The 98,374-nt window shown below is 42.3% G+C and carries 81 protein-coding genes, 1 tRNA gene and 1 other RNA gene; 37 read left to right on the top strand and 46 right to left on the bottom strand.

Annotated elements, in window-relative coordinates; genetic code table 11:
- Positions 1-161: 161 nt before the first annotated feature.
- Positions 162-1,556 carry a signal recognition particle protein gene (gene ffh / locus ND16A_RS04305; protein ID WP_033078640.1) on the bottom strand — a complete coding sequence of 465 codons (1,395 nt, stop codon included), beginning with the start codon at positions 1,554-1,556 and terminating at the stop codon, positions 162-164.
- A 246-nt stretch (positions 1,557-1,802) separates the two neighbouring features.
- On the opposite strand from ffh, the gene ND16A_RS04310 reads away from it, so the two are divergent.
- The 4 genes from ND16A_RS04310 (at position 1,803) to ND16A_RS04325 (ending at position 6,888) form a co-directional block, all read left to right on the top strand.
- Positions 1,803-2,897 (top strand): SO_0444 family Cu/Zn efflux transporter, encoded by a 1,095-nt coding sequence (locus ND16A_RS04310; protein WP_033078639.1) that lies wholly within the window; start codon positions 1,803-1,805, stop codon positions 2,895-2,897.
- Positions 2,898-3,031: 134 nt separating this feature from the next.
- Entirely contained in the window at positions 3,032-3,832 is an 801-nt protein-coding gene (locus ND16A_RS04315; RefSeq protein WP_052073244.1) for a cytochrome C assembly family protein, read from the top strand.
- A 55-nt stretch (positions 3,833-3,887) separates the two neighbouring features.
- A complete protein-coding gene (locus tag ND16A_RS04320; RefSeq protein WP_033078638.1) occupies positions 3,888-5,156 on the top strand; it encodes an HlyC/CorC family transporter in 1,269 nt (422 codons plus the stop codon).
- Between the two features lie 121 nt (positions 5,157-5,277).
- Entirely contained in the window at positions 5,278-6,888 is a 1,611-nt protein-coding gene (locus tag ND16A_RS04325; protein WP_033078637.1) for a GMC family oxidoreductase, read from the top strand.
- A gap of 161 nt (positions 6,889-7,049) precedes the next feature.
- Here ND16A_RS04325 and ND16A_RS04330 read toward each other — a convergent pair whose 3' ends face one another.
- Both ND16A_RS04330 and gshA read right to left on the bottom strand, forming a co-directional pair.
- Entirely contained in the window at positions 7,050-7,667 is a 618-nt protein-coding gene (locus tag ND16A_RS04330; RefSeq protein WP_033078636.1) for a transglycosylase SLT domain-containing protein, read from the bottom strand.
- 775 nt (positions 7,668-8,442) lie between these two features.
- On the bottom strand, positions 8,443-10,011 hold the full coding sequence (gene gshA, locus ND16A_RS04335; protein ID WP_052073243.1) for a glutamate--cysteine ligase: 1,569 nt from the start codon (positions 10,009-10,011) through the stop codon (positions 8,443-8,445).
- A gap of 315 nt (positions 10,012-10,326) precedes the next feature.
- Here gshA and ND16A_RS04340 point away from each other — a divergent pair, with 315 nt between their 5' ends.
- Both ND16A_RS04340 and ND16A_RS04345 read left to right on the top strand, forming a co-directional pair.
- A complete protein-coding gene (locus ND16A_RS04340) occupies positions 10,327-11,685 on the top strand; it encodes a Na+/H+ antiporter NhaC family protein (protein WP_033078634.1) in 1,359 nt (452 codons plus the stop codon).
- Between the two features lies 1 nt (position 11,686).
- Positions 11,687-12,376: a TIGR01621 family pseudouridine synthase gene (locus ND16A_RS04345; protein ID WP_033078633.1), complete on the top strand. Its 690-nt coding sequence runs from the start codon at positions 11,687-11,689 to the stop codon at positions 12,374-12,376.
- A 163-nt stretch (positions 12,377-12,539) separates the two neighbouring features.
- Here ND16A_RS04345 and ND16A_RS04350 read toward each other — a convergent pair whose 3' ends face one another.
- Positions 12,540-13,886 (bottom strand): sodium-dependent transporter, encoded by a 1,347-nt coding sequence (locus ND16A_RS04350; protein ID WP_033078632.1) that lies wholly within the window; start codon positions 13,884-13,886, stop codon positions 12,540-12,542.
- Positions 13,887-14,081: 195 nt separating this feature from the next.
- Here ND16A_RS04350 and ND16A_RS04355 point away from each other — a divergent pair, with 195 nt between their 5' ends.
- Complete coding sequence (locus ND16A_RS04355; RefSeq protein WP_033078631.1) at positions 14,082-15,125, top strand: sulfotransferase family protein; 1,044 nt, start codon at positions 14,082-14,084, stop codon at positions 15,123-15,125.
- 20 nt (positions 15,126-15,145) lie between these two features.
- A complete protein-coding gene (locus ND16A_RS04360) occupies positions 15,146-16,300 on the top strand; it encodes an aspartyl/asparaginyl beta-hydroxylase domain-containing protein (RefSeq protein WP_033078630.1) in 1,155 nt (384 codons plus the stop codon).
- 49 nt (positions 16,301-16,349) lie between these two features.
- On the opposite strand, the gene ND16A_RS04365 is transcribed toward ND16A_RS04360, so the two are convergent.
- From ND16A_RS04365 to ND16A_RS04375, 3 genes are all read right to left on the bottom strand, one after another.
- The gene (locus ND16A_RS04365; RefSeq protein WP_033078629.1) at positions 16,350-17,267 is read right to left on the bottom strand and encodes an AEC family transporter; all 918 of its coding nucleotides are present in this window, start codon (positions 17,265-17,267) and stop codon (positions 16,350-16,352) included.
- A gap of 18 nt (positions 17,268-17,285) precedes the next feature.
- Complete coding sequence (locus ND16A_RS04370; protein WP_152593909.1) at positions 17,286-18,863, bottom strand: tetratricopeptide repeat-containing sulfotransferase family protein; 1,578 nt, start codon at positions 18,861-18,863, stop codon at positions 17,286-17,288.
- A gap of 81 nt (positions 18,864-18,944) precedes the next feature.
- Entirely contained in the window at positions 18,945-19,427 is a 483-nt protein-coding gene (locus tag ND16A_RS04375) for a YajQ family cyclic di-GMP-binding protein (protein ID WP_033078628.1), read from the bottom strand.
- A 488-nt stretch (positions 19,428-19,915) separates the two neighbouring features.
- Between ND16A_RS04375 and ND16A_RS21390 the strand changes: the two genes are divergently transcribed.
- Both ND16A_RS21390 and ND16A_RS04380 read left to right on the top strand, forming a co-directional pair.
- Positions 19,916-20,266 carry a VanZ family protein gene (locus ND16A_RS21390; RefSeq protein ID WP_160173536.1) on the top strand — a complete coding sequence of 117 codons (351 nt, stop codon included), beginning with the start codon at positions 19,916-19,918 and terminating at the stop codon, positions 20,264-20,266.
- Positions 20,266-21,165 (top strand): ketopantoate reductase family protein, encoded by a 900-nt coding sequence (locus ND16A_RS04380; RefSeq protein ID WP_033078625.1) that lies wholly within the window; start codon positions 20,266-20,268, stop codon positions 21,163-21,165. Before ND16A_RS21390 ends, ND16A_RS04380 begins: the two co-directional genes overlap by 1 nt.
- A 20-nt stretch (positions 21,166-21,185) precedes the next feature.
- Here ND16A_RS04380 and ND16A_RS04385 read toward each other — a convergent pair whose 3' ends face one another.
- From ND16A_RS04385 to ribH, 6 genes are all read right to left on the bottom strand, one after another.
- Positions 21,186-21,617 carry an HIT domain-containing protein gene (locus ND16A_RS04385; protein WP_033078624.1) on the bottom strand — a complete coding sequence of 144 codons (432 nt, stop codon included), beginning with the start codon at positions 21,615-21,617 and terminating at the stop codon, positions 21,186-21,188.
- Between the two features lie 50 nt (positions 21,618-21,667).
- Positions 21,668-22,621, bottom strand: a complete 954-nt coding sequence (gene ylqF, locus ND16A_RS04390) for a ribosome biogenesis GTPase YlqF (RefSeq protein WP_033078623.1) — start codon at positions 22,619-22,621, stop codon at positions 21,668-21,670.
- A gap of 65 nt (positions 22,622-22,686) precedes the next feature.
- Complete coding sequence (locus tag ND16A_RS04395; protein ID WP_033078622.1) at positions 22,687-23,160, bottom strand: phosphatidylglycerophosphatase A family protein; 474 nt, start codon at positions 23,158-23,160, stop codon at positions 22,687-22,689.
- Between the two features lie 13 nt (positions 23,161-23,173).
- Positions 23,174-24,151, bottom strand: coding sequence for a thiamine-phosphate kinase (gene thiL / locus ND16A_RS04400; protein ID WP_033078621.1), 978 nt, complete (start codon positions 24,149-24,151; stop codon positions 23,174-23,176).
- 14 nt (positions 24,152-24,165) lie between these two features.
- Positions 24,166-24,582, bottom strand: coding sequence for a transcription antitermination factor NusB (gene nusB, locus ND16A_RS04405; protein ID WP_033078620.1), 417 nt, complete (start codon positions 24,580-24,582; stop codon positions 24,166-24,168).
- A 12-nt stretch (positions 24,583-24,594) separates the two neighbouring features.
- Positions 24,595-25,059 (bottom strand): 6,7-dimethyl-8-ribityllumazine synthase, encoded by a 465-nt coding sequence (gene ribH, locus ND16A_RS04410; RefSeq protein ID WP_033078619.1) that lies wholly within the window; start codon positions 25,057-25,059, stop codon positions 24,595-24,597.
- A 458-nt stretch (positions 25,060-25,517) separates the two neighbouring features.
- Here ribH and ND16A_RS04415 point away from each other — a divergent pair, with 458 nt between their 5' ends.
- Positions 25,518-25,832 (top strand): DUF6170 family protein, encoded by a 315-nt coding sequence (locus tag ND16A_RS04415; protein ID WP_033078618.1) that lies wholly within the window; start codon positions 25,518-25,520, stop codon positions 25,830-25,832.
- A 62-nt stretch (positions 25,833-25,894) separates the two neighbouring features.
- On the opposite strand, the gene ND16A_RS04420 is transcribed toward ND16A_RS04415, so the two are convergent.
- The 5 genes from ND16A_RS04420 to ND16A_RS04435 form a co-directional block, all read right to left on the bottom strand.
- Positions 25,895-26,653 carry an MlaA family lipoprotein gene (locus ND16A_RS04420; protein WP_052073242.1) on the bottom strand — a complete coding sequence of 253 codons (759 nt, stop codon included), beginning with the start codon at positions 26,651-26,653 and terminating at the stop codon, positions 25,895-25,897.
- Positions 26,654-26,803: 150 nt separating this feature from the next.
- The gene (locus ND16A_RS04425) at positions 26,804-28,189 is read right to left on the bottom strand and encodes a sigma-54-dependent transcriptional regulator (RefSeq protein ID WP_033078617.1); all 1,386 of its coding nucleotides are present in this window, start codon (positions 28,187-28,189) and stop codon (positions 26,804-26,806) included.
- Positions 28,190-28,251: 62 nt separating this feature from the next.
- Positions 28,252-29,358 (bottom strand): sensor histidine kinase, encoded by a 1,107-nt coding sequence (locus ND16A_RS04430; RefSeq protein ID WP_052073241.1) that lies wholly within the window; start codon positions 29,356-29,358, stop codon positions 28,252-28,254.
- Positions 29,359-29,508: 150 nt separating this feature from the next.
- Positions 29,509-30,198, bottom strand: coding sequence for a flagellar hook assembly protein FlgD (locus tag ND16A_RS0119565; protein ID WP_052073240.1), 690 nt, complete (start codon positions 30,196-30,198; stop codon positions 29,509-29,511).
- Positions 30,199-30,576: 378 nt separating this feature from the next.
- The gene (locus tag ND16A_RS04435) at positions 30,577-31,434 is read right to left on the bottom strand and encodes a sulfurtransferase (protein WP_033078616.1); all 858 of its coding nucleotides are present in this window, start codon (positions 31,432-31,434) and stop codon (positions 30,577-30,579) included.
- A gap of 246 nt (positions 31,435-31,680) precedes the next feature.
- On the opposite strand from ND16A_RS04435, the gene ND16A_RS04440 reads away from it, so the two are divergent.
- The 3 genes from ND16A_RS04440 (at position 31,681) to ND16A_RS04450 (ending at position 33,417) form a co-directional block, all read left to right on the top strand.
- On the top strand, positions 31,681-32,427 hold the full coding sequence (locus tag ND16A_RS04440) for a helix-turn-helix transcriptional regulator (RefSeq protein WP_033078615.1): 747 nt from the start codon (positions 31,681-31,683) through the stop codon (positions 32,425-32,427).
- 70 nt (positions 32,428-32,497) lie between these two features.
- A complete protein-coding gene (locus ND16A_RS04445; RefSeq protein ID WP_033078614.1) occupies positions 32,498-33,220 on the top strand; it encodes a transglutaminase-like domain-containing protein in 723 nt (240 codons plus the stop codon).
- A 121-nt stretch (positions 33,221-33,341) separates the two neighbouring features.
- Positions 33,342-33,417: transfer RNA gene (locus ND16A_RS04450), tRNA-Arg, on the top strand.
- 203 nt (positions 33,418-33,620) lie between these two features.
- Here ND16A_RS04450 and ND16A_RS21385 read toward each other — a convergent pair.
- A complete protein-coding gene (locus ND16A_RS21385) occupies positions 33,621-33,764 on the bottom strand; it encodes a hypothetical protein (RefSeq protein WP_160173535.1) in 144 nt (47 codons plus the stop codon).
- Positions 33,765-34,332: 568 nt separating this feature from the next.
- Here ND16A_RS21385 and tkt point away from each other — a divergent pair.
- The 7 genes from tkt to ND16A_RS04480 all read left to right on the top strand — a co-directional run bounded on the left by tkt (position 34,333) and on the right by ND16A_RS04480 (position 42,672).
- Complete coding sequence (gene tkt, locus ND16A_RS04455) at positions 34,333-36,321, top strand: transketolase (RefSeq protein WP_033078613.1); 1,989 nt, start codon at positions 34,333-34,335, stop codon at positions 36,319-36,321.
- A gap of 65 nt (positions 36,322-36,386) precedes the next feature.
- Positions 36,387-37,400 (top strand): erythrose-4-phosphate dehydrogenase, encoded by a 1,014-nt coding sequence (gene epd, locus ND16A_RS04460; RefSeq protein WP_033078612.1) that lies wholly within the window; start codon positions 36,387-36,389, stop codon positions 37,398-37,400.
- Positions 37,401-37,543: 143 nt separating this feature from the next.
- The gene (locus ND16A_RS04465) at positions 37,544-38,722 is read left to right on the top strand and encodes a phosphoglycerate kinase (RefSeq protein WP_033078611.1); all 1,179 of its coding nucleotides are present in this window, start codon (positions 37,544-37,546) and stop codon (positions 38,720-38,722) included.
- Between the two features lie 117 nt (positions 38,723-38,839).
- Positions 38,840-39,904 (top strand): class II fructose-bisphosphate aldolase, encoded by a 1,065-nt coding sequence (fba, locus tag ND16A_RS04470; RefSeq protein ID WP_033078610.1) that lies wholly within the window; start codon positions 38,840-38,842, stop codon positions 39,902-39,904.
- 239 nt (positions 39,905-40,143) lie between these two features.
- Positions 40,144-41,034, top strand: coding sequence for a DUF481 domain-containing protein (locus tag ND16A_RS0119560; RefSeq protein WP_052073239.1), 891 nt, complete (start codon positions 40,144-40,146; stop codon positions 41,032-41,034).
- Positions 41,035-41,186: 152 nt separating this feature from the next.
- Complete coding sequence (locus tag ND16A_RS04475; protein ID WP_033078609.1) at positions 41,187-42,122, top strand: LysR family transcriptional regulator; 936 nt, start codon at positions 41,187-41,189, stop codon at positions 42,120-42,122.
- Positions 42,123-42,282: 160 nt separating this feature from the next.
- Entirely contained in the window at positions 42,283-42,672 is a 390-nt protein-coding gene (locus ND16A_RS04480; protein ID WP_033078608.1) for a hypothetical protein, read from the top strand.
- A 57-nt stretch (positions 42,673-42,729) separates the two neighbouring features.
- Here the strand turns inward: ND16A_RS04480 and ND16A_RS04485 are convergent, their stop codons facing one another.
- Positions 42,730-43,086, bottom strand: coding sequence for an RnfH family protein (locus ND16A_RS04485; protein ID WP_033078607.1), 357 nt, complete (start codon positions 43,084-43,086; stop codon positions 42,730-42,732).
- 3 nt (positions 43,087-43,089) lie between these two features.
- Entirely contained in the window at positions 43,090-43,518 is a 429-nt protein-coding gene (locus ND16A_RS04490) for a type II toxin-antitoxin system RatA family toxin (RefSeq protein ID WP_033078606.1), read from the bottom strand.
- Positions 43,519-43,918: 400 nt separating this feature from the next.
- Here ND16A_RS04490 and smpB point away from each other — a divergent pair, with 400 nt between their 5' ends.
- Positions 43,919-44,404, top strand: coding sequence for an SsrA-binding protein SmpB (smpB, locus tag ND16A_RS04495; RefSeq protein WP_033078647.1), 486 nt, complete (start codon positions 43,919-43,921; stop codon positions 44,402-44,404).
- 91 nt (positions 44,405-44,495) lie between these two features.
- Here the strand turns inward: smpB and ND16A_RS04500 are convergent, their stop codons facing one another.
- A complete protein-coding gene (locus ND16A_RS04500; protein WP_033078605.1) occupies positions 44,496-44,966 on the bottom strand; it encodes a hotdog fold domain-containing protein in 471 nt (156 codons plus the stop codon).
- A gap of 396 nt (positions 44,967-45,362) precedes the next feature.
- On the opposite strand from ND16A_RS04500, the gene ssrA reads away from it, so the two are divergent.
- Positions 45,363-45,713, top strand: a transfer-messenger RNA (tmRNA) gene (gene ssrA, locus ND16A_RS20730).
- A 79-nt stretch (positions 45,714-45,792) separates the two neighbouring features.
- On the opposite strand, the gene ND16A_RS04505 is transcribed toward ssrA, so the two are convergent.
- The 4 genes from ND16A_RS04505 to ND16A_RS04520 all read right to left on the bottom strand — a co-directional run bounded on the left by ND16A_RS04505 (position 45,793) and on the right by ND16A_RS04520 (position 50,682).
- Positions 45,793-47,115, bottom strand: a complete 1,323-nt coding sequence (locus tag ND16A_RS04505; protein ID WP_152593908.1) for a hypothetical protein — start codon at positions 47,113-47,115, stop codon at positions 45,793-45,795.
- Between the two features lie 17 nt (positions 47,116-47,132).
- Positions 47,133-48,092, bottom strand: a complete 960-nt coding sequence (locus ND16A_RS04510; RefSeq protein ID WP_033078603.1) for a hypothetical protein — start codon at positions 48,090-48,092, stop codon at positions 47,133-47,135.
- Entirely contained in the window at positions 48,074-48,757 is a 684-nt protein-coding gene (locus ND16A_RS04515; RefSeq protein ID WP_033078602.1) for a hypothetical protein, read from the bottom strand. Before ND16A_RS04515 ends, ND16A_RS04510 begins: the two co-directional genes overlap by 19 nt.
- A gap of 383 nt (positions 48,758-49,140) precedes the next feature.
- Positions 49,141-50,682: a tetratricopeptide repeat protein gene (locus ND16A_RS04520; RefSeq protein WP_052073238.1), complete on the bottom strand. Its 1,542-nt coding sequence runs from the start codon at positions 50,680-50,682 to the stop codon at positions 49,141-49,143.
- 404 nt (positions 50,683-51,086) lie between these two features.
- On the opposite strand from ND16A_RS04520, the gene ND16A_RS04525 reads away from it, so the two are divergent.
- Positions 51,087-51,323 carry a hypothetical protein gene (locus ND16A_RS04525; RefSeq protein ID WP_033078601.1) on the top strand — a complete coding sequence of 79 codons (237 nt, stop codon included), beginning with the start codon at positions 51,087-51,089 and terminating at the stop codon, positions 51,321-51,323.
- A gap of 306 nt (positions 51,324-51,629) precedes the next feature.
- Positions 51,630-54,155, top strand: a complete 2,526-nt coding sequence (locus tag ND16A_RS04530; protein ID WP_033078600.1) for an efflux RND transporter permease subunit — start codon at positions 51,630-51,632, stop codon at positions 54,153-54,155.
- A gap of 161 nt (positions 54,156-54,316) precedes the next feature.
- On the opposite strand, the gene ND16A_RS04535 is transcribed toward ND16A_RS04530, so the two are convergent.
- Positions 54,317-56,692, bottom strand: a complete 2,376-nt coding sequence (locus ND16A_RS04535) for a S8 family serine peptidase (RefSeq protein WP_033078599.1) — start codon at positions 56,690-56,692, stop codon at positions 54,317-54,319.
- A gap of 386 nt (positions 56,693-57,078) precedes the next feature.
- Between ND16A_RS04535 and ND16A_RS04540 the strand changes: the two genes are divergently transcribed.
- From ND16A_RS04540 to ND16A_RS04550, 3 genes are all read left to right on the top strand, one after another.
- Positions 57,079-58,905 (top strand): S8 family serine peptidase, encoded by a 1,827-nt coding sequence (locus tag ND16A_RS04540; RefSeq protein WP_033078598.1) that lies wholly within the window; start codon positions 57,079-57,081, stop codon positions 58,903-58,905.
- Between the two features lie 278 nt (positions 58,906-59,183).
- Positions 59,184-60,872 (top strand): S8 family peptidase, encoded by a 1,689-nt coding sequence (locus tag ND16A_RS04545; RefSeq protein WP_033078597.1) that lies wholly within the window; start codon positions 59,184-59,186, stop codon positions 60,870-60,872.
- A gap of 175 nt (positions 60,873-61,047) precedes the next feature.
- A complete protein-coding gene (locus ND16A_RS04550; protein ID WP_033078596.1) occupies positions 61,048-64,215 on the top strand; it encodes a ligand-binding sensor domain-containing protein in 3,168 nt (1,055 codons plus the stop codon).
- Positions 64,216-64,264: 49 nt separating this feature from the next.
- On the opposite strand, the gene ND16A_RS04555 is transcribed toward ND16A_RS04550, so the two are convergent.
- Positions 64,265-67,159, bottom strand: a complete 2,895-nt coding sequence (locus tag ND16A_RS04555; protein ID WP_081945646.1) for an ATP-binding protein — start codon at positions 67,157-67,159, stop codon at positions 64,265-64,267.
- Between the two features lie 450 nt (positions 67,160-67,609).
- On the opposite strand from ND16A_RS04555, the gene ND16A_RS04560 reads away from it, so the two are divergent.
- Positions 67,610-69,985, top strand: a complete 2,376-nt coding sequence (locus ND16A_RS04560) for a bifunctional diguanylate cyclase/phosphodiesterase (RefSeq protein WP_052073236.1) — start codon at positions 67,610-67,612, stop codon at positions 69,983-69,985.
- 190 nt (positions 69,986-70,175) lie between these two features.
- On the opposite strand, the gene ND16A_RS04565 is transcribed toward ND16A_RS04560, so the two are convergent.
- Complete coding sequence (locus ND16A_RS04565; protein ID WP_033078595.1) at positions 70,176-72,965, bottom strand: M16 family metallopeptidase; 2,790 nt, start codon at positions 72,963-72,965, stop codon at positions 70,176-70,178.
- Between the two features lie 348 nt (positions 72,966-73,313).
- On the opposite strand from ND16A_RS04565, the gene pdxH reads away from it, so the two are divergent.
- The gene (gene pdxH / locus ND16A_RS04570) at positions 73,314-73,967 is read left to right on the top strand and encodes a pyridoxamine 5'-phosphate oxidase (RefSeq protein ID WP_033078594.1); all 654 of its coding nucleotides are present in this window, start codon (positions 73,314-73,316) and stop codon (positions 73,965-73,967) included.
- Positions 73,968-74,476: 509 nt separating this feature from the next.
- On the opposite strand, the gene nqrF is transcribed toward pdxH, so the two are convergent.
- From nqrF to ND16A_RS04630, 12 genes are all read right to left on the bottom strand, one after another.
- Positions 74,477-75,703 carry an NADH:ubiquinone reductase (Na(+)-transporting) subunit F gene (gene nqrF, locus ND16A_RS04575; protein ID WP_033078593.1) on the bottom strand — a complete coding sequence of 409 codons (1,227 nt, stop codon included), beginning with the start codon at positions 75,701-75,703 and terminating at the stop codon, positions 74,477-74,479.
- A gap of 55 nt (positions 75,704-75,758) precedes the next feature.
- The gene (nqrE, locus tag ND16A_RS04580) at positions 75,759-76,382 is read right to left on the bottom strand and encodes an NADH:ubiquinone reductase (Na(+)-transporting) subunit E (protein WP_033078592.1); all 624 of its coding nucleotides are present in this window, start codon (positions 76,380-76,382) and stop codon (positions 75,759-75,761) included.
- A 4-nt stretch (positions 76,383-76,386) separates the two neighbouring features.
- Positions 76,387-77,013, bottom strand: a complete 627-nt coding sequence (locus ND16A_RS04585) for an NADH:ubiquinone reductase (Na(+)-transporting) subunit D (protein ID WP_033078591.1) — start codon at positions 77,011-77,013, stop codon at positions 76,387-76,389.
- The gene (locus tag ND16A_RS04590; protein ID WP_033078590.1) at positions 77,013-77,786 is read right to left on the bottom strand and encodes a Na(+)-translocating NADH-quinone reductase subunit C; all 774 of its coding nucleotides are present in this window, start codon (positions 77,784-77,786) and stop codon (positions 77,013-77,015) included. Before ND16A_RS04590 ends, ND16A_RS04585 begins: the two co-directional genes overlap by 1 nt.
- Positions 77,779-78,981 (bottom strand): NADH:ubiquinone reductase (Na(+)-transporting) subunit B, encoded by a 1,203-nt coding sequence (locus ND16A_RS04595; protein WP_033078589.1) that lies wholly within the window; start codon positions 78,979-78,981, stop codon positions 77,779-77,781. The genes ND16A_RS04590 and ND16A_RS04595 overlap by 8 nt, the downstream gene beginning before the upstream one ends.
- 2 nt (positions 78,982-78,983) lie before the next feature.
- Positions 78,984-80,318 carry a Na(+)-translocating NADH-quinone reductase subunit A gene (locus tag ND16A_RS04600; RefSeq protein WP_033078588.1) on the bottom strand — a complete coding sequence of 445 codons (1,335 nt, stop codon included), beginning with the start codon at positions 80,316-80,318 and terminating at the stop codon, positions 78,984-78,986.
- Positions 80,319-80,711: 393 nt separating this feature from the next.
- Positions 80,712-81,905 (bottom strand): enoyl-ACP reductase FabV, encoded by a 1,194-nt coding sequence (fabV, locus tag ND16A_RS04605; RefSeq protein WP_033078587.1) that lies wholly within the window; start codon positions 81,903-81,905, stop codon positions 80,712-80,714.
- 169 nt (positions 81,906-82,074) lie between these two features.
- On the bottom strand, positions 82,075-83,172 hold the full coding sequence (locus tag ND16A_RS04610; protein WP_033078586.1) for a TRAP transporter substrate-binding protein: 1,098 nt from the start codon (positions 83,170-83,172) through the stop codon (positions 82,075-82,077).
- Positions 83,173-83,545: 373 nt separating this feature from the next.
- Entirely contained in the window at positions 83,546-84,916 is a 1,371-nt protein-coding gene (locus ND16A_RS04615) for a TRAP transporter large permease (RefSeq protein ID WP_033078585.1), read from the bottom strand.
- Entirely contained in the window at positions 84,916-85,470 is a 555-nt protein-coding gene (locus ND16A_RS04620; RefSeq protein WP_033078584.1) for a TRAP transporter small permease subunit, read from the bottom strand. The genes ND16A_RS04615 and ND16A_RS04620 overlap by 1 nt, the downstream gene beginning before the upstream one ends.
- Positions 85,471-85,512: 42 nt before the next feature.
- A complete protein-coding gene (gene bolA / locus ND16A_RS04625; RefSeq protein ID WP_033078583.1) occupies positions 85,513-85,827 on the bottom strand; it encodes a transcriptional regulator BolA in 315 nt (104 codons plus the stop codon).
- A gap of 23 nt (positions 85,828-85,850) precedes the next feature.
- A complete protein-coding gene (locus ND16A_RS04630) occupies positions 85,851-86,447 on the bottom strand; it encodes an alpha-ketoglutarate-dependent dioxygenase AlkB family protein (RefSeq protein WP_052073235.1) in 597 nt (198 codons plus the stop codon).
- Between the two features lie 90 nt (positions 86,448-86,537).
- On the opposite strand from ND16A_RS04630, the gene ND16A_RS04635 reads away from it, so the two are divergent.
- From ND16A_RS04635 to ND16A_RS04660, 7 genes are all read left to right on the top strand, one after another.
- Entirely contained in the window at positions 86,538-87,674 is a 1,137-nt protein-coding gene (locus tag ND16A_RS04635) for a methyltransferase (protein WP_052073234.1), read from the top strand.
- Complete coding sequence (locus tag ND16A_RS04640; RefSeq protein ID WP_033078582.1) at positions 87,674-88,240, top strand: YajG family lipoprotein; 567 nt, start codon at positions 87,674-87,676, stop codon at positions 88,238-88,240. Before ND16A_RS04635 ends, ND16A_RS04640 begins: the two co-directional genes overlap by 1 nt.
- A gap of 5 nt (positions 88,241-88,245) precedes the next feature.
- Positions 88,246-88,875 (top strand): peptidylprolyl isomerase, encoded by a 630-nt coding sequence (locus ND16A_RS04645; RefSeq protein WP_033078581.1) that lies wholly within the window; start codon positions 88,246-88,248, stop codon positions 88,873-88,875.
- A 227-nt stretch (positions 88,876-89,102) separates the two neighbouring features.
- Positions 89,103-89,438 carry a hypothetical protein gene (locus ND16A_RS04650; protein ID WP_033078580.1) on the top strand — a complete coding sequence of 112 codons (336 nt, stop codon included), beginning with the start codon at positions 89,103-89,105 and terminating at the stop codon, positions 89,436-89,438.
- A gap of 116 nt (positions 89,439-89,554) precedes the next feature.
- Entirely contained in the window at positions 89,555-90,820 is a 1,266-nt protein-coding gene (locus ND16A_RS04655; protein ID WP_033078579.1) for an AmpG family muropeptide MFS transporter, read from the top strand.
- A 415-nt stretch (positions 90,821-91,235) separates the two neighbouring features.
- A complete protein-coding gene (locus ND16A_RS21535) occupies positions 91,236-91,409 on the top strand; it encodes a hypothetical protein (RefSeq protein WP_200880853.1) in 174 nt (57 codons plus the stop codon).
- Between the two features lie 105 nt (positions 91,410-91,514).
- Positions 91,515-92,927 carry a DEAD/DEAH box helicase gene (locus ND16A_RS04660; RefSeq protein WP_033078578.1) on the top strand — a complete coding sequence of 471 codons (1,413 nt, stop codon included), beginning with the start codon at positions 91,515-91,517 and terminating at the stop codon, positions 92,925-92,927.
- A gap of 57 nt (positions 92,928-92,984) precedes the next feature.
- On the opposite strand, the gene ND16A_RS04665 is transcribed toward ND16A_RS04660, so the two are convergent.
- The 5 genes from ND16A_RS04665 to ND16A_RS04680 all read right to left on the bottom strand — a co-directional run bounded on the left by ND16A_RS04665 (position 92,985) and on the right by ND16A_RS04680 (position 97,665).
- Positions 92,985-93,338, bottom strand: coding sequence for a VOC family protein (locus tag ND16A_RS04665; RefSeq protein ID WP_033078577.1), 354 nt, complete (start codon positions 93,336-93,338; stop codon positions 92,985-92,987).
- Positions 93,339-93,396: 58 nt separating this feature from the next.
- Complete coding sequence (locus tag ND16A_RS0119555; protein WP_052073233.1) at positions 93,397-94,329, bottom strand: peptidylprolyl isomerase; 933 nt, start codon at positions 94,327-94,329, stop codon at positions 93,397-93,399.
- Between the two features lie 150 nt (positions 94,330-94,479).
- Complete coding sequence (locus ND16A_RS04670; protein WP_033078576.1) at positions 94,480-95,610, bottom strand: sodium ion-translocating decarboxylase subunit beta; 1,131 nt, start codon at positions 95,608-95,610, stop codon at positions 94,480-94,482.
- A 12-nt stretch (positions 95,611-95,622) separates the two neighbouring features.
- The gene (gene oadA / locus ND16A_RS04675) at positions 95,623-97,398 is read right to left on the bottom strand and encodes a sodium-extruding oxaloacetate decarboxylase subunit alpha (protein WP_033078575.1); all 1,776 of its coding nucleotides are present in this window, start codon (positions 97,396-97,398) and stop codon (positions 95,623-95,625) included.
- A gap of 9 nt (positions 97,399-97,407) precedes the next feature.
- Positions 97,408-97,665, bottom strand: coding sequence for an OadG family protein (locus ND16A_RS04680; RefSeq protein ID WP_033078574.1), 258 nt, complete (start codon positions 97,663-97,665; stop codon positions 97,408-97,410).
- Positions 97,666-98,374 lie beyond the last annotated feature (709 nt).

Raw genomic sequence — 98,374 nt, 5'->3', positions numbered from 1 at the left:
TATTTAGCATTGAGATTATTGCAGCACCAAGGAAGGCAATATCGACTAACGAAGAGCGAACTTAGGCTCGCTCTAACTGAATTAGTTAATGAAACGTGAGATTAAACTTGTGGGGATCCTTCAGGTTAAAACCCCGCCAACCTGCGAGGTTAAAACCCACGTTATTTGCGGAACATGCCACCTGGACCGCCCATGCCACCCATGCCGCCTGGAGGCATCATGCCTTTCATCGAGCGCATCATTTTCTGCATACCGCCCTTGCCCGACATTTTTTTCATCATTTTTTGCATTTGGGTAAATTGCTTAAGCAACTTGTTCACGTCTTGAATTTGCGTGCCTGAGCCCGCAGCAATTCGGCGTTTACGTGAGCCTTTAATGATATCTGGACGAATTCTCTCGCCCGGTGTCATCGAATTGATGATCGCTTCCATACGAATGGTGACTTTGTCATCCATTTGCCCTTTGACTTGCTCAGACATATTGCCCATACCCGGCAATTTATCCATCAAGCCCATCATGCCGCCCATGCTTTTCATTTGCACTAACTGTTCACGAAAATCTTCTAAGTCGAAGCCTTTACCACTTTTGACTTTCTTCGCCAGTTGTGCGGCTTTTTTCTTATCAACCTTTTGCTCTACTTCTTCGATCAGCGACAAGACATCGCCCATGCCCAAAATACGCGAAGCAACACGATCAGGATGGAATGCTTCTAAAGCATCGGTTTTTTCACCAACACCTAAAAACTTAATTGGCTTACCGGTGATGTGACGAATTGATAATGCCGCACCGCCACGCGCATCACCATCGGTTTTGGTTAAGACAACACCGGTTAATGGTAAAGCATCGTTAAATGCTTTCGCCGTATTGGCCGCATCCTGACCGGTCATCGCATCGACAACAAATAAGGTTTCTACCGGATTGATGTTGGCGTGTAATTGTTTAATTTCATCCATCATCTCGCTGTCAACGTGCAAACGACCGGCGGTATCGACAATGACTACATCACAAAATTGCTTTTTCGCATGGGCAATTGCATTGTTGGCAATGGCGGTTGGTTTTTGGGAGATATCACTGGCGAAAAATTCAACTTCAACTTCAGCGGCTAAGGTTTCAAGCTGTTTAATCGCCGCAGGGCGATAAACATCAGCACTTACCACAAGAACTTTTTTCTTTTCCCGTTCTCGCAAAAACTTACCAAGCTTGGCTACTGAGGTGGTTTTACCGGCACCTTGTAAACCCGCCATTAAAATAACCGCTGGTGGCGTAGCCTTTAAGTCAAGCGCTTCATTGGCCTGGCCCATTGCCGCTTCAAGTTCTGAGCGAACAATTTTTACAAAGACTTGCCCTGGCGACAAACTTTTCGATACGTCTTGACCTACCGCTCGGGTTTTTACATTGGCAATAAATTCACGTATTACCGGTAAGGCAACATCCGCTTCTAATAATGCCATGCGCACTTCACGCAAGGTGTCTTTAATATTGTCTTCAGTCAGGCGACCACGACCACTAATATTTTTTAGGGTTTTACCTAAACGGTCGGAAAGATTCTCAAACATAGTCTCAATACTTTATAAAAATTTCGTGAATACTTAACCTAAACTCGCATAATGAGTGTTGCTATGCCGGGCTCAGATCAGTTAATTTATGCCGGTCATTATACCTTGCCGATTGCTAAGCGAAAGCAGAAAATGTTCAAACGGCCAGATAAAAGCGTTAATCTTTAAATATTTGATTAAACTAAATCGTTTAAACAAGGTACAATTGATTTGTGGGTGAATTGGACAAATTTCAAGTAGTACTTTATGGATACAATCAATCAGTTGCTAAATAATTTTTTCGCGCTCGCCAATGAAGCTAGCCCCTGGCTGCTGTTGGGCTTGATAATTGCCGGTTTAATGAAATCCTTGGTGCCAACCAAAATTCTTAGCAAACATTTAGGCCAGGGCAACTTTGCCATTGTCAAGGCCGCACTCATTGGTGCTCCTTTGCCTTTGTGCTCTTGTGGAGTAATCCCCGTTGCTACGCAATTAAAGCGTTCAGGAGCATCGGCGCCAGCGACATCAGCATTTTTAGTTGCCACCCCAGAAACTGGCGTCGATTCAGTGTCGGTATCTTACGCATTGCTTGGTCCCATCATGGCAATCTACCGCCCGTTTGCAGCAATTTTATCGGCAATATTTACCGGTTTATTGGTGAGTACCTCAAAACCAGAAGTAGCAGAGAATACTAGCGCGGAGAAAACTAGCGCGGTAAAAACCTGCTGCGCCAGTAAAGAGGAAGCGTCAGAAGAAAAACAATCGGGTTGTTGTGCCACCGCCCCCCAGATTGAAGCGAATTCACCATCTAAACTATTTCTCCAAAAAACACTGCAGGGTATTAAATATGCCTTCAGTCAATTAATCGATGATTTAATCATTTGGTTATTGATCGGCTTAATATTCGCGACTTTGGTGCGCACGTTTTTACCGATGGAATTCTTACTCGAATACGGCAGTGGCGTAATCGCAATGGTAATCATGATTGCCATTTCCATTCCTATGTATATCTGTGCTACCGCATCGACGCCAATTGCAGCCGGCTTTATTTTAGCCGGTATTTCACCAGGCACCGCTCTGGTCTTTATGATGGCAGGGCCCGCGACCAACATTTCTACTTTAGGGGTGATTAAAAAGGAAATGGGCAGTGCCGTGTTAGTTCGCTATTTAGTCGGCATTTCAATTTCTGCAATCAGTTTTGGCTATTTGCTTGACCTGGTTTTATCCAGATATGGCATAAATATTGTTGAACAAATGAACCATAGCCACGAAATGTTGCCAAATTGGTTAGCCATTAGCTGTACTCTGCTTATTGCAACGATGGCAATAAAGCCTTTACGCAAGCATTTGAACTTCGCCTAAAGACGATTTACATCAAATTGATTAACTATGAACGGATATATAATCAACTTGTGATTAAATAACATTAGCTAATCGAATTGGTAATTTGTTATTATCATCAACTTATTAAAAGAAAAAAATTCAGGAGTAAACTGGTGGATTTAGTTAGTATTCTCACCATCGCCGTGGTTAGCTTATATGCGGCAGCGGCATTTGCTATTTCATCGAAGTTATTTGATTCTGCCGGCCCCAATCCAAAAGTGTATTTAACCTTTGGTAGTATCGCATTGGCTGGACACAGCTTATTGTTATCGCAAAATATATTCTTTCAACAAACCATTGATTTTAGTTTGATCAATGTCTTGTCGTTAGTTGCGTTTATTATCACGATTTCAGTAACGATTATTTCGACACGATATAGAATTAATTTAATATTGCCCGTGGTTTACGCCTTTTCTGCAGCTTTACTGACTATCCTGGCATTCGTTCCGGCAGATCAACATTTGGTAATAGACCCATCTAAGTTTACGTTAGTAATGCACATTAGTTTGGCATTATTGTCATATGGCATATTAGTGATAGCCACACTTTACGCCTTTCAAGTGAATTTTATCAATTATAAGTTAAAATCAAAAAAGCTCACTGCCGTTAATCATCTGCCACCATTGATGCAGGTAGAGGGGCAGTTATTCATGCTCATGCTTATTGGTACCAATTGTTTGGCAATCTCTGAATTGGTTGGCTTTTTCTTCATCGACAATTTTTTGGCAAAAGAAACCCTGCATAAAACCTTGCTGTCAATTACCGCATTAAGTGTTTATATTGCGATTTTATGGGGTCACTATCGTCTTGGCTGGCGTGGTCATAAGGTACTCAGCTTATCGGTTGTGGCAACTTTTCTGCTGTCGTTATCATACTTTGGCAGTAGATTTGTGAAAGAATTTCTCTTATCGTAACAGTTAAGGTATAAGTAATACTCTAACATGTGTTTGGCAACATAGGACCCCTTCATTGGACGACATATCAACTAGTATGCTATTTAGCGTACTCGGTGTACTCATTTTTATATCCGCGTATTTTTCAAGTTCTGAAACCGGCATGATGTCGCTTAACCGTTATCGGTTACGCCATTTAGAACAGAATAATCACAAAGGAGCCAAACGGGTAAGTAAATTACTCGACCGGCCAGACCGACTGATCGGCTTGATTTTGATCGGTAATAACCTGGTGAATATCGCCGCCTCAGCAATTGCCACCATTATCGGCATGCGTTTGTTCGGAGATGTTGGCGTATTTTACGCGACATTAATCCTCACTTTGGTGATTTTAATTTTTGCCGAAGTGACACCAAAAACTCTGGCGGCAATGTACCCAGAGAAAGTCGCATTCCCCAGCTCAATCATCTTGCTCATGCTATTAAAAATTCTTTATCCAGTCGTGGTAGTGGTTAATTGGATCACTAATGGCTTTTTGATCCTATTACGTATTAGCCCAGAGCAACGAGCGGAACACAGTTTAAGCACTGAAGAGCTGCGTACCGTAGTCAATGAATCAAGCGCATTGCTACCGGCTCGCGACCAAAGCATGCTGGTCAGCATTCTCGATCTCGAAAAAGTCACCGTTGAAGACATCATGATCCCGCGCAGTGAAATTCAGGGGATTGATATTAACGACGACTGGAAAGTCATCCAAAAGCAACTGACCCAGGCCAATCACACTCGAGTCATTTTGTATCGCGACAGTATCGATGATGTGGTCGGTTATGTGCATATGCGTGATGCAGTGAAAATTATTTCCAAGAGTCAGTTCACCAAAGCCACATTACTGCGGGCGGTCCGTGAAATGTACTTCATTCCGGAAGGCACCCAATTGAATGTACAGCTATTAAAATTTCAGCATGCGAAAGAGCGCTTAGGCTTAGTGGTCGATGAATATGGTGACATTCAGGGCCTGGTAACCTTGGAAGATATTCTGGAAGAGATTGTCGGCGACTTTACCACCACCATGGAGCCCGCTCCCAGTGATGAAGTGCACATCCAACCCGATGGCTCTTTTTTAGTCGATGGCAGCGCCAACGTTAGAGACATCAACAAAGAAATGGGTTGGGGCTTGCCCATTGATGGCCCGAAAACCATGAATGGCCTGGTGCTTGAATATCTCGAAGACATTCCTGAATGCAATGTCAGCATGCGAATTGCCGGTTATCCAATGGAGATCATCGACGTTACCGATAACCGGGTAAAGACGGTACGGATCATGCCAGAGCATTATCAAGGATAGCTGGTAAGACCACAGATTGTAAAACCACAATAGATCCGTTACATTGATGTATCTATTTATTTTTATAGCAAGTTGATTAAATATCTGCTCATTTTAATCAACTTGGTATTATGAGTGTTTTATGTCTTCGCAATTTGACTTTATCATCATTGGTGCTGGCTCATCGGGCTGCGTGATAGCAAACAAACTTAGCGCTTCTGGTGAGTATAGCGTTTGCTTAATTGAACCCGGCGGCAAAAATAATAATGCTTTAGTAAAAACCCCCATTGCGACAGCGGTGTTAATGCGGTTAAAAGCGTATAATTACTGTTTTGAATCAACCGCGCAAACCCAGCAAAATAACCGCACCATATACAATCCCAGAGGCAAAGGTTTAGGTGGCAGTAGTGCCATTAATGCCATGTTGTATACCCGCGGACAAAAACAAGACTACGATGACTGGGCAGCATTAGGAAATTCTGGCTGGAGTTATGATGAGGTATTGCCATACTTTATTGAAACTGAGTGCCAGGAGCGAATTGATGATAAATATCATGGTCAGCAAGGAGCCTTAAACGTTGCCGACTCTCGCTCCTCGCACCCGGTAGGAGCCGATTTTATTCAGAGTGCTCTCAATGCCGGTTACCCGTTTAACCCCGATTTTAACGGTGAGCAGCAAGCTGGTGTTGGCTATTATCAAGTGACGCAAAAGAATGGTCAACGGCACAGTGCCGCAGCAGCCTTCTTAAGCCCAATTGCGTGTCGAGCAAACTTGACCGTATTGACCCAATGCACCGTGCAAAAAATCCTGATGAAAAACAAAACCGCCTATGGGGTGCAATATAAATCAGCAAATTCACTATTGACTATCACCGCAGCGAAAGAAGTCATTTTGACCGCCGGCGCCATTCATAGCCCGCAATTGCTGATGTTAAGTGGTATCGGCGCAGAGGATGAATTGACTGAGCACAATATCGACGTAATACATCAACTAAACGGCGTCGGTAAAAATTTACAAGATCATGTGGATGCGATAATCGTCAATAAACACCGGCGCGAAAACTTGATCAGTTTACAGCCAAAACCTTTTCTCAATTTAATTAAGCAAGGCTACCGATATTTGAAACACCATACCGGTACGTTTACCACCAGTGTGGTCGAAACCGGCGGTTTTATCTCATCAAATCAACAGCAAAGCCGACCCAATTTGCAATGGCAGTTTGTTACCGCCGCGATGGACGATCATGGCCGTAATATTAAGATGTTTTTTGAACAGGGGATCTCTACCCATGTGTGTTTACTCCGGCCAAAAAGCCGAGGCTGCATTCGCTTAAAAGCTAATAACATTGATACGCCGCCATTAATCGATGGCAATATGTTAAGCCACAAAGATGATATCAGCGATATGGTACAAGCGGTGAAATTAACCCGACAGCTGTTAGCAACCCCACCTTTGGCGAAAAATAATACCGCCGAACTATTGCCTGGCAACAAGGTGACTACGGATCAGCAGATTGAAGACTTTTTACGAGCAAAATCCAATAATATTTATCACCCGGTAGGTACCTGTAAAATGGGCGATGACGATTTAGCCGTGGTAGATAATACCCTTAAAGTCATCGGCATTAATGGCTTACGGGTTGCTGATGCTTCAATTATGCCAACCATAGTAAGTGCGAATACGAATGCGCCCTGCATTATGATAGGGGCCAAAGCTGCCGATCTGATCCTCGCCGACCACACTTGCAAGTGAAATCCCCCTTAAAAGGCATCCTTCCTGCTGGGTATAAGTACATCCCAAAGACAAAATATTAATCGCTCCTGGCTACGAGCTACGGGCAGAGTTGGAATTGTTACACGGGCTGTGTATTCATCAAATACACAGCCCGTGACCAGTAGCTCGTTACTCGCAGCTTAATAAAACAAAGCTCGCCATAACCAGCTGCTGTCGAGTTCGTCTTCACAACTTTTTAACTGACTACCATACACCTTGGCCCGGGTTTCTACTTTGCGGGCAACTTTCACTAACCAGGCTTTTTGATTGTAGGTTTTGCGTTTAAAGCCGCCCCAACCTTCGTGATAATTCAGATACTGATTAAATGGGTCCCATTTAGAGACACCATTTATCTTTTGCGTTTTGGCAATAAACCAGCCCATAAAATCTATGGCATCGTCAAAGTCATCCCTGTCGGCACCAGCATTATCTGATTCTCGAATGTAATCATCCCAGGTGAGCGTTTTCGCTTGTGAAAAGCCATAGGCACTGCTGACTCGGCCCCAGGGAATAAAACCAAATAAATAATCTCTTGGCGGCAGTGCATCGGCTCTGAATGAGCTTTCCTGATACATCATGCTCATCGGCACATGAATAGGTACGCCCCAGCGTTCTTGCATGTCTTTAGAGCCTTCATACCAGCTGTGGTGTTCGCGAAAAATTTCACAAAGGTTTTCCGGGTTTTGCGGAGGCGGTGTCGTACAACCACCAATTTGCAATACCAGAAGGAGAAATGTTAACTGCTTTATTATTTTCATAGGCACTCAAAAGAAAACGGTTTTGTTATCGCTATTGGTCACTGTTGACTACTAGTTTGCCAGAAATAAGAAATTATTTTTATTATTTTTATTATTTTTGAAAACTTTCTGAACTTTTCAGTCTTTTGGCATTCTTACTTTATGAATATTTTATTTCTCCCTGGTTTTATTCTTGGCACATAACGTTGGTTATGTGCTTTTTTTTGCAAAACTAGAAAACTACACCGTCATGCCGGAGGAGCCCTAGCGACATCCGGTACCTCCTCCAGTAATAGTGTGCTTATAGAAATTTGATTTCTTTTTAGAGTCTCAGGGTCCGTCGGGAGGTCCCGTGTCTCGCTTAGGCTCGCACAGGATGACGGTGTATTATTTCTTATATTGTAGAGGTCTCATATTCGCTCATATCTACCATTCAGAGTTTCAATTACATTACGTTAAATTGTTGGGTGAAAAATCGTATTGCGAATGGTTATTCGTATCAGGTTCGGTTGAAAATGAACTTCTTTCCTCCAATTCCGATCTGCAAATATTTTAGGCAAAAAAAAGCGCGTTACTGCAAGTACGCGCTCTATAGAGTCAAAAGCAGTCCAGGGAAAAATTGCTTTCATTAAGTAGGACGAATAAAAATCTAAAAGGTTCAAAAATTTTAAAATAAATTTTAAAATAAAAAAAACGCATATAAAAATATGCGTTTAAAATGTCATTCATAAGGAAATAAAATGTCTTACCTAAAGTAGGAGTGCATATCTTTTAGATAGTTCAAATTAAATTAAATTTATTTTGAAAAATATTCTTCAAGAAAATCATCAAACGATAAGGTATCTGAATTTTCTATTTCAGCCTGCTTTTGCAAAGACGTTTCAGCCAGTTGCTGTAATAATTTTTCATCAAATACCTGATAGCTATGTTCCGTTAACTCTTTACTGAATTGCTCTACATATTCCATCGACCAGGTGACTATGCCTTTGCCGGTAGTAAACAATTCATCAAGGATCCGTGCCGACGGGGTTAACTGTGGATCATGTATTTTGGCCAGTTCATCTTTTATAACGTCGCTATAGGCTGTGGTTGCATAAGCCTTATCATAAAGACCGGCAATAAGTTGCATCTCCGCAAAAATCTCAGCGCCCCATTCTGGTATGGTTTTTTCAATACCATTATCATTAAGCGTTAATCCTGGTTTTCGACCTTCGAGCACCACTTTATCGGTGTTGCTATTAAATACGCGCTTTTTATCTATACTCATCTGCGGACTGTCTTTTAACATGCAGTAAGTAATAAACACATCAAGAAAGTGCATTTGCTCTTTGCTGATGCCGGTACTGACAAATGGGTTCACATCCATCGCGCGTACCTCGATATACTCAACCCCGCCTTCTTTGAGCGCATCTGAAGGCTTCTGCCCTGATTTTGCCACGCGTTTTGGCCTGATTGGCGCGTATAATTCATTTTCAATTTGCAAAATATTGCTGTTCAGCTGCTTATATTCACCGTTCAATTTAACGCCGATATGGGCAAATTGTTCTGAAGGCAGATTAATTGCTTGTTGCACACCAGAAACGTAGGTGTCGATGTTGTTATTGCAGATCTTCAAATTAGCTTGCTCTGAACTGGTATAGCCTAAATCACTCATCCTCAGCGAAGTCGCATGTTCAAGGTAGAGACAACCTGCTGGCGCTTTTTTAAACGGCAGCTGATGAGGCTTGCCTTGTAAAAATGAAGGGCACAGTGCCGGTGAGCTGCCAAACAAATAGGGAATTAACCAGCCGTGGCGTTTGTAATTTCGAATTAACGCAAAGTACCGGTCAGAGATGAAATCTTGCAATGGGCTACTATCATCGGTAATTTCTTGCAGGCTATTAAAGAATTCTTTCGAAAAAGAAAAGTTAAAATGAATACCGGCGATAACCTGCATCATACTGCCATAACGATTTTTTAAGCCCTGACGATACACAGTTTTCATCGTACCGATATTCGATGAACCATATTGAGCCAGTTGTACCTGCTCTTCATTATCAACCATACACGGCATACTCATTGGCCAAAAATAATCACCATCAATGTTATTTAAGGTGAATTTTTGAATGTCCTTGAGCTGATTTAACGATTCATCAATGGAGGTAGACACCGGAGTAATAAACTCCAATAAGCTTTCGGAATAATCAGTGGTGATATATTGATGGGTTAGTGCTGAGCCTAATGCTGAATTATGACCTTGGGTTGATAAGTTGCCATCCGGCTTTATCCTTAACGTTTCACGCTCGATACCGCGCTGAGCGCCAGAAATAGCAGATAAGTGGTGTTGTTCAAAAGCCTGGGTTAAATCCAAAATAGAGAAAGTCAAAGTCACTCCGAAATACAAATGGGCGGCTCATTATAGTTTGCCAGTTTGCATATTATAGTCATTAAGAATTAGATGTGGGGTAAATATCCAGTTTTTCAATAGTGGCAAGCAGATTTTTCACTACAATCAGTCATATAGATCATAATAGATATTTACAGCTGCTCAGCAGGATACCCGGTAATCAGTTTACCGGTACTGACGCCATTTGAAAGCGGCAATTTGTAAAAAATAATGTATTAATTTCAACATTACTTTGCACAGGTTTGATTTCAAGGTAAAGTTGACAGCAATAAAAAAATAAACCGCAAGTGACTCATGCAAGATACAGCTCTAACCTTATTACCCCCGGCACTCGCCATCGCCATTGCCATTTGGCGTAAAAACGCAATCTTGGCGTTAATTAGCGGTTTGTTTTTATGTTTTTTATTATTGGAAAATTGGAACCCGCTTACCGCCGGGGTGCAATCACTTGCTGAGGTAGCGCAGGTATTTTCGTCTACTAGTAATGCTCAAATCATCACTTTTAGTTTACTCATTGGTGCCTTGGTTGAGCTAATGAATCGCTCAGGTGCGGTACAGGGGTTTATTGAAAGTTTATCTAGACTCAGCCTGGTGAAAACAAAACGACAAGCAACCCTATTACCTACCATAGTTGGCACGTCCATTTTTACCGATACCAATTTGAGTATGTTCACCGCGGGTATGGCTTCGCAAAAACTGTTTGATCAACATGGCATTAGCAGAGCAAAACTTGCTTTCTTGCTCGACTCTACCTGTGCACCAATTAGTGTTTTGTTTCTTATCAACGGCTGGGGCGCTTACCTTTTAGGTCTGCTTGACGGCTATAATTTAGAAGACCCAACAGGTGTTTTACTTGGTACCTTATCCTATAATTTTTATGCCATCATCGCGGTAATGCTGGCCTACTATACCGCTTATAGCGGTAAAGTTTATGGTCCCATGGCCAACAGCGAAAGCATGGTAGTACCGGCGCAATCGACTGAACAAGTAAAAACGGCGAAAGCACGGGTAATGTGGATACCGATGTTAAGTTTATTAGCGATCACCTTAACCTTATTGTGGGTTACCGGTGATGGCGATATTCGCAGAGGCTCAGGCTCATTTTCGGTGTTCATTGCAATAGTATCATCGTTAGTTATGTTGATAATAATGATCTTCGGTTATAAATTACTAACACTAAAAGAGCTTAGCCAAGGCTTTATCAAAGGCATTGGTAATATGTTACCGGCGGTGACGATATTGGTATTGAGCTTTGCCTTTGGTGACGCGATTAAAGGTTTAGGCACAGGTACCTATGTCAGTAGTTTAATTACCAGCGATTTTCCGCTGATATTAATCGCACCGCTGATCTTTTTAGCCGCCGCTATCATGGCATTTTCTACGGGTACGTCTTGGGGCACCTTTGCTTTATTAATCCCTATTGCAATCCCTATTGCCCTGGAAACAGGAATGCCAGTCCCCTTTCTGGTTGGTGCAGTATTGAGTGGTGGTATATTTGGCGATCACTCTTCGCCTATTTCAGACTCAACCGTGGTAGCCTCTATCGCCAGTGGCTGTGATCATTTTGAGCATGTTAAAACCCAATTACCTTATACCATTTTTGCGGCAATGCTTACCATCATCGGCTTCTTCATTGTCGGTGCGATGTTATAAAATGACAGCACTTACTTATTCCGTTATTTTTGAAAATAATGATTTTGTGGTGATTGATAAAGCGGAAAATTGCAATTTTCACGATGAAGATAATCCAGGCCAGGGCGTATTCAATCAGGTTAAAGCACAACAGCAATACGATGAACTTTTTCCGGTACACCGCTTAGATAAAATGACCTCCGGCTTGTTATTGTTTGCCAAAAATAAACTAACCGCCAGAGCCTTGGGTAAAATGTTTGAACAACATTTAATTGACAAATTTTATCTCGCCATCAGCAAAGATAAACCAAAGAAAAAACAAGGTTGGATTAAAGGCGATATGGTAAAGAGCCGGCGCAGTAGCTGGCGTTTAGCCCGAACCAGCAATAACCCTGCGATCACCCAGTTTTTCAGTTATTCGTTAGCGCAAGGGTTAAGGCTGTTTGTACTGAGGCCGCGAACGGGTAAAACCCATCAGCTGAGAGTTGCTTTAAACAGCATTGGCTCAGCCATTGCGGGCGATGCTATTTATAACCCTGCGGATATGTCTGACAGAGGCTACTTACATGCCTACGCGCTGAAGTTTGAACTTAATGGCGAGCAATATCAATTTAGCCAACTGCCCAGTTCCGGTGAATTTTTTACTGACGCAAACTGTATCAGTGCGTTAGCTCAATTGCCGCAGCCATGGCGATTAAATTGGCCAAAATAGCCGGCTCCCTGGATAATTACCTCCCGGCAAAAATTCTAGGTTAAAACCCCGCCAACCATAGGCGGAGCTCCTTTTTCCCATCCATGGTGCAGGAATATAACTACCTCTCTGCACAATAAAAGCTGCACCAAGCAGCTTTTTTATCACGTTTATGTCGAGTGACTTACAGCGAATGGATAAACACCATAGCAATGGCTACCGGGCAGACAAACTTGGTATACCAGGGCCAGATTTTCCAAAATAATGAGCTTTCAACCTGCTCATTCCCCTGTTTAATCTCTGCCAATATTTCACTGCGCTGCCAAATCCAGCCAACAAAGATACAACACAACATGGCGATGATTGGTTGCCCATATTCGGTAGCAAGGGTAGCGACGAAGTCGAGCATAAAATCAAGATTTAAGACAATAAGTGTACTCATCAAAAAGATAATAAAGCCGATGCCTGTGGTGGCTTTGGTACGTTCAATATCGTGGCGTTCAACCGCATAAGATACCGGACCTTCCAGCATCGAAATGCTTGATGTTAACGCGGCAATGCTCATTAATATAAAAAAGGCAAAACCAACAAATAAACCAATAGCACCCATGCCTTCAAATAGCGTTGGCAATACCGAAAATACCATAGACGGCCCCGAAATTAATGAGCCATCGGCAGCAAAAATAGCAACGCCCTGAGCTTGCGCTACGTACATTGACGGGATGATCAATAACCCGGCTAAAAAGGCAATGGATACATCAATCAAGGTTACCTGTGCTCCCAGGGTAACCAAATTTTCTTTTTTACTAATGTATGAGCCGTAAATCACCATCACACTCGTGCCTAATGACAATGAAAAGAACGCCTGCCCCAAAGCACTTACTAACAAATCAGGTTCAAACACTTTTGATAAGTCCGGGTTTAAATATGCATCCAGGCCATCGCTTGCACCGTCGAGCGTCATGACATAAATGATCAGTAGCACTAACAAGGCAATCAACATCGGCATTAACCGTTTAGACCACTTTTCAATACCATCTTCAACGCCACGACGAATTATGAACACCGTTAAAAACATAAACAAGGCGGTAAAGAGTACATTGCGGGTTATGCCCTGAGTAATGACCCATTCAGCGACCGGTGGCATACCTATCATTTTGGCAAAGGGCTCGACTGCATATGACATCATCCAGCCCGCAATTATGCCGTAAAAACTGAGGATCAACGTTGCACAAATGATACCGCCAAAACCGACCATAAAAGCAAACTTTTTTTGCCAGGCTTGACGAGACATTTTTTGTAAAGAGGTTACCGCATTCGCCTGGCCGTAGCGACCAATCATCAATTCCGCCATAAATGCCGGGTAGGCTAAACAAAACGCCAACACCAAATAGACCAGCACAAACGCTGCACCACCATTACTTGCTGTTTGTGTGGGAAACCCCCAAATGTTGCCCAAGCCAACCGCAGACCCTGCCGCTGCCAAAATAAACCCTAAACGTGAGCTAAACCCACCACGTGCTGCTGCCATAATTATCCAGTTTTTTTAGTTGTTATAGATTCTGTATCAGCTAACAATAAAGAAAGTTTACGGTTTAAGCAATAAATGCTAACCATTATCATTTGATTAGCCTTGTATTGATATCGTTACTTAACATATGATGTAGCCTTGATGTAATCATTAATAATTCACCCTCACTTTCAAGATTAGAGCTGTAGCAACATTGTGACAACACGTATTTTTAACAGGCCAATAATCATTTTATCGGCGCCACGTTCTGGTAGTACCCTATTATTTGAAACCTTATCGAAAGTAAAAGGTGTCTGGACTATCGGTGATGAGAGCCATGCCGTTATTGAACATATTCCTAAATTCAGTACCGTATTTCGAGGTTTTGAGTCGAATGCGCTCACTGCCGATGATGCCGATGATGAAAATGCCGAAGTTTTACGACAACGCTTTAAATCGATGTTAATCAATCGAGATGGTGTTGCCTACAATCAAGACAGTGAACAACAAGTACGCTTTTTAGAAAAAACGCCAAAAAATTCGCTACGCATACCGTTTTTAAATAAACTTTTTCCTGATGCACTGTTTATCTATTTGGTTCGAGATCCGAAAGCAAACATCAGCAGTATCATGGATGCCTGGAACTCTGGTCATTTTCGAACTTATCCAAATTTGCCGGGTTTTGCTGGCAAATGGTCACTATTTTTACCACCAAACTGGCAACAGCTAAAAGGCAAAAAACTGGAAGAAATTGCGACTCACCAATGGCAAGTGAGTAACGCTACCATTATTAAGGATTTAACAGCGCTTGCTGATAACCGCTGGAAAATGATCAATTATCAGCAGTTAATCGAGCAACCAGAGCAAGTCGTCAACGACATTTGCCAATTTGCCGGTCTTGATGCCGATCAGCAACTGACCGACAGCTATAAAGATGGGTTGCCGTTATCTCAGTATACGTTAAGCACACCAAGCAAGACCAAGTGGCATAAAAAAGCACATCTGCTGGCAGCACAAATGCCGCAAGTTGAGGATTTGGTAGCTAGTTTAAACGAGCATTTAGGCAATTGCCAGCAAGAGCAAATAAGCACTGATATCGCTCAGCAATTAATTGCTAGCGCCGAATCTCAAAGCGAAGCGCTAACACCAACGCAATCGCCGTCAGTGCAGCAATCGGTACAACCGCCAGTTTCGAGAAACTCTCCTTGCCCCTGTGGCTCCAATAAACGTTACAAACAATGCCATGGCCAATTGGCCTAGCGTTCGCTCCCGGATTTACGATGAAGTTAAAACACGAATTTTTTAAATTACCATTAAGCTTTGATATTGAACGCTTACAAGCGGAAGTATTGCAACTTACCGAGCAAGACTGGCATGCGCACCACGAAGGCTTTGCCGGCAATATCGCGGTACCGTTATTAAGTGTTGGCGGACAAATTAATAACGACTTTAAAGGCCCGATAGAACAAACCCAGGCACTGAGCAAACTGCCGTACATCCAACAAATTCTCGCTTCATTTAACGAAGTGTTTGGCCGCTCACGCTTGATGGCGTTAGAGCCGGGTTGTGAAGTGCCAATCCATACCGACATCAACTACCATTGGTATAAACGGGTAAGGATCCACATCCCAATCATTACCACCGAGAATGTGATCTTTCATTGTGCTGATAAACAAGTCAACATGGCCGCCGGTGAATGCTGGATATTTGATTCATGGAAACCTCATAAAGTGGTCAATGATAGCGACATCCGCCGTATCCATTTAGTTATCGATACCATGGGTTCCAGTAAATTTTGGCAAATGATAGATAACTCACAAGTCCCAGGAATTCAGGATGCGACGTTAGCAACTAAGCACCTGGAATTTGACCCACAGCACAAACCAAACATTTTAATGGAACGCTTTAATGCGCCTGTGGTAATGTCTCCTGGTGAGTTGGAAAATTTAATCGATGACTTAAAAGTAGAAATCAATAACCCAGAAAATAACGCCGATGGCATCATTGGCTTCCATCAAATTATTGATAATTTCGCGCAAGACTGGCGTCGCCTTTGGAGCCTGTATGGTATTACTGAACAAGGCTGGCCACAGTATCATCAGTTAAGAGATCGCACCTTTCAACTGGCACGAAATTTTGACAATAAACTGCAGCTTACCAACGGCGGCAGCGCATTACAGATGCTAATTCACTGCATCATTGACCCTGCTCTGAGTCCCGAAGTTGCAAAACTGACAAATGCAGCAGCCACGCCGGTAAAGGCAAAACCAACAGCCGTCAAACCGGTAACGGCTAAGCCTGCGCAAGGGAGCGAAAACAATCTTGGCCAAAGTGGTACAGCGAACACAAATGCAGCTGTGGTGCCCGCGAGCAGAAATAGCCCTTGTAGCTGTGGCTCAGGGAAAAAATACAAACAATGCTGTGGTGCACTCTAAAGATATCTACGCCTAAAAAACAGCGACACATTGGGCTGACACAATCTTGTTAAGGCAACAGCAATAACCAAACAGGTATCGTAACTATTGATATTAGCGTACTCACCACGATACTGCCGGCGACGGTTTGTTGATGTTTTTCGTGTTGTTTTACGATTAAATACGCATTTACCCCGGTGGGGCTCGCACTCAAAATAACCAGAGTGGTGATAATGAGTGAGTTAAACTCAAAAATATATCGGGTACTGATAAAAACCAAAGCAGGTAATACCATTAATTTGAGTACGCTTGCGCAGATGATAAATTTAATTTCACTGCGAATACGGTAATAGGCTAAGGAAGCGCCTAACAGAAATAATGCCAATGTAATCGCCGGTTTCCCGAGCAATAATAAACAATCATTGAGGATTTGTGGCAAGGTTACTGCCATTAAATTGATCATAAAGCCCGCGCTAATGGCGATGATCAAAGGGTTACATAGAGTTTGCCTGAAAAAAATTGACCAGCGAAAAGTTTTACCTTTCACCGATAAAAAACTGGTGATACCAAAGAGCAGTGCGCTATGTAGACTAACCACCAGAAACACAACAGGCAAAACTTCTTCGCCCAACACCATCAAACTAACCGGCAATCCGACGATAACATTATTTGAATAGCTCGCCCCCAACGCATAAGATGCAGACGCTGTTTGATCATGATTGTGCTGTTGGTGAAAATAGTAATTTATGCACCATGCCAGGCAATAAACAATAAGCACAGGCGCATAAAATGCGCCATACACACTAAGATCTATATTGCTTAAATCCGCGTTTGCCAATTGTTGAAACAAAAACGCGGGAATTGACAAATTAAAGGTAAACTTGGCCAGGCTGTCGACTTGGCTCTTGCTAAACCAATCGTATTTACTGGTAATAAAGCCGATCAGCCCAACGAAAATCAAAGGGCTAATTATGGCAAGAATATTCATAACGTTATTCGAATTTGTTTAACTGTTTAATAACTCATTTGCTTTAATTCTAATTTTACTAAAATCAGACAGTACCGGGGTAAGTTGTGATTGATACTGTTGCCATGAACCAACCGATTTATTATTTATCGGCTGTTGCACCTGACTCACACTAGGGGTTAACACCAGACGTTTGGAGTTATAAAAGGTTAAACAATCAGGCTCAAAATCTAACTGACAATAATTCAGTAGTTTTCTAATTTGCGGCTCAGGCTCGGCAACCAGCGCTTCATAACTTAAGTGGTAAATTTTTCCGGCAAATAAATTGTGCCAGTGAAACATCAAACTTAAATAGCCTTGCCAATAAAAGGCAATGCCAGGTAATGAATATGAGTAGTCGTGACCGTTACTGAAGTGTTGCTTAAACACACTCATCGCATTATCCAGCGGGTCGCGAACCACATTGATAATTTTGGCCTGAGGAAATAATCGTAATATCAAAGCAATATGCAAAAAGTTATTCGGATTTTTATCAATAAATATTTTCGGTGTGGTGTCAAAATATTGACCGGCTTGCTCTAGATATTGCTGGCTAAATTTCGTCGTTAACTGAAAGTTAGGATTTGCTAAATTTTTAACGTAGCCGCCATTGATTTCCATTTCTAGCGCAATACGTTCCAAATACGGCAATTCATCGGTAGACTCCACCTTTGAGTGCGACGCCAATATTTGTTCTACCAAAGTGGTGCCAGAGCGTGGCATGCCAACGATAAAAACAGGCGTAAAATCAGGGTTGTGTTGCTGCTCTATGGGCAGTGAAGGCAAGTCAGCAATAAAGCCTTTAATTAAATTGGCGTACTGCTCGGCTTTAAACGGTCGATACTGAGCAAGAATTTGATTGGCTTGATTCATTGCGGTAAATGATTTATCAAATTGTTTACTTTGCTCATAGGCGCGCCCTAAAGCAAACAGCATCAGCGCTTTATTGCCGGCAGAGAGTGTTGCCGCAGCCAGAATCGACTGCATTTCAGCAATCAATTGTGGGGTAAAGGTAAAGTCTTTTAAGTCCGCCAAACTCCAATAACCAACGGCAGCACTCTTGGTTTCTTTGGCAATGAATAATTGATAGTTTTCCAACGCCAGAGTCGAACTGCCTTTCGCCTTATAAACATGCCCCAAATTCAGATAAACAAACGGATTTACCTGTTCTTGTTGGCAACAATATAGCAATGCCGCTTCTGCTTCCAGCACTTTGCCAGCACTTAAACAACTTAACGCTTTGCGGTACGCCAAGTCATAATCACCAGACCGCAGTTGCTGCAGTTTTTCATGCAAGACGATGGCTTTAAAATGCAGCTCTTTTACTTCATAAGTTTTTAATTGTGCCAGCAGCGCCGGTACATTGTCCGGCTCAATTTGTAAAATGACGGATGTGCAGCTGTCAACGGCATTGATGTCGTTATTCGACTGAGCAAACTCGAGTAGGATTTGGTTGGCAATTAAATTAGCAGGCTCTTTTTTTAACACTTTTCTTGCATACATTGCCGCTGAAGACAGGTGATTTTGCTGCTTAAGTTGTAGAGCTTGTTCTAGTAATGTGGCGATTCGACTAGTCAAAATGGGATCTCATTGGCAATTGGGTATTTTTATTAAAAAAGCTCATGCAAAATGCATAAGCTTTTTTTTAATCAGCGGGCACTAATCTTTAAAGTTATTAAACTGGAACGTCTGTTCTAATTCAGAATTTCTGACTAATTGCATAACCGCTTGTAATTCATCTCGTTTTTTACCGGTAACGCGCAACTTTTCACCTTGAATCGAAGCTTGTACTTTCAACTTACTGTCTTTGATGATTTTTACTAACTTTTTCGCCACGGCTTGTTCAATGCCGACTTTAAATGACACTTGCTGTGAGTAGGTTTTACCCGAATGGTCAAAACTGCCGACGGTCATCGCTTTGGCATCAATTTTACGTTTTGACAACTGAGCGCGAAGCATATCCAACATCTGTTTTATTTGGAAATCGCCTTCCGCTTTCACTGTAACGTTAGGGTTTTTGTATTCAAATGAAGCCTCGACCCCTCTGAAATCAAATCGCGTGTCTAGTTCACGGCTGGCGTTTTCGGTAGCATTACGAACTTCTTCTAAATCAACTTCCGATACAATATCTAATGAAGGCATATGTAAATCTCTTATCAAGGGTAAAATGTTAACTTGGCATAGATTATCAAAGCTAAGGTTTAAGGGCTAGAATGAATTGTTAAATCGTCAACTTTAACGGTAAATTATGCGAGCATATCTTATTAATGCCGATCTCAATATAGAATGACATGACTCTCTACTTATGCAGATTGGTATTACATGCTAAGATATTAAAAAATGACTGTTAGCTATATACTCATACTCGCCACCATTCAAGATGTAGGTTTCAGAGCGCTTGAGCGATTTCAATTTAAGGCGCAGCTATACAGTAATGGTTATTCCCTTACAAATAGGTGCAACGAAGAAGTGGGATTGCTCAAACGCTTCTTCGATGGGTTTAAAAGTGATTTATACAGCGCTATGAATTTTGACAATGGAATAACCATTCTATAAAATTAATACCTTGCCTAAATCACTTTTAATTCCCACTGAAATCCTGCACTTTGAACGGCGACGAGTATGCACATTTGAAAAATTTTAAATTACTGCACTATGCAATTTTTTTGGTGGTAATAATTAGTGTCTTCATTAACTATTCAGCCATCGCCTCGCTATTACATCAATATCAGCTATTGGACAAAACTGGCCACTTTTTAGGGTTTCTGTTTCTTACCTGGTTTCTCGACAAACTGATAAAAATTGACTTAAAAGTTACCGTGTTCACGTTATGCATTTATTCCGGCCTAACGGAATTAGGCCAATGGTATTTAGCCTTTCGAAGTGGTCAATGGTCAGACTTTCTTGCCGATGTTCTCGGCTGTATAACCTATGTGCTAATTGTACGAGCAAACCGAAACAAGGCAAAAAGAGTGAAATAATGAATATTGTCATTATTGGGCAAGGCGCCATCGGCCTATTGTTTTGTCATTACCTGCGCGGCAATCAGCTAAGTCTGAAAACCCGAGCGATGGTGAAATCGACCGCAACTTACACATTCACCAACATTCACGGCTGTTCTCGCCAATACCCTATCACTATTGCCGACGTTGAACAGCTAACGCGAGCCGATTGCATTATCTGCTGTGTAAAATCGTACGACGTGAGTGCGGCACTCGAGGAAGTACTGCCTCTGCTGCAGAAAAATTGCGCAATAATTCTAACCCATAACGGCATGGGCGTTGTCGAAACACTGCAGCTAGAGCAGGATTTCAACAATCCAATTTATGCATTGGTAACCACCATGGCAGCCAAGAAACTTGCTCACTCGCATGTGCTCCATACCGGTGAAGGCAGCAATAATATGGGGCTAGTAGCAGGGTCAAGTTCGGCCGGTGAGCAACAGCAGTTATTGTCTGTGCTGAAAAGCCACATCCCTAACTTGTCGTTAACCAGTGCGATCAAACAGCTGCAATGGCAAAAATTGGCCATTAATGCCGCCATTAATGGCCTAACAGCAATTTACAACGTGAATAATGGCGAACTGGCCAAACAAAGCTACCAGGATAAGATACAAGCAATAGTCGCGGAAGTGGTACAAGTTGCGTTAGCTGAAGGCGTTAGCTTTGAGCAAGCAGAGTTAATGAACACCATTAAGCTAGTGATTGAGAATACCTCGAAAAATAGTTCGTCGATGCGTGAGGATGTACGCAAACAACAACAAACAGAGGTCGCCTACATTAACGGCTACATCGTCGACATGGGGAAAAAACATCGCATTTCGACCCCATGTAATCAACAATTATTGCAGCAAGTTAACGAAATTACCGCAACTCGCTAACCTTAGTTCTAAGCTTGCTGCTAACTTGCTATGATTACTTCATTTAGCATAGGCATAAGTTTAGCTTTTAATTCAGCGAGTTCGCTTTCAGTGTAGGGTTTTAATGGCAACTGCCCCCAAATGGGTTTTGGCCAACTTGGATCGGCGGCAAAACGCACAATATGATGAATGTGTAATTGTGGGGTTACATTACCCAGGGCGGCAACATTCATTTTGTCACCATTGAAACATTGCATCAGTATTTCTGACAAGGCGCTGGATTCATTCAGAAATTGTTGCTGATCTTGCCAGTTCATCTGATAAATATCTTTAACACCAGCCACTCTTGGTACCATGATAAACCAGGGGTAGTTACTGTCATTGCATAATAATAAACGACAAAGCGGAAAATCCGCTAATACGATACCGTCTCTTTGTAGATCAGCGTGCAGTTCAAAATCTTTGGTCATCATTAATCCTTAATTAAATTCATTGAGCAAGTGCTGCTTATCCCCAGTTCAGGTTACCTACCACTCTTTTTCTTCTTCGGTTTATTTTTTCGACCGCGGCCACGAGCCTCTTTACGAGCCTCACGTTCAGCAAGCTTTCTGGCCTGCAACTGTTCAAAATAAATATTTTCTTTTTCCACCATCTCAGGTGTTTCAAAGGTGATGTTACCTAAGGTTTTATCACGAATTTCATTCACCAGTATTTCTGAGGCCTTATGAAAATCGACATGGCCGCCGCTTTTCACACAACCACGTTTACGGCCTAGCTCTTCTAAAAACTCGACTTCCTGTTCTGGCAACTCGTCAATTTTGTATCTTAGCTTTAACAACTCAGGATACGCGGTAAGTAAGTACTCGGCAGCAAAACAGGCAATTTCTTCATGATCAAAGGCGGTATCTTTAATGCCGCCAGATACCGCAAGGCGGTAGCCACTATTTTCATTGGCTATTTTAGGCCAAAGCATACCTGGGGTATCATAAAGGTAAACACCTTCTTCTAAACGGATACGCTGTTGCGCTTTGGTGACTGCCGGCTCATTACCAACTTTTGCCTTGCTTTTGCCTACCAGGGTATTGATCAGTGTGGATTTACCAACATTGGGTATGCCCATGATCATGGCATTAATTTGTTTGCCTTCTTCATTCTTGTTAGACACTAGTTTTTTAATCAATTCGGCAATGTTTTTAGCCCCACCCGGCTCTTCCGTGGTTAAGGCTATGGCCTTGACGTTGTGTTGAGATTGTAAATAATCGATCCAAACTTTGGTCAAACTGGCATCGGCAAGATCGCTTTTATTGAGGATTTTTATCAGCGGCTTGTCACCACGAATACTGGTGATCATCGGATTTTCACTACTAAACGGTAGCCGTGCGTCACAAACTTCAATCACCACATCGATTTGATGAATGATTTCTTTGATTTCTTTTTGGGCCTTATGCATATGCCCGGGGAACCAGTTAATTGCCATTTGATTTTATGAATTGGGAAAGTTACTGCTTATTTTAGCAAGTAAATGAAAGATATACATTTGCTTTAGAAAATTAAATGCATTAACGCGCAGGCAAGAATGCCGGCAATGATGTCGTCAAGCATGATACCAAAACCACCAGCGACCTGTTTATCGGCGATAGAGATAGGCCAGGGCTTTAAAATATCGAAAATACGAAATAAAATAAAACCAACAATTATACTCTGCCAACTCACCGGTATTGCTATCATGGTGATAAAGAAACCGGCGATTTCATCCCAGACGATGGCGCCATGATCGTGCACACCAGCATCTTTAGAGGCTTTATCACAAATCCAAATGCCAACAATAGAAATCAATAATGTGAGTGCAATAAAGGCGTAGAAAGGTAATTGTGCACACAACAGAAATAATGGAATTGCTGCCAGTGTGCCCATCGTGCCAGGCGCTTTCGGGCTTAAGCCACTGCCAAAGCCCAAGGCAAGAAAATGCACCGGATTTTTGATATCAAATAACTCAGCGGCAGTTTTCTTGCTCATAGTCGACTAGCCGTTAATCGTTGGCAACAGCGGCAGAGAAATGTTCAAAGCCTACTTTGCTGACAGTAAAAGGTTTGTTTTGATAAGAAAGAATAATTTCTTCACTTGGGTTCAATTGACCAATACAGGTAAATTCCACATTCGCATGCGCCATGGCGGTTTCAATACCCACTTTGTTGGTCGCCGATACGGTGAAAATCAATTGATAGTCATCACCTGAAGTTAATGCCAAATTAATTGCATCAATTTGAGCTAAGTTATCTTGCATCACTTTAGACACCGGAATGTCTTCAACATTGATGTGAATACCCAGAGTGGATGCACGACAAATATGACCTAAATCGGCAAGCAAACCATCAGACACATCGATGGCCGACGTGGCAAATTCACGGATCAGATTACCGACCAACACCTGCGGTTTCGGGTAATCAAGTTTCGCTCTAACCGTGGCAAAATCACTATCATTGAGTTCTATCTGATTGTTCATCGCTGCCAGTGCTAAACCGGCGTCACCAAAATCACCGGTGACAAAAACATAATCACCATTTTTGGCGCCACTTCGGCATAAGGCTTTATCTTCAGGTACCGTGCCTTGAGCCGTAATGGTTATACTTAATGGCCCTTGTGTGGTGTCGCCACCAATGAGCTGCACATTAAAGTATTCGGTTAACTCAAACATACCGGCAGTGAATTCACTTAACCAGTCTTTATTCACTTCTGGCAAAGTAATGGCAACCGAGATCCAACTAGGTTCAGCGCCCATGGCGGCAATATCACTTAAATTTACCGCGACAGCCTTATGACCAATGGCTCTGGGCGGAGTATCTAAAGGAAAGTGTATACCGGCAACCAGAGTGTCGGTTGTTACGGCAATTAATTTATGCTCGTTGGCTCGAATAAGCGCACAATCGTCGCCAATGCCCATGACAACATCTTTACGACTCACAGGCTGAGCCGTAAAGAACTCTTTGATCAATTCAAATTCTTTCATACTAAATGACTAAACTACTCGTCTGGACGGAAAGTTTTTACAACTTTGTCTAACACGCCATTGACAAATTTATGACTGTCATCAGCTGCAAACGCTTTGGCAAGTTCGATCGCTTCATTAATCACAACTTTGTAAGGCACTTCTTTACAGTCGCGAAGCTCAAAAATCCCAACTCGTATAATTGCTTTTTCTACATGGTCAACGTCTGCTAATGGGCGATCAACCAATGGACGGATGATATCGTCGATGTCGTTCACATTCGTAGCAACGCCACGTAATAGCAGTGAAAAATATTCTGTATCGAAACGACGCTTGGCGTTGTCGGCAAGAAAATTCGCTTCTACTTCGCTAATGTCGTTGTTAGTAAGCTGCCATGAATACACCGCTTGCACTGCGATTTCACGGGCTTTTCTTCTAGGAGTTGGTTTCACTCAGCAGTCCGCCTATAGTTGTTCTAAAACGTTAACCATTTCTAAGGCACTTAATGCAGCTTCTGCACCTTTGTTACCTGCTTTGGTACCTGCACGTTCAATGGCTTGTTCAATTGAATCTACGGTAATAACACCAAATGCTACTGGCACATCAAATTCCATGGCCACTTGTGCCAAACCTTTGTTACATTCACCGGCAACAAAATCAAAGTGTGGTGTGCCACCACGAATTACCGCACCGATAGCAATAATGGCATCAAAATCGCCTTTTTTCGCTACACGCTTTGCAGCTACTGGTAATTCATAGGCGCCAGGAACTCGAATAACCGTAATATCATCATCATTGACATTGCCGTGACGTTTAAGTGCATCAACCGCACCTTCCAGTAAGCTTTCAACAATAAAGCTGTTAAAACGAGAAACTACAATGGCAAATTTTTTGCCTGATGCTACAAATGAGCCTTCAATTACATTCATTTTTATTAACCTGTTTAAAAAATTGGCGCAATTCTATCAAAATTCAAAATAATAAGGTACTCAAAAATGCATAAAACATGGATGAATAGTTAATTATTACGGTTAGATTGCAAAATTTTATTGTTTATTTTTCATGCCGATGAGCCCGCGCAAGTCTCGGCGATAGCAGTTATAGCAATCTGCATAAAGATATAGTCAACTCAGTGCTTATCAAACGCTCGAGAACAATCAAAATTTGAAGTGGATAGTTATTCCTGGCAATTGCTTCTGCATTGCCCTAATGACCTACATCCATGCAGCAATATCTTCTTTAAATTCTGGGCCGTTATCGTGGGTTTGATAAGCACCCAAAGGGCGATGTTAAAAGAGTTTTATGCAGTTCGGTATTAGGCAATACTCTTTACTAGAGTAATTATGCTTTGTTACAATGCAGCACCATCCAGTTTAGCTTATCGACAATGAAATTTTATTTTTCTTCAAACCAATTTGCCCAATTGGCCGCTTTTGATTTTCATCAGCGCCAAGAAATTATTGCCATAGCCAGCAGCAAACTTTCGCCTTTATCAAAATTCATTCTGAATTTGTTAAAGTTGGCAGTGCTTATCCCACCATTTTTCATGCTGGCCAATATCGACTCCTGGTTATTTGTCATTCCTTTGGTATTTGTGTTGCTGGGCTATTTTATTGTCTTAAGGCCGTTATCCTTGCTGTTTATTAGCAGCCATCTGGATAAGGCGGTTAAGCAGTTTGAGCGGGAAAGTGCTGTAGATTAACTTGTCATCCCCACGAACGTGGGGATCTGATGAAGCCTATTGTGCTAATTTAACTCTGTTGATTAAAACTCTTCTAACAAGTCATCCAGCTCGTCTTCTTCTTCCTGGTCAATCTCTACCGGTGGATTACCGTCATGCACTTTGTAATTGATGTTTTGGAAATACGCATTTTTGACAAACTCGTATGGATCTAACGAGTCTTCCAATAACGCTTCTTGCTCCGCCAGTTGGCCTCGCACTTCTAATCCGATAAGTACTCTACGGGCAACGTTGGGCCAAAAATCGATAACGGCCAAGGGCCAGTAATAGCCGTCAACCAGATCACCCACTTCATCACGAACCGAACTTGGGCCTAAGCCTGGCAACATTAAATAAGGGCCATCACCGACGCCATAACTTCCTAATACTTCACCAAACTCTTCTTCTTCACGTAACAGGCCTGCATGCTTGGCGACATCAAACCAACCCAATAAACCAACCGTAGAGTTTAACACGAATCGGCCAGTCGCTTTACCCGCACGTTGAAATTTAAACTGCAATAAGTTATTCACTGCCGTAAACGGTTCATTAATATTCAACGCGACATTATAAACCCCTGAACGTACCGGGCCTGGCACATATTCTATGTAAGTTTCAGAAGCCGGTTTAAGGACGTATTTATCAAGATATTCCCAATTAAATGTCCATAATGGCCTGTTGATGGATTCGAGCGGATCTCGGGGATCAGAGTATTCAACCTCTTGCTCATTACTGGTAGCACAGGCAGCAAGAAAAAGAACCGAGAGCAAAAGAAAACTGGCACGCCAGAAGTTAAAGCGCATAATGAGAAATGTCCTGATCAAGATGTTAATACTGCTAAATATCTCTGTTGGATAATCAAGCTTAATATTTAACCATTTAGAATGTTGGTATTATAAACTGAGATTGTCAAACTGCCACGAAATAATCTTCATTTTGATTGTAAAAATTTGTTACCTGGTTAATTCGATGCCGTTTTCGCGCATTTTTGCCAATTTATAGCGTAAAGTTCGGGCACTAATGCCTAAGCGCGATGCCACGTCTTTACGAGAGCCATTACAAGCTTGCAGGGCATCCAATATTATTTGAAACTCTTGCTGTTTTAACTCACTTTCTAAATTATCATTATTCGCACCTATGTGGGAACCATCACTTTGCGCTGGGGGTAATAAAATATCTTGGTCCTCCATAGTGACACCAGTGGGTACCGGCCCCTGCTCAGCAAATCCTTCTATGAGTAGGTCGTCACTATCAATTTCATTACCGGTTTTCATGATCAGCGCGCGTTGGATCACATTTTCCAGTTCACGCACATTACCTGGCCATAGATGTGATGTCAGTTTTTGTTGTGCTGCTATTGATAAACTTACACTTTCATCATGGCTGTACTGAGCAATGATATGTTCACTAAGTGGCAATATATCGTCAACCCGTTTTGCCAGCGGCAACCAAGTTAACGGAAACACATTCAGTCGATAAAATAAATCTTCCCGAAACGAACCATCGCTGACCGCTTGTTTTAGATCGCGGTTGCTTGTGGCTAAAACCCGTACATCAAGATTGATGATCTTACGGGAACCAAGGCGTTCGACTTCGCGCTCTTGTATTACCCGTAAAATCTTAGCTTGCAGGGCAAGGTCCATCTCGGTAATTTCATCCAATAATATGGTGCCGCCCTGTGCCTGTTCAAATTTTCCCGGGCAGGCATTTACCGCTCCGGTAAAGGCTCCTTTTTCATAGCCAAATAACGTAGCTTCGAGCATATTTTCAGGGATGGCCGCACAATTTATGGCAATAAAGCTGTTCTTGGCACGTGCCGAGTGATTATGGATAAACTTAGACAACACTTCTTTCCCTGAGCCGCTTGGTCCCAGGATCATCACCGACGCATTGGTTATGGCAACTTTTTCAGCGAGCTTAAGCAATTGTAAACTTTGCGCATCGACCGCAATAGGTTGCGAGGAATGTACCTTTTCCACCGGCATATATTGGCTGATCATATTAATCAGCACTTCGGGGACAAAAGGTTTGGCGATGTAATTACAGGCACCATCTTTTATCGCTTGCACTGCATCGTCGATGGTGGCGTATGCGGTCATGATTAACACGGGTAATTTTGGCCAACCCGCTTTGATATTCTTCAACAACATCAAACCGCTCATTCCGCCCATTTGCACATCGGAAACAACCATATCGACTTTATTATTTTTTAAATGCAATAGCGCAGCCTCAGCAGAGTCGGCTTCTATACAGTCGTATTCTGAAAGCAGTAAAGTATCTACTACTGCTTCTCTTAACCCTGGGTCGTCTTCTACTACCAGGACCACTTTTCTGGTCATTATGGCCTCTTATTACGGTTGACTTTTGTCGTTATGAGTTCGGAGTGAGGAATATTAACAACTTATTTATCTTTTTCAGTATTAAAAATTGGCAGTTTAATACAAAAATCGGCACCTTCGCCTTGCTTGCTGACTAACGATACATCGCCATGATGGGCTTTAGCAACCGATTTCACTACCGCTAAGCCCAAACCAGTGCCTTGTACCTTAGAGGTGTAAAATGGTTCAAAAATATTTTCCACTTCCGTTTCATCGATGCCACAACCATTATCTTTAACATGAATATAAATAGACTGCTCTTTACGATAGGCGTGTACGTCGATGATCGCTTGTTGGTTAATAACCTGTATTGAATTATGAATGAGGTTTTGCAATGCCCCTTCTAGCGCATTTTGATTGCCTAAAATATTTAAATTCTGATCATCAATGGCTAAATTTAATTGCGCATTTGCTTCATTTATTTGTGCTTCTACGCCCGAAATCGCGTCATTGAGTAATGCCGTTACCGAGAACACTTCAACCACCTGTTTGCCGCCACTTTTGGCAAACAACAGCATATCGTTCACTTGTTGTTCTAAGTCTTGTAACCGGGAAGTTAATTTATCTTGAAAATTTTGCCGTTTTTCTGCCGATAACGCTTTCGAACTCAGATTGGAGCAATACAACATTGCCGCAGACAATGGCGTGCGAATTTGATGAGCCAAAGTAGAAACCATACGGCCTAATGCCGACAGCCGTTGCATATGGCTGAGTTTGTCTTGTAACAGGCGGGTTTCGGTTAGGTCGGTGATCAAAATTAGCTGGCCAGCCTGCGAACCAAACGAAGAAATATCAAGCTTCACCCTTCTGCCATCATTTAATGACACTTCATGACCATCATCGGCGCGGGGTTTAAATGCCGATGTAATAACATCAATCCAGGCTTTTTTTAACAGCTCGGCGCCGAGTAAGTTGTTGGCAACGTTATTGGTTTTCACGATAATGCCATCACCATCAATAATCACCACACCGGCAGGCATTACATCAAATAATTGATTTAACTGGTTAGATTGCAAACGCAACAAGTCAAGCTCACCGGCAAATGCTTCGCTGAGCAATTTCGGTGCTTTGCCTGTTGAGACTGTCGACTTTGCGGATTCGTTATTATTATCCCCACGAGTCAAACTCATACGCTACCTCTTTAAAATAACTGAGTGTGTAAATGCTAGTGATTACTTAGCCAATACCTATTTGATTAAGTATGTGATCTACTTTTTCATCATAGGTTAAATAGTAAACTAGCAAAAGCTTTATCTTTACCACCAAGTTTTGTCTTGCCACTATTCCTGTAAAATCTCAACAACCTGGTTAAGATTCATGGTTTGATCGTTCTCAAAATACAGCCAAATATCATCACTATTATGGTCAAAGCTTGCCCGTACAATTTTGTTATAAGTCATAGCCTTAAGCTCAACCACCCGGCCATTACTGATACACGATACAATAAACCGATATTCGCCCTCAGGCGCAACATCGCCGGTGCGGGTAACGCCATTCCAGGCAAAACTGACTTGCCCCAACAAATCATCGCCTAAGGGAATGATGCGTACTATGTCGCTTTGTTCATTTTCGATATAAACAAATATATGATGGGCTTTGCTGGAAATTTTCAACCTGCCGATGACGCTTTCACCAGGCTCAATATAAAAATGGCCATCTTCCACCAGCACGCTGCGGCCAATCAGTGAACTTGCTTGTAAGGCTTTATTTGAGCTGTTAATTGCTGCCTGATGATGAAGTTTATCATTATACTCATCAATGCCCTGGCTGATAGAAGAGGCGAGTAATTGCGAGAATAGTTCGTCGCTATCCATGTCCTTTTTCAACAGGGCATCGATTGGCTCGGGTATAATATTAGCGAAGAAGTCTTGCAACTCTATGGTTGCGTGTTTAGCAATAGAGTCTTTGGCTTGATTTTCATTTAACAAATTTGGGCTTCCTGCCGCATTTTTACTTTGTTTTTTTTTCACTAAATAATTCCAGCGAGTTTATTATTAATAACGAATATACCGATGCCAGTAAGAGTTTTTTTATGCCATTAAATCGACAATGGCATAAACCCATCTGCTAAGCAAACTTGACAACGTACCTCAAATACAAAGCATTCAAGAATTATGCCATCACTCAGCTAGGATCCAAAGAAAACAAATGTGATTTCAATCGCCTGGTTTTTGATCAAAATTTAGCGTTAGCCAGACAAAGGCATCGAAAAAACGATCTTTTATTGACTAAACACGGATCATACATGCTGTTGATCTTCGCCCCCCTGAAAAAGCGGCAATGACTTGCCGCCAAAAAATTAAGCAAAAAACTTAAACTAAAGACTTAGCAACTATACTATTCGCCCGCTATGCGTTACTTACAGCTGATGACTCAATCGGTAAATTTTGATCACTGCCCCAGTCAGCCCATGAGCCATCATATAACACCACTCGGGGATACCCCGCTACCACGGCAGCTAAAAGCACAATACAAGCAGTAATGCCTGAACCACAGGTAAAGACGAGTTGTTCATTAGTCTCCGCAACCAAAGTTGAAAACACATTATTTATATCCTTGGCATTTTTGAAACCGTGAGACTCTAATAGCTGTGAGAACGGTAAGTTTAGAGAATTGGGTATATGACCAGATCGGACCCCCTTTCGTGGCTCAGGTGCTTTTCCCGCAAAACGTTTCGATGCACGAGCATCTACGATTGCTGTTTTGTGACTGTTAATGCAGTTTTGTACATAATCTGAGTCACATACTAATTCATCGCGGTACTGACCAATAACATTCCCGGGCTGTGGAAAATCCTGGTCAAATGTATTGGCCGTTTTACCACCTTCTGCCAACCACTTAGGCAGCCCACCGTCCAATACATAAACGTTATCAAACCCCATAGCTTTGAAAGTCCACCATGCCCGAGGAGACGAATAGATACCTTGATTGTCATAAATAACCAATAGAGAATCAGAATTTATTCCTAGTTTCTGCGCGCTACGAGAAAATTGCTGTTCGGTTGGTAGTGCATGAAGCTGGCTTGATTCTGGATTGCAAAAATCTTTTTCCAATTCAAGCATTCGCGCATTTGCGATGCAAATAAACTCATCATAGATAATGGGCTCTTTGTCGACGACGGAGTTCATACTGGCATCAAGTAAAATCAAATCTTTACGGTTTAGATTTTCTTCAAGCCATGCTGTTGTTACCAGAGGATATTCCATTTTATCTCCAAAATTAATTTACCAAATGAGTCGCTTTCAATATTGCCAAGCCTGCTAATGACTATAATAGCTGAATTTACTTAACAAGTTACGCTTTACTGCTGGCCATTCAATAGCAATTACCGGTGGCTGTTTGTCGTCGGTTTTGCCGTTAAAGTCTGCTCAGTAATGGCAAGTATTTTCCCCAACATCTGCTTGTTATGGCACCATATAAAAACTATCTTCATTTGATCAGGCATATTATTGATGAAACCCAATGTTTGGATCACGGCTGGCACCATCATTATATATGGCTCCAGCCTGGATGCAGCGCCACACAGTCACCGTGCGATGCAAGTTATCTGGCCGAAAACTCACTCTCTTTGTAAATTAAATGAAAACGACATAGCAGAGCTACTCATTATCGACTCTAAAGTTGAGCATCAATTGCAATTAGACGAAGGCTGGATATTATTAATTGAACCAAAGAGTGACTTAGGCCAGGCGTTGTCTATTAAACTAGCCGGGCAATCGTTCAAAACATTTCGCTCGCCCTTAACAACGACTGGCACATTGCCGATACAACTCGATGATTTACCCCAGTTGCTTGCCCCTTTGTTTGCGCAATTAAAACTCACCAGGCAAACCTTACTGATTAATCAAAGTACGGTAGCAGATACGCGAGTACAACAGCTGTTAACGGAATTAAACCAGTGCTTAGACGGTGATTGTATCAAACCCTCGAATTGGCGAGCTGCTGCAGTGGCGCAACAACTGGCTTTATCTGAAAGCCGCTTTCTGCACTTATTTCGCCAGGAATTAGGCATTGCCTGGCGGCCGTATTTGCTCTGGCGACGAATGATGTGTGCGCTGCAAGCGTTGTTAAATAATGTCTCGGCTACGGATGCAGCCCATCTTGCTGGGTTTTCAGATAGCTCTCACCTAAGCCGGACTTTTCGAAATACCTTCGGTATGACGATCAGGCAAGCGCAGACTATTTTTAGACAAGGTTAGCCAGTTTATTCAAGTTTGTTGTTGCGAGATAAATTAATCTGTTGCCCTATTCATTGAACAGGTATTACCCATGACAACATTATCAAACGATTTTCTTTTAGCTACCCCGATGCTGGACTTTAACCACCCAAAGATTCAAGCTTTGATTACACAAAGAAAATGGCGAGATTTACCGCAATATGATGCCATTGGCGCAATTTACCATTATGTACGTGATGAAATCCGTTTTGGCTATAACGCCGATGACCGCTTAACAGCAAGCCAAGTGCTAAAAGATGGTTACGGCCAATGTAATACCAAAGGTACATTATTAATGGCGCTATTACGTGCCGTTGGCGTATCCGCTCGCTTCCATGGTTTTACCATTTACAACGAATTACAGCGTGGTGCAATCCCTAACTATTTGTTTGTAATAGCGCCAGAGCGCATTATCCATAGCTGGGTTGAAGTGTATCACAACGAACGTTGGCTTAACTTGGAAGGTTACATCATCGACCAGGCTTATTTAACGCAAGTACAAAACCGCTTTGCTAATCAATGTGAACCGTTTTCCGGCTTTGGTATTGCCACCAAATGTCTTGCGACGCCTGACATCGACTGGAACGGAGAAGGCACTTATATACAAAGTGACGGTATTGCCGATGATTTTGGCGTATATAGCCAACCGGATGATTTTTACGCACGCCAGGGCAGTAACCTATCGGGTGTTAAAAAAGTGCTGTTTCGTTATCTACTTCGCCATTTAATGAATTTAAACGTAAATCAAATTCGCGCTAATGGAGTCGCCAGTTAAGGCCAATAGGCAGCAACTTAGCACCTGCGCACAAAAATTAGCCAAACAAAAAGGTTTGGCCTACTTTTATTCTGCCTTGGATATCTTTTTATAAACAAATAGATATAATGATATTCATCGCGTCCCCATCGATTAACTGGATAAATCACTGGCCTCCTAAGCCGGCGCTCCTGGTTCGAGTCCAGGTGGGGATGCCATTTTTCAAAAAATGGCGGTTGTTCATAACCGCTTATAAGTCGCAACAAATAAACTTATTCAATAAAAATTAAACAACAGCGCCTCCTAAGCGCCAGGTTGGACGTTCGAATCGTCTCAGGGACGCCACTTAAACCTCCCCCCTAAATTACAGCCAAAAAAAAACCTCGCAGAGCGAGGCTTTAACGAAATTAACAATAATTAATTATTGTTTTTCTTCTTTTATAATATTGTTAACTTCCGTGTCTTGAGTGGCATGTGAACTGGATAATCCAGCCGATATGCCCAAAACCAAGACTGCAATAAATACAGCGCTAAGTTTGACTTCCCCCAAAGACGATTTGTTCATGACTTAAGCCTTGAATGTATTTTTTTTGTTATTATTAACTAGCGGGAAATAATGTATATGTTTTAATCAAAACAAACAAGTGCCTTTTAAAAAAAACTTCATAAATATTTAAAATATATTTAACAAAAACGCAACAAATCAAAAAATAAAACATGCAATTCAACCAGTTAACGCAAACAACAACAATACACTTACACGTCAAACAGTTAAAAAATACCGCCCTAACTGCACATAAGTACAAAATCTTTTATCGCATTTTAGAATAACAAAATGCGATTTTTCGCAACTTAAGTTATAAAGGTTATTGACTGCAAAAAATTGATTTCTCCATGAAAACTTTCAAGGTTAGCGACACAGAGAATAAAACAGCCACAAATCCAAGTTAAACTATTGATAATATTAAATAATAAACCGGATAAAGCCTTTAACTTAAACCGGCGATAAAGTTTTGCTATTAGTTATTTGCAAACTTTCTTAAAAAATCGCCTATTTTTGATTGCACCGAGCGCCTGACTGGGCGAAAATACGCGCAGTTTTTTTTACTCTAAATAAATTAAGTGGAGCTATTATGCCGTCTCGTCAAGACCAGGCCAATGCAATTCGAGTTTTAAGTATGGATGCTGTCCAAAAAGCAAAATCTGGACATCCGGGTGCCCCAATGGGCATGGCCGACATTGCGCAAGCATTATGGTGTGATCATTTAAAGCATAATCCAAATAACCCGAACTGGGTTGACCGCGATCGTTTTGTGTTATCAAACGGCCATGGTTCAATGTTAATTTATTCTCTATTACACCTTAGTGGTTACGACGTATCGATTAATGACTTAAAAGATTTCCGTCAGTTGCATTCAAAAACACCAGGTCACCCAGAGTATGGTTATACCCCTGGTGTAGAAACCACTACCGGTCCTTTAGGCCAAGGTATTACCAACGCCGTTGGTTTTGCCATTGCCGAAAAAACCTTAGCGGCACAATTTAACCGCGAAAATTTTGCCGTAGTTGATCATCACACTTACACCTTTTTAGGTGACGGTTGTTTAATGGAAGGGATTTCGCATGAAGCCTGTTCATTAGCGGGTACGTTGGGCTTAGGAAAATTAATTGCCTTTTGGGATGACAACGGTATTTCAATTGACGGCGAAGTGGAAGGTTGGTTCTCAGACGATACTCCGGCTCGTTTTAACGCTTACGGTTGGCAGGTACTGGAAGTAGATGGTCACAACCCGGAAGAAATTTTAGCAGCCATTGTTGCCGCCAAAGCAGAAACCAATAAGCCAACGCTGATTTGTTGTAAAACCATTATTGGTTACGGCTCACCGAATAAGAGCGGTAGCCACGATTGTCACGGCGCGCCACTAGGCGATGATGAAATACAAGCCACTCGCGAATTTTTAAACTGGCAACACGAACCATTTGTGATCCCAGAAGACATTCAAAATGCCTGGGATAACAAAGACAACGGCGCCACAGCAGAAGCGGCATGGAATGAATTATTTGCGACTTACAAAGTGGCACACCCAGAATTAGCAGCAGAATTTGAACGCCGCTCGGCCGGACAGTTGCCAGAAAACTGGGAAGAGTACTCAAACAACTACATTCAAGAATTGCAAAACAACCCTGAGAATGTTGCTACTCGTAAAGCCAGCCAAAACTGTTTAAACAGCTACGGTCCAATATTACCAGAATTTGTTGGCGGCTCTGCCGATTTAGCCGGTTCAAATTTAACGCTTTGGTCGGGTTCAAAAGGCATAGAAGCAAAAGATGCCAGCGGTAACTACTTATTTTACGGCGTACGTGAATTTGGTATGTCGGCCATTATGAATGGTATTGCTTTACACGGCAGTTTCATTCCTTACGGTGCCACCTTCTTAATGTTTGTTGAATACGCCCGTAATGCGGTACGTATGGCAGCCTTAATGAAGCAACGCAGCATTTTTGTTTACACCCATGATTCTATTGGTTTGGGTGAAGATGGTCCAACTCACCAACCGGTTGAGCAACTTGCCAGCTTGCGCATGACCCCTAACCTGTATAACTGGCGTCCATGTGATGCGGTTGAGTCGGCGGTAGCGTGGAAAATGGCGATTGAAAGAAATGATGGTCCAACAACGTTAACCTTTACTCGCCAAGGCTTACAACAACAAGAGCGTACTGCTGAGCAGTTAGCCAATGTTGCTCGTGGTGGTTATATCTTAAAAGATTGTACCGGCACACCTGACTTGATCTTTATTGCGACTGGTTCGGAAGTTGAGCTGGCCATGGCGGCAAGCCGTGAGCTAAGTGACAAAAACATTCGCGTGGTGTCTATGCCATGTACCGAAGCGTTTGAAGCACAAGACGTTGCTTATCGCGAATCGGTATTGCCTAACTCAGTGCGTAGCCGTATTGCCATTGAAGCCGGCATTGAAGATTACTGGCACAAATACGTTGGTTTTGACGGCCGCGTTATTGGCATGAAAACCTTTGGTGAGTCGGCGCCGGCAAGCGAGTTATTCGAACTGTTTGGTTTTACCGTAGAAAATGCGGTAAATACCGCCAAAGAATTATTGGCTTAAGTTAAGCACTAACATCAATAGGCCGGGTTTATCTCGGCCTATTTCGGCTCAGTTGGTTAAAGGTAATGACAATAAAAATAGCAATTAATGGCTTTGGTCGTATCGGCCGCAGTATATTACGCGCCCTGTATGAAACCGGCCGCACCGATCAATTCGAAATCGTTGCTATCAATGAGCTGGCGAAGCCGGAAGGCATTGCCCATTTATTGAAATACGATACCAGCCATGGTCGTTTTGGCTTTGCCGTGAGTTATGAAAACAGCGTGCTCAATGTTGCCGGTGATGATATTGCCTTATTTCACCACCGCAAAACCGAAGATTTGCCCTGGGCTGAGCTCGGCGTTGACATTGTTTTAGATTGTACCGGTATTTATCAAGGTAAAGCGTCGGCGTTACAACATATTGAACAAGGCGCGAAAAAGGTTTTATATTCGCAACCGGCCCATACCGATGTCGATAAAACCATCATTTTTGGCATCAATCAGCATGCCTTAACCGCGGATGATATCATTGTTTCCAATGGCTCGTGTACCACCAATTGCATCGTGCCGGTGATCCAAACGCTTGATCAGGCCTTTGGCATAGAAAGCGGCACCATCACTACCATTCATTCATCGATGCATGACCAACAAGTGATTGATGCCTATCACGATGATTTACGCTTATCGCGAGCGGCGAGCCAGTCGATTATTCCGGTAGGAACAAAACTGGCCGCCGGTATTGAAAGAATATTACCGAAGTTTTCCGGCCGTTTTGAAGCGATTGCAGTACGTGTGCCAACGATGAATGTTACCGCCATGGATTTAAGCGTAACCTTAAATTCTGACGTCGACATTGCCGCGGTGAACAATGCCATTATTGAAGCGCAAAATAATGGTTTATCCGGCATTTTAGGCTTTACCACCGAACCATTAGTGTCGAGTGATTTCAACCACGATCCCAACTCTTCCATTGTCGATGGTAACTCAACCCGGGTGAGTCATAAACGCCTGGCGAAATTACTGGTGTGGTGCGATAACGAATGGGCATTTGCTAACCGCATGCTTGATACCGCTCAATGCATGGATCAAGCAGGCTAAATTTTATATTACTGTGGGGTAGAATTAATCGCACCATAAGGTCAGATTAATTCTACCCTGCACAACATTTTTATTATTGCAGGACGATTCGAAGCAATTCGACCCTGCAGCAGAAATTTTATTTATATCAACGGAGACTTGCTATGTCTGTCATTAAAATGACCGATCTTGACCTTGCCAACAAACGTGTACTAATTCGCGAAGATTTAAACGTACCGGTTAAAGATGGAAAAATCACTTCTGATGCGCGCTTACGAGCGGCATTGCCAACGTTAAAGCTTGCCTTAGCGGCAGGCGCCAAAGTGATGGTAATGTCACACTTAGGCCGCCCTACAGAAGGCGAGTTTAACAGTGAGTTTTCAATGCAAGTGGTTGCCGATTACTTAACCCAGGCCCTTGGCCAAAACGTTAAGTTAGTGAGCGATTACCTAAGCGGTGTTGACGTTGCTGCTGGCGAGTTAGTGATATTTGAAAACATTCGTTTTAATGTTGGTGAAAAGAAAAACTGTGAGCAATTATCACAACAACTGGCCAACCTTTGTGACGTGTTCGTGATGGATGCCTTTGGTACCGCGCATCGTGCGCAAGCCAGTACTCATGGGGTGGCAAAGTTTGCTCCTACTGCATGTGCCGGCCCACTACTTGCTGGTGAATTAGACGCCCTTGGCAAAGCATTGGATAACCCGGCACGTCCTTTAGTTGCCATTGTTGGTGGCTCAAAAGTATCGACTAAACTAACCGTTCTGGAATCATTAGCAGGTGTGGTTGATCAATTAGTGGTAGGTGGTGGTATTGCCAACACCTTTATTGCCGCCAGTGGCCATAACGTCGGTAAGTCATTATTTGAAGCCGACTTAATTACGCAAGCACAACAATTAACGGCGAATGCGCAAGCCAACAATGGTGATATTCCGGTACCAACGGATGTGGTCGTTGCCAAAGAGTTTAGCGAAAGTGCAGACGCTACCTTAAAGTCGGTTAATGATGTTGCTGATGATGAAATGATTTTTGATATTGGTCCAGATTCAGCGCAAGCTCTGGCCGAAATTATTGCCAATGCTGGCACTATCGTGTGGAATGGCCCGGTAGGCGTGTTCGAGTTTGATCAATTTGGCGAAGGCACCAAAGCCATTGCCCAGGCGATTGCTGACTCATCGGCATTTTCTATTGCTGGTGGTGGCGATACACTAGCGGCGGTAGATAAATACGACATTAGTGATAAAGTATCTTACATCTCTACCGGTGGTGGTGCTTTCCTTGAGTTTTTAGAAGGTAAGAAATTACCAGCAGTTGCTATTTTAGAACAACGCGCAGCGCAATAATTCAATTTAAAACAACAATGAAACACAGTTTATAAAATCAAAATTTAACATTTAACATTTAATCTATAATAAAGCAGGTTTACCTGCTTGTATCACACACAGTAAGGAGTGTTGGTAATGGCTTTAATTTCAATGCGTCAAATGCTAGACCATGCAGCAGAATTTGGTTACGGGATCCCGGCGTTCAACGTCAATAACTTAGAACAAGTTCGGGCAATTATGTTAGCGGCGCGTGACACCGACAGCCCGGTAATTTTACAAGCTTCGGCTGGTGCACGTAAATACGCAGGAGCGCCATTTTTACGTCACTTAATCCTAGCAGCAACTGAAGAGTTTCCGGAAATTCCAGTGGTAATGCACCAAGATCACGGTACCTCACCCGCGGTATGTCAACGTTCAATTCAATTAGGCTTTTCATCGGTAATGATGGATGGCTCATTAGGTGAAGATGGCAAAACGCCTTCATCATACGAATACAACGTTGACGTAACCCGTCGCACCGTTGAAATGGCGCATGCCTGTGGTGTAAGTGTTGAAGGTGAACTGGGTTGTTTAGGCTCGCTTGAAACCGGTATGGCCGGTGAAGAAGACGGCATTGGCGCAGAAGGCATTCTAACTGCTGAGCAAATGCTAACCGACCCGGAAGAAGCGGCAGACTTTGTTAACAAAACGCAAGTAGATGCCTTGGCAATTGCCTGTGGTACCTCACACGGCGCGTATAAATTTACTCGCCCACCCACGAGCGACATTTTATCAATCGATCGTATTAAAGCCATTCACGCACGTATTCCTAACACGCACTTAGTGATGCATGGTTCATCATCGGTGCCACAAGAGTGGTTAGCGGTAATTAATGAGTTTGGCGGCAACATTCCTGAAACTTACGGTGTACCGGTTGAGCAAATTCAAGAAGGCATTAAAAACGGTGTGCGCAAGGTAAATATCGATACCGATTTACGCTTGGCGTCAACGGGTGCCGTGCGTCGCTTTTTAGCGCACAACCCTACGGAATTTGACCCGCGTAAATTCTTACAAGTAACGACCAATGCCATGTACGATATTTGTAAAGCCCGTTACGAAGCGTTCAACACCGCCGGTAATGCCAGCAAAATTAAAGCTATCTCGTTAGACGATATGTATGCTCGTTATGCAAAAGGCGAGTTAAAAGCGTTAATTAAATAAATGATTAGCGGATAATTCATACCGCTACATTGTATTTATTGTAAAAGGGCCAATCGGCCCTTTTTTAATGGATAGCTAATATCGCGATAAATAAAATTATACCAATTTGGTATTTTACTGGTCAGCTGAGCGAACTTCGTTATAATAACCGCGGTTAAAGGATTACCGATATACAATAGCAATACACAAACAATAACAATAACTAGAGATATCAGGCACAACGCCTAATTAACTAAACCATGAAACAGCTAATTTCCTTTATCCTATTACTCGTACTTTCTTCCCCCGTAGTCGCAGAAGATAGTTTAAATAGTCAGCCCATAGACGCCATACTTACCGCGTTAAACCCGGTTGAAAAACCTGAATGTTACCACTTTACTGACGAAGTCCCGCCGGAAGAATTTATAGGTTTTCCCGAGTGCGACATTACTGCATCAGTCATTACCGGCTCGGTGGAAGTGGGGGCATTTTTCAATACCGGTGATAACGACTATGCCATTGGTAAGGCAAAAGCCGATTTAGTGCACGAGGTAGGTAAATTACGTTCCAACTGGATATTGGACTTATTTGGTCGTATTAGCGAAAAAGAGCAAGAAAATGGCAAAAAGGAATTTGAAACTACCGACCAAAAATGGGCTACTTCATTGCAAAGTAACTACACCTTAGAAGAAGGTGGAAAAAACTACTTGTTCGGTTTCGTCTCGTACGAAAGAAATCGCTTTAATGGTTTCGACTATCAAAGCTCTATTGCATCGGGTTGGGGTCGACGATGGTATGAGACTGATAAAGCATTTTTTGATGCTGAGGTTGGACCGGGTTATAAAGTTGATGAAGTAGCCGAAACCGACACGCACAATAATGAAACCCAAAAAGCCGTTATCATTCGTGCTGCGGCAACGTATGAGAGACGATTTTTTGATACCATGCAATTTAAGCAAACGTTTAGTGCCGAAATGGCGCCTAAATCCGGCGAAAACAGTAAGTATCAATCGGTGAGTTCAATTACCACGAAACTGATTGATTCATTAGCATTAAAGTTTGCCTTCAAGGTAGATCACAATACCGAAGTAGAAAAAGATACTGACAGTACCCGTACCGAAACGTCATTAACCTTAGTGTTTAGCATTTAAAATTGTTTATCTATGAATAACGGCATCGCCTGTATTAAGGGCTATGCCGTTTTTTTATGAGGATGCCGAAATATTTGCAAGTAATAGCCAACAAGCCTGGAAAACCTGTTAAAATTCATATAATTTATCATTTTTAATTTTGCATTTACTTTATGAATATCTCCAATATCGATCTTAATTTGCTGGTTGCCTTTGATGTGTTACTGCGCGAAAAAAATGTCACTCGTGCTGCTAATCACTTAGGCATTACCCAACCGGCAATGAGTAACTCGTTAAAGAGATTAAGAACCTTGTTAAACGATCCGGTTCTGGTAAGAACCTCGGATGGCATGGCGGCAACCGAAAGAGCCGCGACGCTTGCGCCAAAAATTCGAAAAATTTTGTTAGAAACCAAAGAAGCGTTACAAACGGTTGAAGACTTTGAGCCACAACACAGTACCCGGGTGTTCCGTTTAATGGCCAGCGACTACGCCGCCTCTACCTTGCTGCCGAAGCTGTTAGAAAAAATTAATCGCATTGCCCCCCATATTACCATCGACATAATGACGCCAAGTGATGTGACCTTTCATGACGTTGAAGATGGCAAAATTGACATGGCGATAAACTTATTTGATCAGCTACCGCAATCGTTTCATCAAAAAGTGCTTTGGCAAGATGGGTTTTCTTGTTTAACCCGAAGCTCAAACCCAATACTTGAAAACTTCGACTTGGACAGTTACCTGGCCAGTAAACACGTATGGGTGTCAAAAACTGGTTTTGGTGTCGGCCTGGGAATGGACCCAAAAGATGTACACAATCTGGGCTTGGTCGACGAAGCATTAGCCGAAATTAATAAGCAACGCGACATCAAAATATTCACTCGTAATTACCACTTAGCGATGCAGTTAGCGCATGATGATCAAATTATCGCTACGCTACCGAAAAAAGCCGCAATGGTCCATAAGCAAGACCGCGGTTATGCGATATTGGATGTGCCATTTTGCATTCCTGATATTGAATTGAAAATGATCTGGTCGCCGCTGCTGCATCACGAACCCAGCCACATTTGGTTTCGACATTTAGTCGATGAAGTTGCCAAGCAGTGTTAGCACTAACATTTTTTGAAATATTTTCCTTAGTTTGCCGTTCATCTTGTAAATATGGTGGCTCGTCTATAAACGCTGGCAATTAACACTTAATTAACATAGATTAAGCTCAGCAAAAAAATCTACATTAATGCAGTTACCATGGTTAAGTTGGGAGAGTAGAATGAAAACGCAATTGAATGTGAAAAGCTTTGTATTAGCGATGCTTGTTGGCTTAGCAATACCAATGACAAGCCAGGCTTTAGAAGACTCTAAGGTACGTTTTACCAAAGACATGCACGTAAGTATTAGCACGGTAACCGGCAATTACTTTAATGCCTATGATGTATTAATTAATAGACCCTTAGCGCAACTGGTTGAGGTAAATAGCGTTACCCAAAACAAATTCACTCCGACCAAAACTGCCAACAATGTTTTCGCCATGGCGATGCAAGTACAAGATAAGCTACAGTATTTTATGGCGGTAGTTGGCGATACGTTCTCGGATGATGACAGCTTAACAACTGAGCAAGAATGTCGTACCACCCGATTGGCCAAACTGTTTACTTTTTAGCTGCAGCTAAATTTAATGCCTCGCTTTCATCACGCCTAGCGGTGAGCAAAGCTAGGCTTATTCACTCTTTGTTTTAGCGCGCTGCGGGTTTACTCTCCCCCCTGTAACTTTGTCGGCGCGACCTTCTTCTTTGGCTTTTTCGGCGCGGCGCTTGCGCACTTCTTTCGGGTCGGCAATTAACGGCCGATATATTTCAATTCTATCGCCATCGCTAAGCTGCTGCGTTAATTTCACCGCTTTGTTCCAAATGCCCACTTTATTAACTTCCAAGTCTATCTCGGCATATTTCTGACAAATGCCAGATTCAATAATTGCCTGTTCAACCGTAGAATTTTCGTCTACGTGTAACACCAACAGCGTTTGTTCCGTAGGAAGCCCGTAAACCAGCTCTATTGCTATTTGCTCAACTGCCATAGGTTAATATACCTCTTTTGCTCTTTTGGTAAATGCCGACACCATGCTATTGGTAAGACTATCAAAAATGCGGCCAAAAGCCATTTCAATTAGTTTACTCGAGAATTCATAATCGAGTACCAGTTCAACTTTACAGGCTTCGTCACTCAACGGCGTAAGTAACCAGTAACCGGTTAATGTTTTAAATGGTCCGTCTTTTAAGTTCATCGTGATTTTTTTATCTTTGCTCAACGAATTGGTGGTGGTAAACCATTTTTTAATGCCACCTTTTGCCACCAATAACGACGCCGTCATCGAATCATCAGTCGATGACAGTAATTTAGACTCGCGACAACCGGGTAAAAACTCTGGATACGCGGATACATCGTTAATTAAATTGTACATTTGGGCAGCACTATACATCACCAGTGCGCTGCGGTTTATTGCTGACATTTACTTCCCCCTTTCAAAATGCATTTGTTTATACCCGTTGCCATTCAAAGTGCTGGATTTCAGTGGGAGTTAAAAGCAATTTAGGCAAGGCATTCATTTTAGAGCATGGTTGCTCCATTGTTAAAATTAATAACGCGGCATAAATTGCTTTTAACCCCATCGAAGAAGTGCTTGAGCGATATCACTAGTCATTGCAGCTATTTTAAATGGAACAACCATATCGGCATAACTGCGCCTTGTATTGGTATCGCTCAAGAACTCTGAAACCAGCATCTTGAATGGTAACGGGTATATTACCAAAGGCAAAATAAAAGCTCACCCTCTGCCGCAAAAAATTTTCCAATAAAAAACGCATCTAGCGGTATCAATGTCATTATCTTTCAGTATAATAAGCGCCGTTATGGCAAAGAAAAAATCAAAAAACAAACAAGCAAGTAATACCATCGCTTTAAATAAAAAGGCGAGGCATAATTATACCCTTGAAGACAAGTTCGAAGCCGGCATGAGTTTGCAAGGCTGGGAACTGAAAAGCATTCGACAAGGCAAAGTCAACATTTCTGACTGCTACGTGTATATTAAAGACCGTGAAGCGTATTTACTTGGCGCTGAAATTCATCCGTTGTTATCCGCATCTTCGCACGTGGTGTGTAACCCTACCCGCGATAGAAAGCTCTTGTTGAGCCGTCGTGAGCTAGACCGCTTAATTGGCGCGGTCGAACGCCAGAGTTACTCGATGATAGCCACCGCGATGTACTGGAAAAGAAACTGGGTAAAACTGGAATTCTATTTGGGTAAAGGTAAGCAAAGCCACGATAAGCGTGCCGACATCAAAGATAGAGAATGGAAAGTTGACCAGGGCCGTATCATGAAGCAAAAAAGCCAGTAATACAGGTTACCAAGTTACAACGCTAACCTAAAACCAATCAAAGCAATAACGCCAGCAAAAACGCTGGCGTTTTTTTATTGCATAAACAAATTTACTTCTTGACCGGTTTCTTGCTTACCCAAAGTTTAATAGTACCGGTTACCACTACCACATCGTTAATATCGTATGCGGTAACTGGCACTAAAAAGTCCCCTTCTTGCCATTCACAACCGGTTAAGTCCGCAACACAGCGAATATTACTGCCCGCTTTGGCAGTGTAATCAAGCGACATGCCCTTAGGGATCCAGCGTAAATGTGCAGGAATTGATGCTTCTGAAACCGCGCCCATCGCCATTTCCAAACCATTACAAATGGCAATCACATGCACGGTACCAATGTGGTTCTCCACAATTTTACGTTTTTTGATCAACACTTCACAGTAACCGGGACGCAATTCAACCACATACGGCTTGATGGTTTTAAAATACGGCGCCCAGCGGGCAAAAAACCAGGAAAACAATCGATTGCCAAACGAGAATTTATGCCATTTATTATAGATATCTAAAAGTTTTGGTTGTGCCATTTTCACGCCTTATTGTTATTTGGGAGCAATTCCCCACCAAACTGGTCTAATCAGTTAATCAAAGTAAACTTAATATAAACGGTTAACCAAGAAATGCAACGATAAACGCATAAAAATTGGTTAGCAGATCTTCAGCCTACGTTAATTCACGCTCCTAAGGTTGGCGGGACTTCAGTCTCGCGAAATGGCGAAGCCACTGGTTGGCGGGATTTCAATCTCGCGTAATGGCGAAGCCACTGGTTGGCGGAACTTCAGTCTCGCGTAATGGCGAAGCCACCTAACCTTTGAACACTTAAAACACAACAACTGTACATTAATTACCCGCGTTGTTTCTACACCAATTAAGCGCTATAATAGTCATTCTATTGAGTTATTTCGTAAACCAATAGAAACTTTGGGGCGGATTCAGGATTCGACGAGATTCACGAAACCCAAGGTGCATGCCCAGGGGCGGTTGGCCTGGTAAAAAGCCGCAAAACTATAATTGCTAACGACGAAACGTTCGCACTAGCCGCTTAAGGCTAGCCATCGCCTCATAGTCTTACCTGTTGTCTAGAGGATCGATGGTCACCCCAAATAGGTTAGCGAGGGAACTGTGTCTGACGGTGAACCGCGAAACAGTATCAGACTCACCATGACGAAGTCTGTCGTTTGACGTCTAATTGGTTAAACAAATAAACGACTAAGCATGTAGTACCGAGGATGTAGGTTTTTCGGACGGGGGTTCAACTCCCCCCCGCTCCACCAATTTAGAGAATAAGAGCTTTCCTGAGCTCTTTTTTTTCGCCTGAAATTCAGTGATAAAACGTTTTAAATAGCTCACGGTTTAATTTTTAGTGCTAACCTCTTCTAATTTGAAACTAAAACTACCTACACCTCTGTTGCCTGAGATTTTTAAAATGTGCTCACCAACTTCTTGAGTTCCAAAACCAAACTCTTTTTTCTTGTCCGAAGTAAAATTACCTGAACGATATAACCATTGCTCTCCAGGACTTAAAAATTCAAATGATAACAATACGCTGTTGCTTTGCTTTAAATTCGTTAACTTATACGCGGTATTGCCTTTACTGAATATTCGATAGTATGCAACGGTTCCGCTAGATATAAATCCTTTAGCAATATCGTTGTGACCAATGATGTTAGCCTCACCGGTTAGCTCTTCTGGGGTTGCAACTTCTTCCAGTTTGAGACTAAAACTACCTACACCTCTGTTGCCTGAGATTTTTAAAATGTGCTCACCAACTTCTTGAGTTCCAAAACCAAACTCTTTTTTCTTGTCCGAAGTAAAATTACCTGAACGATATAACCATTGCTCTCCAGGACTTAAAAATTCAAATGATAACAATACGCTGTTGCTTTGCTTTAAATTCGTTAACTTATACGCGGTATTTCCTTTTGAAAGTATATTAAAGACTTTTACAGTCCCTTCGGCTATTTCACCTTGAAATATCTGTTCCTTTTGGTCTGTTGAACTGGGGGCAACTGCTTGAGTTGTTGGTGTTGTCTTTCGTGTAACTAAACCACTTTCACGTGATATTTTTTCTGCTTCCGTTTCAAATGTACTGACAACTGATTGAGAAATATTGGTGATATCATCCAGTCTAAGTACCTTACCTACTCCATCTTTGACTGAAACCAGTATGCCAATTGGGTAGTCGCCTACGTAAACTGTACTGCCACTCATGCCTTGTTTGATAGTTTTTTTGCTGCTTGAAAGTTTAATATGAAAATATGTATGGATCTCTTTCTCAACGATAATTAGATCGTACTCTGTTAAGCCACCATTTTTCTTTCGAAAGCTTAGTTTTGCATTTGTTAAACTGTTTAATATGGCAGATACTCTTGCTCCATCGCGCCAAGTACTTTCCCGACATAATTCAGTATCGGATGATGGCACTGATAGTACTGCTAAATCTTGAGGGTATTGAGTCAATAAGCTTACCGCTATATCGCGCTTGAAACGTCCACTGATGTAAATTGATTCAGAGTCTTCGATTACATGTTTTGGGGTATATACTAAGCAAGTAGAACCTACCTGACGTAACATTCCTCGGCCAAATTCCATATCAGTTTCTATAAATACATCAGACGAAAAAACAGAGAAACACGTGATATAGATGAACATTCCTATAAAAAAAGTTTTAAGCATGATAAAAATCCTTCTCGTTATTTATGAATCATTTCTATCCTTAATAAGAAATTGATGACACCAAAGAGAAACTGCACAAAGACAATAGCAATCGATAGACTAAACGCTAACTCATAGTCATTACTCACACGATCAATAAAACTGCTTTCAATTAATTGAGGTTCCATACGATAACGTTGAACATATAGATTTCCACCGTGTAACGAAACAATTGCGGTCATTCCAGGTTCGTCTTTTACCACCCTTATTATGGCGGTTTGAGAAGAATCCTTTACCGAATTGTTATAAATATAATCGCTCTTTTTTATGACGTAAGGAGTAAATTGATACGTTGATTGAAAAAATAGTGTCTCACCAGTAACGGTAATTTCACCCGACAATAACAATGGATAATAACCATCTGAAGCATCTGTAATACTCTTACCTAACTCCACATGGCCTATTGCATTAAACTCTAATACAGGATTCTCCTCATTCAATTGCACTTTTATCGCTAAGCAGTTGTTATATTCAACCCCTTCACCTTCAATTTCAAAATAACCCTTTATATTTTTTTTATTCTGCTCTTTTTCATTCACATTTTTCGGAGCTTTGACTAAAACAATTGTCACTTCATTGTTCAGCATACGTGTGATCTTAAGCAAATAATTCCTGTTAACATCCAACTCGCCCTCGGAATATGTTTCTTTACTGAAATCGCCACACTCTTGTGCGTATTTAAAATTCTTTATAATAATAGGGGGAGGTAATACTTTTGTAGTCTGGTAGCTGATGTGTTCACTTTCGGCAGTAATTAAATATTTTGTGTTGTCATCAAGCTTCTTAAACACTGAAAAAGTAATGATCGAGAGAATAAATACTATTAAAAAACATAATATTCCCACTAACACTAGAACTTGAGGTGTCGCATCCGCAATTCCTAACTGCTTTTTTAACCAGATTATAAAAGTGACCTGCTTTATTTTTTCGGCTGCCATATTTTATACTTTTTCCCTTTAGCTCCAGCTGTGGTAGTAAATACAATAAAATTATTTTTGGGTTGGGCGTTTGGCGGCAATGTGCATTCATAGTTAAAAGAAGTTTTTACGTTTCGCGATATTGGCTCACAAAATGTGACTTGTTTCCCGATGTTAATATCAACGTAGGCGAGTTTGGCAAAATCTCCAGCGCTATTAATGTAAAATTTTTGTTGTAATGTATTTGGCTCTCCCCAAGCAGTAGGAAAGATGAAATGTGTTTTTTTATTCCTTTTGGTTATTACTTCTTGATAGGCATAAACCGATACTTCTTCCGCCTTGTAACTAGCAAGTTCTTCTGTATATTTTGAAGGAATGGCGACTTCAACCCACTCTTTATCAGTTGGTAGAAACTTAACGGCAAATTCCGCATGATATTTACCATCAATACTCAAGATTTTAATATTAAGGTTTTTAGAGTTTTCGCTTTTAGCAATAAATAAATTATCTAATTGTGCTGTTTCGTCGGCACCTTCAAATTGAAAAGCGGTTAACACACCTCCAGAGACATCAACGTTAGAATCGTAGCCTTCTTCCAAATTCAATATTTCATACGGCTTTTGCTCAGCAAAGCAATTGAAGCCAATAAGTAATAGCAGGTATGGTATTAGCGATGAACGATCCAAGGTGTTCTCTCACTTCACTTGGGGATGAATAATCATACAGTATAGCTTAAAATTAAGTATATTTAGACGAGCGTTCGGGTATGTTAGTACTAAGGTTATAGATTGCTGATATTGGCTGATGCAGTTTTCCGTAAAAGACAAGCAGAGCTGAGCCTAACGAAGACAAGGATAAAAAACCCGAGTGGGAGTTAACCCTTATAGGCGTTCTGGTACGTAAATCCGGGGGCCAATTTAACTCAGTCCGTAATATATGTCTGTACCGATCATATTTTTATGAATTACAAAGGAACTACTCGCCCTACTCCACCAACTTAAAAGATTAAAGAGCTTTCCTGAGCTCTTTTTTTTCGCCTGAAATTTGATATTTACCAAAAGACAAAGATTTACTGCTTAATTTGTTTCGATGCTGCACTCGCCCCGGTTAAGCTGTTCAACCTATTTGGATTGATGGACAAGCTATCATTATATGCAGTCAAGGCCTTGGCATAATCGCCATTTAACATATACATGTCTGCCAATAGTTCGCGTGCCGGAAGTACCGCCCCAGGAGTTACCGGATTTTTGTCCAGTGAATCTTCAATGTCGGCTGCTCGCTTGAGTTGATTTATTGCCTGTTTTTTATTGCCCTGCTCGTAACTAATCCATGCTGTGACCACTTGCCTTTGGGCATCGACCAGTGGTGCCCAATACTTAGGGCTGATTGTTAATGTCTTATCGTATAATTGGTCAAGCACTTTCAGATTTTCCTTCGCCGCGTTTACATCGCCATTGCGGGCGGCACCCAGACCACGCGTGTAATAGGTAATGGCTTCAATCTGAGGGAATTTCATCCAGTCAATATAGGCTGGGGTTTGCGTTTTTAATTGGCTGGCCAATTGCCATTGCTTTTGTTCTAAAAACATCCGCGCCGGTATGGTAGTTAAGGCATACGCAGCCGGGAAAGTGGCTTGAATAGGATGGTGCGCTTCCACCTCTTTTATCACGGCTAAAGCCTTTGATTTATCTTCGCTTTGCAAATAACCATAGATTAAGTAATCGATAGCATGAATGTAGTGCATGCTGGTAGTACCTTGGCTCGGATATTTTAACGCCGCTTTTGCCGAGCGTGTATTCCAGCTAATAACATCATCCCACATGCCTAATCTGACGAAAATATGGGTAGGCATATGCAGCGCATGCGGTACATCGGGTGCGATTTGATCGTACGCTCTGGCAGCTTCAACCGCATGTTTGGCAAGCAACGCACTGTCGTAAGCATGTATGGTGTAATGAATTGCCCCGGGATGAGTTGGTAATGATTTATGTATTTTAGCTAACAGTTTTCCCGCCTTTTGTTGCTGACTGAACGTGGCATCCTGCTTGGGGGCCATGACAATTTGCGACAAGGCATAGAACGCTGTCGCATCAATATCATCAGGATATTGTTGATACACTGCTTCCTGCGCTTTTGCCCATGCGGCAATTCTTTCTTTATCGGTTTTTACCTGCCAGTTTTCGTAGTATGAGGCTGCGGCTTGTATATAGTATTTTTCTCGAGTTGAAGCATTTAGCTCTGTTGCTTTTTTAATTACCTCTGCACCTCGTTGCAAGGCTTCCTCTTTTATTGTATCTGGCCATAAGGGATGAAATAACGTCATCGAATATCCCCAGTACAACATCGCGCATTCGGGGTCTTTCGCTATCCAGTGATGAAAAAGGTTTTCGGCTTGTGCGTACATCATGTGATGCAATAAACCAACGCCGGTATTCATCGCCTGTTGTGCTTTATCGCTGCAAGAAACGTCAAAGTCAACGTTGCCCAAGTTACCAAGCTTGCTGATGGTCAAGTCTTGATGCTCATGACCCTCATGGGAAAGACCACTATTACTGATGACAAGCGTGCAACTCATTGTCATTAAAATGAATAACATTCTTTGCAAAGACATGACTTTCTCCAATAGAAGTTGGTGGGTATTTCTCGCAAGAACATTGAAACTCAATTTCAACCAGACGAGATGAAATGATGTTCTTGTAGCTATCTACAGCATTGAATAAGTTTAGGTTAGAAAGTGTAAACTTTCATGTTTTGCTGGCGAGCTATGGTTCGATAAAGTGGCGCTTTCAACAGACCGGTGAATATCACTTTCAGGGCTATAGCAGTGCAAAAAAATAAACTTGATAATGTGTGCCATCATCAAGTTTATTGCCGTTGTGCACTAACTGGCTTGCAACACCATATTAAATGGCGTTTCTTGTGAGCATGAACAAGGGGTTCACCCACAAGTTGAGGCGGCATAATATAATAGACTCACCGGGTTAATGTTATCATTCACATTGTCGTTAGCGGCTGGTGGTACAAGCTGACAATGTCGATTTATGTGTCAAAGATCCTGGCAAAGAAATTGACATATACTTTACCACCACAGTAAAAATCATGGCCGATATATGGATGGGTGATACGACTTATAAAAAAGCGATAAAAACAGCGCAATTAACCTTGATTGGCCATAAAGCCTTGACTCAAAATGTAAGTCAATGGATGAGCAACAGCGTATTTACCGATATTCCACCAGCTAAAGATATATAGTTTATTTTAAGCGCAGCAACAATAGTAGGGATAAAAAAACAAACGTAATGCGCGCCCTCTAAGCTTGAGCCATTTACCGGATACGCAATTTTGAGCAGTTTTAATCGGCACTTTTTTTAAAATGCGACATACTATTACCAAGTTGATCAATTATCTGCTCATTTTTAATGGTTAAAGAATTGTATGGAACAATTCTTCTTTGCGAAGCAGTTCTATGAACCGAAGGCATGGATGCCTGAGATAAAACGATTAACTACTGCTTTATAGAGTTTATAAGTTTGATGTTCAATAAAACCAGGGATCGCTATGTTTTTTAACTTCGGTGATTTTTATGAACGGCAAATTCTGGCAAAACCTAAGCTAGTTACTGCCGTCATCATCCTCATCAGTTTATTTTTTGCTGCCCATATAAGCAATTTTAGATTAGATGCCTCCAGCGAAACTCTGGTGCTCGAAAATGATGCCAGTTTACAGTTTTACCGAGAAATAAAAGCTCAGTATGGTTCTGATGATTATCTCATTATGACGTTTAGTCCGAGCCAGCCGGTATTCGCTAAGGAAACTCTAGATCAGCTAATTTCGTTGTCTGCTCGTCTCGAAGACGTAGCCGACGTAGCAACCGTCATCAGTATTTTAAATGTGCCCTTGGTCAGCAGCCCGCCAATTTCTTTGCAATTACTGCAACAGCAAACACCAACACTGCTAAGCGCTGGCACCGAGCCCAAGTTAGCCCGGGAAGAGTTAGTGACAAGTCCGCTGTATCGGAATTTATTGATCAGTGCCGACAGCCAAACCGTGGCATTAATACTCAACATCAAGCAAGACCACACCTTGTTAGAGCTGGCCAAGCAAAGAAACTCGTTAAAAGTAACGGCCGCAGAGCAAGACCTCAGTGCTGAACAGCAACGACAGCTGACAGCAATTAACAATGCCTATTCAGCATATGCCAAGGAGTTGCAAAACAAAGAAGCCAAGCTGATTAACAACGTGCGCCGGGTAATGAGTGATTATCAACAATTTGGTCAGTTACACCTTGGTGGTTTGCCGATGATCACGGCAGATTCCATTGCCTTTATCCGGCACGACCTAATGAGTTTTGGTATTATTGTCTTCGTTTTTATTATCATTACCTTAGCGGTCGCCTTTAGTCGATTAAAGTGGGTGTTGTTACCGTTAATTACTTGTGTCATTACCGGTGCTGCGATGGTGGGTTTTCTTGGTCTGGTCGACTGGCCGGTGACGGTGGTATCTTCAAATTTCATTTCACTAATGTTGATCCTGACCCTCTCTTTGCTCATTCATCTGATCGTGCGCTATCAGGAATTACACTGGCAAACCCCCCAAGCGAGTCAACTGGTGCTGGTCTCCACCACGTTGAGAAAAAAACTTATTCCCTGTTTATTTACCACCACTACCACCATCATTGCCTTCGGTTCGCTCATGGTGAGCGATATCCGGCCAGTCATAGAGTTTGGCTGGATGATGAGCTTAGGGATAACTTTGGCTTTTATTATGGCTTTTACCCTGTTTCCGGTGATGATGATGCAATTTTCACCCGGGGTGCCGGTGAATCAACAAAACTTTACCAAGCGCATTGTCCTCTGGCTTGCCCATAATTTATTGGCCAACGGCAGGCTAGTCATATTATTCTACCTTATTATCGTCATCTTAAGCATTGTTGGTGTAACTCGACTTACCGTTGAAAATCGTTTTATTGATTATTTTAAAAAATCCACCGAGATCTACCAGGGCATGGTGCTTATCGATCAAAAACTCGGTGGCACCACGCCATTGGAAGTGATCATCGATGCCCCGATTATTCCACTAGAAGTGGTAGATACAGCAACGGAAGAGGATGACGAGTTAATGGCGGAACTTGGTTTGGACGACGACGATTTATCCGAGTTTTCGGCAGAACAACCGGCCAATGCTTATAACGGCTATTGGTTTAACCTTAACATGCTTGCCAACATCAAAAAATATCATAGTTATTTAGAGAGCCTGCCGCAAACGGGTAAAGTGCTGTCGGTGGTATCGGGGATGGCATTAATTAATCAGGTTTCACCGGCAAGCAAAAATGATGATTTTACCTTAGAGATTTTATATTCAAAATTACCCGAATCGGTAAAAGACGTAATTCTAACGCCCTACATATCGCAAGATGGCGATCAAATACGCTTTAGTATTCGCTTATTCGAAAGCGATAAATCACTGAAACGTACGGCGTTGCTCAATGAAATTGAGCAGGGGCTAACCAGTAAGTTTGGCTTAAAACCTGAGCAAATTAAATTTTCAGGCATGCTGGTGTTATACAACAATATGCTGAAGAGCTTATTTAACTCACAGATAAAAACTCTCGGCATAGTGTTTTTCTGTATTTTGATAATGTTCATGATGATGTATAAAAATTTCAAATTGGCGTTGATCACCCTGATCCCAAATCTCGTTTCTGCGCTGATGGTGCTCGGCATTATGGGATGGGCCCATGTGCCGCTTGATATCATGACCATCACCATCGCCGCAATTAGTGTCGGTATTGCGGTTGATGACTCGATTCATTATGTTCATCGATTTAAGCTGGAATATCAGAAAGGCGGTGATTACCTAAAAGCCATGTTCATTGCTCATGCCAGCATTGGCCGGGCGATGTACTATACCTCAATCACCATCACCTTAGGTTTCTCGATACTCACCTTGTCCAATTTTCTCCCTACCATTTATTTTGGACTGTTGACCGGTTTTTCAATGATGGTTGCGCTGCTGGCAAATTTAACTCTGCTACCTTTATTGCTGTTCTACTTTAAGCCACTGAATAAGAAACAGCTTTCCTAATCCCTTTTTCATCTGGATTTTGATGATGATAATGGAAAAGCTTGTTTAGCTATTTATCTATTTAGTGCTAAGTAAATCACCATGTAAAAAGGGAAAACAGTGTTAACCATTTTCCCTTTACTGTAGCGCTTAACTGTTGTGCTTAACTGGTCACAGCACAGTTATGGATTATAGCTTACATCCAAGTTCACTCCACTTGCGGCTCTATAGCCATATATGCCGATATGCCAGGTTGTTGCTGCCGGGTTGTTGAATGAACAAAATTCATTATTGCCACTTTCATATGGGCGACAATCGTAGCTCGATGAACTTGGTTGTGCGCCTTGTTTGATGTACATATCAGCATCTCCGGTACCACCACTCATGGTAAAATCTAATGTTGCCATTCCTGCTGGCACATCAATGGTGTAGTACTGCCACGCTCTGCGAGCAACACTGATATCGCTCACAGTAGCAGAGCCGCCAGTTGCACCACCGGTGCCTCCGGTTGAACTTTCGGTATAGTTCGCCGTTAAGCTAACGCCCGAGAACGTCGAGTAAGCAATAACGTTTACGTAGTAGGTGCCCGTTTGTACGTTATTGATTGGGCAGCTTTCACTATTACCACTTTGATAAGGTCGGCAATCGTAACTGCTGCTCGTTGGTGCGGAGCCAAATTTCACGTATAGATCGGCATCACCGGTACCACCAGACATGTCAAAGCTTAGATCGGTTGAGCCAGCCGGAACTTCAATGGTAAAACTCAGCTCTTCAGAACTGTTCGCCGTAAGGTTGGTTTTGGCAACGCCGTTTTCAAGTACGTTACCGCCGGTTGGTGGTGGTGTGGTGGTGCCACAGCCTGCAGCTAACAAATCTGAGGCGGCTTTGGCTTGTGCCAAGCCAAAGCCCGTTTTGTCATCACGGCCTGCCGTTTCTAAGTCAATGGCGGTAGATTTAAGGGCACTGCGAACATCATCGGCAGTACAACTTGGGTTATTGCTCCATGCTAATGCCGCCACACCGGTAACATGTGGTGTAGCCATCGAGGTACCGTTGTAATAAGCGTAGTTTTGGCCATCATTAACCGTTAGCTCAACGTTGCTGCCCAACTGGCTAAGCAGTTGTTGGGCCAAAGAGCGGTTAATGGATACAGTTGGCACATTAACGTCACTGCTGCCATCTACCAAGAAAGGGTTTTGTAACCCGGGACGAGCACTGTCACTGTAAACAATAACCCCGGCGGCACCAGCATCGGTACAGGCTTTGGCAGGGTTGATTTCCGGGTAATTACTGCCTACCTGATTATCATTACGTTCGGCCAAACAGATGTTACCGGCAACATTACTACAGCTATAACTGCTGCCCGAGATAGTACAACTTGCTAACACGCCACTGGCGCTGCCATTAACGTTGGTTACCACATAATTTGAGCCACTTTGGACATAACGGGTTTGCGGCACCACTTCATCGTTACCATAGGTCGTACCACCAATGGTGATATACCCCAGGCGGCCATCACCAGCAACGGTGGATAGTATCGCCTCCCCCGGTGCTGCAATTTCAACCTGGCTGGTGTATTGTGAAAATTCTGCGTGCTGACCATTTTGATCGACCGCGCCAACGGCCATAACCGCATCATAAGATGCCGGGTATGACATGGTTGAATTGCCATCGTTGCCTGATGCGGCAACCAGTAAAATACCGGCGTCAGCGGCAGCTTGTAGTGCATTTTTCTCGGTATTACTTGAACCGGCACCACCTAAACTCATGTTGATAACTTGTGCGCCATTATTCACACAAGTATCAACCGCATCGACAAGCTCACCGGTATAGCCCCAGCCAGATTCATTAAACACTTTGACAATATGCAGGTTTACATTGGTATTCGGCATAATACCGACTACGCCTTCGCTATTATTTACCGCCGCAATCGTGCCGGCTACATGAGTTCCGTGTGAACCGCCATTTTGATACCAGTTACCGGTGCCTGAATTGTTGGTACCGGTAGCATTGTTGGCACTTAAGTCCGGGTTATCTTGTTGGTAACCCGAGTCAATGATACAAACCGTCATGTTGCTGGCATCATTGTCGCTGAGCAAGTCAGACTGAGTATTGCTAATGCCCCATGGCTGGTTTTGTGCCATTAAAAAGCGCTTATGATCCGGTTCGATAAATTCAATCGACTTATGATTTTTCAATTTATTGATCAACGCCTTCACATCTTTCATATTTTTTTGCTGACCAAATGAAATAATGTGGTGGCCATTTTTTAAGATTTTTTCATGCTTTAACGCCAATCCGGCTTTTTTCGCCAACCCTGGTGGAATGGATTTCCCCTGATGCTTGTCTTTAAATTTTACAATTAGTCGGTCGGTTTTATCTAAACGCTGTTGCTGCTGTTTGCTTTGCCATTGAGCAAAAGTGATCGTCTCACTTGGCTCATTTATTTGGCTAACTTCTCTCAATTCACTTGCTTGCGTCATGCTTGTTGCTGTCATTACCGACAGAGCAAGCGTGCTCAGTAGTAATCTCTTTGGCGTTAATCTATTTGCTTTCATTTTATCTCTCTTATTATTAATAACGTATCGGCTAAATTGCATCGATAAAGCGGAAACTGGTGGTAATTCCCAACCCCTTCAGCATGCTTAGTTAGCAAGCAATTAACTAGCAAAAAGCTGACAATGACTATTAAAAACACGACATGACAAATTCACAACGTAACACTAACCAGTTGTTTTTAAAGCACTTAACAGGTCGGTGTCGGGACAGTGCGAAAAGTCGTCGTGAATTTGCTAGGTGTCAATTGGGCAGCTGCTAGTATGGAGACATACCAAGATTCAAGGAAATGATGCGGTCACTAGAGTCACACGGAATAACAATGACTGAATAAAACAATCTTAATATAAAAAGAATAAGCTCAAACAACCAAGAGAAATTACATACTATGAAAATATCAAAATTTGCAACATCCATTGTTGCCCTAGCTGTTACTTCAGTATTTAGCGCACAAGCGGCAGACGATCGTTACATTATGCGCGTTGACAATAATAACAAAGGTGTAGTGAAAGCTCTTGCCAAGAAATTAGGCGCTGAACTGAAGGTTGATGGCAATGGCTTTATCGCCGCCTCGTTTTCAGGGAAAAACTTAGAGCAAGTAAAAGGCTTAATGAATAATCCACATATTCACGCGGTTGAAGAAGATCAACGCCGTATGCCGTTATCTGTATACAGCGATGATGCGGGTGATCCATCAGCAATGCAAATCACCCCATATGCGGTATACCAATCGCAAGCGGATCAACTAAGTTTTAATAGCAATGCCGGCATGAAGGTTTGTATTATCGATTCGGGTTTAGACCGTTCAAACTCTGATTTCGTTTGGAATAACATCAGCGGTGATAACGATTCAGGAACTGGCAACTGGGATGAAAATGGCGGTCCTCACGGCACACACGTTGCTGGTACTATTGCCGCAGCTGACAACAGCGTAGGTGTTGTTGGTATGGCGCCAGGTGCCGATTTGCACATTATCAAAGTATTCAATGCTGATGGTTGGGGTTATTCATCTGACCTGGCCCACGCTGCCGATAAGTGTACGGCCGCAGGTGCCAACATCATTAGCATGAGTTTAGGTGGCGGTGGTGCCAATAGCACTGAAGAGAATGCGTTTAAAGCATTTACTGCCGCGGGTGGTTTAGTGGTAGCTGCTGCCGGTAACGATGGTAACAGCGTACGTTCATACCCTGCCGGTTACCCGTCAGTAATGATGATTGGTGCCAATGACGGCGATAATAACATTGCCGATTTCTCACAATTCCCAAGCTGTACGGTTACTACCGGTCGTGGTAAAAATGCGACAACCGTAACCGATGAAACGGTTTGTGTTGAAGTAACCGCCGGTGGTGTCGATACCTTATCAACCTACCCGGCAGACATGGCAACGAGTGCTTCTATGAGCGCCGATGGCCAATACTTTGCGGCATCAGCGATGGAAAATTCAGGTAGCGTTAGTGGCAATACTTACTACATGGGCACAGCAGAAACTACTGATGGCGGTGCCAATGGTAATATTTGTGTGATTGACCGTGGCGCTATTTCGTTCCACGACAAAGTGCTTAACTGTGAAAATTCTGGCGGTATTGGCGCCATGATCATTAATAATGAAGCCGGTATGTTATACGGCACGTTAGGTGAGACCAACGCCACCACAATTCCAGCAGTTGGTGCCACGTTTGAAGACAGAGCAGCGCTAATTGCCGCAACAACCGCAGACATTAACATTGGTACTTCGGATTATGGTTTCATGAGTGGTACATCAATGGCGACACCTGCGGTATCAGGTATCGCCGCCCTAGTTTGGTCTAACCATAACGGTTGTACTGGTACTGACATTCGTGAAGCATTAAAAGCGACCGCCGAAGATGCCGGCGCTGCCGGTAACGATGTCTACTTTGGCGCAGGTATTGTGAAAGCAAAAGCGGCAAGCGATTATTTAACCGCCAATGGTTGTGGTGTTGTAGTTGAACCACCTGTAGGTGATATTTCTTTAACAGCCAATGGTTACCGAGCTAAAGGCAAAAATAAAGTAGATTTATCTTGGTCTGGCGCGAGTACGTCAAGTGTTGATATCTACAAAAACGGTAGCTTATTAACGACTACAACCAATGACGGCGCTTACACCGACAGTTTCAGAACATCGGGCACTTACACCTATTCAGTATGTGATCAAGGTACAAGTAACTGTTCTGCGGACTCAACCGTAAGCTTTTAGTTTTTAATTAACGCGTGATTAATATCCGGCCGATTTTATCGGCTGGATATTGTTGTTTTAACCTTACGAAAATGATTAAAAAAATTTAACGTTAGCCCGGCTAATGTTGACATACAGGGTGTTTTGTCGATATGTTGCATAAAAGTTAGAATAATAACGATTTTTTAACATATCAAATTAGCAATTTATATTGGTTACACAATGCAGTATAAATCCGCAGATATTATCCCTTATGTTTTTAAAATGAGTTTTATGTATGTTGCACAAAGGGGAAGAGAATGTCTTTTAAATCAGTAAGTAGAATAATAAAACCATTCACATTGCTAGGCGTTATTGGGCTTTCAGCCTGGCTTATCAATTCTGTATTTGTAGCCAAGCCTACCAATAGTACTCAGTCTTATATCATCAGTGCCAGTAATTATGAATTATTGCAATCAACCCTAGTAAGGCTTGCGGCAGTTCCAAGCCATCAGTTAGCCATTATTAATGCGGTTGCGGTTAACTTAAACGAAGCTCAATTAAGCCAATTACGCCAGCAAGTGGCGGTTAAGGTCAGCGAAAATTATCAGGTAAAACTTGCCGGCGGGAGAGCATGGGGCAAACGTAAATGGCAACCTAAAGCTGTGGTAGCCGAGTATATTGATGCCACCTCTGCGCATGCAGCGAACAACTTTGGCGACAACGTCACCATCGGCTTTTTAGACACCGGCTTAGATCAATTATCCGGTTTATCTACCGATTTATATGGTCGCGATAAAGCCTGGGGTACCTATGATGCGGTTAACAATTCGGTCAGTAATTACGACGATGAAGCCAGTGGCCATGGTACTCATGTTGCCAGCATTGCCGCCAACAGTGACTATGATGTTTATGGCAAAATATACGGTGTAGCTCCCAATGCAGCTCTTGTTGGCATCAAAGCATTTGATGCCAATGGCCAGGCCACTTACGCCGATGTGATCCGTGGCATCGACTGGGCCTTACAGGTTAAAGATCGAATTAACCTGAAAGTATTAAACATGTCATTTAGCGGCCCGGTACGTTCTAATTACTGGGATGACCCGTTGAATCTGGCGGTAATGAAAGCATGGCAAGGCGGCATTGTCGTGGTTGCCTCTGCCGGTAATACCGGACCTGAACCAATGACCATCGGCGTACCCGGCAATGTACCTTATATCATAACCGTAGGGGCGATGACCGATAATTACACCTCGACAGACAGCTACGATGATAAATTGGCCACCTTTAGTGCCGCGGGCCCAACTTATGAAGGTTTTGTTAAGCCGGAAATACTCGCACCCGGTGGTCATTTATCGGGGTTGATGTCTTATGACTCACAAATCGTAGTCGAACACCCGGAATATCATGATGGTGGCAGGTATTTTGAAATGTCAGGTACCTCACAAGCCGCCGGGGTAATTTCAGGCGTAGTCGCGCTGATGCTAACCGATAACCCAACCTTAACGCCTGATCAGGTAAAATGTCGCTTGATCGCGAGTGCGCATACTGCCCGAACCGAGAGCGGTGAATTGGCGTATAGTGTGTTTCAACAAGGCGCCGGGGTCGTTAATGTCAAGGATGCATTAAACAGTTCCGCGGTTGATTGTGCCAATACGGATTTAGACATCACTCAAGATCTCGCCGGCGAGCAACACTATTCCGGCCCGGCCAGCATCAATGATGACGGTAATTTTTATATTGAAGGGCTCGGGGCAGAATATGTCTGGGATATAACCGGCTCCGATGCTGATGGCATTAGCGATAGCACGTTAACCGATGTTGAAATAGACCGGTTAATCTGGAAAACGGGTTTTAACGTCGACAGGCTGATCTGGAAAACTAGCCTAGAAGTCGACCGGTTGATCTGGAAAACCAACTTAGAAGTCGATAGATTAATTTGGAAAACGAATGTCGATTTCAATAGCAATGAAGAAATTAAAGTAAACAACTGGGTAGAACAACAGTAACAATAAGTAAAAGGCTACTAATACCAAATGGATTAGTAGCCTGCTCTTAAAGGCTGATTGAAGATAACATTGAACTTAACAACTCATCATCGCCAACACATTTTTATTGCATTGCTGTATTGCAACAGATAGATTCAAATATTCGTTTCAATAGGTAAAGGAAACTCACATTAGAATGAAATTCATTTTAACCCTGGTATTGCTCTTACCCTTACTAAGTCGTCCTTGTTTTTCTCAAAATGTTAATTCTTTTAAAAACTTTACCGCTGATCATCCTTTGTCATATCAAGCCGTTCGCACCATTGCTCAGGATAAAGAAGGTTTCATCTGGTTTGGTTCACAAGAAGGCATACATAGGTATGATGGCCATCAATTTCTAAGTTTTCATCACGATACCAGAGATACTAGCTCATTAAGTTCAGATGTGATCAGTCGCGTACTGGTTGACAGTAAAAAACAAATTTGGGTGGCAACTCGCGGTGGCGGCCTAAATTTGTACCGTGAAAACTTGCAAAATTTCCAACGGATCACCTCAAAGACAAAGCCGTTGAGCTTAACCAACGATAATATAAATGCGTTAATTGAAGATGACCGAGGCAACCTCTGGATTGGCACTGAAAATGGCATAAACATTCTGTTTCGTACTGACCAAGAATGGCAAGTGAAACATATCGTACAAGAGTTGGGAAATCCCAATAGCTTATCAAATAACAGCGTTGAAACCATTTTACAAACTGAAAATGGTCTGGTTTGGGTTGGTACTGGCGGCGGCGGTATTTCGGTATTTGATCAACAGGGAAATTTCATCCGAACGGTTAAGATCCGAGCCGATAAAAATGACTCAGCGTCTGAAAAATTAATTAAAGTGCTCTATCAAGATAGCATGCAGAATATTTGGATAGGTACCAGTGAAAGTGGTATATTTAAGCTTACCCAAGAGCATGACCAAGTGGTTCATTACCAATTTGAAGAAGGAATTGAATCGTCACTGATGAGCAACTCGATTGAGTCTATTTATCAAGACTCAACTGGACGTATCTGGGTGGCAACCGACAAAGGCATAGTGCTATATGACAAAGCCCAGGATAACTTTAGCCATATTAATCATTCCATTAGCAATCCTCGCAGCTTAACCAATGATTTTGTACTGACGATTTTTGAAGATAACATGAATATGATCTGGATCGGCACATTTTCCGGGGTCAGTCGCTGGGATCCTCACATGACCACATTTACTCAGTATAATGATCAACAATACCCAAAGATTGCCAGCAGCTTAATCATGGATTTCGCGCAACTAGACCGCAACCATATTGTCTTTAGCACCTATGCCAACGGTCTTTATCAGTTATCGGTTGAAGATAATAAAATCAGCCCTTTTAAATTCAACCTTGCCAATAAAAAACTGCGTTTAACCAGTCTGCTCATTGATGGTGACAGGCTTTGGTTAGGCTCTAGATCTTCGGGTTTGTTCGAGATCAATTTGGCCAATGGCGAATCTAAAAATTATCGTCACGACAGTAAGAATAGCCATTCTATTTCGGCCAATAGCATTACCGATATCCATAAAGACACCGCTGGCAGACTTTGGGTTTCTACCTATCATAAGGGCCTGAACTTGCTCGATAAAAATGGTCGTTTCAAACGATTTGAAGCAACCTTGCCGTTGACCAATAAAAGCCCAAGCACCAACCATATATTGCAAATAGTCGAAGATGAGCAAGGTGATATCTGGTTAGCAACTTATGATGGCGGTATTAATCGCTTCAATCCCGGCACTGAAACATTCACCCATATCCATCATAACGCTAACATTAAAAATAGCTTAAGCAGCGATATCGCCTGGGTTATGTTATTCGATCAGGCAAACAACTTATGGGTCGGAACGCAAGCTGCAGGCTTAAACTTATTAACCCGAGACAAGATAGTCGATGAAAACTATGCTTTTCAATATTTTGATATAAAAGATGGCTTGAAAGATCAAACAATTTACGGTTTTTCACAAGACTCTGCTGGCAATATTTGGTTTAGCTCCAACAAGGGCATATCGCGCTATTCAGTAAAACATAATAGTTTTAAACATTTCGATACCCGCCATGGTTTAGTCGACTTGGAATACAACCACGGCGCAGTATTTAGCGGTGCCGATGATATCTTATATTTTGGTAGTGCCAAGGGGTTTACCAGTGTCGATCCAAAAAACATATTAACCGACCAACCCGCCCCCGTTGTCAGGCTTACCAATATTTTTAAGCTCAATGAACCTATGGTCTTCAAGCAAGGGTTATCCAATGTAGAGTCGCTAACGTTTAACTACAGCGATCAATTAATCGCCTTTGAATATGTCGGCTTAAATTATAGCGATTCGGAATCAACTCGTTATAAATACCGCTTACTCGGCTTTGATGATGAATGGATAGATGCCGGAAAATTACAACGTGCCAGCTACACCAATTTACCGGCAGGTAATTACACCTTGCAAATTATTGCCGGCAATAGTGATAGTGTCTGGAGCGAGCCCGGTTACTCTATCGATATCAGGGTCAATCCTGCACCCTGGAATACCTGGTGGGCCTATGTCTTATATGTGGTGTTAATTGCCCTGGCCGTGCTCAGTTATACCCGTTTGATCAACAGAAAATTAGTGATCGAGCAACAACAAAAGCTATTGCTGAAAAAGCAGGTTATCGAAAAAACCAAAGATTATGCGCAAAAAAATACTGAACTGGAGCACGCCAATAATCAATTGGAAAAGGCCGCAACCGTCGATAAGTTAACCGGGGTAAAAAGCCGACGTTACCTCGATATATACATTGAACAAACCAGTCAATTAATGAACCAGATCCATCAAAATATTTTGCCGGTACAGCGCAGTATTTTGCCAAGGCTGTATCTCTTAATGATCCAGACATCCAAGCCCGACACTATCAGTAACAGTCAATTGGTAAATTTAACCGATTTATTACTCTACTCTCGTAACCCCGATGATTTGGTGATCCGTTGGTCAGAGGATACCTTTGCCATCATTGGTTTTGAAAAAGACAATAATGCCAGTGAGCTGGCGGCAAGGTTAGCCAGTCGATTCGACAGTATTTTTGAGCCACAACAGAGTGTTAATCAGGCATATTCGTTTTATCCGTTTAACCGTGAACAGCCCATGGATCTGTCTTGGGATCAGGTAAGCGTGATGGTAGAGCTGGGGTTGAATATCGTCAGTAAAGAGCCGTCACTTAATTGGTTAGGCTTTTGTGCACCGAAACTGCAGCCATTCGACTACTTACAAGTGATAAAACAACCAAGCCTGTTGATGATCAAACAACATATCGACTTTAAACAAGGGTAATACCAATCTGTATAATACCAAAGCCAATAATTCTTTGCTTAATATAGGGCTACTTCATGTTTTGGTTTTTTACACAATCCTGTTGGTATTGTTTCGGCGTGCAATTGAACGTTTCTTTGAAACAACGGCCAAAATAAGTTTGTGAAGAAAAGCCAACATCTAAGGCGATGATGCCTATTTGCGTACCATTTTTCAGTAATTCCTGGGCTTTTGTCAGTCTGAATTCTTTGATGAAGTTATTCGGAGTGGTACCGAGCAACACTTTAATTTTGCGTTGTAATTGACGCTCACTCATCGCCATTTCACTGGCAAGTTGCTGTATGCCCAAATCAATTTCCATATACATTTTAGCAACGGCCGCCTGCAGTTTCTCAAGAAATAGCTCATCTAAAGATTGCGCTTCTGTGCTGTCTTCGGTTAACAACGACACCTTGTTTACGCAGTTTTCTTTGCGTGCTGTTTTTTCGCTTTGCTTAAACTTTTGCAAGTAAGATTGCTGCAATTGTTTTCTACTTTCAATCAGGTTTGCGATGCGAGTTAGCAGTTCCTGTTGATTAAATGGTTTACTCAGGTACTCATCGGCTTGCAAATTCAGGCCCTGCAAACGAGAATCTAAATCGGATCGGGCTGTCAGTAATATCACCGGGATGTGTGCGGTTAATTCATTGCTTTTTAGCTGCTTTAATACGGCAAAGCCATCAATGCCGGTAAGCATAATGTCGCAGACAATCAAGTCGGGAATGTATTCCTGCGCCAGGGTCAGGCCCAGCTCGCCACTCATTGCCAGCAGACAATGATGCTTTTGTTCGATCACCTGCTTGATGTGGCTTTGCATGTCGACATTATCTTCAATCACCAAAATCACTTTTTGCGAGTGCGCGACTCGTTGATTGAGCGGATGCTGTTGTTCAATCAGTAACGACGACACCTCATTTTCTGAAACACTGTTTGGCGTTTCTGCTTCAATCTCTTTCGCACTCGCCTGTGGAATGGACAGGGAAAACTTACTGCCCTGACTATACTCACTCACTAAATTTATTCGCCATTGATGGGCTTTAACCAGCTCATTTACCAAAGATAAACCAATACCAACACCGAAAATTGCTTTATTTTTATCGTCATCGGCACGCTGAAAGCGTTCAAATATTTTGCTTTGCGAATCACTGCTGATGCCAATGCCATTATCGATCACATCGAGGATAATGGTATCTTGTTCACTATAGGCCTTCACCTGAATACTGCCGCCTTCTGGTGTATATTTAATCGCATTGGCCAGCAAATTAAAGAGTATTTTTTCAAACGCCTGCGCATCGCAATCAAGCCATAGGTGATCGGGAATATCGGCGCTAAAGGTCAACTTATTTTGCTTTGCCAGGCGGGCAAAGGAATCATTCGGCATGGCCATAATGGTGCTAAGTCGATACCTTGCCAGTGACAACTGTGGGTTATCGGTTAAACGGGAAAGTTCGAGTAATTGTTCCACCATTCTCACCAGGCGCAAACCATTACGTTTGGCGGTAAGCAACTCTTTATGCTCGTTATCGGCTTGTTGTTTTAATAAATAACGATCGAGTACGCCATTAATAATGGTCAGTGGCGTTCTAAATTCATGAGAAATATTGGCAATAAATTTATCTTTTAATTCCAAGGTTTTGGTTTCTGCCAGTTTGCGCGCAGTTAAATTGATAAAGGTGATAACAATCAGCGGCTGTTCTGCTCGTTCCGCCCATTGCAGCTCCGCTTGTACCGGAAAATCGGTACCATCGCATCTCTTTGCCCGGCATTCCACGGAGATGCCCTGCTCTTTTCGTTGCAGCGCATAAACATTACTTTGAAAATCGAAAAAATAATGCATTTGTTCATCCGCCGAGAACAAGGCACTCACCGGAGTTCCCTTCAGCTCGTGCTCTAAACTTTGCAACATTTGTACCGCGGCCGGATTGGCGGAAAGTATTTGTCCCGACATTGACGCGGTTAAAATCGCATTGTTTGATGCGCTCACTATCGCTTTATCTTCGGAATTTAGCAGTGAATCCGTTAATTGCTGAGTTATTTGCTGATATTCATTCAGCTCAGCGCTTTGCTGAGCGACTTGCCGTTTTAGTTTTAACGAGAAGCCACGTTTTTTATGAGTGATAAACAACAACAAGGTGAACGCGGTTAACAACCAAAAAGCGATGACTAACGATTGCAGATAAGAATGAGTGATATAACTTAATTGTAACTCTAAGCCAACGACGTGGATCACCACCAGGCCAATGACCAACAGGAGAATATAAAGCTCCGGATAGGTGTGTTTTTTAACCGGCGTTGGCGGAGTCACATGATTTAAGGTAATACAAGCCGCAAACGTTACCGTGAAATATGGCACCAGCTGAACAAGTCCGGCAAAGTAACTCTGCTGGAATTCAGCACTCAATTCATTCGGGAAAAATACACTCAACTTATTCACCAGGATCAATAAAGCGGCAATAGACAACAAGCTGTAGAGCGAGATCCAAAATCGGCCCTGGCAATAAATGCTGCAAATACCTAAGCGAATAAAAATAAGTAAGCTGATAGCGAGATGAAAAAATGCAGAAGGCGAATAAACTTGCTCTGTGCTTTCGGCAAACTCTACCGGTAATAAGACAAAATAACAAAAGCAAACTACGATGAAAAATACTGCCGGAACCCTGCCGCTAATATATTTATTCAGTGGCGTATCGCTTAAGTGCGGGTTGGTTTCAATAGCCAATATAATGAAAAAATAGCACAACAAGGAAAAGAAATCGGTTAATAACTGCTGAGACAAGCCAGTTCCTGCCAGCAACACCACTTCAAATGTCAATGCGCCAAGTACAGCAAAAGCAATAAATTGCCAGAACAACTTTAACGAGCGAGAGTTGGTTTTTAAATAACTCAGCACAGCAAAGCCCAGACTAATTAGCTGCAGAATAGCCATAGGAATGGGAATAGTACCGTTTAAGGATGATGAAAAAATTGGCGTAAAATGCGCGTAAGGAAAAAAACTTAAAGCGAAAGCTATCAATAAAAACAACAACTTATAATACGAAAGCAATGTAAGACCCCAAGATTGACATAGTATTTATTATCAGATCCCGTCATTGGGCTTTTGTTTATTCCTTGAACCAGGGGATTATATCGTAATTCACATGGTATTAACATTATTCAAATTTACTGCAGCCATGCTGTGCCATTTGAAATATTGCAACAGCCATTGCCGATATTCGCAAACATCTAATTTTGCTTAAATTTCATCCAACAAAATTTGCTCAAATGAAAAATGTTTGCCATGGTTAAAGGTAATAAAAAAAAATTGTAAAATATTGCTTGCACGCAACAATGGATTAGAGGAATTGTGTAAAAAGTAATGTTTTAAAGGAATCGCGCCGTGGAATCGAAATTTAGTAGTTTAAGAAATCGGATATTTTTCTTCTTTATTTTGTTGCTGATTGTGGTACAAACCGTTTCTTTTTTTAATTCCTATTACGCCAACAAACGTACGGAAAAGCAACAACTCACCGCACTCATCACGCAAGCGGAAACCCAACTCAAAGGTGAACTCAAAACTCGTAAATATTACCTCAGTGCGTTTGTTGAAATCGCCGCAACCGATAGTGAATTAGCCCATGGTATATTAGCCAATGATCCAGATTTATCACTCATATTAAACAACCACCGTAAGCGTATAGATGCCGATATTGCCCTTGTTTTTAATTTAAATACAGAGATCATCGGTGAACTCTTGGTAAAAGACAGTAATAAAGAAATAAAAAGGGTGTATACCGGAAACCAAATTGGCGATCGGTTTAAGCATCCGTCCTGGCTTACCGAGGGACTCAGCCAATCCTTCTATCATTACAACAATGAAATCTATCAACTGGTGATCACGCCGGTGGTTAATGACCATAAGAGTATTGGTTATATCGGTTTGGGTTATTCACTCAATAACAAATTGGCGGAAGACTTAGCGACCTTAACTAATTTTAATGTCGGCTTTGGTTTAGAGACTGCTGATCAATGGCAATGGGTTTCAATAAATAAAGCCGCTGATAGCAAGCAATTCTCCCCTAACAAAGCTTTTAATGAAGAAGACTTCATCGCCGTAAACTACCCATTAGGCGACGTTAATGGCAACCAGCTTATTGCCACTGCATTTCAGTTGCGATCATCTTTAGTGGCGGCAATTATCGAAGACTCTCTTAATCTGGTAATTTTGATTTCGGTTACCTTGGCGATATCCTTGATAGGTGCATTTATTATCGCCAGTGGCGTTACCGAGCCGGTAAGACGTTTGGTTAAATTAACCAAAGACATTGCCAAAGGTAATTACCAAAGCGAAATTTTTGTAGGTAAAACCTATGAGTTAAATCAGTTAGCTGAGCAGTTTGGCGAAATGCAAGACGCGATAGAATCGCGCGAAAAAGAAATTATCCAACAAGCGTTTTCAGACAGTTTGACTGGGTTACCGAACCGTAACCAATTTCAACGAGAAATGCATGCCATTGCCAATCCCTACTTATTATGTCAATTGAATGTAAGACGGTTATCCGATATCAATGATACTTTAGGGCATGACGTAGGCGATGAAGTGATTCAAGAAATCGGCAATCGCTTACAAACTCTTGAATTGCCTTTATATCATACCTCGGGAAATGGCTTCTTATTGCGCTTAGACCATAAAATGGTGGAAGACGCGAAAGACTGTATTCAAGAAATAAATGCCGTAATTGAGCCAAATTTTAGTTATCAAAATATTGCCATTCACTTGCAAGTGAACATAGGTGTTACCTACAGCAGCGGTTGGGCACAAAGCAATCAGTTATTAAAAGAAGTGGACGCAGCAATGCAAATAGCCAAGCGCAAAAATTTGCTGTTCCAACTTTACGATCCGCAGATAGATTTAAATACTCTTGATCGATTACAATTGGTTAACCGGTTGAAGAGTGCCATTGAAAATGATGAATTTACGCTTTATTATCAGCCGAAGTTGAATCTGAAAAACAATACCATTGAAGAAGTTGAGGCTTTAGTTCGTTGGGTTCATCCGGTGAATGGCTTAATTGCGCCCGATGCCTTTATTCAAATTGTTGATCAAACAGGACAGATGACCGCATTAAGTAATTGGGTGATCAACAAAGCCATTGAACAGTATTTTGTTTGGCAGGAGAGTGGCATCGACATTAATATTTCGGTCAATATCTCCCCTGAAAACCTGCTCGATGATGATTTTTGTCAGCAACTTATCAACAAGCTTTGTGGCAGCAATGAGCTTTATAAAGGTTTTTGTTTTGAGATAACCGAAGACGCATTTGTTGATCATAACTCTAAGGCAATTGAAAATATTTCACTATTGCGAAAACACGGAATTTATTTATCCATTGATGATTACGGGACGGGCTACTCTTCGTTGGCGCAATTGAAAAATTTACCGGTACAAGAACTGAAAATTGATCGATGTTTCATTCAACATTTAACTCTGCAGCCAGAAGATCAACTGATTGTCAGTTCCACCATTCAATTATCCCATCAATTAGGATTAAGTGTGGTTGCTGAAGGGGTAGAAGATAAAAAAACCTTGGATTGGTTAGTCAAAAATAACTGCGAGACAGCCCAAGGCTTCTTTATCTGCAGGCCTTTACCGGTATCTGAGTTAGATCGCTGGTTGCATAATTCTGAGTACAAAACCAGAGTTATCGCAGAAAATAGCGTTAAAGAAAACAATGCTTCAATCGTAAGGAATATGAGTATTATCGTTAATAAATAACCTTAATACCAAGTTGATTAAATATCTGATCATTTTTAATGGTTAAAGAATTGTATGGAAATTCTGCATATCGCTCTTCCCTGAGCAAAACAGAATTTTATCCATCCATGGAAATTCTGCATATAGCTCTTCCCCGAGCAAAACAGCATTCAAATCGTCCTTGGCAATTCTAAGTTAATTCACCCCGGAGTTATTTGGCCACGCTGGCAAAATCACCGGCTTTAAATACATTCAACTCTAAACTGGCAATGTGCTTGTTAAATGCGGCATTAACCTCGCGTACCGTTAATTTTTGTACGGCAGTGATTTGTTCATCATAAAACGATAAGTCCTGATCAAGTTTGGCCGACTTCACCAAAATACTGGCAATCGTACCATCATCTGCCCATTGGCGGTTACGGTCACTAACAAAGCCTTTTACCGCTTGATCTAACTCTTCTGCCGTAAAGCCATCATCAGCCACTTTCTGCATCTCTTCCCGATATGCGGCAATAACATTGTCAACATTCTCCGGTGCCGAAATGGCCCAACCTAACGATAAACCTTGCTGGTCGAGGGTATTAACATTGAGGCCGGCACCAACGGTGTAACTGTACCCTTCTTTCACCCGAATTCGGGCGCCAACCCGAGAGGTGAAAGTATCGCCACCAAATATTTTGCTCGCCATTGCTAACGCCGGATAATCTGGATGAGTCACCTGCATGTTGATAGCATTAATAAAGTAAACTTGGGCATTGGCTTTATCGGGAGTTTCACTACTTACCATCAGTCCCTGGCGATCTTTGAAACTCGCTTGCATACGCTGATACGGCGTATCGTTGACAAAACTTGCTAACACCGCATGCAATTGCTGGGAAATTTGTTCTGCGTTTACATCGCCAACTACGGCAATATAACCATTGTTGATATTGGTATGGCTGTGATAAAGCGCCGCCAACTCCTTCGTGGTGATTTTGTTGATCGCGGTGATTTTGTCTTCTAAGCTGACGTAAGCTTTTGGGTGGCCTTGCGGGTAGTTGTATAACGATTTTCTGAAACTGTTAACCGCAATCGAGCTAGGGTCGGTACGCTGTTGCTCAATACCGGCAACGGAGCCGCGTTTTAGTACATCCAGTTCACTTTCAGGGAAGGTTGGAGTGCTCATTAATTCACCCAAAAATTTAACGGTTTGAGCCAGGTTTGTCTTGTCGGTATTAATCGACACATCGGTCGCGCCCGCCGAGGTTGAAATTGAAATAGAGCTTTTTAATTGATCAAGCTTAGCGGCAATCTCTTCTTTACTGTAATTTTGATTACCTTGTTTGAGCATGCCACCAATAAAGCCCATAACATTGCCCTGACCCGCCAATGTTTGCGCGGTGCCACTAGGGAAGTGCATGGAAATAATAATTTGCTCACCACGCAAGATTTTCGGGTAAACGCTAACTGTCGTACCCTCTTGCCAGTTAATGTTAACCAGGCGCTGTTTAATGTTAGGTACCGTATTGTCATACACCTCACCGGCAGCAATCACTGCTTTGCCGGTGTAATCTTTTAGTAACTCATCTAAATTCGGTTTTTTCGGAATTTCAGCCCGCTGCGGCTTTTCCGTTGGAATGAAACGCCCGGAAGTACGGTTACTTGGGATTAAGTATTTATCCGCTACCGCTTGCACTTGCTCCAGGGTAACCTGTTCAATTTGATCGCGGGAATAAAATGCTTGACGGTAATCGCCCATGGCAATGTATTCAGACAATTGCATACCAACACCGGTGACACTGCGCATCGCTTGCTCCGTTTGGCGAGCGAGTTTCGCTTGGGCAAAATCAATTTCGTCCTGGGTGATAGGTGTAGCATGCAAATTTTCGGCAAGGGCAATTAACTTGCTTTCTAACTCGCCAATATCAGAGTCTTTGCTGCCCTGTAAAAAAAATAGAAATTGCGAGCTGTCTTCAAACGGAAACATGAAATTTGAGGCACTGGTGGCAATGCCAGTTTCCACCAGTTCTTTTTGCATACGACCACGGGTGTCATCACCTAATATTTCATTCAATATCGACAGTGAAGCCGCATCTTGATGCAATGCCGATGGTGCGTGATAAGACAAGCCCACATAGGGCAAGTCACCAACACGACGAATATAAACACTGCGTTCGCCGTCTTGGGTTGGCTCAACCGTATACAGCGGTTCTTTCGCTACGCTTGGTTTCGCTATGCTGCCAAATTTTTGCTCCACCAGGGCCATGGTTTTGTCTTTATCAAAGCGACCGGCAATAATTAATACCGCATTATCCGGGCGATAATGCTTTTTGTAAAATTCACGTAAACGATAAAACGGGAAGTTTTCTACGTCTGAGCGTGCGCCAATGGTGCTTTTTCCATAGTTATGCCATAAAAAAGCCATGGACGTCATCCGCCCGATTAACATCCGGAATGGACTGGTTTCACCTTTTTCCATTTCATTGCGAACTACGGTCATTTCACTTTTAAGCTGTTCTTCGGTAAACGTGGCATTGACCATACGATCTGCTTCCATACCTATCGCCCATTCAAGGCTATCTTCGTTGGCATCGAAGGTTTCAAAATAGTTGGTACGGTCAGTCCAGGTAGAGGCGTTTTTACCCATACCGCGTTTTTTAAATTCTTTGTCAATTTCCTGATAGCTTGTTGAGCCTTTGAACAACATGTGTTCAAGTAAGTGTGCCATCCCGGTTTCACCATAATTTTCGTGTTTAGAACCCACTTTATAGGTGATATTTACCAGGGTTTTCGGTTGCGAAGCATCAGGGTAAAGCAATACTTTTAAACCGTTTGCTAACCTATACTCTGCAATACCTTCAACGGTACGCACGTAAGTTAATGCGGTACTTTGTGGTTGTTTTGCTGCTGGAGACGCCTCAACATCTGGCGATGTTTGGGCCGTTGGCGAGGTTGCACAGCCCGTTAAGCTTAATGCCATAGAAACAGAAATACCGATCAGGGTAGGTTTTAAAAATTTCATTAGTGAACCTTTCGTTATTGAAATATTGATTGCCAGCTTTCACTTAGCTAAGTAAAGCTTAAAAAGTAAAATTTTGCGTTTGTTTGTCGTGTTGAAATAATCAAATGGATTATTATTTGCTGATACTAGAGTAACCAATTGTTTAGGTACATTACAAACATCAAATTGTTAGTAATTATTAAATTCTCGTTAACAATCATACCACTGAGGTTAAGAATTGATTTTTTCATCCAGCTATTAGGCCTATATTATGGCCAATATTAACTTGATGCTAAGCTTTATTAGTGTTTCGCAGGCAAAGGTTAACTGTTACAATTTTCGCTAATTTATAATCACCAGAAAAAGCTGATGACTCTCTTAGAAAAATTCCGTTGTTTATTCACTTTTGGTCAAGGCGTTGCTTTGCCTTTGCCAGTAATACCTGAAAGTAAATCGCCGTTTGAATTGTTTCAAGCCTGGTTTGATGATGCCAATAAATCGGGAATTTTGTTAGCGGAAGCAATGTCAGTGAGCAGTTGCAGTGCTGATGGCCAGCCATCGTCAAGAATGGTGTTGTTGAAATCTTTCGATGACACTGGCTTTGTGTTTTACACCAATTATGGCAGCCGGAAGAGTCAGGAACTGCAAGAAAACGACAAAGTAGCGCTGCTGTTCCATTGGGGCGTATTGCAACGTCAAATTCGCATTGAAGGCGTGGTAAAGCGTACCTCACAAGCACAATCAGAGCAATATTTTCATAGCCGGGACAGAGGTAGCCAGATTGGCGCCTGGGCTTCCAGGCAAAGTGAAAAACTGTCTCATTCAGACGAATTAAAAGATAGAGAGCAACAATACAAAACCGAGTTTGCCGATAAGCAAGTACCACTACCTGAATTTTGGGGTGGCTATCGGGTTGAGCCTAGTTATATCGAGTTTTGGCAAGGCCGAGCCAGCCGCTTGCACGACAGAATATGTTTCGAGAAACAGGATGAGGGTTGGGACGTGTTTCACTTGCATCCGTAGGAGCAAGGTACAAGGTACAAGGTACAAGGTACAAGGTACAAGGTACAAGGTACAAGGTACAAGGTACAAGGTACAAGCAGCATTGTTGAGGCCCCAAGTTAGTTTTGCAACACTTACTTGGGGCTTTTTTTGTGCAGGTTAGAGCAAGTAATTAAAAATATAAGCGCTCGCTGTCAATTATGGGGGTTCCGACATTCGTCGGAATGACGGAGTATTTTTTCTAAGCATATGATAATCAGATATTTTGTTTTACTTACACCACGTCATCCCGTTACGCTTTTGAACGGGACCTCCTAAATTCAAAACCTGCATAGGACAATGGCTAGCTCTTCGTTTTTCGTTTCTGAAGAGCAACACGTTATCAATCAAAGTTGATATTAGAATATTTATATAGTTCTATGAGTAATGCGCTATCAGCCTGTACCTTGTACCCCTACCTCGTACCCTTTTTCGAAGCAAAAAAAAGAGCGCCGTAAGCGCTCTATTTTGTTAGCTTCGAAAACTATGGCTTATCCACCAAAGTCATCAAGCATGATGTTTTCATCTTCTACGCCTAAATCTTTAAGCATACCGATAACTGCCGCGTTCATCATTGGCGGACCACACATATAGAACTCACAATCTTCTGGCGCGTCGTGATCTTTCAGGTAGTTTTCATAAAGTACATTATGAATGAAACCTGTCATTCCATCCCAGTTATCTTCTGATTGTGGATCCGATAATGCCACATGCCAGTCGAAGTTATCATTTTCTGACGCTAAACCGTTGTAATCGTCTTCATAGAACATTTCACGTTTCGAACGTGCACCGTACCAGAAGCTCATCTTACGTTTTGATTTAAGACGCTTAAGCTGATCGAAAATGTGAGAACGCATTGGCGCCATACCAGCACCACCACCGATAAATACCATCTCGTTTTCAGTTTCTTTGGCGAAGAACTCACCAAATGGTCCTGAAATCGTCACTTTATCGCCAGCTTTTAAGCCGAAGATAAATGATGACATTTTACCCGCAGGTAAATGTAAACGTCCTGGGGGCGGCGTAGCGATACGCACGTTCAGCATGATAATGCCTTCTTCTTCCGGGTAGTTCGCCATTGAGTAAGCACGTAATGTTGGCTCATCAACTTTAGATTCTACCTCGAAGAAACCAAAGTGGTTCCAGTCGCCACGATATTGTTCATCGATATCGAAATCTGAGTATTTAACGTGATGCGCTGGTGCTTCAATTTGAATGTAACCACCGGCTTTAAACGGCACTGATTCACCATTTGGAATTTGTAGCTTAAGTTCTTTAATGAACGTTGCTTTGTTATCGTTAGAGATAACTTCACACTCCCATTGTTGAACACCGAAGATCTCGTCTTCTACTTCAATTTCCATGTCTTGTTTAACAGCAACTTGACACGCTAAACGACAGCCTTCTTTCGCTTCACGCTTAGTGATGTGTCCTAATTCAGTTGGCAGAATATCACCACCACCTGAATGTACATCTACACGACACTGGCCACAAGTACCACCGCCACCACAGGCAGATGGAATGAAAATACCTTGGTCAGCTAATGCGCCAAGTAGTTTACCGCCAGCGGCAGTAGTAACGGCTTTGTCTGGATCGCCGTTAATTGAAATTGTCACGTCACCTTCTGCAACTAACTTAGATTTAGCAAATAAAATTACCAATACCAAAGCAACTACAATTGCGGTGAACATGCCTACGCCTAGAATAATTTCTTGCATAGTGTTTTCCTTTAAACTCTTTGGTTAGAAGCCAAGCTTCTAACCAGCATTAACTTTATAACGAGATACCACCGAAAGAGAGAAAGCCAAATGCCATCAATCCTGCGGTAATAAACGTAATACCTAAACCTTTCAAACCTTCTGGTACGTCAGAGTACTTCATTTTCTCACGGAGACCCGCAAGTAAAACAATCGCTAACGCCCAACCAACACCTGAACCAATACCGTAAACCACTGACTCACCTAATGTTAGGTTTTTCGCTACCATAAAAGATACGGCACCAAAAATTGCACAGTTAACGGTAATAAGCGGTAAGAAGATACCTAAGGCTTGATACAAAGCTGGGAAGAACTTATCGAGAACCATTTCTAAAATTTGTACCAGAGCGGCAATAACACCGATAAAGGTAATAAAAGAAAGGAAACTTAAATCAATAGATTTTGTTGGGTCAGTAATACCCATCATGCTATCTAATGCACCCGGTGCTAAGATCGCTTGATAAATAATTTGGTTAGCTGGTACCGCAATACCTAAAACCACAATGACTGCAACACCAAGACCCATTGCTGTGCTTACTTTCTTTGAAACCGCAAGGAATGTACACATCCCAAGGAAGAAACTAAGGGCGATGTTCTCAATGAAAATTGTTTTTATGAATAAACTTAAATAATGTTCCATGAAATTAATCCTTCTCTACTTGCTCTGGTTTCCACTGGCGAATTGCCCAGATGACTAAACCAATGATGAAGAATGAACTAAATGGTAATACTAAAAGACCGTTGGCTTGATACCAACCATCGTTTTGTACTAGTGGCAGTACTTCGATACCGAAGAAAGTACCAAAACCAAATAGCTCACGGAAGAAAGCAACAACCATCAAGATTGCACCGTAACCTAAACCGTTACCGATACCATCCATAAAGCTTACTACTGGCTTTTCTTTCATCGCAAATGCTTCTGCACGACCCATTACAATACAGTTAGTAATGATCAGGCCAACGAATACCGAAAGTTCTTTAGATAACTGGTATGAAAAAGCTTTTAACACTTGGTCAACCACGATTACTAAAGACGCGATAATCGCCATTTGCACGATAATACGTACACTTGAAGGTATATGATTACGAATAATCGAAATAAATAAGTTTGAAAACGCTGTAACTAATACAACCGCGAGAGTCATAACTAACGCGTTTGCCATTGAACTAGTTACCGCAAGAGCAGAACAAATACCGAGTACTTGTAAGGCAATTGGGTTGTTATCAACGATAGGTTGCGTTAATACTTTTTTAGTACTTGCATCGCTCATTAGTTAAGCCCCTTTTCACGAATGTTAGAGATGTACGGGCCGTAGCCTTCGTCACCTAACCAAAAATGAATTGTTTTCTCAACACCAGCACTTGTAAGAGTCGCACCTGATAATGCATCTACACCGTGAAGGTCGCCTTTTTTAGCGCCACCTTTAACGATACGAATAGCAATGTCGCCATTGTCGTTATACATTTTTTTGCCAGGCCATAAGGCTTTCCACCTAGGGTTCATTACTTCTGCACCTAAGCCCGGAGTTTCCTTATGGTCAGAGTAAACAACACTCTTAACCGTGTTCAAGTCGGCTTCGAAACCGATGAAGCCGTACATTAAGTCCCAAAGACCTGAACCGACAATAGGTAGAATTACGGTATTTACCGAACCTGAACCGTCAGTGACTAAGTAGACAACTGCTGAGTTAGCACGACGATTGATACCGGCGATATCATTCTCTGGTTTCACTGATTTAGCTGTATCACGGGCATCACGACGCTCGTCAAACATATCAGGGTTGCCATCAACGTATTCACCAGTTTTGACGTCAATCATTTTCGCGGTTACGAATTGGTTATAAGTAGCAACAATGCCCTTATCAACGCCCAATTCTAATAAGCCGGCAGCTTCTAAAATCTTGGTTTGTTTATCAAGTAATTTATTCGCTGTTTGTAGTGGCTTTAATTGCACTGCAGAAACAGAAACTAATGCCGCACATACTAAACAAACAACAACTACGAAACCAACCGTTCCGATAAAGCTTTCTTTTTTACTAGACATTACGTGCAAGCCTCCGTTTGATGTTTGACTGAACTACAAAGTAGTCAAATAATGGTGCAAACAAGTTAGCAAATAAAATGGCTAACATCATGCCTTCCGGGAAAGCCGGATTAACAACACGTACCAGCACAACCATGACACCAACTAAAGCACCAAAGAAGTACTTGCCGGTATTGGTAAATGACATAGTTACCGGGTCGGTTGCCATGAACATCATACCAAAGGCAAAACCACCAACAACCAAATGCCAGTACCAAGGCATAGCAAACATCATGTTAGTGTCTGAGCCAATGGCATTGAACAGGAATGCTGTTGCTACCATGCCACCAAATACACTTACCACGATACGCCATGAAGCAATACCTTTATAAAGGATGTAGGCACCACCTAATAAACAGGCAAATGTTGACACTTCACCAACGCTGCCCGGAATGAAACCCCAGAAGGCATCCCACCAGGCAGCGTCCATAGCGTATTGACCCGCACCAGATAATGCCGCGCTTAATGGTGTCGCACCAGAGAAGCCATCGACGGCAACCCACACTGCATCACCTGATATTTCAGCAGGGTAAGCGAAGAATAAGAATGCACGACCCGCTAATGCCGGGTTTAAGAAGTTTTTACCAGTACCGCCGAAGATTTCTTTGGCAATAACCACACCAAAGGTAACACCTAAAGCCGCCTGCCATAACGGAATCGTTGCCGGTAAGATTAGCGCGAATAAAATTGAGGTTACGAAGAAGCCTTCGTTTACTTCATGCTTACGCACTGCGGCAAATAATACTTCCCAGAAACCACCTACAATAAATACCGTGGCATAAATTGGCAGGAAGAAGAAAGCACCGTACAGCATCATGCTAAACCAACCGGAATCTGCGGTTAATTGCCCGCCAACCATGTGGAATAGACCAACCTGCCAAGAGTCTGCTAAGGCATAACCGGCAGATAAGGCATCAACGGCTTGGTAACCAATGTTGTACATACCAAAAAACATAGCCGGGAATACGGCTAACCAAACAGTGATCATAATACGTTTTAGATCAATACTGTCACGAATGTGAGTTTTACCCTTAGTGACGTAACCAGGAGTAAATAAGCCCGTAGCAACGGCTTCGTATAATGCGAACCATTTCTCGTGCTTACCGCCTTTTTCAAAATGCGGCTCGATATCTTCAATAAACTTTTTCAAGCCCATGTCTAACCTTCCTTCTCAATAGTGGTTAGGCAATCACGAAGGATAACGCCATAATCAGTTTTACCAGGACATACGAATGTACATAGCGCTAAATCTTCTTCGTCTAGCTCTAATGCACCTAGTTGCTGAGCACCGTCGGTGTCACCAGAAGCCAGGTCACGTAGTAACAAGGTAGGTAAAATATCTAGCGGCATAACGCGTTCATAGTTACCAATTGGCACCATGGCACGAGCTGAGCCGTTAGTTGTGGTTGTCATGTTAAACACTTTGCTAGTAAAAATGTGCGAAAGATAGGCACGAGTAACAGAGAATTTATTTGCACCAGGCATCATGTAACCAATGAATTCTTTTTCACGACCTTCGCTCAAAGCACTCACTTGTACATGGAAACGACCAAGATAGGCGTGAACACCTTTGGCTGCATCGCCTTGTAGCGGAGAACCAGAAACTACTCGCACTTCACCGTCGGCTAATTCACCTGCAGTTAAGTCATCAGTATTAGCACCTAAGATGGTACGCACTAAACGAGGGGTAGTTACCGCAGGGCCGGCTAATGAAATAACACGATTGCTGTCTAATTTACCGGTAGTAAATAACGTACCCACAGCGATAACGTCCTGATAGCCAATATGCCATACCACTTTAGTAGCCGATACAGCTGACAAGAAGTGGATATGAGTACCAACCAAACCTGCTGGATGCTTGCCGGAAAATTCATTCACGCTGGCAGTGCCTGCAGGAATGTTTGCGCCTGGCGCTTTTGATACAAATACTTTACCAGAAGTTAAACGAGATAAAACGGCCAAACCGTTTACAAAGGCTTCGCTTTGCTCGTTAATGATCACTTCTGGGTTAGCTGCTAACGGATTGGTATCCATCGCACTAACAAAGATATCTGCAGCAACGCTACCTAAAGCCGGAGATTTGCTGAATGGGCGAGTACGCAGAGCGGTCCACAAACCTGAGTTTACCAGGTTGGCTTCAACATCTTCACGAGAAAGAGTTGATAATTGCTCTGTTGAATAAGCGTTAAATGTTTCTTCTTCGTCACCATTTACTTCGATAACAACAGATTGCAAAACACGCTTTTCACCACGGTTAATTTCTTTTACAACACCGGCTGCAGAGGCTGTGAATTTAACGCCAGGATTCTTTTTATCTTCAAAAAGCACCTGACCTTTTTTTACGCTGTCACCAAGTTTAACAAACATGGTTGGGCGCATACCCACAAACTCTTCACCTAGGGTTGCAACAGTTTTGATGGTCGAACCATCATGGATTACTTGCTGGGGAACACCTTTTACCGGGATATCCAGACCTTTCTTTACTGTAATCATAAACACATGCACTACTTTGATGGGAGTATTTAAAATTAATAATGCTCATCAGAGAATTATTAATCCAGTGTTTCTTGCATAGGATCGGGTCGTAAATAGACCAGAAAACTTACAAGATCGCTTTAGTTAATTTTTCTGGCGCGAATTTTAGCAAAAATTGCACCAGATTTCCATGCAGCGAGACACATTTAATAACAATTTAAGGAAAAATACTGATATGTGTCAAATACGCGTTAAAAATCGCATAAAAAACAATAACTAAGAGAGTAGGAAAGTTATAATAAGTTTGTCTGGTTTGGGCTAAATAAAGCTAGTCGAACCTGATTTATCAGCAGGTTCGACTAAAGTTGTAATGAGTAAATTAAAACAATAGCGAGAGTATTGTTTATGCTACTACTGGATCATATTGTTGATAGCCGCTAGAGGGCTAACATCGGCGTCGTAATCAACACCGTCAACTTCAAAACCAAACAGTTTCAAAAATTCATGATGATAACCAGTGTAATCGGTTAATTGATCAATACTGTCGGTATCCACTTGATCCCAGATAGTTTGCACGCGTGCTTGCACATCGTCTTCAAGCTCTTTCAGGTTTTGCATCAGGCGGTTGTGCTCGTCTAATGAACGCTCAGTGCTGTATAAATTGTCACGGAACAACCCTTGAATTTGATCAATTGGATTTTCTTGAGTGCCATCGGCTTTCATTACTTTGAATAAACCAGAGATATATAAAGGCATGATCGGAATGGCAGAGCTGGCTTGTGTTACCACGGCATTTAACGAGGTTACAAAGGCTTCGCCATTTAAATCACTGGTCACTTTACGAATTTCAGTGGCGGCTCGGTCTAAATCTTCTTTGGCACGACCAATGGTGGCTTTGCCGTATAGTGGCCAGGTTAATTCTTTACCTATGTAGGTGTACGCTACCGTTTTCACATTTTCGCTTAGTACGCCAGCGTCTTTAAGAGCATTCATCCATAGCTCCCAGTCTTCACCGCCCATCACTTTGATGGTACCGGCAATTTCCTCTTCGCTGGCAGGCTCTACGGCAACTTCTTCGATCACGCGTTTTGAAGTGTTTAAACTTTTGGTGGTAAAACCATTACCAATTGGTTTAAGTGCGGAGGCGTAAACTTCACCAGTATCAGGATCGGTTCGACGTGGAGACGCCAGTGAATAAACCACTAGATCTACCTGACCAAGATCGGCTTTAATGGTTTCAATGGTTTTCGCTTTAATGTCATGTGAAAACGCATCGCCATTGATATTTTTTGCATAAAGGCCAGCGTCATCGGCAGCATTTTGAAATGCCGCAGTGTTATACCAACCAGCTGAGCCAGTTCGTTTTTCAGTCGGCTCTTTTTCAAAGAATATACCTAAGGTGCTAGCGCCATTACCAAAGGCAGCAGTGATTCGAGACGCTAAACCGTAACCCGTTGATGCGCCAATCACTAACACCTTTTTTGGCTTGGCATCGGCTTGTGGTTGCGATTTGACAAAATCGATTTGTTCTTGAACATGTTGGGCACAGCCTGCAGGATGAGCATTGGTACAAATAAAACCACGTACTTTTGGTTTGATAATCATAATAAAACCTTAATTTATTTATAATTTATTTTTTTGCCGCTGCGTATTTTCGTCAGCAGCAACAGTGAAAAATGTAAACTGGCGCTATTCTACCCAATTTAAAATCAAAATGAGATCAGAGCAGCCAGTTATTTCGTTAATTTTCTACAATAGTAGTAAAAATATGCACTTATTGCCTGTTTTCGAGATAAGCCTGCACGCTTATTTTATGATAGGCGCGGATATCATCATAAAATGCTTTATACGATGACCAAACTTGTGCAACACTTTCATCATTGGCTGCCATTTCGTTAATCACTTCCTTGGTGGTGGCTTTTAATTTTTCCATGACTTGTGGGGGAAAGGTTCGCACTTGCACATTATGCTTTTCCACTAAAGTTTTTAGTGAGGCGCTATTACGAGCAGTGTATTCACTTAACATATCATCATTTACGGCACGCGCGGCTACGGTAACAATTTCTTGTAAGTCTGTTGGCAACGCCTTAAACGCTTGCTCATTAATTAAAAATTCCAGAGTAGCTGTTGGCTCTTGCCAACCCGACGAATAGTAATATTTGGCCGCTTTATAAAAGCCAAAGGCTAAGTCGTTATAGGGTCCAACCCATTCCGAGGCATCAAGAGCGCCACTTTGCAGCGATGAAAATATTTCACCGCCCGGCATATTCACCGGTATGGCGCCAGCTCGGCTCATTACCTCACCACCAATACCACCGATGCGCATTTTCAGGCCTTGTAAGTCATCCAACGAATTAATTTCTTTGTTAAACCAGCCAGCAAACTGAACGCCGGTATTACCGCCAGCTACCGGGATGATGCCAAATGGCTTATACAAATTTTGCCAAAGCTCTAAACCACCACCGTAATGTAACCAGGCATTGGTTTCTTGTGCATTCATACCAAAAGGGACTGCGGCAAAAAAAGATGCTGCTGGAATTTTACCTTTCCAGTAATAAGCGCCACTATGGCCCATTTCAGCAGTACCATTTGAGACCGTGTCGAAGACTTCAAAGCCAGGTACTAATTGTCCGGCACCGTATACTTGAATTTTTAAACGGCCGGCACTCATTAATTCAACCTGCTTGGCAAATTTTTCCGGGCCTACACCAAGGCCGGGAAAATTCTTTGGCCATGAGGTCACTAACTTCCATTTATAGGTTTGTTGCGGCTTCACTGTTTCGCTACTCGAGGATGATTTTTTTTCTCCACACGCGGTTAATAGCACCACAGAGACGCAAACAATTGAAGCAAGGCTGAGGTATTTTTTCATGTTATGACTTTATCCGTTTATTGATACCAAGTTAATGAATCAAATTGGTATTGTTTTTTATTTTATAAAATAGAGATGAAGTTTCCATGACTTATCTCATATTAGGGTCTGTTGATCTTGGCGGTACAAATTTTGTTCAAACAGGCGAGCTTTGAACAAGGCTTGGCGATTGAAATTTGGTTGTTCCAAATAATTGAGCCATAACGCGGTGCAAAGTTCGCCTGTTTAAACCCGAAGGGCAGCGTTTAGGACTCATTTTTGCTGCGTTTCTACTTTTTTTATGTGGCTCACCACACGACAAAAAGCGACGCCTTGCTAAAATGAGTCCTAAACGCTGCAAAAATGCACAGCAAAGATCAAAAGACCCTACTATTTAACCATAAATTTTAGTCGGTAGCCAAGTTACCAGCTCCGGCCAAAGGGCAAGCGCAATTAATAACATTAATTGCATCACAATAAAGGGGATCACGCCTTTATATATTTTCGCCGTGGCTATCGATTTATCGGCGACGCCGCGCAGATAAAATAGAGCAAATCCAAATGGCGGTGTTAAAAATGAGGTTTGCAGATTTACTGCGATCATGATCCCTAGCCAAATAGGATTAATGTCCATCATCAATAAAATGGGAGCAATGATTGGCACGACCACAAAGGTGATCTCGATAAAGTCGAGAATAAACCCAAGTAAGAAAATCACCAGCATGACCAAAATAGTGGCTGTTACCGCCCCACCTGGCAGTTGTTCGAAGAAGTGATGGATTAACTCTTCACCGCCCAAACCGCGAAATACCAGCGAAAATAAGCTGGCACCAAGCAAAATTAAAAACACCATAGAGGTAATTTTTACCGTGCTTTGCATCACCGCTTTTAAATTATCAAGATTTAACTGACCATTGACACTGGCCAAGATCAATGCGCCAAAGGCACCAACCCCGGCGGCCTCGGTAGGCGTGGCATAGCCACCGAGAATGGAGCCTAACACCACAAACATTAAAATTAATGGTGGAAATAAAGATTTTGCCAATAAGGTCAAATTGAGTGGGGGCTGATCATCAAAATTAATTGGCGGCACTTTTTCCGGTTTAAACACCGCCATATAAGTTGAATAAGCAATATAAAAAACAACCAGCAATAACCCGGGGATCACCGCACCAGCAAATAAGTCACCAACGCTGATAGTATCGGGATTAAAATTACCGAGTTTTAGTTGCGCCAATTGGTATGAGTTGGATAACACATCGCCTAATAATACTAATGCGATGGATGGTGGAATTATCTGTCCCAGGGTGCCGGTAGCACAAATAATTCCGGTAGCAAAAGACTGATCATAACCGCGTTTTATCATAGTTGGTAAAGACAATAAGCCCATAGTCACTACCGTGGCACCGACTATGCCGGTGCTTGCCGCTAACAACATGCCAACCAGGGTCACCGAAATGGCTAAACCGCCACGAAAGCGGCCAAATAATTGCGCCATCGTCGATAATAAATCCTCGGCAATACGGGCTCGCTCTAACACCCCCCCCATAAACACAAATAACGGTACCGCCAACAAGGTTTGATTATTTAAAATACCGTAGTAACGCGATGGCAACGCCAATAAGAAAGAGCCATCGAAATGGCCGAGTAGATTGGCGATGCCGGCGAAGATTAATGCCGTACCAGCCAGTGAAAACGCGACCGGATAGCCAAGCAATAACACCAAACATATGCAGACAAACATCAACAGCGATAAATATTCCATTATTCTTTCTCTGCTGTTGAAATTGAATCAGATGGCGGTGTTGTTTTGGGATAAATCACCAATAAGTTACGAGCTATTTCGGCCAGTCCTTGAACTGATAAAGTTAATACCAATAACCAAATCAAGGTTTTATTCAGGTAAACTGCAGGGATGCCGCCAGGTTCTTTTGATTCTTCCAAAATTTCCCAAGACAGCAACACGTAATCGACGCTGACATAAAAAATAAAAATGCAAACCGGCAATAATAAAAATAATGTACCACCCAGGTTGACCCAAGCTCGTTGTTTGGCTGAAAATTTTTGATAAAAGATATCGACCCTGACATGGCCATCATGTTTTAACGTATAAGCGGCACCTAACATGAATACGGCACCATGGGCATATAGTACGCTTTCTTGCATTGCCACCCAGCCAAGGTTAAAACCGTAGCGCAACAACACAACGCTAAAGCTCAGTAATACTACGGCTAACGTTAACCAGGCAATGGTTTTGCCTAACCATTCGGTAAAGTGGTCGGTAATTTGGATAAACCGAGATAAAAAAGAGCTGAACATTAAGTCCTCAACGCGGGTTGTTATTTTTATTTAATCAGTGGCTTATTTACCACTACCCATGCAATTTGGCGAGTTTGGTACCTTATCGGCATTCATTGTCTGCCATTGCTGCGGCGTATAGGTATGCATAGCCAAAGCATGAATATGGTTGGCAAGTTCATCAGCCAACACCGAGTTGACTTCGCGATGGCGCCCGATCAAGCGTAAACCATCAAATTTTTCACTAACGATGGTGACTTTAAAATGCGATTCACTGCCTTCTGGCACATTGTGCATATTCGATTCATTTATCACTTCAAGATGAAATGGCGAAAAAGCCTGGTTTAATTTTTCTTCAATTATGGTTTTAATGCTCATCAGATACTCCGCAACTGCTGCTATTAATTTATTATTTGCCTAAACGTTAAGTTTACCCGGCCGAGTAAGTTTTTTTTGCTTTTCGGTAAACTGTGTTGCCAGTTGCTTTGCAAATCGCCCTGCATCACCAACAAGCTGCCTGATTGTAAATTCAATTCCACTTTTTCACCACTTTTTTTATGCTGCAGACAAAACCTGCGCACTTGTCCAAACGACAGGGAAGCAATGAGCGGCTGCTCACCAAGTTGCTTTTCATTATCACTATGCCAGCCCATAGAATCATTATTATTGCGATAATAATTCGCTAGTACCGAATTAAAATGACAACCGAGTTTATGTTCGCAATCAGCCTTGAGCGCTAACAGCGTGTTTTGCCAGGGCTGCGGCTGCAATGGCAGCCCAGAATAAGTGTAGTAAGCATCTTCATCACCATACCAGGCTTGCAAGCGCGGAATATTGACTCGCCTGCCAAACATTTTAATTTGCTCTTGCGACCAGTTTAACTCATTAACACAGCGCTGATAATAACTATCGGCGAGTAATTGTGGATAAAAACCAGGCCAGTACAGTAGCTCACCAGCACAGTACTGCTGGGCAACCGCATCACCAATAACAGACAAATTTCACCTCATTAACAAATTGTTAGGTTTTTTTTGCTTAAACTTTGCGATAATGGCGCAACTAAAATATTGAGTTGAAGATCCCCACACATGCTAAGCCCTTTTTTCAAAAATGATATGCCGATACACCTGGAGCGATATCCGCTGGCCCAAGTTAACCGTAGCTTGCAAGCCTGGGACGCCGCCGATGAGTACATCATTGATTATTTGCAAGAAAACAACCTGCTCAATGACAGTAAAAACATCGTTATTTTCAATGATAGTTTTGGTGCACTCACAGTGAACCTATACCATCATAACCTGCAATTGGTGCACGACTCCTATATTTCTCAACAAGGGGTAAAATACAATCTTGAAAGTAATTATATCGACCAGGATAGCATTTGCTTTAAAGACAGTTTGACCCAGATTGATGGTGCAATTGATATTGTATTGTTAAAACTGCCTAAGTCGAAAGCCTATTTAGAATACCAATTACAACAAATTCAACAATTTGCCAGTGAAAACACCGTAATCATCGCCAGCGCCAGAGCGAAAGATATACACAGCTCTACGCTAAAATTATTTGAAAAGCATTTAGGTGTCACCACCACGTCTTTAGCCGTGAAAAAGGCTCGCTTGATTTTTTCCAAGCTTGACAACAGCAAGCAAACCCCATTGCCGCCTGCGAAAGTCTGGCCACTTGAGCACAGTAAATTTTCGATATCCAACCTTGCCAATGTGTTTTCCCGAGACAGTCTGGACATCGGTGGCCGAGAGCTGTTACAAAATTTACCAAAAATTACCGGTGCATTACAAGTTGCCGATTTAGGCTGTGGCAACGGGGTGATAGGTCTGGCAATGTTAGCGAAGAGCCCGGATCTACAAATGCATTTTTTCGATGAATCTTACATGGCAGTTCAGTCATCTAAAGACAACATTATCAATAACTTGCCAGATAAAATAGAACAATGTCAGTTTCATCTAAATGACTGTCTAACCGATGTCGCCAGCAGCAGCTTTGATCTGGTACTGTGCAACCCACCATTTCACCAAATGCAGGCCGTAACCGACCACATTGCCTGGCAAATGTTTAAACAAAGTTATATTACTTTGAAAAAAGGTGGAGAATTAAGGATAATAGGCAACCGAAACCTTGGCTACCATATTAAACTGCAACGTTTATTTGGCAATTGCGAGACTGTTTCCAGTAATAACAAGTTTGTCATTTTATCAGCGAAGAAGTAATGAATTTTAAATTTATCTCAGTTGTTTTAACTATTTTATCTCTAATGGCTTGCACCAGCGAGCCGACCGCCATTAGACTAAATCCATCCATAATTAAGCAAAGTAACAAGGTTTACCAAGACCTAAGCGCGAACATTTCGGTAAGTGACTTACGCAGTACTTATCATATCGTAGAAGTATTAAGCGCTGACGAGCCTTCGACATTAATTGGTTCCACCAGCACGTTATCCGATGTGTTAAATCAGCAATTTTCAAACGAACTTGCTTCGCAAGGATTAACCGTAGCAGAGATTTCCGAATTGGCCCTGAAGTTTAACGTGCTACGCGCACGCACCTTTGTAAATCAGGACGTACTGGATTACCGAGCCAACACTATCATTAAATTAAAAGTCAAAGTGGAAAACCCAACGCAAACCTTGTCAAAAACTTTTACTTTAAGAGCGACTACGCGCGGCGCCTTAACCGCCAACATTGATGAGTTACAACGAGACTTTAATTTGCAATTATCGAAATTAATTGTGCAAGTATTAGAAGACCAACAATTACAAAACTTTATTAAAGGCTAAACACTATGCGGGTTATGATTGCTTTCTTTCTTTTGGCTCTGATTAATGTTGCCACTTTGAGCAATGCTCAAGGCAAAGAAAAAATTATTGCCGCTAACAATCTTTATCCGCAAATAAAAATGGACACCTCGATGGGGGTGATCGTCGTTGAGCTTGACCGGGTAAAAGCGCCAATTGCGGTGAACAATTTTCTTCATTATGTGATTTCAACCGAATATAACAACACCATTTTTCACCGTGTAATCGAAGATTTTGTGGTACAAGGTGGTGGTTACGACAGCGACTTTATCCCGAAAAAAGAAGGCAAGCCGATTTTTAATGAGTCGGGAAACGGTTTAAAAAATAGCTTTGGCAGCATAGCTATGGCAAGACAAAATGATCCACACAGTTCCATCCGACAATTCTTTTTTAACGTCGGTGAAAACACCTCTTTAGACCCCGGCCGAGGCTGGGGCTACACGGTATTTGGTAGCGTAACATTTGGCGAAGAAGTTCTGGAAAAAATGGCCGCCAGTAAAACCGACTTTCATGAAGGTCAAGGTTGGCCTGATGTTCCGCTGGAGCCGATCATCTTAATTAAAGCCACACTAATGCCTGAAGATTATCTACATATTCAACAACCAACCAACAATTAACCACTTTACAAATCAATGAGTTACATGTACAGTCCGACAAATAATAATTTTCAATCCATCTTTATCGTTAATAATTCGCAAAACAAACTCCCTTAACCTACGCTTACATTGAATAGTAACTGGAATTTGCTACTTTACGAAAATGGATTTTATACCAACCACATCAGCACAGAGTTAACGATAAACTCGTACAGGTCGGTATTAGTTTTTACTTTTGTGAGGGTTGTGTGCATATCGATAATTTCATCAGTGACAAAATATCACAATTAATTTATTTTCTTGATGCCTTACTGAAAAGTGCCATTCACCACACGGAAGTTGAAAGCTTTATTTGGGATTGCTTTGAAGAGTGGGCGCAATTTAATGTCACCGATGACATGCCCAGCAGTACCAGAGAACGAGTATTCTGGCATTTAATTCATGAAATTAAGCTTGGCTCTATTGCCAACCTAAAAGACGACATAAGATTAAGGGCAGAAATTGAAACCTGTCTGGATTACCTAAAAGGAAATGGTAACTATCCTATTCATTGTGTCGGCTGGCGGCCGGTTGAAAATTTTTAATTAATCAAATTGGTATTACTCTTCTTTTCTGAACAAGCATTTGTTAGCCTAAGCACTCACTTATACCAAGCCCGATACTTGATTGGTATGAAAATAAAAATAAACTAGGTTTTTCAATGTCTCCAGCTACTCCGGCTTCCTCTCCCGCAATTAAAGATGCCATTTTTAACAAGCGCATGTTGATCTGTATTTTCACCGGGTTTAGCTCTGGCTTACCGTTGTTTTTTTTATACCAATTGGTTCCTGGCTGGTTGCGTAGTGAAGGCGTGAGTTTAGCGGAAATTGGCTTATTTTCGTTAATTGGTATTCCTTATGTGTGGAAATTTATCTGGTCACCGGCGATGGACCGTTATTCATTTCCATTTCTTGGGCGACGACGTGGCTGGATGTTGGTAACACAAGTCTGTCTGCTCGTCTCTATTGCCGCATTTGGCTATATCAACCCAACAATGTCGATTTGGACTGTCGCCTATTTAGCCGCAGCTGTCGCCTTTTTTAGTGCCAGCCAGGACATCATTCTTGACGCATACCGACGTGAACTGTTGCCAGATCATGAGTTAGGCCTGGGTAATTCAATTCATGTACAGGCGTATCGTTTGTCCGGACTGGTACCCGGCTCTTTGGGTTTTATTTTGGCGGATCATATTCCCTGGCAATTGGTGTTCTTCGTGGTGGCGACATTTATGCTGGTCGGCATAATCATGACCCTTTGCATAAGCGAAGCTCGACGCGAGCCTAATGCCCCACATACTCTGCAAGAAGCCGTGGTGTTACCCTTTAAAGATTTCATCAATCGTGAAGGCATAACATCGGCGTTGCTGATTCTGTGTTTTTTATTTTTGTACAAACTCGGCGATAACATGGCGACGGCATTACAAACCCCCTTCTTCATTGACTTAGGGTTCAGTAACACCGAAATTGGTGTGGTTGCCAAAACGGCGTCGATAATAGCCATGACCATCGGCTTAGCGGTGGGTGGCATTGTGATGATTAAGCTCAGTATCAACCGAGCCTTGTGGTTGTTTGGCTTTGTGCAAATTATCTCTATTTTGGGTTTTGCCGCGCTCGCTGAAATTGGCCATAACACCTACGCTTTGGCATTTGCCATGGGCTTTGAATATTTAGGCGTTGGCTTGGGCACCGCCGCTTTCACTGCTTTCATTGCCAGAACGACCAATCCAACATTTGCAGCCACACAATTTGCTTTATTTACTGCCTTAACGGCGCTGCCCCGCACCTTTGCCAACGCTTCTACTGGTTTTATTGTTGAACAGATGGGTTGGACTTCCTTTTTCTTATTGTGCACGGTACTGGCCGTTCCAGGAATGTTGATGTTGTTTAAGGTGGCGCCGTGGAATGAGAAGCAAGAAACGAAAAGCTAGGAACGTTTACGGAAGAGCCATTGTTCCTATGCACGTTTTGAGTTTAGGAGGTCCCGTTCAAAAGCATAACGGGATGACGGAGTAATTTTTCTAAGCATATGATAATCAATTATTTCTATAATCAGTGACGTGTTCATGGAACTCATGGTGAAGTACCATTAATGCGTTACAGAGAAGTAAGTTAAGTGTCCACGTTTATGGGGTCACTCCAAAAGCAATGAGCAACCAGTATGCTTAATCTCATACAATTTATACTCTGCTAAAAATTAATGCAGACTGCCAGTAGCTAGTTGCCAGAAGCCCTTGGCCAAACTAGGACTAAGGACTAAGCAAAGTTAGTTTATGTTGATAAATGGCTATCGATCACTAAAAGAACTATCATACGTTTAATAATAAAAATTAAGGCTGTTCAAATATGCTTATGAGATTGTTTTTCTTACTGCCGGTAATTATGTGTTTAGTCTGGTGGTGGTACCTTACAAAACATGGCTACTCGGCCAAACAAGGCCTAAAAGGCTTTGCCTATATTTTAGCGTTTAACCTGATTATTGCCGGCTTCTTTACGCTGATGATCCACATTACTCAATAACTTGCTAAGCCAAGCCCAGTTTGCATCAATCACAGCTATACTGTAAGCTGCGCCGGCGCAACAGCGACGCTAATGGCGTAATGACTTAATCAATGAGACTTTTCTATGAGCTTTGACTCCCTAGGGCTATCGGCCCAAATTTTATCTGCGGTAAAAGAACAAGGGTACGAAACCCCTTCACCTATTCAGGCACAGGCCATACCGGCAGTACTGGAAGGCAAGGATGTAATGGCAGCAGCCCAAACCGGAACTGGTAAAACGGCTGGCTTCACTCTACCGATTTTAGAAAAATTAGCCAAAGGCGATAAAGTCAAATCGAATCATATTCGCACGTTAGTGCTCACCCCTACCAGAGAACTGGCGGCGCAAGTTGGTGAAAGTGTTGCCCTCTACGGTAAAAACCTGGGTTTAAGTTCCTACATAGTCTTCGGTGGCGTTAAAATAAACCCACAGATGCAGGCATTAAGAAAAGGCGTTGATATCTTAGTGGCGACCCCAGGGCGACTGATGGATTTATATCAGCAAAATGCCATTAAATTTTCGCAAGTTGAAATTCTGGTGCTGGATGAAGCCGACCGTATGTTAGATATGGGCTTTATTCGTGATATCAAAAAAATCATTGGTTTACTGCCCAAGCAACGACAAAACTTATTATTCTCAGCGACGTTCTCTGACGAGATACGCGCCTTGGCAAAAGGCCTGGTGAACAATCCAGTAGAAATATCGGTAACACCAAGAAATGCTACCGCAGCCACGGTTGAGCAATTAGTGTATACCACAGATAAAAATAAGAAACCGCGACTACTGTCCTACTTGATTGGCCACAATAACTGGCAGCAAGTGTTGGTATTTACCAAAACCAAACATGGCGCGAACCGCTTAACCAAGCATTTTGAGAAAGATGGCATTAGCGCGTTGGCCATTCATGGTAATAAGAGTCAGGGTGCCAGAACAAAAGCATTAGCACAGTTTAAAGAAGGCTCTATTCGAGTATTAGTAGCCACCGATATTGCCGCTCGCGGTATTGATATTGACCAACTACCGCAAGTGGTTAATTTTGAATTGCCCCATGTTGCTGAAGATTATGTGCATCGAATTGGCAGAACAGGTCGTGCTGGCAGTACCGGCCACGCCATATCTCTGGTTTGTGGTGATGAATACAAGCTACTCGTGGCCATTGAAAGACTCACCGGTAAAATACTGGACCGTGCCGAGGTAGATGGTTTTGAAGCCGCCAATGCGGTGCCAAAGTCGCACGATGTTAGACCAATGAAAGCGAAAAAACCGAAGAAAGCGAAAGTTGAACATCAAGACGGACAGCGTAGCGGTGAGAATGCCCGCGGCCATAAACCCAGTGGAAAAAACAAAAGACATACCGGTAGCGGACAGCCAAAAGATAACCCTTGGGCGAAAAACACCAGTGGTAAACCTAACTCTCGCCGTCGACCTTCTGGCAATAAATCTTCCGGTGCTAACTCTTCGGGTTCATCATCGGGTGGCAATCGCCGAACGAGCTAATTGAAAATAATGAGGGTCAGAGTCAGGTTAATGAGAAAACCTGACTCTGACCCTAATTTATTTGTCTGACCACACTGCCAATTCGTTACCATTGGGGTCGCTAAAATGAAAACGCCGGCCACCGGGAAAAGTAAAAATGGCTTTTACTATTGTGCCACCATGATTTAACACTTTTGCTGCCGTTTGTTCTAACTGTTTGCTGTACAAAACAATTAACGCGCCACCGCTTTGGTAGGAGCTGCGGATATCGGCTTGATAAAAACCGCCATTGATGGCGCCATCATTAAACGCGCAATATTCGTCGCCGTAATCAACAAATTGCCAATCGAAGGCATCTTGGTAAAAGCGTTTGATCGCTGCTAAGTCTTTTGCCGGCAGCTCTAAATAATTAATTTTTTCATCCGCTTCCATATATTATTCCCCTCGTCAGATTGTTTGACCAGGCATCAATAGCCGATGCTGGCTCTCACTATTCAAATTTAAGTTTAATTGGAAAATAGCAGACATCCATATTGCCATTGCCTTTGTATTGATAAAACTCATTTTCTAAGGCGCGACGTTTTATAATTCGTTGGGCAAAAGCAGTCGTTGCGGTATTTTCAATATGAACAGTTTGTTGTTTATTGATTGCCAGGCTAGAGCCTAAATAGGCTTTGATAATATGGGTTGCCTTGCTGTCATCGCTAAACACCCCACCGTTTTCTTTAGGCCCACGTTTTACCTGATAAAAATGTTCCCAGCCGGCAACAATACGGCCAAATACACTCATGTTTCGGTCCAGGTGTCGCGGCGGCGTGCCAAACATGATAGCAAAGTCGGTAGTTCCTGAATTAGGATCTACCGCTCGAGCTAAATTAATTGCTCCGGGGCAATGGATTAACCATTCTTTTTCTTCACTAATCGAACGACCCACGGCAAAGCCGTTAATGAACCCCGTTTGCTCTGCCAATAAATCCCCCTGTTGCACTAAGCTAAATGCTGTATCAGGCTTTATTGGCCTGTCAAACTCCGCTTGCATGCGACGTTTAACCTTACTTGCTTTTTGCTCCGTGGCATCGCCACCTTGTACCACAAAATTTTCTATCACCCGATATAATGGCAAACCATCATAAAAGCCTTCGTTGACCAGCTCTTGTATGTACTTGCTGTGCTCCGGGGCAAAGAAATCAGCGAGCAAGATGGTTACAGTGCCAGTGCTTAATTCTAAATAAAGTAAGTGGTTTTGCGGAACTTCCAGCCAAGGCTCATTTTTTTCCTGGATCACTGCAGCCGTTGCAGAGCCTTTATCATCTCCATCAGTATTGCTAACTCGTTCGTCCTTATTACAGGCAAATAACGTCAACAGTGCACATCCGAAAATGGTTAATTTAAAGCCTTGGTTTACGTGTTTAACAGTCATCATAAAATTTTCTTATCCATAAACCCACTCAGAAGGCTCCTGCCTGTCGTGGATAAATTCATCCCTGAATAAAAAAGCCGAAGTAAATTATTTCAATAATTTACTTCGGCTTGATGTTGATAGCAACTCTGATTTAAAGTTTTTCTTTAAGGGTTAACCTACTAGCGCAAGCAGTACACCGGCAGCTACTGCTGAGCCAAGTACACCAGCGACATTTGGACCCATAGCATGCATTAATAAGAAGTTATGAGGGTTAGACTCTAAACCCACTTTATTTACCACACGAGCCGCCATAGGCACTGCTGAAACTCCTGCCGCCCCGACCAGTGGGTTTATTGGCTCTGCTGATAACTTACCGAGTAATTTCGCCATTAACACGCCGGCCGCGGTGCCAATTGAGAATGCGACAGCACCTAATGCCAGAATACCTAAGGTTTCAACATTTAAGAATGCTTCGGCACTCAGTTTTGAACCAACACCTAAACCTAAGAAAATAGTCACAATATTAATCAATTCATTTTGCGCGGTAGAGCTTAAACGGTCAACCACACCACATTCACGCATTAAGTTACCCAGACAGAACATACCTACCAAAGGTGTCGCTGCAGGCAAGAAAAATATTGTTGCTAATAACACCGCCAGCGGGAAGATAATTTTTTCAAGCTTGGTCACATGACGCAATTGCTTCATTTCTATTTTACGCTCTTCTTCATTGGTTAGCGCTTTCATAATTGGTGGCTGGATAATTGGTACCAATGCCATGTATGAATAAGCGGCTACAGCAATGGCACCGAGTAATTCAGGTGCTAATTTAGAGGCAAGGAAAATAGCGGTTGGACCATCGGCACCACCAATAATGGCGATTGCGGATGCGTCTTTTAAGCTGAAGTCGAAACCAGGAATAGCGTTTAAGGCAATCGCACCAAATAAGGTAGCAAAAATACCAAATTGTGCTGCGGCACCCAAAAACAACATTCTTGGGTTAGCAATTAAGGCACCAAAATCTGTCATCGCGCCTACGCCCATAAAGATTAATAACGGGAATATCCCGGTATCAATCCCGGCATAGTAGATGTAATGCAATATTCCGCCAACTTCAGAAAAACCGGCTACCGGAATGTTGGTCAAAATAGCACCAAAACCAATAGGCAATAACAATAAGGGTTCAAAGCCTTTGGCAATTGCTAAATACAATAACCCCAGCCCCACCAACATCATGATCACTTGCCCAAACTCAAAGTTTGCCAGACCAGTAGATAACCACAGGGTATATAAAGATTCCATCGAATTAACCCTTTATAGCGTTAGCAATGCGTCGCCAACTGCGACTGCATCACCTTCTTTTACATTAACCATAGCCACTGTACCTGAGGCAGTTGCGCGGATTTCAGTTTCCATTTTCATCGCTTCCATGATGATAACCACTTCACCTTCGCTAACACTTTCACCTTCTTTAACTAACACTTTAAAGATGTTACCGGCAAGCGGGGCATTTAGCGTTTCGCCACTGGCAGCTGACGCTGCAGCAGGAGTAGAAGGAGCTGAAATAGGCGCACCAGCAGATGGCGCGATATGTTCAATAGAGCCACCCGGAGCAACAATAACATCATACACTTTGCCATCAACTTGTACTGCATAACTTTCTGGTTCGCCAGCTTCTGCCGCAGCTACTTTAACGTCGTCTTTACTTGGCTTAGGTTCAAACGCGTCTGGATTGTTACGATTTTCCAGGAACTTCAAGCCAATTTGCGGGAACAAGGCGTAGGTGAGTACGTCATCAATTTGTTCATCAGCCAGTTCGATATTTTTCTCTTTCGCCAATTCGGTCAGCTCTTTTGCCAGTTTATCCATTTCCGACTCTAGCAAGTCGGCAGGTCGACAAGTGATGGCTTCGCTACCATCTAACACTTTCGCTTGTAATTCAGCATCTACCGGGGCTGAGGTAGCTCCGTATTCCCCTTTTAACACGCCTGCAGTTTCTTTTGTGATAGATTTATAACGCTCACCGGTTAATACGTTTAATACCGATTGCGTACCAACGATTTGGGACGTTGGTGTTACTAACGGAATATAACCAAGATCTTTGCGCACTCGTGGGATTTCTTGCAATACTTCATCAAATTTATCAGCCGCGCCCTGCTCTTTTAACTGGCTTTCCATGTTGGTTAACATGCCACCAGGAACTTGCGCTAATAAAATACGGGAATCAACACCTTTTAAGCTGCCTTCAAACTTGCCATATTTTTCCCGAACATCACGAAAATAAGCGGCAACTTCAGCCAGCTTAACCATATCTAAACCGGTGTCACGTGCGCGACCTTGCACCGTAGAAACAACAGCTTCTGTTGGTGAGTGTCCGTAAGTCATACTCATTGACGAGATTGAAGTATCAATTACATCAATGCCAGCATCGATAGATTTCATGTGGGTTGCCATGCTTAAACCAGTAGTGGCATGGCAATGTAAAGCTAATGGTAACTCAACCGTTTCTTTCAGTTTAGTGATTAATTCTTCGGCATCGTATGGATTTAATAAACCCGACATGTCTTTAATACATAATGAATGCGCCCCCATATCTTCAAGCTGCGATGCCATGTCTAACCAACCTTGTAAGTTATGTACCGGACTCTCGGTATAAGACAAGGTACCCTGAGCATGCGCGCCCACTTTCACCGCGGCTTTAATTGCCGTTTGTAAATTACGGGGATCGTTCATCGCATCAAAAATACGGAATACATCAATACCGTTAACGTGGGCACGCTCAACAAATTTTTCTACCACGTCATCGGCGTAATGACGATAGCCTAAGATATTTTGACCACGAAACAGCATTTGCTGCTTGGTTTTTGGCATTGCCGCTTTTAATTTACGAATACGCTCCCATGGATCTTCACCTAAATAACGGATGCAAGAGTCAAATGTAGCACCACCCCAAGATTCAATCGACCAATAGCCAATGTCATCGAGTTTGCTGGCAATTGGTAACATATCTTCTAAACGAAAACGAGTAGCCAGTAATGATTGGTGGCCGTCTCTTAATACAACTTCTGTAATACCTAATGGACTTGACATATTTCGCTCCTAATTCTTTGCGTTATTCTTGCGGTAATGCGCGACTGCAGTGGTAATAGCTGCAACAACACCGGCAGGGATCTCAGTGGAACTGGCCTTACCCGTGCTTACTTTACTGGTAGCTGGAGATGGTTCTGGAAATTGGCTTGCAAACTTTGCCAAAAGTTGAATTGCAATAATTAATAAACCCAGAAAAGCAAAAACAAATCCCATGCCTACGAGCATGAGACCGGCTGCTTCTATAAAAGTATCTGATAAATTTTCCATAACCTAACTCTATATGTAAAAGAAATAGAATAATCACTCCAATTTTTTTTAGCAATGATCATTTGTCAATCTGTTGTAAAAAAATTTTGTCAATAGTCAAAAACGGTAAAATCTTGGTTGAAAACGACCGCTTTAGAATAATAACTCTAAAAAGGTTATATTAAACTAATCTAATTAGAAAATAAACAATTTACTATTCATCTGTGATAGCGGTTGATTTTGTAATTATAACGAAAACAGTATAGCCAAATGAGCAAAATTCAGCCAAAACGTTTCCTTTGCGAGCAAAAATTACTAAATAAATCATCAAAACAACCTGGTTGGCGGGGGTTTTAACCTCGCGCTAATGCGCAGGTAAGAAGAAGTGGCTATCGCCATACCGCGAGATTGAAGTCCCGCCAACCGCGTACCTAACTCAGGCACGCTGCACCCGAATGGGGTCCCTGATGTCGCTAGTGCTCCTCGGGGATGACGGCATAAATTTTCTGGGTACAGTTAAACGTCATCCCATCACGAGCATTAGCGAGGTGTGGGACCTCCTAACGCGTATCGAGCTTTGAAAACATTGGTTGGCGGGGTTTTAACCTGAAGTATCCCCACAAATATTTGTGTAAGCGTTTGAAATTTAGTTAAATTAATTTCACCACAAAACAAAAAAACTAAACCTCAAACGCTATGAAGGTATTTTCAAACTTTTTTAAGAAAGAAT

This window comes from Thalassotalea sp. ND16A, from assembly GCF_000764205.1.
GTDB lineage: Bacteria > Pseudomonadota > Gammaproteobacteria > Enterobacterales > Alteromonadaceae > Thalassotalea_A.
Note: the sequence above shows the minus strand (reverse complement) of the source record. Positions and strands in the feature narration are given on the sequence as shown.

Excerpts from the sequence above, each read along its gene's own strand:
- ffh (WP_033078640.1), bottom strand. The coding sequence starts at position 1,556 with ATGTTTGAGAATCTTTCCGACCGTTTAGGTAAAACCCTAAAAAATATT.
- ND16A_RS04310 (WP_033078639.1), top strand. The coding sequence starts at position 1,803 with ATGGATACAATCAATCAGTTGCTAAATAATTTTTTCGCGCTCGCCAAT.
- ND16A_RS04325 (WP_033078637.1), top strand. The coding sequence starts at position 5,278 with ATGTCTTCGCAATTTGACTTTATCATCATTGGTGCTGGCTCATCGGGC.
- ND16A_RS04330 (WP_033078636.1), bottom strand. The coding sequence starts at position 7,667 with ATGAAAATAATAAAGCAGTTAACATTTCTCCTTCTGGTATTGCAAATT.
- ND16A_RS04340 (WP_033078634.1), top strand. The coding sequence starts at position 10,327 with ATGCAAGATACAGCTCTAACCTTATTACCCCCGGCACTCGCCATCGCC.
- ND16A_RS04345 (WP_033078633.1), top strand. The coding sequence starts at position 11,687 with ATGACAGCACTTACTTATTCCGTTATTTTTGAAAATAATGATTTTGTG.
- ND16A_RS04350 (WP_033078632.1), bottom strand. The coding sequence starts at position 13,886 with ATGGCAGCAGCACGTGGTGGGTTTAGCTCACGTTTAGGGTTTATTTTG.
- ND16A_RS04360 (WP_033078630.1), top strand. The coding sequence starts at position 15,146 with ATGAAGTTAAAACACGAATTTTTTAAATTACCATTAAGCTTTGATATT.
- ND16A_RS04365 (WP_033078629.1), bottom strand. The coding sequence starts at position 17,267 with ATGAATATTCTTGCCATAATTAGCCCTTTGATTTTCGTTGGGCTGATC.
- ND16A_RS04375 (WP_033078628.1), bottom strand. The coding sequence starts at position 19,427 with ATGCCTTCATTAGATATTGTATCGGAAGTTGATTTAGAAGAAGTTCGT.
- ND16A_RS04380 (WP_033078625.1), top strand. The coding sequence starts at position 20,266 with ATGAATATTGTCATTATTGGGCAAGGCGCCATCGGCCTATTGTTTTGT.
- ND16A_RS04385 (WP_033078624.1), bottom strand. The coding sequence starts at position 21,617 with ATGATGACCAAAGATTTTGAACTGCACGCTGATCTACAAAGAGACGGT.
- ylqF (WP_033078623.1), bottom strand. The coding sequence starts at position 22,621 with ATGGCAATTAACTGGTTCCCCGGGCATATGCATAAGGCCCAAAAAGAA.
- ND16A_RS04395 (WP_033078622.1), bottom strand. The coding sequence starts at position 23,160 with ATGAGCAAGAAAACTGCCGCTGAGTTATTTGATATCAAAAATCCGGTG.
- thiL (WP_033078621.1), bottom strand. The coding sequence starts at position 24,151 with ATGAAAGAATTTGAATTGATCAAAGAGTTCTTTACGGCTCAGCCTGTG.
- ribH (WP_033078619.1), bottom strand. The coding sequence starts at position 25,059 with ATGAATGTAATTGAAGGCTCATTTGTAGCATCAGGCAAAAAATTTGCC.
- ND16A_RS04415 (WP_033078618.1), top strand. The coding sequence starts at position 25,518 with ATGAAATTTTATTTTTCTTCAAACCAATTTGCCCAATTGGCCGCTTTT.
- ND16A_RS04420 (WP_052073242.1), bottom strand. The coding sequence starts at position 26,653 with ATGCGCTTTAACTTCTGGCGTGCCAGTTTTCTTTTGCTCTCGGTTCTT.
- ND16A_RS04425 (WP_033078617.1), bottom strand. The coding sequence starts at position 28,189 with ATGACCAGAAAAGTGGTCCTGGTAGTAGAAGACGACCCAGGGTTAAGA.
- ND16A_RS04430 (WP_052073241.1), bottom strand. The coding sequence starts at position 29,358 with ATGAGTTTGACTCGTGGGGATAATAATAACGAATCCGCAAAGTCGACA.
- ND16A_RS04435 (WP_033078616.1), bottom strand. The coding sequence starts at position 31,434 with ATGGAATATCCTCTGGTAACAACAGCATGGCTTGAAGAAAATCTAAAC.
- ND16A_RS04440 (WP_033078615.1), top strand. The coding sequence starts at position 31,681 with ATGAAACCCAATGTTTGGATCACGGCTGGCACCATCATTATATATGGC.
- ND16A_RS04445 (WP_033078614.1), top strand. The coding sequence starts at position 32,498 with ATGACAACATTATCAAACGATTTTCTTTTAGCTACCCCGATGCTGGAC.
- ND16A_RS21385 (WP_160173535.1), bottom strand. The coding sequence starts at position 33,764 with ATGAACAAATCGTCTTTGGGGGAAGTCAAACTTAGCGCTGTATTTATT.
- tkt (WP_033078613.1), top strand. The coding sequence starts at position 34,333 with ATGCCGTCTCGTCAAGACCAGGCCAATGCAATTCGAGTTTTAAGTATG.
- epd (WP_033078612.1), top strand. The coding sequence starts at position 36,387 with ATGACAATAAAAATAGCAATTAATGGCTTTGGTCGTATCGGCCGCAGT.
- ND16A_RS04465 (WP_033078611.1), top strand. The coding sequence starts at position 37,544 with ATGTCTGTCATTAAAATGACCGATCTTGACCTTGCCAACAAACGTGTA.
- fba (WP_033078610.1), top strand. The coding sequence starts at position 38,840 with ATGGCTTTAATTTCAATGCGTCAAATGCTAGACCATGCAGCAGAATTT.
- ND16A_RS0119560 (WP_052073239.1), top strand. The coding sequence starts at position 40,144 with ATGAAACAGCTAATTTCCTTTATCCTATTACTCGTACTTTCTTCCCCC.
- ND16A_RS04475 (WP_033078609.1), top strand. The coding sequence starts at position 41,187 with ATGAATATCTCCAATATCGATCTTAATTTGCTGGTTGCCTTTGATGTG.
- ND16A_RS04480 (WP_033078608.1), top strand. The coding sequence starts at position 42,283 with ATGAAAACGCAATTGAATGTGAAAAGCTTTGTATTAGCGATGCTTGTT.
- ND16A_RS04485 (WP_033078607.1), bottom strand. The coding sequence starts at position 43,086 with ATGGCAGTTGAGCAAATAGCAATAGAGCTGGTTTACGGGCTTCCTACG.
- ND16A_RS04490 (WP_033078606.1), bottom strand. The coding sequence starts at position 43,518 with ATGTCAGCAATAAACCGCAGCGCACTGGTGATGTATAGTGCTGCCCAA.
- smpB (WP_033078647.1), top strand. The coding sequence starts at position 43,919 with ATGGCAAAGAAAAAATCAAAAAACAAACAAGCAAGTAATACCATCGCT.
- ND16A_RS04500 (WP_033078605.1), bottom strand. The coding sequence starts at position 44,966 with ATGGCACAACCAAAACTTTTAGATATCTATAATAAATGGCATAAATTC.
- ND16A_RS04505 (WP_152593908.1), bottom strand. The coding sequence starts at position 47,115 with ATGCTTAAAACTTTTTTTATAGGAATGTTCATCTATATCACGTGTTTC.
- ND16A_RS04510 (WP_033078603.1), bottom strand. The coding sequence starts at position 48,092 with ATGGCAGCCGAAAAAATAAAGCAGGTCACTTTTATAATCTGGTTAAAA.
- ND16A_RS04520 (WP_052073238.1), bottom strand. The coding sequence starts at position 50,682 with ATGTCTTTGCAAAGAATGTTATTCATTTTAATGACAATGAGTTGCACG.
- ND16A_RS04530 (WP_033078600.1), top strand. The coding sequence starts at position 51,630 with ATGTTTTTTAACTTCGGTGATTTTTATGAACGGCAAATTCTGGCAAAA.
- ND16A_RS04535 (WP_033078599.1), bottom strand. The coding sequence starts at position 56,692 with ATGAAAGCAAATAGATTAACGCCAAAGAGATTACTACTGAGCACGCTT.
- ND16A_RS04540 (WP_033078598.1), top strand. The coding sequence starts at position 57,079 with ATGAAAATATCAAAATTTGCAACATCCATTGTTGCCCTAGCTGTTACT.
- ND16A_RS04545 (WP_033078597.1), top strand. The coding sequence starts at position 59,184 with ATGTCTTTTAAATCAGTAAGTAGAATAATAAAACCATTCACATTGCTA.
- ND16A_RS04550 (WP_033078596.1), top strand. The coding sequence starts at position 61,048 with ATGAAATTCATTTTAACCCTGGTATTGCTCTTACCCTTACTAAGTCGT.
- ND16A_RS04555 (WP_081945646.1), bottom strand. The coding sequence starts at position 67,159 with ATGGCTATTCTGCAGCTAATTAGTCTGGGCTTTGCTGTGCTGAGTTAT.
- ND16A_RS04565 (WP_033078595.1), bottom strand. The coding sequence starts at position 72,965 with ATGAAATTTTTAAAACCTACCCTGATCGGTATTTCTGTTTCTATGGCA.
- pdxH (WP_033078594.1), top strand. The coding sequence starts at position 73,314 with ATGACTCTCTTAGAAAAATTCCGTTGTTTATTCACTTTTGGTCAAGGC.
- nqrF (WP_033078593.1), bottom strand. The coding sequence starts at position 75,703 with ATGCAAGAAATTATTCTAGGCGTAGGCATGTTCACCGCAATTGTAGTT.
- nqrE (WP_033078592.1), bottom strand. The coding sequence starts at position 76,382 with ATGGAACATTATTTAAGTTTATTCATAAAAACAATTTTCATTGAGAAC.
- ND16A_RS04585 (WP_033078591.1), bottom strand. The coding sequence starts at position 77,013 with ATGAGCGATGCAAGTACTAAAAAAGTATTAACGCAACCTATCGTTGAT.
- ND16A_RS04590 (WP_033078590.1), bottom strand. The coding sequence starts at position 77,786 with ATGTCTAGTAAAAAAGAAAGCTTTATCGGAACGGTTGGTTTCGTAGTT.
- ND16A_RS04595 (WP_033078589.1), bottom strand. The coding sequence starts at position 78,981 with ATGGGCTTGAAAAAGTTTATTGAAGATATCGAGCCGCATTTTGAAAAA.
- ND16A_RS04600 (WP_033078588.1), bottom strand. The coding sequence starts at position 80,318 with ATGATTACAGTAAAGAAAGGTCTGGATATCCCGGTAAAAGGTGTTCCC.
- fabV (WP_033078587.1), bottom strand. The coding sequence starts at position 81,905 with ATGATTATCAAACCAAAAGTACGTGGTTTTATTTGTACCAATGCTCAT.
- ND16A_RS04610 (WP_033078586.1), bottom strand. The coding sequence starts at position 83,172 with ATGAAAAAATACCTCAGCCTTGCTTCAATTGTTTGCGTCTCTGTGGTG.
- ND16A_RS04615 (WP_033078585.1), bottom strand. The coding sequence starts at position 84,916 with ATGGAATATTTATCGCTGTTGATGTTTGTCTGCATATGTTTGGTGTTA.
- ND16A_RS04620 (WP_033078584.1), bottom strand. The coding sequence starts at position 85,470 with ATGTTCAGCTCTTTTTTATCTCGGTTTATCCAAATTACCGACCACTTT.
- bolA (WP_033078583.1), bottom strand. The coding sequence starts at position 85,827 with ATGAGCATTAAAACCATAATTGAAGAAAAATTAAACCAGGCTTTTTCG.
- ND16A_RS04635 (WP_052073234.1), top strand. The coding sequence starts at position 86,538 with ATGCTAAGCCCTTTTTTCAAAAATGATATGCCGATACACCTGGAGCGA.
- ND16A_RS04640 (WP_033078582.1), top strand. The coding sequence starts at position 87,674 with ATGAATTTTAAATTTATCTCAGTTGTTTTAACTATTTTATCTCTAATG.
- ND16A_RS04645 (WP_033078581.1), top strand. The coding sequence starts at position 88,246 with ATGCGGGTTATGATTGCTTTCTTTCTTTTGGCTCTGATTAATGTTGCC.
- ND16A_RS04655 (WP_033078579.1), top strand. The coding sequence starts at position 89,555 with ATGTCTCCAGCTACTCCGGCTTCCTCTCCCGCAATTAAAGATGCCATT.
- ND16A_RS21535 (WP_200880853.1), top strand. The coding sequence starts at position 91,236 with ATGCTTATGAGATTGTTTTTCTTACTGCCGGTAATTATGTGTTTAGTC.
- ND16A_RS04660 (WP_033078578.1), top strand. The coding sequence starts at position 91,515 with ATGAGCTTTGACTCCCTAGGGCTATCGGCCCAAATTTTATCTGCGGTA.
- ND16A_RS04665 (WP_033078577.1), bottom strand. The coding sequence starts at position 93,338 with ATGGAAGCGGATGAAAAAATTAATTATTTAGAGCTGCCGGCAAAAGAC.
- ND16A_RS0119555 (WP_052073233.1), bottom strand. The coding sequence starts at position 94,329 with ATGATGACTGTTAAACACGTAAACCAAGGCTTTAAATTAACCATTTTC.
- ND16A_RS04670 (WP_033078576.1), bottom strand. The coding sequence starts at position 95,610 with ATGGAATCTTTATATACCCTGTGGTTATCTACTGGTCTGGCAAACTTT.
- oadA (WP_033078575.1), bottom strand. The coding sequence starts at position 97,398 with ATGTCAAGTCCATTAGGTATTACAGAAGTTGTATTAAGAGACGGCCAC.
- ND16A_RS04680 (WP_033078574.1), bottom strand. The coding sequence starts at position 97,665 with ATGGAAAATTTATCAGATACTTTTATAGAAGCAGCCGGTCTCATGCTC.